Source organism: Streptomyces sp. NPDC058308 (genome assembly GCF_042880275.1).
Classification (GTDB): domain Bacteria; phylum Actinomycetota; class Actinomycetes; order Streptomycetales; family Streptomycetaceae; genus Streptomyces.
Map to the genome: position 1 here is coordinate 451,308 of NZ_JBHVZA010000002.1, position 112,413 is coordinate 563,720.

The following is a 112,413-nucleotide window of genomic DNA, read 5'->3' on the forward strand; positions in this document are numbered from 1 at the left end:
CCCTTACGCGTGCTCTGTGTTGGGTGCTCTGTGCCGTGTGCTCTGCGGGTGCGTCGTGGCCGGTCGCGCAGTTCCCCGCGCCCCTCAGGGACCACGCCTCACTCCGCCCGTGGACGTACCAGGCCCGATTCGTACGCGATGACGACGAGTTGGGCCCTGTCGCGCGCGCCGAGCTTCGCCATCGCGCGGTTCACATGGGTCTTCACGGTGAGCGGGCTGACCTCCAGGCGCTCGGCGATCTCGTCGTTCGAGTGGCCGCCCGCGACCTGTACGAGGACCTCGCGCTCACGGCCCGTCAGCGCGTCGAGCCGCTCGCCGCGCACCGGCGCGTCACCGTCCAGGCCCTCGCCCTGCGCGAGGAACTTGGCGATCAGCCCCTTGGTGGCCACCGGGGAGAGCAGCGCCTCGCCGGCCGCCGCGATACGGATGGCGCCGAGCAGCTCGTCGGGCTCCGCGCCCTTGCCGAGGAACCCGGAGGCGCCCGCGCGCAGCGACTGCACCACGTACTCGTCGACCTCGAACGTCGTCAGCATCACCACGCGGACGTGGGTCAGGGAGGGGTCCGCGCTGATCAGGCGGGTGGCGGCGAGCCCGTCGGTGCCCGGCATCCGGATGTCCATCAGGACCACGTCGGCCCGCTCCGACCCGGCGAGCCTGACCGCCTCCGCCCCGTCGGACGCCTCGCCGACCACCTCCATGTCGGACTCGGAGTCGACGAGCACCCTGAACGCGCTGCGCAGCAACGCCTGGTCGTCGGCGAGCAGTACGCGGATCGTCACGCGGTCCCTCCCTTTGCCGTGGTGACGGGCAGGATCGCATGGACGCGGAACCCGCCTCCGTAGCGGGGCCCCGCCGTGCAGCTGCCGCCGAGGGCGGTGACGCGCTCCCGCATGCCGATCAGGCCGTGACCGCCGCCGCCGGAGGGCCGCCCGTCGATGTCCCCTTCGCCGTCGGCCTCTTCGTGTCCCGGGCCGTCGTCGATGACGGTCACCTCCACGTTCGGGCCGACGCGCACGACGCTCACCTCGGCCGTGGCCTCCTGCCCCGCGTGCTTCTGCACATTGGTCAGCGCCTCCTGGATGATCCGGAACGCGGCGAGGTCGACGGCCGCGGCCAGATCGAGGCCGACCTGGCCGAGGGCCACCTCCACGGGCAGGCCCGCGTTGCGGAACGTCTCGACGAGCTCGTCGAGCCGGTGCAGGCCCGGGGCCGGTTCGGTGGGCGCCTCGGGGTCGCCGCTCTGGCGCAACAGGCCGACGGTGGCGCGGAGTTCGTTGAGCGCGGAGCGGCTGGCGTCCCGTACGTGCGAGAGGGCCTCCTTGGCCTGGTCCGGCCGCTTGTCCATGACGTGCGCGGCGACCCCGGCCTGCACGTTGACCAGGGCGATGTGGTGGGCGACCACGTCGTGCAGATCGCGCGCGATACGAAGCCGCTCCTCGGCGACGCGCCGCCGGGCCTCCTCCTCCCTGGTGCGTTCCGCCCGCTCGGCGCGCTCCCTTATGGCGTCCACGAAGGCGCGGCGGCTGCGCACCGCGTCGCCCGCCGCGGCGGCCATGCCGGTCCACGCGAAGATGCCGAGGTTCTCCTGGGCGTACCAGGGCAGCGGGCCGGAGAGCATCGCCACGCCCGTGAGGCCCGCCATCGTGACCAGGCCGATCCGCCACGTCGTGGAGCGGTCGGTGGTGGCGGCGACGGTGAACAGCGCGATGACCGCGCACATCACGACGGGGGCGCGGGGCTCGCCGGTCAGCAGTTCGACGATGGAGGCGGCGCAGGTCGCGGCGAGCACGGACCAGGGGGCGCGGCGGCGGAAGACCAGGGCGAGTGCGCCGAGTGCCATCAGGAGCAGGCTGGGGGCGTCGGGGGTGCGGGTGCCCCAGGTGGGGCCGTGCTCTCCGTAGGGCTCGGCGAAGGAGCCGACGACCATGCAGATGAGGACGGCGGTGGCGAGGACGGCGTCCACCGCCAGCGGGTGCGTTCTGGCCCAGCCGCGGCCTCGCACGAGAGTGGTCACGTTCTCAACGGTACGGGGGCCGGGCGGCGGCCTGGAGCGGGTCCGGGGTACTGCCCCCGTCGGGGCGGGGATTGGGGATGCTTGGGGGTTTTTGGTGCGGGCCGGAGGGGGGCTTGGCGCGCAGTTCTCCGCGCCCCTTCAGGGTCAGCCCGGGATCAGGCCGTCGTCGCTCAGCATGTCGCGGACCTCGTCCAGGGACGCGTCGGGGGCGGGGAGGATCAGTTCCGAGGGTTCCAGGGCGTCGTCCGGGAGGGGGGTGCCGAGCTCCCGGACGCGGTCCAGGAGCGCGTGCAGCGTGCGGCGGAAACCGGCGGCGTCGCCGCTCTCCATCTCCTCGAGCAGGTCGTCGTCCAGCTTGTTCAGCTCGGCGAAGTGGCTGTCGGCCAGCTTCACCTGCCCCTCCCCCATGATCCGTACGATCATGTCGTCCTCCTCGGACGTGAGCGGTATCCGCGTGATACCTGCGTAGGGCTACTGCTTGTCGAAGCGCGTGGAGTCCTGCGGCTGCTGCTGCGACTGGGGCTGGCCCTTGCCACCCTCGATCGCCTGCTGCTGGCTGCTGGGGCCGCCCGCGAGCTCCGCCTTCATGCGCTGCAGTTCCAGCTCTACATCAGTACCACCGGAGAGCCGGTCGAGCTCGGACTGGATGTCGTCCTTGGCGAGTCCGGAGGAGTCGTCGAGGGCGCCCGAGGCGAGCAGTTCGTCGATCGCGCCGGCCCGCGCCTGGAGCTGCGCGGTCTTGTCCTCGGCGCGCTGGATCGCCATGCCGACGTCGCCCATCTCCTCGGAGATGCCGGAGAAGGCCTCGCCGATACGGGTCTGGGCCTGGGCGGCGGTGTACGTCGCCTTGATCGTCTCCTTCTTGGTGCGGAAGGCGTCGACCTTGGCCTGGAGTCGCTGCGCCGCAAGGGTGAGCTTCTCCTCCTCGCCCTGGAGCGTCTGGTGCTGCGTCTCCAGGTCCGTCACCTGCTGCTGGAGCGCGGAGCGGCGGGACAGGGCCTCGCGGGCCAGGTCCTCGCGCCCGAGGGCGAGCGCCTTGCGGCCCTGGTCCTCCAGGGTCGAGGACTGCTTCTGGAGCTGGGTCAGCTGCAGTTCCAGGCGCTTGCGGGAGGTCGCCACGTCGGCGACGCCCCGACGGACCTTCTGCAGGAGTTCCAGCTGCTTCTGGTACGAGTAATCGAGGGTTTCGCGCGGGTCCTCGGCCCGGTCAAGGGCCTTGTTCGCCTTCGCGCGGAAGATCATCCCCATACGCTTCATGACACCGCTCATGGGCTTCGCGCGCCCCCTTCTGACGGACTTCCAGCTCCAGGTACTGCTCAGAACCCACAGTACGGGCCCTGCAACCATTACCGCACTGTTCGCGGGCGGATGCGCTCATCCCCAAGGACGACTGCTTCGGGCACCGCTCCGGCGTAAGGAGTAGGTGCACCCCTGTGAACCGGCCCTCGGGGCATCCGGGGCGGCGGACCACCGGTCGCCGCATACCGCCTGCTACGTCCCCTTAGGCATATAAATCAAGACGCCCGGCGTTGCCGGATCGTTCCCCGCCCGGCGGACCTCCATGCGTCCGCACCCCGTACCCTTGGATTTTGTGTTCCGTAGCCGATCCAAGGAAGAGAAGGCCCCGGCCGCGCAGGCGCCGGTGACCGACTCCAAGCAGCCCCGTGACCCGCAGGCCCCGAAGGGCCGCCCCACCCCCAAGCGCGCCATGGCCCAGTCGCAGCGCCGCAGCGTGACGAACAAGCCCGCGTCGCGCAAGGAGGCCGCCAAGCGGCAGCGCGACGAGCGCCGCACGCAGATGGCGAAGCAGCGCGAGGCGCTGGCCAGCGGTGACGAGCGGTTCCTGCCCGCCCGTGACAAGGGTCCCGTGCGCAAGTTCGCGCGCGACTTCGTGGACTCGCGCTTCTGCATCGCCGAGTACTTCCTGCCGCTCGCGGTGATCATCCTCGTCCTGAGCATCGTCCGCGTGCCGCAGTTGCAGAACATCGCCCTGCTGCTCTGGCTCTTCGTGATCGTCCTGATCATCGTCGACTCGGTCGTCACCGCGTTCCGCCTGAAGAAGCGGCTCGCCGAGCGCTTCCCGGCCGAGAACCGGAAGGGCGCCGTCGCGTACGCCCTGATGCGCACGCTCCAGATGCGCCGGCTGCGACTGCCCAAGCCGCAGGTCAAGCGCGGAGAACGGCCCTGAGCGGATTCGCCGGCGGGGCCGGTGCCTGGCTGGAGAAGCTGGGCGGCCTGCGCAACGCCGTCCGCCAGGAGCTGGTGGCCCGCCAGCTCGACGAGCAGATAGTCGCCCGCTTCCCCGTGGGGCAGCGGCTTCGGATACTCGACGTCGGCATGGGCCAGGGCACGCAGGCACTGCGGCTCGCCCGTGCCGGGCACAAGGTGACGGGCGTCGAGCAGGACCCCGTCATGATCGCCACCGCGCGCACGGCGCTCGCCGGTGAGCCCGAGGGCATCCAGGGGCGGGTGCGGATCGTCGAGGGCGACGGGCACCAGACCGGGGTGCACTTCCTGCCCGGCAGCTTCGACGTGGTGCTCTGTCACGGCGTCCTGATGTACGTGGAGGAGCCCGACGCGCTCCTCGCCGGGCTCGCCCGGATGCTGGCGCCCGGCGGGCTCCTCTCGCTGCTCGTGCGCAACGCGGAGGCGCTGGCCATGCGGCCCGGCATGGCCGGGGACTGGTCGGGGGCGCTCGCCGCCTTCGACTCCGTCACGTACCGCAACCGGCTGGGCATCGACGCCCGCGCGGACCGGCTCGACGCGCTGACCGCCGCACTGGCGGGGATCGCGGCCCCGCTGCAGGTCTGGTACGGGGTGCGGGTCTTCACGGACACCGTGGCGGACGGCACGGCGCTGCCGCCCGAGCGGGACCTTGAGGCGCTGCTCGCCGCCGAGGAGCGGGCGGGGCGGACCGATCCCTACCGGCGGGTCGCCGCTCTGCTGCATCTGTGCGGGGTGCGGGACTGACACGTCTGTGCGGGGCGTCGGTACGGGGTGCGGGACTGACGCGTCTGCTCGGGGTGTCCGTACGGGGTACGGGACTGATGCGCCTGCGCGGGGTACGGGACTGAGCCGGGGGCCGGACTGAGCCGGGGCGGTGAGCCCCCCGCACCCACCCGTTTACCTCGCACCACGGGCGCCGGGAACGGACAAAAAGCACACTCGGCGCATGACTGCCTCTCGTATCCGTGCCGTCTCCGTGCCCCTCGCCGCCGCCCTCACCGCCGTCGCGCTCGCGGGCGGCTGCTCCTCCTCGGGTTCCGGGGACTCCGGCAGGTCCACCACGCAGGCCGCGCCCGCCGCCGCCGGTGATCTGCAGGACGACTACCAGCGGGTGATCAAGGACGTCCTCCCGTCGGTCGTCCAGGTCGACGCCGGCGACAGCCTCGGCTCCGGCGTCGTCTACGACGGCAAGGGGCACATCGTCACCAACGCCCATGTCGTGGGCAAGGAGAAGCGGTTCAAGGTGACCACCGCCACCGGCGAGCAGGCCCTGACCGCCGAGCTGGTCGCGACCTACCCCGAGCAGGACCTCGCCGTCATCAAACTCGGCGACGTACCGGACGGTCTCAAGGCGGCGGAGTTCGGCGACTCCACCAAGGCCGAGGTCGGCCAGATCGTGCTGGCCATGGGCTCCCCGCTCGGCCTCTCCTCCAGCGTCACCCAGGGCATCGTGTCGGCCACCGGGCGGACCGTCAGCGAGGGCCGTGGCGGCGGCGGGACCGGGGCGACCATCGCCAACATGGTGCAGACGTCGGCCGCGATCAACCCGGGCAACAGCGGCGGCGCGCTCGTCGGCCTCGACGGCAAGGTCATCGGCATCCCCACGCTCGCGGCGAGCGACCCGCAGATGGGCGACAGCGCGGCGCCCGGCATCGGCTTCGCCATCCCGTCCTCGATGGTGAAGACCGTCGCGGACCAGATCGTCAAGGACGGCAGGGTGACCGACTCGGGCCGGGCCGCGCTCGGCATCACGGGACGCACCGTCCTCGACGACGACTACCGGCCCGCCGGGGTGGCCGTGGCCGAGGCCCGGCAGGGCGGCGCGGCGGCCGGGGCGGGCCTGCGGTCCGGCGACATCATCACCCGGCTCGGCGACACCGGGATCACCACGATCAACTCCCTCTCCGAGGCGCTCGCCGCGGCCGAGCCGGGCCAGAAGAAGCGGGTCACGTACGTGCGTGACGGGTCAGAGAAGACCGCGGACGTGACGCTCGGCGAGATGTAGTCGCGGGGCGCATGCCCATCGGCGCCTCCACGGTGACGTGCGGGAGGCGGCGACCGGAGTCCGGCCGCCGCCTCCCGGGTGGGCGCGCGATGCGTTACGTGTGGCTGCGATGCGTTACGTGTGGCTTACGCCGACGCGTCCTCCGTGTCCTGCGCCTCGCCCGCGTGCAGGCTCATCGGCCCGTAGATCTTCTTCGTGTCCTCGAAGAGGGTCACCTGGTCGGCGCCGCCCTCGGACAGCTCCTTCCAGCACTCACCGACCCAGGACTCGGCGTCCCCCTGGGTGGTGAACTCCTCGGGCTGCACCGCGGGCTGGACCTCCGTCCCGTCCGCCTTCTCGAACCGCCACGTCCATGCCGCCATGTCAGCCTCCCGAAGGTCCCGTAGCGGTAGGTAAACCGCCTGAATCCGCTTAGAGCCTAGCCGGGCGCGCGGCGCCGGACCCGAAGCGGGAGGATCTCCGTGTGGAACTGACTCTGCTCGGCACCGGCGCCCCCGGCGGACTGCCGCTCCCCGACTGCCCCTGCGCGGCCTGCGCGAGTGCCCTGGGCGACGCCGCGCGCGCCGCGACCGCGCTCCTCGTGGACGGCGTCCTGCTGCTCGACCTCACCCCCGGCGCGGCCTTCGCGGCCGCCCGCGCGGGGCACTCGCTCGGCGGAGTGCGCCAGGTCCTCCTCTCCCATCCGCACGACGGGCCCGCCGTCGAGGTCCCGGCCGGTCTGCCGCAGCCCGGCCGGGTCGCCGACGGACGTGAGCTTGCGCTGCTCACCGGCCACCGGGTGCGCGCGGTGGCGCTGGACGCGCCCGGCTCCGGGTACGAGGTGACGGGGCCCGGCGGGGAGCGGCTGCTGTACCTGCCGCCGGGCGCAGCGCCCGCGGGGCTCGCCGAGGGCAACGGCGACGGCGGTCAGATCCCGTACGAGATGGTCGTCCTCGACGCCGTCGGGCGTCCCGACGGGCTCGCCCGGCTGCGTGCGGCCGGGGCCGTCGGGCCCACCACCGACGTGATCGCGGTGCACATCGGCCACGAGGCGCCGCCGGGCGGGGAGCTGGCGCGCAGGCTCGCCGCCGCCGGGGCGCGGGCCGTGCCGGACGGCTCGACGCTCGTGGTCGGCGCCTACGAGGACGTCCCCGACGTGCCGCGCCGCACCTTCGTCCTGGGCGGCGCCCGCTCGGGCAAGTCGGTGGAGGCCGAGCGGCGCCTCGAAGCCTTTCCCGACGTGCTGTACGTGGCGACCGGCGGGACCAGGAGCGGCGACACGGAGTGGGCCCGGCGGGTGAGCCTGCACCGCGAGCGGCGCCCCGGCTCCTGGCGGACCGCCGAGACGTGCGATCTGGTGCCGCTGCTCATCGAGGACGGGCCGCCGCTGCTCATCGACTGTCTCTCGCTGTGGCTGACCCACGTCATGGACGACGTGCTGGCGTGGGACGACGCCGAGTGGGCGGGCGGCGGGGAACGGAAGCTGCGCGGGCGGGTCACCGAGCTCACGGACGCGGTGCGCGCCACCCGGCGCACGGTCGTCGCCGTCTCGAACGAGGTCGGCTCGGGGATCGTCCCCGCGACCGCGTCGGGCCGCCGCTACCGCGACGAACTGGGCCGCCTGAACGCGGCGTTCGCCGCCGAGTGCGAGCACGTGCTGCTGCTCGTGGCGGGGCAGGCGCTGACGCTGCGCGGCTGAGTTCCGGGCTGAGTCCCGGCCACCGCCAGGGCCTGTGCCGGGGCAGGGCCTGTGCCGGGGCAGAGCTTCCGGCACGGGCCCTACGGCGCGTCCCTGCGGGCGATGACCCGGTAGGTGTTGGCGAAGCCGGTGCGGGTGAGCAGCGGCGCCAGGAGCGTGTCCAGTGTGCGGGCGAGCGCCACCAGGGGCACGGACGCCGTACGTGCGGCCCGGCGCAGCCTGAGCTGGAGCGGGGTCGCCGGTCTGGCGCGCCACGGGACGTCGGGCCCCGGCATGCGGCAGTTGAGGAAGAGCGCCACCGCCGCGCTCAGGTCGACGGGGACGTGCGGCGCGCGGCGTTCGACGGCGACGACCGTGAAGCCCAGCTCCGTCAGCTCCGCGCAGAGATTGGCGAGTGGCACGAGGTGCAGGTGGCGCGGCTGGTGATAGAACGCCCACCATTTGCCGAGCAGCCCGGCGTAGCGGCACTCGGGGTCGGGGGCCTCGATCAGCAGGTGTCCGCCGGGGCGCAGTACGGCCTGGGCGGCCCGGAGCTCGGCGCGCGGGTCCGGGCTGCGCGGCAGGCTGTGGAACATGCTCATCGCGTCGTAGCGGCCCGCGAGCCGTTCCGCGAGCTCCGTGAGGGAGCCGCGGTGCCCCTCCTCGATACGGCCGCACCGCACACCCTTCTCGACTCCGGCGCGCCGGTCGAGCCCGTCGAAGGAGGTGTACGGCAGGACCTGCTTGGCCAGCGCCGGGAAGTGGGCGGCGCCGGTGTCGACGTCCAGCCAGCACTCGGGCTCGTCGAAGGCGGCCAGCGCGCGGGCGGCGGCGAGGCGGCGTTTCGTGCCGGAGCCGGCGCCGAACGGTGACACCGGCTCCCTGCCGTCGAACCCGTCCCCGAAGTCCCGGCGGTAGAAGTCCAGGCCCTCGGGGGTCAGGCGCGGGTTCTGGAAGGAGTGGGCGCAGTCGCCGCACCGGACGACCGTGAAGCTGCCCGGCTTGCGCTGGATCAGGTCGGTGGTGCGCAGCCGCACCCGCAGCCGCTCGGAGCCGCACCAGGGGCAGTCGGTGCGGCGCGGCTCGTGGAACCGCTCGGTGCCCTGGGCGAGTTCGGCGAGGTAGGCGGGGCGCCGGGCGGCGACCTGCTGGGCGGCGGCATCCGTGGTCATGGTCGTACTCCTGGAAGAAGCCGAGACAAACAGGAACGTAAAGGACCATTCCCGCATGGACGGTGGTGTCATGCGGTGCCGCCGTACACGGCTCGGCCCATGGGGCCGTTCGAGCGACACCCGCACCGCTCCCGGTACTGTTCGACGAATGAGCTCGCTGAATCTCGACGACTTCACCGACCTGATCGAGCGGCCCGACGGCGGGGTCCGCCGCGACGCCGAGGAACGCAGGGAGCGGCAGACCGTGCCGCCCGGGTCACTCGGCCGCCTCGACGAGCTCGGCGAGTGGCTCTCGGCGGCCCAGTCGGCGGTGCCGGTGCAGCCGGTCGAGCGGCCGCGCGTGGTGCTGTTCGCGGGCGATCACGGCGTCTCCGAGCTCGGCGTTTCGGCGCGGCCCGCGGGGAGCGCCGCCGCTCTCGTACGTTCCGTACTCGCCGGCGAGAGCCCCGCGGCCGTCCTCGCCCGCCGCCTCGACGTGCCCGTCCGGGTCGTCGACATGGCGCTCGACTGCGCGCCGCAGGAGCTGCCGGCCGAGGTCGCGGGGTACCGGGTGCGGCGCGGCTCGGGGCGCATCGACATCGAGAACGCGCTGACCTCCGAGGAAGCGGAGCAGGCGGTGCGCGCGGGCATGGCCGTCGCGGACGAGGAGGCCGACTCCGGCACCGATCTGGTCGTGCTCGGCGATGTCAGCGTGGGCGGCACGACGGTCGCGGCGACGCTGGTCGCCGCGCTGTGCGGGACCGACGCCTCCGTGGTGACCGGGCGCGGCGGCGAGCCCATCGACGACCTGGCGTGGATGCGCAAGTGCGCGGCGGTGCGCGATGCGCTGCGGCGGGCCCGGCCCGTGCTCGGCGATCAGCTGGAGCTGCTCGCGGCGGTGGGCGGCGCCGATCTGGCCGCGATGACGGGCTTCCTGCTGCAGTGCGCGGTGCGGCGCACCCCGGTGATCCTCGACGGCGTCGTGGCCTCGGCGGCCGCGCTCGTGGCCCAGCGGGTCGCCTTCCGGTCGCCGGACTGGTGGCTGGCGGGGCACGACAGCGGGGAGCCCGCGCAGGCCAAGGCCCTGGACCGGATGGCCCTGGACCCGCTGCTCTCGCACGGCGTGAAGGTCGGCGAGGGCGCCGGAGGGCTGCTCGCGCTGCCGTTGGTACGGGCGGCGGCCGCGCTGTCGGCGGAGCTGCCGGAGCGGGAGGATGCGGCGCCGGAGACGGACTCTTCGGAGGGGGCGGCTTCGAAGACCGGCTCTTCGGAGGGTGCGGGTTCGGAGGGTGCGTCTTCGGAGACGGACTCTTCGGAGGAGATGCCCTCGGTGCCGTCCGCCGAGTAACCACCCTGCGTGCGGGCGCTGTTTGACGCCTCGTCAACGGCGTCCTCCCCCGGCGTCGCACGGGACGCCCGCTCACAATGCCGAGGGTGGCCCCCGTTGCCCATATGATCCCTTTTCATGGGAGATGAGCAGGTCGTCGCCGGGCGACAGAGAACACACACCGTCATACAGCGCCGTGCCGCCGGATTCGCCGTCTGGTACCTCCGGGCCGTCACGTTCATCAACTTCCTGAGCGCGGTCTGGGTCTCCCTCGGACAGGATCTGCGGCAGCACAACACGGAGAACTACTTCACTCCGTACCTGCTGACCGCCGGCTTCGCCTCGGGGGCGTTCACGCTCTTCCTGGCGATCACCATGCGGCGCCGCAAACGCGCCGCATGGATCCTCAACTTGGTGCTGAGCGGGCTCTTCCTGCTGCTCTTCGCCTTCGCGATGGTCTTCCCGGAGATCCGCGGGTACGCGCAGAACTGGATCTCGCTCGTGCTGACCGCCGCGTTCGTCGCGGCACTGATCGTGGGGCGCCGGGAGTTCTACGCCAAGGGCGACCGGTCCAACCCCAAGCTGGCCTCGGCCGTCGCGGTCGGCGGGATCCTGGTGACCTCGCTGATCGCCACGCTGCTCGTCACCGTCACCAACAGCGCCCACGACGACTACCGCTCGACCTTCCTGGACCGCTGGCGCTACGGCGTCATGCGGCTGGTCTCGCTGGCCGACGACGACAAGCGCTTCGAGGGCATCACCACACCCGGCTGGGTCAACGTCGGCATCAACGTCCTGAGCGCGCTGCTGCTCTGCGCCGTCCTGTACGCGGCCTTCCGCTCCCGCCGGGCCGTCGACCCGCTCACCGAGCAGGACGAGGAGCGGCTGCGCGCCCTGCTCGACCGGTACGGCGACCGCGACTCGCTCGGCTACTTCTCGCTGCGCCGCGAGAAGAGCGTCGTCTGGTCACCCACCGGCAAGGCGGCCGTCGTCCACCGCGTGATCGGCGGTGTCTCGCTGGCCTCCGGCGACCCCATCGGCGACCCGGAGGCCTGGCCCGGCGCGATCGAGCCCTGGCTGGCCGAGGCCCGCGCACACGGCTGGATCCCGGCCGTGATGGGCGCGAGCGAGGAGGCGGGCACGATCTACGCGCGGCACGGCCTGGACGCCCTGGAGCTGGGCGACGAAGCGATCGTGGAGATCGCGGCCCGAGGCGCAGCCTCCAAAGAACACTTCACCCTTGAAGGGCGGGCGATGCGTACCGTCCGGCAGGCGTACAACCGTGTGAAGCGCGCCGGGTACACGGTCCGCATCCGCCGGCACGAGGACATTCCCGCGGACGAGATGGCGACCCTCCTGGAGCGCGCCGACGACTGGCGCGACGGAGCGACCGAGCGCGGCTTCTCGATGGCGCTCGGACGGCTCGGGGACCCGGCGGACGGGCAGTGCGTGATGCTCGAATGCACCGACGGGGACGGCGCGTTGCGGGCGGTGCTCTCCTTCGTGCCGTGGGGGCCGCACGGCCTCTCCCTCGACCTGATGCGGCGTGACCGCGACTCCGAGAACGGCCTGATGGAGTTCATGGTCATCGAACTCCTGCAGCGCGCCCCCGAGATCAAGATCACTCAGGTCTCGCTCAACTTCGCGATGTTCCGGTCGGTCTTCGAACGTGGCTCGCGGCTCGGCGCGGGGCCGGTCCTGCGCCTGTGGCGGTCGCTGCTCAGCTTCTTCTCGCGGTGGTGGCAGATCGAGTCCCTCTACCGGGCCAACGCCAAGTACCGGCCGATCTGGGAGCCCCGCTTCCTCCTCTTCGAGAAGAGCGTCGACCTGCCGCGCATCGGCATCGCGTCCGCCCGCGCGGAGGGCTTCCTCGAAGCGCCGGGTCTGCCGAAGTGGCTGCACCGCAAACACCTGGAGTCGAGACGATGAGACCGTCGGCCCGCTACGCCCGCGCCGAATGGGGGCCACTCTTCTCCACCGTGCGCAGGGCGCTCGCCGCCCGACGTTGGCGGGCCGTCCCCATGACGCTGGCCGCGGTCTGTCTCACCGCGCTCTGCCAGTACGTGCAGAACCAGCCCTGGGGCTATCAGTTCGTCCAGAACATCGGCTGCGTGCGCGCCGAGGACCCGCTCTGGCTCTCCCTGCTGCGCACCCCGCTCTCCCTCTTCGTGCCCGCCCTGGACCTGCCGGTGTGGGGCGCGCTCGCGCAGATCCTGCTCGTCTTCGGGATCGCGGAGATCTGCCTGGGCTGGTGGCGCACGCTCCTCATCGGGTACGCGGCCACACTCGCCGGCACGCTCTACGCGCGCGTGGGCATCGAACTGGGCCCCGGCAACCCGCTCGGACTCCCCGCCTCCGACGCGCGGGTCGTCGACACCGGCCCCTCGGCGGCCGTCGTCGCCCTCGCCGTCTACGTGTGCTGGCGCTACCGGGCGTACTTCACCGCGGCCCTGGTGAGCGCCCTGATGGTCGTCGAGGTGCTCGTCAAGAACAACCTCGCGGGCAAGGAGCACATCGCCGCCATCGTCGTCGTGCTCGTGCTCGTGCTGTGCGTGAGCTGGGCCGTACGTCACCGGGGCGACGGTCACCGGGGTGGCGGCGGCACCCGCTCCGGATCCGGCTCGGACGCGTCCGACGGGGCCCCCTCCGGCGGGGCTCCTTCCGACGGGCCGGACACCGGCTTCGGCCCGTCGGGCGAGAAGCCGCCGATCCAGTCCTGAAGCTTGCGGCGCGGGCCCGCCCAGCGGCGGTCGTGCCGGAAGGCGCGCAGTCCCGCACGCGCGCGTGCCCGGTGCCGGTTGCGGTAGAACCGCCGCGCCCACGCCGAGCCGGGCCGGGCGAGGCGGATCGCGCCGACCAGCGCGACGAACGGGACCACCATGCCGATCAGGGCGGTCCGCAGCTTGCCCTTGAGGAGCGCGACCAGGGAGAAGCCGCAGTTGATGCCGACGTTCAGCGCGAACAGGGCGCGGTTGTGGCGCTCCATGGGGGTCAGGTCGTTCACCCCGAACGGCGTGAAGCCGGTGAGCACGAGCACCACAAGGGCGGCCGTGAGCATCACGACCTCGACGCTCTTGCGGCCCTGCTCGCTCCAGTAGACGTCGTCGAGGTGGAGGATCAGCGCGAACTCGTCGAGCACGAGCCCCGCGCCGATCCCGAAGATGACGGCGGCGTACAGCGGCCCCGCGCCGTGCCGCCCCGCGGCCACCGCCCAGAACCCGCCGACCAGCATCAGGAAGATCCCCGGCACGACGTGGTGGATGTGCACCTCGCCGGTGCTGATGTTCCTGAACGGCCCCTTGCCCGCCCTGATCAGCCGCGTGATGGTCCGGGTGACCACGAACGAGCCCACGAAGGAGAGCAGCGCGAGCAGCAGCGGCAGCTTTCCCGGCTCGACGATGTTCCGGTACCACCAGTCGTTCATGCGGCCCACCAGTCGTTCATGCGCCCATCCTCCGTCCCCCCAGAGTGATCCGCAGGGCGGCGGGTTCCGCCGGGGTAGCCTGCCGCGGTGTCCAGAACCTCCCCCGCCGACGGCATACGTTTCGCCTTCGGCACGCTCACCGCGCTCCCCGTCCGGGTCACCCGCTGGGACCGCGACGCCGCCCGCGCAGGCCTGCAGTGCGCCCCCCTCGCCGGTCTGGTGACCGGGCTCTGCGCGGCGGCGCTCGGCGGCGCGCTGACGCTGCTCGGCGCGGGGCCGCTGCTCGCCGCCGTCGCGACCGCCGCGGTCCCGGCCGCGCTCACCCGCGGCCTGCACCTCGACGGCCTCGCCGACACCGCCGACGGCCTCGGCAGCGCCAGGCCCGCCGAGGACGCGCTGCGCATCATGAAGCAGTCCGACATCGGCCCCTTCGGCGTCATCACCCTGCTCTTCGTGCTGCTCGCCCAGGTCGCCGTGCTCTTCCAGCTCTACGAGGCGTCCTGGCTCCGCGGCGCCGTCGCCGCCGTCGTCTCGGCGACCGCCGCGCGCCTCGCCCTCACCCTTGCCGCACGCGACGGAGTGCCCCCGGCCCGGCCCGAGGGTCTCGGCGCCGCCGTCGCGGGGGTCGTCCCGCGCGGCCGCGCGCTCGGCGTCGCGGCCGTCGTCGTGTGCGGGGCGGCGGCCGTGGGCGTGCCGCTCGGGGCGGCCGACGCCGTACGGGGCGCTGTGGCCGTCGTTCTCGCGCTGGGCACCGCGGAGTTGCTGCTGCGGCACTGCGTACGGCGGTTCGGCGGGGTCACCGGAGACGTGTTCGGCGGCCTCGCGGAAACGGCGGCGACCGCCTCGCTCGTGGTCCTCGCACTCGGTTGACGCCCAGGTCCGGCGGAACCCCGGCAATCCGTCCACCGCGCCGAACACACACAGTGAGGCGCACCGCAGCGCTCACGGGCGTAGGCTCGCGACGGGTTCACCACCCCACAGCCCGCCGAAACCCAACCGAAAGAGGACCTCACCACCGTGACTGCTCTGACTCTCAGCACCGCCGCCGCGACCGGCCTGCGCGCCGACGCGATCGTCGTCGGTGTCGCGAAGGGCGCTGGATCCAAGGGGGACCTGGTCGTCGCCCCCGGCGCCGAGGCCGTGGACAAGGCGTACGACGGCAAGCTCGCGTCCATCCTGGAGACCCTCGGCGCCTCGGGCGGCGAGGGTGAGGTGACGAAGCTTCCCGCGCCGTCCGGTTTCAAGGCCCCGGTCGTCGTCGCGATCGGTCTCGGCGAGGTACCGGAGAAGGACGAGACGTACGGCACGGACGCGCTGCGCCGCGCCGCCGGTGTCGCCGCGCGCGCCCTGACCGGTTCGAAGAAGGCCGCGTTCGCGCTGCCCGTCGAGGACGCCGAGGGCCTGGGCGCCGTCGCGGAGGGCGCGCTCCTCGGCGCGTACTCCTTCGACGCCTACAAGGACCAGGGCGACGCCAAGTCCAAGAAGAACGGCAAGAACGGCAAGGACGCCAAGGCGCCGCTCGCCGAGGTCGCCCTGCTCGGCGCCAAGCCCCGCGACAAGGCGCACAAGGCCGCGATCGAGCGCGCCACGGCCGTGGCCGAGGAGCTCAACCGCGCCCGCGACCTGGTCAACACCCCGCCGAACGACCTCAGCCCCGAGGCCTTCGCCGCCGTCGCCCAGGCCGCGGCCAAGGAGCACGGCATCAAGGTCCAGGTGCTCGACGAGAAGGCGCTCGCCAAGGGCGGCTTCGGCGGCATCCTCGGCGTCGGCGTGGGCTCCGACGCCCCGCCGCGCCTGGTGAAGCTCTCGTACACGTCGTCCAAGGCGAAGAAGCACCTCGCCTTCGTCGGCAAGGGCATCACGTACGACTCGGGCGGCATCTCGCTGAAGCCCGCCGGTCACAACGAGACCATGAAGTGCGACATGGCCGGTGCCGCCGCCGTCTTCGCGGCCGTCATCAGCGCCGCGCGCCTGGGCCTCGAGGTGAACGTCACCGGCTGGCTGGCGCTCGCCGAGAACATGCCGTCCGGCTCCGCGACCCGTCCCGGCGACGTCCTGCGGATGTACAGCGGCAAGACCGTCGAGGTCCTCAACACCGACGCCGAGGGCCGCCTGGTCCTGGCCGACGCGATCGCCAAGGCCTCCGAGGACGAGCCCGACGCGATCGTCGACGTGGCGACGCTGACCGGCGCCATGATGATGGCGCTCGGCAACCGCACCTTCGGCATCATGTCCAACGACGACGCCTTCCGTACGTCGGTGCACGAGATCGCCGAGGAGGTCGGCGAGCCGTCCTGGCCGATGCCGCTCCCCGCCGACCTGCGCAGGGGCATGGACTCCCCCACCGCCGACATCGCCAACATGGGCGAGCGCATGGGCGGTGGCCTGGTGGCCGGCCTCTTCCTGCAGGAGTTCGTGGGCGAGGGCATCACCTGGGCCCACCTGGACATCGCGGGCCCGGCCTTCCACGAGGGTGCCCCCTACGGCTACACCCCCAAGGGCGGCACCGGCTCCGCGGTGCGCACCCTGGTCCGGCTGGCCGAGCACACCGCCGCGGGCGACCTGGGCTGATCCGCACACGTCGGGGCGGGGCCCCGGACGCTCCCGCGTCCGGGGCCCCGCCCGATTTCGCCCTCGACGAAATCCGTGTGTTCGAACACAGCGGTGACCCGTCGGGACGGCGGATCAGACGTCTCACAGCCTGGCCCGGCGTCCCGTCTCCCGTCGACAAGTGCGAAGATGGGTTCTCGGCAGGACAGGGCCCCCACCACAGGGCCGAAAAAAGAGCGGCCGAACACCAGCCGACCGACCGGTCGTCCCCCGCGAAAAGGGGTCCGGCGTACGGCGCACATGCATGGAGGACGTGACGTGGCGAACGACGCCAGCACCGTTTTCGACCTAGTGATCCTCGGCGGCGGTAGCGGCGGTTACGCCGCGGCGCTGCGCGGAGCGCAGCTGGGCCTGGACGTCGCCCTGATCGAGAAGAACAAGCTCGGCGGCACCTGCCTGCACAACGGCTGCATCCCCACGAAGGCGCTGCTGCACGCCGGCGAGATCGCCGACCAGGCACGCGAGGCCGACCAGTTCGGCGTGAAGGCCACCTTCGAGGGCATCGACATGGCCGCCGTCCACAAGTACAAGGACGACGTGATCTCGGGCCTGTACAAGGGCCTGCAGGGCCTCGTGGCCTCCCGCAAGGTGACGTACATCGAGGGCGAGGGCAAGCTCTCGTCGCCGACCTCCGTGGACGTGAACGGTCAGCGCGTCCAGGGCCGCCACGTCCTCCTCGCGACCGGCTCCGTGCCGAAGTCGCTGCCGGGCCTGGAGATCGACGGCAACCGCATCATCTCCTCGGACCACGGCCTGACCCTGGACCGCGTGCCGAAGTCCGCGATCATCCTGGGCGGCGGCGTCATCGGCGTCGAGTTCGCCTCGGCGTGGAAGTCCTTCGGGGCCGACGTCACGGTCATCGAGGGCCTGAAGCACCTCGTGCCCGTCGAGGACGAGAACAGCTCCAAGCTTCTTGAGCGCGCGTTCCGCAAGCGCGGCATCAAGTTCAACCTCGGCACGTTCTTCGAGAAGGCCGAGTACACGCAGGACGGCGTCCGCGTGACCCTCGCCGACGGCAAGACCTTCGAGGCCGAGGTCCTCCTGGTCGCCATCGGCCGCGGCCCGGTCTCGCAGGGCCTCGGCTACGAGGAGCAGGGCGTCGCCATGGACCGCGGCTACGTCCTCGTCGACGAGTACATGCAGACCAACGTCCCGACGATCTCGGCCGTGGGCGACCTGGTGCCGACCCTCCAGCTCGCGCACGTCGGCTTCGCCGAGGGCATGCTGGTGGCGGAGCGCCTGGCCGGGCAGAAGCCCGTCCCGGTCGACTACGACGGCGTGCCCCGGGTGACGTACTGCCACCCCGAGGTCGCCTCCGTGGGCATCACCGAGGCCAAGGCCAAGGAGATCTACGGCGCGGACAAGGTCGTCGCCCTCAAGTACAACCTCGCGGGCAACGGCAAGAGCAAGATCCTCAAGACCGCGGGCGAGATCAAGCTCGTCCAGGTCAAGGACGGTGCCGTGGTGGGCGTCCACATGGTGGGCGACCGCATGGGTGAGCAGGTCGGCGAGGCCCAGCTGATCTACAACTGGGAAGCGCTGCCGGCCGAGGTCGCCCAGCTCATCCACGCCCACCCGACCCAGAACGAGGCGCTCGGCGAGGCCCACCTGGCCCTGGCGGGCAAGCCGCTGCACTCCCACGACTGACCTTCGGTCACTCGGGCGCGACGACCAGACTTTCCGCAATTTTCGTAAGGAGCAACTGAAACCATGGCGGTTTCCGTATCCCTTCCGGCGCTCGGCGAGAGCGTCACCGAGGGCACTGTCACCCGTTGGCTGAAGGCCGAGGGCGAGCGCGTCGAGGCCGACGAGCCGCTGCTCGAGGTGTCGACCGACAAGGTCGACACCGAGATCCCCTCCCCCGCCGCGGGCATCCTGGCCTCCATCAAGGTCGCCGAGGACGAGACCGTCGAGGTCGGCGCCGAGCTCGCCGTCATCGACGACGGCTCGGGCGACGCGGGCGGCTCGGCCGCTCCGGCGCAGGAGGAGGCCCCGGCCGCCCCCGCCCAGGAGGAGGCCCCGAAGCAGGAGGAGGCCCCGGCGCAGGCCGAGGCTCCCGCCGCCCCCGCCCCGTCCGGCGGTTCCGCCGAGGGCACCGAGGTCACCCTGCCCGCGCTCGGTGAGTCGGTCACCGAGGGCACCGTCACCCGCTGGCTGAAGGAGGTCGGCGAGGAGGTCGCGGCCGACGAGCCCCTCCTGGAGGTCTCGACGGACAAGGTCGACACCGAGATCCCCTCGCCGGTCGCGGGCGTGCTGCTCGAGATCGTCGTCGGTGAGGACGAGACCGCCGAGGTCGGCGCCAAGCTCGCCGTCATCGGTGCGCCCGGCGCTGCTCCGGCCCCGGCCAAGGAGGAGGCCCCGGCCGCCCCCGCGCAGCAGGAGACCCCGAAGCAGGAGGCTCCCAAGCAGGAGGCCGCCCCGGCTCCGGCCCAGCCCGCCGCTCCGGCCGCCCCGGCCGCGCAGGCTCCGGCCGCTCCGGCCAAGCCTGCCGCTCAGGCCCCGGCCCCGGCTCAGCCCGCTGCCCCGGCTCCCGCCGCCCCGGCCCAGGCCACCCCGGCCGACGACGGTGCCTACGTGACCCCGCTGGTCCGTAAGCTCGCGTCCGAGAACGGCGTGAACCTCTCCGAGGTCACCGGCTCCGGTGTGGGCGGTCGCATCCGCAAGCAGGACGTCATCGCCGCCGCCGAGGCCAAGAAGTCCGCCCCGGCTCCGGCCGCCGCCGCTGCCCCGGCCGCCTCCTCGAAGGCCCCGGCCCTGGAGGTCTCGCCGCTCCGCGGCCAGACGGTCAAGATGACCCGCATGCGCAAGGTCATCGGCGACAACATGATGAAGGCGCTGCACTCGCAGGCCCAGCTGACCTCGGTCGTCGAGGTCGACATCACCAAGCTGATGAAGCTGCGCGCCAAGGCGAAGGACTCCTTCGCGGCCCGCGAGGGCGTCAAGCTCTCGCCGATGCCGTTCTTCGTCAAGGCCGCCGCCCAGGCGCTGAAGGCCCACCCGGTCATCAACGCCCGGATCAACGACGACGAAGGCACCATCACGTACTTCGACTCGGAGAACATCGGCATCGCCGTGGACGCCGAGAAGGGTCTGATGACGCCGGTCATCAAGGGCGCGGGCGACCTGAACATCGCCGGTATCTCCAAGAAGACCGCCGAGCTGGCCGGCAAGGCCCGTGGCGGTGGCCTCACCCCGGACGACATGTCCGGCGCGACCTTCACGATCTCCAACACCGGTTCGCGCGGCGCCCTGTTCGACACGGTCATCGTGCCGCCGAACCAGGCCGCGATCCTCGGCATCGGTGCCACGGTGAAGCGTCCGGTCGTCATCAACCACCCGGACCTCGGCGAGACCATCGCCGTGCGGGACATGACGTACCTGTCGCTCTCCTACGACCACCGTCTGGTGGACGGCGCGGACGCCGCCCGCTACCTGACCGCGGTCAAGGCGATCCTGGAGGCGGGCGAGTTCGAGGTCGAGCTCGGCCTGTAGTTCCAGCCGCACCGCGCGTCTGTAACACTCGTCTCATCAGCGCGTACGCCCCCGTCCGGAGTTATCCGGACGGGGGCGTCGCCGTATTGTCTAGGGGTCACTACGCCCTGGGGCGCCTGCCTGCCCCTGCCTGAGGAGCTCACATGACCGCGCCCGTCGTCCACTCGCTGCGCGAACAGATCCGCGAGCACATCGTGGAGGGGATCGTCAGCGGGCGATGGAAGCCGGGCGAGCGCATCGTGGAGCGCCGGATCGCCGTGGAGCTCGAGGTGTCCCAGACCCCCGTGCGGGAGGCACTGCGGGAGCTGGAGACGCTGCGGCTGATCGAGTCGGCGCCCAACAAGGGCGTACGCGTTCGCAATCTCTCCGCCGCCGACCTGGAAGAGAGCTACCCGGTCCGTGCGGGTCTGGAGGCCATCGCCGCCGAGCTCGCGGCCGAGCGGCTCGCCGAGAACTGCTCGGCCCTTGAGCCCCATGTCGCGGCCCTCTACGAGGCGGACCGGGCCTCCGACGGCACGGCCCAGGTGCGCCACACCGTAGGTTTCCACCGGGAACTGGTGCGCGCCGCGGACAACTCCGTCCTCCTGCACACCTGGGAGGGCCTCGGCATCGAGGTCTTCACCGCCCTGTCGATCCGCTGGCTCGGCACGGTCCAGCAGTCGTACGCGGAGGAGCACGAGGCGCTGGTCTCCGCGTTCCGGCGCCGTGATCCCGCGATCGCCGAGCTGGTCAAGTCCCATGTGCTGGGGTGCGCGCCGCGCGCGTGACACCCGCGCTCATCCGTGGCGCCCTGCCTCCAAACGTGCTCCCACCTGCGTAAACCCTTCAAATCGAAGGCACCGCGTGCCCGCTTTGCTGGCACCGAATGCCTACTTTCTCGGTATAGAGAGGTTTTCGCCTTCAACCCTTTGATCGATCATCGATCACGGAGTTAGAGTCTCCGACGGGCTCTCACCAGAGCCTTACGCCCTGTCCTGCCAAGAACCGGGCACCCCCACCCCTTACCGAACAGGGGACCCCCTCCGACTCAGGAAGGCGGCGACATGACCGACCCCTCCGCAATCCAGCCGAGCGAGCTCGACCAGCTCCCGGACCGCGACCCCGAGGAGACCGCCGAATGGCAGGCCTCCCTGGACGCCGTCACCGAGGCGGCCGGGCCGCACCGTGCCGCGTACCTGATGCGCCGCACGCTGGAGCGTGCCGAGGGCGCGGGCCTTGCGCTGCCCAAGCTCCTCGAGACGGATTACGTCAACACCATCCCCACCTCCGCTGAGCCGGCCATTGACGGCGACGAGGAGATGGAGCGGAAGATCACCGCGTGGAACCGCTGGAACGCGGCCGCGATGGTCACCCGCGGCTCCAAGCACGGTGTCGGCGGCCACATCGCGACCTTCGCGTCCGCGGCCTGGCTGTACGAGACCGGCTTCAACCACTTCTTCAAGGGCAAGGAGGGTGACGGATCGGGTGACCAGCTCTACATCCAGGGCCACGCCTCCCCCGGCATCTACGCCCGCGCCTTCCTCGACGGCCGCCTGAACGAGGCGCAGCTCGACAACTTCCGGCAGGAGGCGGGCGGCAACGGCCTGCCCTCCTACCCGCACCCGCGCCGCCTGCCCTGGCTGTGGGAGTTCCCGACCGTCTCCATGGGTCTCGGTCCGCTCTCCGCCATCTACCAGGCGCGCTTCAACCGGTACCTCACCAACCGCGGCATCAAGGACGTCTCGGCCTCGCACGTGTGGGCGTTCCTCGGTGACGGCGAGATGGACGAGCCCGAGTCGACGGCGGCCCTCGCACTGGCCGCGCGTGAGGGTCTCGACAACCTCACGTACGTCATCAACTGCAACCTGCAGCGTCTCGACGGCCCGGTCCGCGCCAACTTCCGCGTGGTCCAGGAGCTGGAGGCCCAGTTCCGCGGCGCCGGCTGGAACGTCGTCAAGGTCCTGTGGGGCAACGCCTGGGACGAGCTCTTCCAGCTCGACACCAACGGCGCCCTGGTCCGCCGCCTGCGCGAGGTGCCGGACGCGCAGTTCCAGACGTACGCGACGCGCGACGCGGCCTATATCCGCGAGCACTTCTTCGGCTCCGAGCCCGCGCTCGTCGAGCTGGGCAAGCTGCTCAGCGACGACAAGATCAGCGAGTGCTTCCACCTCTCGCGCGGCGGCCACGAGGCCCGCAAGGTCTACGCGGCCTACCGTGCGGCGCTCACCCACAAGGGCGCGCCGACCGTGATCCTCGCGCAGACGGTCAAGGGCTTCACCCTCGGCAAGGGCTTCGAGTCCAAGAACGCCAACCACCAGATGAAGAAGCTCACGGTGGACGAGTTCAAGGACATGCGCGACCTCCTCGAACTGCCCATCCCGGACAGCGCGTTCGTCGACGGCCAGGTGCCCTACGGCCACCCGGGCGCCGACTCCCCCGAGGTCCGCTACCTCCAGGAGCGCCGCGCCGCGCTCGGCGGTCCGGCCCCGGCCCGCCGCACGCAGCCGCTCGCCCCGCTGCCCGCCGCCGCGGACAAGGCCTTCGCCTCCTTCGACAAGGGCTCGGGCTCCCAGTCGGTGGCGACGACCATGGCGTTCGTACGCCTGGTCAAGGACCTCGTACGCGACAAGCAGACCGGCAAGCGCTGGGTGCCGATCGTCCCCGACGAGGCGCGCACCTTCGGCATGGAGTCGCTGTTCCCCTCGCTCGGCATCTACTCGCCGAAGGGCCAGACGTACGAGCCGGTCGACCGCGACCAGCTGATGTACTACAAGGAGGCCAAGGACGGCCAGATCCTCAACGAGGGGATCACCGAGGCCGGTTCGATGGCGGACTTCATCGCCGCGTCCACGTCGTACGCGACGCACGGCGAAGCGATGATCCCCTTCTACATCTTCTACTCGATGTTCGGCTGGCAGCGCACGGCCGACCAGATGTGGCAGCTCGGTGACCAGCTCGGCCGCGGCTTCCTGGTCGGCGCCACGGCCGGCCGCACGACGCTGACGGGTGAGGGTCTGCAGCACGCGGACGGCCACTCGCCGGTGATCGCCGCGACGAACCCCGCCGCGCTCTCGTACGACCCGGCGTTCGCCTACGAGATCGCCGCGATCGTCAAGGAGGGTCTGCGCCGCATGTACGGCGAGGCCGCTCCCGGTGAGGACCAGAACGTCTTCTACTACCTCACCGTCTACAACGAGCCGATGCCGCAGCCCGCGAAGCCCGCGGGCGTCGACGAGGGCATCATCAAGGGCCTGTACCGCTTCAACACGGCCGAGACGGCGGGTCACTCCCCCGCTGCCAACGCCTCGCGCATCCAGCTCATCGGCTCCGGCACGGCCATCCACTGGACCCTTGCCGCGCAGAAGATGCTCGCCGAGGAGTGGGGCGTGGCCGCCGACGTGTGGTCCGCGACGTCCTGGACCGAGCTGCGCCGCGACGCCCTGGAGGCCGACGAGGCCCTCCTGCGCGGCGAGGAGCGGGTGCCCTACATCCGTACGGCGCTCGACGGCGCCCAGGGACCGGTGCTCGCGGTCTCCGACTACATGCGCCAGGTTCCCGACCAGATCGCGCAGTGGGTCGAGCAGGACTACTCCTCGCTCGGCGCGGACGGCTTCGGCCTCTCCGACACCCGCGACGCCGCGCGCCGCCACTTCGGCATCGACGCGGAGTCGATCGTCGTCGCCGCGCTGGCGCGGCTCGCCCGCCGCGGCGAGGTGCCCGCTTCCGCGGTGAAGGAGGCCCGGGCCAAGTACGGGCTGTAGCCTTCGGCCTGATGCGGGCCCCTCGTCCTGCTCCCCCGTCCGGGGGGGTGGGTGGGGGGCCCGCTTCTTTTTCGCGCTCGCCGTAGTGTCTGGCCCGGGTGTCCGCCGCTTCGCGGCGGAGTTCCCCCACCCGCCCGCCCTGTTACTCGTAGAGGTCGGACATGTGGCGGGACGCCTCTGTGAAGCGGGCTCTCAGGGACGGCGGGGACAGCACCTCCGCCTCCGGGCCAAGGGCCATGAGCTGGGTGTAGGCCACCGTCTCGTTCTCGACGGGCAGCGTCAGCGTGACCCGGCCCTCCTCGTCCGGGGCGCCCGCCTCGTCCAGCGCCTCGCGCACGGACACGGCGTCGACAGCGTACGGAAGCTGCCGTACGCCCGCCTCGGAGAGCCGGAGCACGACCTCGGAGCGCAGGATGGCCCGCGCGAACTGCGCGGCCCGCTCCTCCCAGAAGCCCGGCAGGTCGAACTCCTCGTCGCGTACGAAGCGTTCCGCGCCGGCCTCGGCCGCGGTGAAGCGGTCGACGCGGTAGACGCGGAACGAATCCGTCTCGGGCACCCGCGCGCACAGGTACCAGACGCCCGCCTTGAGCACGAGGCCGTAGGGCTCCAGCTCCCGCTCCACCTCGGTGTCCTCGCGCCGGTAGCGGGCCAGGACGCGCCGGTCGTCCCAGACGGCGTCCGCCAGCGGGGGCAGCAGCTCCGGCGCGGGGATCTCCTTGAACCACCCCGGCGCGTCCAGGTGGAACCGCTGCGACGCGTTCTGCGAGGCGTCGCGGAGCGAGGGCATCAGCGCCGCCGACACCTTGAGACGGGCCGCCGACGCCGCGTCCTGAAGGCCCATCTCCCGCAGTGCGCCCGGCACCCCGGAGAGGAACAGCGCCTCGGCCTCGCTGCGCCCGAGCCCGGTCAGCCGCGTGCGGTAACCGCCGATGAGGCGGTAGCCGCCGGTGCGTCCCCGGTCCGCGTAGACCGGGACGCCGGCCTCCGAGAGCGCCTGCGCGTCGCGGGTGATGGTCCGCTCGGAGACTTCGAGTTCGGCAGCGAGTTCGGCGGCGGTCATGGCGGGGCGGGCCTGGAGCAGGAGCACCATCTTGATGAGGCGGGCAGCGCGCATGCGCCCATGATGCCGCGCGTCGGGGGTGCCCTAGCGGTAGCCCGTGACGTCCGCCGTCCCGCTCTCCTGGTCGACCTCCGTGATGTACCGCCAGGCGTCCGGCGCCGAGCCGTCCACGTCCGTGAAGCCGTACTCCTTGGCGAGGCCGCCGCTGGAGAGGGACGCGCCGTTGTGGCGGGCCACGTCCGGGTCGGCGGCCAGGGCGACGAGCGCGCGGCCCACGAACGCGGGCGTCTCGGAGATCGCGAAGTGCGGGTTCTGCGCGGTGCCCGCCCGCCAGTTCTCCTCGGTCACCTTGAAGTGCGTGTCGAGCATGGCCTCGGAGCGCAGCCAGCCGGGCGTCAGGCAGAGCGCCGTGCAGCCGTACTCCTTCACCTCCTCGGCGAGGTCGCGCGCCATGCGCAGCGGGGACGCCTTGGCGAGGTCGTAGTAGAAGGGCTTGCGGTAGTTGGGGCCGTTGTACGCGGCGGTGCCGTCGGTGACCTCGACGACCAGGCCGCCGGAGTTCCTGATGAGCAGCGGCAGCGCGTACCGGCTGGTGACGATGTGGGTCTCGATGCCGAGGCGCAGGATGCGCAGCCCCTTGTCGAGGTCGTGCTCCCACATCTTCTTGTCCCACTCGACGTGCAGGTCGCCGCCCCAGATGTCGTTGACCAGGATGTCCAGGCGGCCCCGCTCGCGGTCGACGCGCTCGACGAGGGCACGGACCTGCTCGGGTTCCAGGTGGTCGGTGGGGACGGCGACCCCCTTGCCTCCTGCTGCGTCGACCAGTTCGGCGGTCTCCTCGATGGTCTCGGTGGCGCGGCCGGTCTCGCTGATGTGCTCGCGGGTGGTCCGGCCCGTCACGTACACGGTGGCGCCGGCGCGGCCGAGCTCCACGGCCATGGCGCGGCCCGCGCCGCGGGTGGCGCCCGCGACGAGGGCGGTCTTGCCGGTCAGGGGCTGGTGGGTCTCCATGTCCTTGAAGGTCTCCATGTCCTTGAGGCTTCCACCAAAAGCCGACAGCTCCTGTCGGTTTTTCCAAGGGCATGTGCGCGGATAACGAGACAGCCGCATTCCGGCGCACTCCGCGTGCGCCCCCACCCTCAAGGACCGATGCTTGTCCCGTGATGGACGAGACGGAGTTCTGGGAGATCGTGGACAGCACCCGCGAGGCCGCCGACGGCGACCCCGAGGACCACGCCGAGCTGCTCGTCGAGAGACTGCTGCAGTCCGACCCGGACTCCGTCCTCGACTTCGCCCGTCACTTCGAGGCCCGCTACAACCGCGCCTACCGCTGGGACCTGTGGGGCGCGGCGTCGGTACTGCTCGGGGGCGCGAGCGACGACGCCTTCGACTACTTCCGGTGCTGGCTGATCGGCCAGGGCCGGGAGGTCTTCGAGGGCGCCGTGCACGACCCGGACGCGCTCGCCGACCTCCTGGACGACTTCGACGAGGAGCTCGACGGCGACGGCGAGGAGCTCGGCTACGCGGCGGACGAGGCGTACGAGCAGCTCACCGGCGACGTCGCCCCCGACCTGGGCCTCCCTCCGGCCCCACCGGAGCCGGCCGGCACACCGGTCGACTTCGAGGACGAAGCGGCGCTGGCACGGACCTACCCGAAGCTGTGGGACCGCTTCATGGGGGAGTGAGCCGGGGCGCCCCGACGGGCGCGCACCCGCGGCTCAGTAGTGGGTGCCGCCGTCGACGCGGACCTCCGTGCCGGTGATGAAGCGGCCGTCGTCCGAGGCGAGCATCGCGACGACGGAGGCGACGGTCTCGGGACCGGCGAAGCCCTGGCCGAGCGCGGGGGCGAGCTTCACGAAGAGGCCCATGTCGGCGTCCTCGGGCAGGCCGGGGCCGACGCTCCGCCTGCTGGCGCCGGAGCCGTCCGTCATCCCGGAGGAGATGGAGCCGGGCTGCACGGCGGTGAAGCGGATGCCCTGCTTGCCGTACTCGGCGGCGAGGGCGTGCGTCATGGACTGGATGCCGCCCTTGCTCGCCGCGTACGCCGCCATGTACGGGTGGGCGAACATCGCGGACGTCGAGCTGAAGTTGACGACGGCCGGGCCCTCGCCCCGCAGCAGCGCCGGGATCGCCTCACGGATCATCAGGAAGGTGCCGGTGAGGTTGACGGCGATGACCTGGTTGAAGGCGTCGAGGGTGGTCTCGTGGGTGTGCGAGGAGCGCAGGATGCCCGCGGCGTTCACCAGGACGTCCAGGCCGCCGAGCGCGCCGGTGGCGGCGGCGACGCCCGCACGGACCGAGGCCTCGTCCGCGATGTCCACGACGAGGGTGGTGAGGCGCTCCGCGGCGGCTCCGGCCTTGGTGACGGTGTCCTTCAGGCCGTCCTCGCTCACGTCGGCGGCGGCCACCGTGCCGCCCTCGGCCAGCATGCGCAGCACGGTCGCCTGACCGATGCCGGACCCGGCGCCGGTGACCAGGGCGCGACGCCCCTCGTAACGGTTCAGGGTCTGCACGGGGCTCTGCATGGCGTTCTCCCACTCTCACAACGGACGCACTGTCCCGTAACACGTTACGCCTGGGTGGCACGTTGTGCCACATCGACTCAGAATGCCTTCCTGTCGTTCCCGGCGTAAGGTGCGACGGGTGAACACCCCCCGGCCGGCCACCCCACCGCCCCTCTCCCTCACGGAGCGCCGCAAGCTGGCCACCCAGCTGGAGATCGCGCACGCCGCCGCCGAACTCTTCACCGCGCACGGGCCCGACGGCACCACCGCCGAGGCCATCGCGGACCGGGCCGGGGTCGCGCTGCGCACCTTCTACCGGTACTTCCGCAGCAAGCAGGACGCGGTGGGCCCGCTTCTCACCGTCGGAGGGGAGCGCTGGCGGGCGCTGCTGGCCGCGAGCGAGCCGGGCGCGGGACTGCCCGACGCCCTGCGCAGCGCGGTCGCCGAGGCCCTCTCGGCGCCGGACGAGGCCGCCGCGGCCGGGCTGCGCCAAGCCCGCGGCCTGCTCCGCGCGGCCGCCGACGACCCGGCGCTACGGGCGGTCTGGTACCGCGTCAATCAGGAGTCCGAGGAGAAGCTGCGTCCCGTCGTGGCGGACCTCGCGGAGCTCGCGGGCGGGGGCGCACAGCCCCTGGAGATCCGCCTCGCCGCGGCCGCGGCCACGGACGCGATCCGGATCGCCCTGGAGACCTGGGCGGAGTCGGACGCCGATGTCACGGGCCCCGGCTCCCCCGCGGACCTCGCGGTGCGGTGCCTGCGGCAGCTCATGGGCGGAATGAAGGTGCTTACGCGGCCGGAGCAGTGAGGGGCGGGCGTCCGGCGGCCGGAGTTCTACGGGGTCTCCGGGCCGTGCGGGGTCTCCGGGCCCTGCGGGGTCTTCGGGCCGTACGGGGTCTTCGGGCCGTGCAGGGTCTTCGGGTCGTACGGGCTCTTCGGGTCGTACGGGGTCTCCGGGTCCTCCGAGCCGTCCGGCAGCCCGTAAGGACCCGGCGCGAACACCATCAGCGTCACGTCGTCGCGCACGCGCCCCGCGTAGCCGACGACGTCCCGCCACACCCGCTCGGCGAGCCCGCCCGGGTCGTCCACGAGCCCCGCGTCCGTCTTGAGCATGCCGACGAGCCGGTCGACCAGTGGGTAGAACGCGCCTGCGGTGTCCCGCGCCTCGCTCACGCCGTCGGTGAGGCCGAGCAGGCGGTCCCCGCCGAGCAGCGGAACCGTCAGCTCCTCGGGCGGTGCGAGCCCCGCGATGCCGAGGCCGAGCGGCGGCCCTGACGGCACGGCCAGCTCGGTGACCTCGGAGCCGCGCAGCAGCAGGGGCGGCGGGTGGCCGCAGGAGACGACACGCACCACGGAGGCGTCGTCGGGGAACTCCAGGAGCACCGCCGTCGCGAACAGTTCCGCGTGCTCCTGCCCCGCCGAGTCGACCACGAGCCTGCGGTCTAGCTGGGCGGCCACCCCCACGAGGTCCGGCTTGTCGAGGACCGCCTCGCGGAACGCGCCGAGCAGCGCGGCGACCGTGCCGACCGCCGCGAGCCCGTGACCCTGCACGTCGCCGACGAGGGCCCGCACCCCGTGCGGCCCCCGGCGTACGTCGAAGAAGTCGCCGCCGACCAGCGACTCGTGCTGCGCCGCCTCGTACAGGCCCGCGCACCGCACCCTGCCGACCCACTCCTGGAGCGGGGGCAGGACCGCGAACTGGGCCGCCTCCGCGACCGTGCGGACCGTCACGAGCTGGGCCTCGCGGCGGCTGCGCACCCATGCGAAGACGACGCTGAGCAGCGAGACGAAGGCGATCGTGAGCTCGTCGCTGTTACCGGGATGGCCGAGGCCGAAGGCCGGCAGGGAGAGCAGTACGACGACGGCGCCGCCGACCACGGCGGTGGCGGCGGGCCCGTACGAGAGGGCGGCGAGCGGCGGGACGGCCGCGACCAGGAAGCCGAGGTCGACGGTCTTCGGGGTGACCAGCTGGACCAGGAAGATCGCGAGCAGGAGCAGCGGCGGGGGCCAGCGCACCCAGGGCGGGGGTGGCGTCCCGCGCAGCAGCCAGTCGCGCTGGTCCGCGTCGCGCCGTCTGGCCGCAGCCCTGATCATCTCTTCACGCTCCTACGCGCGCGGTGCCTCCGCACGCCGGGCCGGTCCGTCGGGTGCGGCGCGCCGGGGAGGCGTGCGCACCCGTGGAAGGTCTTGGAAGCTCAGAGGGACCGCCCTCCCGTTCAGAGGGGGCGGCCCATGAGGACGTCGTCGACGTACGCGCCGTCGAGCAGGAACTCGCCGGGCAGTACGCCCTCGATGACGAATCCCTCGGCCTCGTAGAGCTTCCGGGCTGGAGTGTTGTGCCCTAGGACCCGCAGGGTGATGCGTCGGGCGCCCTGCCGGCGTGCCTCGTCCATGGCCGCCCGGATCAGCCGCGTGCCGATGCCCCGGCCGCGCACCTCCTCGGCGACGACGAAGCCCTGGATCTGTCGTACGTGCGCGTTGACCAGGAGCGGAGTGGGGTAGCCGAGCTTCACATAGCCGACGATCCGCCCGTCCAGCACGACGACCAAGTGGTCGTGGGGCCCGAAACGGTCGTTGAAGAACGGCTCATAGGGGGGCTCGGGGCGGGGCTGGACCGCGTGCAGGGTGGACCAGGCGGCGCGGTCGAGGCGGGCGAGCTCGTCGTCGTCCTCCGGCCGAGCGGTGCGTATGTGCATGTCCGACATGGCGCCACTGTACGGCGGCCGGGGAACGCGCCGTTCCGGGCTCGCGCGGCAGGTGCCGTCCCGGCCCCTCGGGGCAGGATGGAACCCATGGAAACCACACAGTCACGCGTCGCCGTGGCCGGCTCCTCCGGGCTCATCGGTACGGCGCTCACCCGCTCGCTCGCCGCCGACGGGCACGACGTGGTGCGCCTGGTGCGCAGAGCGGCCCGCGGCAAGGACGAGGTGCGCTGGGACCCCAAGGAGGGGTACGTCGACACGGCCGGGCTCGCCGACTGCTCCGTGGTCGTCAATCTCGCGGGCGCGGGCATCGGCGACCACCGCTGGACGGACGCGTACAAGCGGGAGCTGCGGGACAGCAGGGTCCTTGGCACCTCGGCGCTCGCCACCGCCATGGCCTCCCTCGACGAGCCGCCGCGGGTCTTCCTGAACGCGAGCGCGATCGGCTACTACGGAGACACCGGTCGCCGCGCGGTGGACGAGAGCGCCCCCGCGGGGACGGGGTTCCTGCCGTCGCTGTGCGTGGAGTGGGAGGAGGCGACGGCGCCCGCGCGCGAGGCGGGCATCCGGACCGTCATCGCCCGCAACGGCCTCGTGATCGGCAGCGGGGGCGGGGCCTGGGGCCGTCTCTTCCCGCTCTTCAAGGCGGGGCTCGGCGGCCGCCTCGGTGACGGCCGGCAGTTCTGGAGCTACATCTCCCTGCACGACGAGGTGGCCGCGCTGCGCCACCTCATCGACACGGAGTCGCTGTCGGGCCCGGTCAACCTCACGGCGCCCGATCCGCTCACCAACCGCGAGGTGACGGCCGCGATGGGGCGGGTGCTTCACCGGCCCACGCTCTTCCCGGCTCCGGCGCCCGCGCTGCGCGTGGTGCTCGGCGAGATGGCCGGGGACGTCCTCGGCAGCCAGCGGGTGCTGCCGACGCGGCTCCTGGAGTCGGGATTCACCTTCGCGTTTCCGGGGATCGAGGAGGCGATCCGGTCGGCGTTGAAATGAACCGGCCGGGCGTCTAAGGCTGACGGCGCGGAGCGGGCGGCGGCACGGACCTCACGGCGGAGGGGCGCGGCGGAGGCGCAGCGGCGGGGCGCTGCGGCGGGGCGGGTGCCAGTGGCACAGTCCCCGGCGTACGCCCCTGCCGGGAAGCGTGCGTCCGCCTTCTGTCGCAGGCTCCCCGCGCCACCCACGTGCGACCCGTGTGCGACCGTGCCCGGTGCATGCGCGAGTGCCGCTGACCGGAACCGCTCCTACCCTCGTGCCGAACTCGGGTATTCCAGAGCGCTGTCGGGGGCATCAGCTCCCCATCAGCCGCGCGACCTCGGGAGGGGCACGTGCCAGAGCCTGCGCACCATGCGGATGTCGTCATCGTGGGAGCCGGGGCCGCCGGGCTCTCGGCAGCGCATCGGCTGACCAGCGCCGGTGTAACGACCGTGGTCCTAGAGGCCGCCCCTTACGTCGGCGGCCGGATGTCGACCGAGAAGGTCGACGGATTCCGGCTCGACCGGATCGGGCAGCTCCTCACCACCTCGTATCCGGAACTGCGCCGCACCCCGGGACTCGACTCCCTCGTGCTGCGCCCCTTCGCCCCGGGCCTCCTGGTCCACAGCGACGGGCGGCACCACCGTGCCGCCGCGCCCAAGGCCGGACGGAGCGCGAGGGGCGCACTCACGACAGCGCGCGCCCTCGCGAGCGCCCCCCTCGGCCCCGCGCGGGCCGCCCTGAACCCCGCGCGGGCCGCCCCCGGGACGGCGCCCCGCCCCGCCCCCCTCGGCAACTCCCTCGACCAAGCCCGGCTCGGCGCCGCCCTGGCCCGCCTCGCCGCGACGCCCGTCGAGCGCCTCCTCACCCGGCCCGAACTCCCGGCAAGAAACGCCCTCTCCGCCCGCGGACTGCCCTCCCGCACCATCGATGGCTTTCTGCGCCCGCTGCTCTCCGCGCTGCTCTGCGACCCCGGCCTGACCACCTCAAGCCGGTGCGCGGACCTCGCCCTGCACGCCTTCGCGCGCGGTCGCCTCTGCGTGCCCGAGGGCGGCGCCGACGTCCTGCCCGACCTCCTCGCCGCCACCCTGCCCCCCGGCACCGTCCGCACCGGCGTCCGCGTCACCTCGGTCTCCACGAGCTCCGTCGGGACCGCCGAGCACGGGGAGTTCCCGTGCCGTGCCGTCCTCCTCGCCACCGACGCGCGCGCCGCCTCCGAGCTCCTCCCCGGCCTGCGCGTACCGCCGTTCCACGAGGTGACGGTGTTCCACCACACCGCGCCCGAGCCGCCGCTCGACGGTGCCGCGCTGCTCCTGGACGCGGACCGCGCGGGCCCGGTCGCCCACACCTCGGTCATCAGCCAGGTCGACCCGTCGCGCGCCCCCGCCGACCGCGTCCTGGTCTCCTCGACGGTCCTCGGCCCGCCACCGGACGAGCGCGCCGTACGCACCCACCTCGCCGCGCTCTACGGCACCCCGACGCACCGCTGGGAACTGCTCGCCGTCCACCACACCCGCGAGGCCGTGCCCGCGATGCCGCCCCCGCACGACGTGCGGCGCCCGGTCCGCCTGCTCTCCGGGCTCTACGTCTGCGGGGACCACCGGGACACCAGCACCGTCCAGGGCGCCCTGCACTCGGGGCGGCGCGCGGCCCACGCCGTCCTGACGGACTTCGGCATCACCTTCGCGTACGCCCAGGAGTCACTGCCCACCGCGGCCTGACCCATCCGGTCTCCCGCTGCCGCCGCGCCCCATCGGCACGGGCGCCGCCGGGCGGCTGTCACCCTGCCCGGCGGCGCCCGTCCACCGCATCCACGCTGTCCGGTCCGAGTGGCCCCGGGCCGGCGTCAGCCCAGCGCCGCCACCTTGTCCCGGTACCCGCGGACCGGGCCCGCGTCCCGGTACGGCTCCAGGCGCCGCTCGAATTCGCGTACGTACTCGTGGGCCCGCGCGGACCGCATCTCCCCCGCTGCCTGCGCGGCCTCAGCGCCCAGCTGGCAGGCGTGCTCCAGCTCGCCGAGACCGAGCCGCGCGGTCGCGAGGACCACCCGGCAGAAGAGGCGGGAGCGCGCGAAGGCGGGGGCGCGCAGCTGGAGCGAACGCTCGGCGTACTGGGCCGCGGCCCGGTACTGCTGCAGATCGCGGTAGCTGTGCCCGAACTCGTCCGCCAGCTGCGCCTCGTCGAAGAACCGCGCCCAGTGCGGCACTTCGTCACCGGGTCGGGCCGCCTCCAGGGACCGCTCCGCCCGCGCGAGGGACGCCGTGCAGGCCCGCACCTCGCCGAGCACCCCGTGCCCGCGCGCCTCCGCCGAGTACAGCAGGGCCTGCACGACATGCGGCGCCGCGGAGCCGACGCCCTGCTGGGCCACCCGCGCGAGCTGCACCGCCTCGCGTCCATGCCCGAGGTAGACGGCCTGACGGCTCATCGTGACCAGGACGTACGAGCCGTACGCCCGGTCGCCCGCCGCCTGGGCCAGGCGCAGCGCCTGGACGTAGTACCGCTGGGCCAGTCCGTGCGCCGCGATGTCGTACGAGGTCCAGCCCGCGAGCCGGGTCAGATCGGCGGCGGCCGCGAAGAGCCGCCGCCCGGCCTGCTCTCCGTAGACCCCGCGGAGCATCGGCTCGGCCTCGTGCTCCAGGTAGCGGACCAGTGCCTGCCTGGCGTGCCCGCCGCCGTAGGCGTGGTCGAGCGCGCGGAACAGCTCGCCCACCGAGCGCAGCGCCGCGATGTCGCCGTTGCTGACCCGCTGTCCCGGGCCGCGCTCGGGGCCCTGCCGCTGCCGGGGCAGAGCGGGGCGCCCCTGAGCGGGGACGCGGACGTGGGACGGGTCGACCTCCCCGCGCCCCACGCGTTCGTCGGCGCGGCCGATGAGCCAGTCCCGGCTCGGCACCACGAGCCCGGCCGGGGTGAACGCGATCTTCCGCAGCTCGGCGTGGCTACCGGAGTCCTTGCGCCAGAGTCCGCCGACGATGTCGACGGCCTCCTCGGGGCTGGCCGCGAACTCCAGCCCCGCGTACACCGGGGCGCACGCGTCGAGACCGAGGTCCTGGGCGGACAGGCGCCGCCCGAGCCGTCTGGTGAAGACCTCGGCGATGAGCGCGGGTGTGGTGCCTCTGGGCTGTTGCCCGCGCAGCCACCGGGTCACTGATGTCTTGTCGTAACGCAGGTCGAGACCGTGCTCGAGCCCCAGCTGGTCGACACGGCGCGCGAGGCCCGCATTGGAGAACCCGGCTTCCGCGATGAGCGCGGCTAGCTGGCGGTTGGGGGTGCGCTGCGGGGGTCGTTCCGTCATCGGCTGTGCGGTCTCCTGCCTTCCGGACCTGCTGTGAGCAGCCCTTATGGCCTCGTGGACGGCGTGAATGTAGCGGCCCACACAGCCTGTCGACGCACCTTCCTCCGGCATTCATCCGATCGTGTGAGGAACCCGGGCCGAGGTTGCCGCCGGAGGGGGCCCGTACAGTGGCAGAGGCGCGATATGTGCACGGTGAACGTTCAGGGAGGAACCTGCCGTGAGTGAGTTTCGGTTCGTCCGGCTGGGCTTCGGCCCGGACTTCGTGGAGTACCAAGAGGCCTGGGACGAGCAGCGCCGCGTGCACGCCGCCCGCTTCGCCGACGAGACCCCGGACACCTGCCTTCTCCTGGAGCATCCGCCGGTCTACACCGCGGGCCGCAGGACCGAGGACAGCGAACGCCCGCTGGACGGCACCCCCGTCGTCGACGTGGACCGCGGCGGCAAGATCACCTGGCACGGTCCTGGCCAGCTGGTGGGCTATCCCATCCAGAAACTGCCCCGCCCGGTGGACGTCGTAGCACACGTACGCCGCCTGGAAGAGGCTCTTATCCGTACGTGTGCGGAGTTCGGTCTGGAGACCACTCGCGTCGAGGGACGCAGCGGCGTATGGGTCCTGGGCGACCCGGTGGAGCAGCGCCCCGCGCTCGGCGGGCTCTCCCTGGACTTCGACCCGCGCCTCCAGGACGACGAGTTCGACGCCCGGTTCAACGGCCCGGAGTACGCCCCGTCCAACGCGGGCCAGCGCCGCGAGGACCGCAAGATCGCCGCGATCGGCATCCGCGTCGCCAAGGGCGTCACGATGCACGGCTTCGCGCTGAACGTGAACCCGGACAACACCTGGTTCGACCGGATCATCCCGTGCGGCATCCGCGACGCGGGCGTGACGTCCCTCTCGTACGAGCTGGGCCGCGAGATCACCATCGCCGACGTGCTGCCCGTCGCCGAGCGGCACCTGCGGGACGTGCTGGAGAACGCGGAGCTCAAGCCGCGCCTCGTCGAGAAGCCGGCGGCGGACGGGGAGCGGGCCACGGAGCCGGCCTCCGCTTGACAGAGCCCCTCGGGCCCGGGGAATGCACCCCGTTGGCCAGAGGTTGGCCGGAAGTAAGACCGACGACATCACGGGCGTACCCTGGTGTGCGCCGCAGAATCGAAGTTACGCCAGCTAACAGGGAGCCGATGTGTCCGCAGTCGCACCCGACGGACGCAAGATGCTGCGCCTGGAGGTCCGGAACGCCCAGACCCCCATCGAGCGCAAGCCCGAGTGGATCAAGACCCGGGCGAAGATGGGCCCCGAGTACAACGCCCTGCAGAAACTCGTGAAGAGCGAGGGGCTGCACACGGTCTGCCAGGAGGCGGGCTGTCCGAACATCTACGAGTGCTGGGAAGACCGCGAGGCCACGTTCCTCATCGGCGGCGACCAGTGCACGCGGCGCTGTGACTTCTGCCAGATCGACACCGGCAAGCCGCAGGCCCTCGACCGCGACGAGCCGCGCCGCGTCGGCGAGTCCGTCGTCACCATGGACCTGAACTACGCCACGATCACCGGCGTCGCCCGCGACGACCTGGAGGACGGCGGCGCCTGGCTGTACGCGGAGACCGTGCGCCAGATCCACGCGATGACGGCGGAGCGCGCCGAGGGCTATACCAAGGTCGAGCTGCTCATCCCGGACTTCAACGCCGACCCCGACCAGCTGGCCGAGGTCTTCTCGTCCCGCCCCGAGGTCCTCGGGCACAACGTGGAGACGGTGCCGCGCATCTTCAAGCGCATCCGCCCCGGCTTCCGTTACGAGCGCTCCCTCGAGGTCATCACCAAGGCCCGCGAGGCCGGCCTGGTCACCAAGTCCAACCTGATCCTGGGCATGGGCGAGACCCGCGAAGAGGTCAGCGAGGCGCTGCGCCAGCTGCACGAGGCGGGCACCGAGCTCATCACGATCACCCAGTACCTGCGCCCCACGCCGCGCCACCACCCCGTCGAGCGCTGGGTGAAGCCCGCCGAGTTCGTGGAGCTGAAGGAGGAGGCCGAGCAGATCGGCTTCTCGGGCGTCATGTCGGGCCCGCTGGTCCGCTCCTCGTACCGCGCCGGCCGCCTGTACCAGATGGCGATCGAGAAGCGGGGCGCGTACGTGGCCTCGCAGGCGCTCTGACCCTTCGGGCTGGCGCGCCAACCCTTCGAGGCATGGCGCAGGCGCTGTGACGGCGGCACATGCCGGGCACGCACGCACCGTGTGAATCCGCGCACAAGTGACTACCCGCTAGTAGAACCCGCAACGACGCGGTCCGCACGATCCCGCAGGTGACGGGGGTGTACGGGCCGCGTCAGCGTTTTGGGGCCCGGCGTCAGGGTTTCATCGGTGTTTGACCGCCTGGACACGCCCTGGTAACACCAATCAGTGACCCTGGTACTACCGCACGTACAGCCTTACCCATAGCCGCTCCCCCCACCCGAGCCGCTCCCCAGGAGGGCCCCATCATGCAGGCCGCGCCCGTTCGCGCCACCGCCATCCCGTCCGTCTCCGAAGCCCTGCGCGCCGTCGAGTCGCTGCTGATGAGCGGCGGCCAGCGCACCGCACGGCGCAACGCCTGGACTTCCGTACTGGAAGACCGGCGCCGCGCCAAGGACCGGGTCGACGCCCTGCGCGTCCTCGAAGAGGCCGTGACCACCCGCACGTCGTAGCCGCCCGCGGAGCCACGTAGACTTCACGGCATGGCGAGGAAGGAATCCACCGCGGCGGATGCGGCCGCGGAGCCAGGGCGACTCAAGCAGATCGCTCTGACCTACAAGATGACCCGGCGGGCCGACTCCAAAATCGGCCTGATCATCGCGGCTGTGGGAATCGTCACCTTTGGTGTCTTCCTCGCGATCGGCTTCTTGATCGGCCACCCGATCTACCTGGGCATTCTCGGTTTCCTGCTCGCCTTCCTCGCGATGGCGATCGTCTTCGGACGCAGGGCCGAGCGCGCCGCCTTCGGGCAGATGGAAGGCCAGCCGGGTGCGGCGGCCGCAGTGCTCGACAAGGTCGGCCGCGGCTGGACGACGACCCCCGCGGTCGCGATGAACCGCAGCCAGGACGTGGTGCACCGCACCGTCGGCAAGGCAGGCATCGTCCTGGTCGCCGAGGGCAACCCGAACCGCGTGAAGGGCCTGCTGGCCGCCGAGAAGCGGAAGATGGCGCGCATCGTGGCGGACGTCCCGGTGCACGACGTCATCGTCGGCACCACCGACGGCACGGTCTCCCTGAAGAAGCTGCGCACGACGCTCCTGAAGCTCCCGCGCGTCCTCACCGGCCCGCAGGTCACCGCAACGAATGACCGCTTGCGGGCGATGGGTGACCTCATGTCCAACATGCCGTTGCCGAAGGGGCCGATGCCGAAGGGCATGCGGATGCCTCGCGGCGGCCCGAAGTAGCACCCTCCGCTTTCGCGGTGCTTCCACGGAGGCGGCGCCTGTCCTCCCTCCCGGCTTCGGTCGGGAGGGATTTTTCATGCCTGGAGGCGGGCGCGGAGGCGGGCGCCTGGCGGGGCCGTACGCGTGGCGGGGCCGTACGAGTGGGCCGGTCCGTACGAGTGGGCCGGTCCGTACGAGTGGGCCGGTCCGTACGCACACGTCCTAGATCCGCACCTGGATCGCACTGCTGACTAGATCCGTACCTGAATCGCTGGATCGCGCTGGCTAGATCCGTACCTGAATCGCGCGGGAGAGGCGGTCGTGCAGGCCTCGGCCGTCGCGGTCCCAGATCAGGGCCGGGATGACGAGGCACAGCAGGATGCTGCGGACCAGGACCCAGCCCGCGCCGAGCCGGCCGCCGCCCTCCGCGATGACGCGCAGGCGGAAGAGGGCCTTGCCCGGGGTGCAGCCGACCGTGCCGACGGTGAGCACGCTCACGACGAAGAAGATCCCGAGGGCCCAGTTGCCCATCGCCTGCTGGTCACCGCCGGCGAACAGGCCGTATGCGATGAGCATGCACAGGCCCCAGTCGACGGCGAGGGCGCCGATACGGCGGCCGGGACGGGCGATCGCTCCCGGCCCCTCCTCGGGCAGGCCGAGCTGCTGGCCCCGGTACCCGAAGTCGACGCCGGCGTCCTCGGCGGCCGCGCGCGGGCCGGACAGCCACGATCCGATTGCTTGCCTCTTGTCCACCCGTCAAAGGTACTGCGCCCCTTCTTCTACAGGGGCGGCCGGGGTGCCGCAGGGCCCGGAACAGAGCCCCGGACCGCCACGGTGAGCCCCGTCACGCGGGCGCGTCGGTTAACTTCGGCGAAACAAATGGGTCACGCTTGAGAAATGCCCCGTCCCTATGGTCGGGTCCCAGCGTGTGCCACCGCACTGGCCGCACCACGAGCTGCAACCCCGCCCAGCCCCGGGCGGGAGTAGGAGGAGTTGGATGTTGTTCCAGAACGCCGACGACGCGAAGAAGTACATCGCGGACGAGGACGTCAAGTTCATCGACGTCCGATTCTGCGACCTGCCCGGTGTCATGCAGCACTTCACGATTCCGGCGGCGGCGTTCGACCCGGACGAGGAGCTGGCCTTCGACGGTTCGTCGATCCGCGGCTTCCAGGCCATCCACGAGTCCGACATGGCGCTGCGCGCGGACCTGTCGACGGCCCGGGTCGACCCGTTCCGCCGCGACAAGACCGTCAACATCAACTTCTTCATCCACGACCCGATCACGGGCGAGCAGTACAGCCGTGACCCGCGCAACATCGCGAAGAAGGCCGAGGCGTACCTCGCGTCCACCGGCATCGCGGACACTGCGTACTTCGGTCCCGAGGCGGAGTTCTACGTCTTCGACAACGTCCGCTTCCAGACGTCGGCGAACGAGAGCTTCTACCACATCGACTCCGAGGCCGGCGCCTGGAACACCGGTGCGGTCGAGAACAACCGCGGCTACAAGGTCCGCTACAAGGGCGGCTACTTCCCGGCCCCGCCGGTGGACCACTTCGCGGACCTCCGCGCCGAGATCTCCCTCGAACTGGACAAGAACGGCCTGCAGGTCGAGCGCCAGCACCACGAGGTCGGCACGGCCGGCCAGGCCGAGATCAACTACAAGTTCAACACGCTGCTCGCCGCGGCCGACGACCTGATGCTCTTCAAGTACATCGTGAAGAACGTCGCGTGGCGCAACGAGAAGACCGCGACCTTCATGCCGAAGCCGATCTTCGGCGACAACGGCTCGGGCATGCACGTCCACCAGTCGCTGTGGTCGGGCGGCAACCCGCTCTTCTACGACGAGCAGGGTTACGCCGGTCTCTCGGACATCGCCCGCTACTACATCGGCGGCATCCTCAAGCACGCCCCGTCGCTGCTGGCCTTCACCAACCCGACGGTGAACTCGTACCACCGCCTGGTCCCCGGCTTCGAGGCCCCGGTCAACATGGTCTACTCGCAGCGCAACCGCTCGGCCGCCATGCGCATCCCGATCACGGGCTCCAACCCGAAGGCCAAGCGCGTCGAGTTCCGCGCGCCGGACCCGTCCTCGAACCCGTACCTGGCGTTCTCGGCGCTCCTGATGGCCGGCCTGGACGGCGTCAAGAACAAGATCGAGCCGCCGGAGCCGATCGACAAGGACCTCTACGAGTTGGCCCCCGAGGAGCACGCGGGCGTCGCCCAGGTCCCGACCTCCCTCCCCGCGGTCCTCGACGCCCTCGAGGCGGACAACGAGTACCTGCAGGCGGGCGGCGTCTTCACGTCCGACCTGATCGAGACGTGGATCGACTACAAGCGCACGAACGAGATCGCCCCGATCCAGCTGCGACCGCATCCGCACGAGTTCGAGCTTTACTTCGACATCTAAAGAGTGGGTCCGGGTGACCTGTGAAAGGTCACCCGAAACGTACCGCGACCTGCGGAGAGACTCCTCGCGAGTTCTCACGGTTCCCGGCTGATTTCCGCTGCGTTGTGCACCGAGTGTGCACTGGACGATGGAATCCCTGACTTAGCGTCAGACACGACGTGAAGGCCGTCACCTACGGGTGGCGGCCTTCACTCATTGCTCAGGCCGCATGCCCTCACGAGGTCACCTCCACGCCCACGCGCTCCTGTCGGCCACCTGAAGTGCACACCTGGTGAACCGTCCCACGTGAGGACTGGGGCACCCGCCCCGCCTCAGAAAACGTGTGGGCGTTGTACCTGCACGACATGCTGCTTGGCTCCGGTTGCACCGTGGAGATCGAGCCTGGAATGAGGCGGCTGAAGGCTGGGCTGAAGCGGTGGCTCGCCAGCCTGGATCCCGATCAGGTCATCGTCGAGTACGAACGCAAGGAGCCATTGCCCAAGCACACCTGACAGGAAGCCGACTGGTACCTCTCGTTCGAGGCAATCCCCCGTAGTCCTGGTAAGCGAGGAGATCCAACGAGCAGGACAATCGGCGCCCCCTTTCCCCGACGCCGCCAGAACAATGCGGGCTGACTGCAGTCGACTTCGTTCATGCCTGCCCAGAGACTGCCCTTGGCCTCAGAGATGGTGTTGCAGGCAGCGCAGCGGGCCAACTACTTATGGCTCACAATCGGCTCCTCGGAGCCATTGCCGTCGCCGGGTTTCGCAGAGAGGCGAGTGTTCACTGACGCCAACCAGCGAGGGACACCTGCGGACCGTCGCCAAGATATCGGTGAAGGGCACTGGCGGTGGTGTCGACGAGCTCCTCGGGGACGGCCCTGGCATCCACCCAACGAACTTGGGCGTGTTTGCGAGGTTCACGGTTTTCGGGTTCGCCGGTCCATTCGTGGGCAACGAAGACGACTGTGAGGAAGCCGTTGGGTGCTTCAACTCCCCATGATCCGTGGATGATGTGGGCGACCTTGAGGGAATCCGGCTTCACCGTCAGGCCGGTCTCCTCGTATAGCTCGCGCACCGCGGTGTCGGTGATGGGCTCACCGGGTTCGCTCTTGCCGACGGGCAGGTCCCACATGCCCTGGGCGAACTTGGCGTTCTCGCTGCGCTGGAGGAGGACGACGCGGTTGGTGGCCTGGTCGTGGACGATGACGGCGGCGACCAGCAGGGTCATGGAGTTGAGGGCAGGCTTGAGCGCTTTGGGCTGGTCCTCGGTCTGATGCTGAGCCACGGTGATCCCTTCGTCGGCCGGGTTGTTGGGCATGTTAAGCGAGTGCTTACCTTGCTCGGCGGGCAAGTTCGGTGGCTCCAGGGACCTTGCGCCGCTGGTAGGTCTCCGGGGTGGGCCAAAGCAAGGTATTCGCTTTGCGGGTGCGGTCCGAGGTCATGCCCTCCATCAGCACCACCAACTGGGCTCCAGGCAGCGGCGGCCTCGTCGGCGCGGGCTTTGCGGCCAGGCTGGCGCCGAGATCGGCGTAGGTGAGGTCGTGGACACGCTTGTATTTCTCCGGGTCCCAGCGGGTGAGCGCATCGCGGTGCTGTTGCTCGGTGCCGTGGTCGGCGAGGTCAGTCAGGGTGCAGGCGGTGTGGCTGGCGACGGTGCCGGCGTCCGGGCCGCTGGAGTAGCTGGACTGCGGGCCGTCGTCGCGGAGCCGGGCGTCTTCTGCGGCGAGTAGGGCGCGGGTGGCGTGTGGTCGCTCGCCGGTGGCGGCATAGGTGCGGGCGTGGGTGATGTGGAGCAGGGCTTCGGTCTCGCCGTCGATGTGGCCGAGCCCGGCAGCGAGCGCGGCTTCTGCGAGGTCGATGCAGTGGTGGGGCTGTTTGAGGCTGAGGGCCTGGTGAACGAGAGCGCGCATCATGCAGGCGGCATGGCCGTGCGAGTCTGCCTAGTCGGCGGGCTGGTAGCCGACTTGGGAGTAACGCTGGGCGGCGCCTTCTTGGCCGAGGTCGTGGTGCTTCCAGCCCGTTGTCGCCGCAGAGACTGTGTCCCATGCAGGTCGTGTCGCTTTACGGGGCGGCGGTTGCTCCAGCCCGTGCCCCGTTGGCACGGTCCATCGTGTCGCTTTCCATGGCAATGATCACCGTATCAGGTGACGAAGGTCACCCTTGGTGGCCTGTCGCTGGACGGGCTGGGAGGCCGCCCCCGCGCGCGTCCGGGGTCGCAGGCGCAGGGGCGGCCGACCTTGGGGTCAACGCAGTGCTTGGGCGACGCGCTGGCCCAACCTCTCGTCATGGAGGGCGCCGACCGTTCGCCAGGCAGCGTCGGACACTTCTTCGGCCTGGAGTTCACCGATGTCGGCGGTGGTGCGGAAGAGGAAGCGGAAGTCGAAGTGCTGGTGGGCGGGCTCACCCTTGGCGGGGTTGGCGTCGATGGGGTGGATGTCGATGTGGAGCGGAGTCTCACCGTGCGGGGTGGCGACGTGAGGCAGGATGCCGGTCTCCTCTGCGAGTTCGCGGCCGGCGGCCTGCAGGAGCGTCTCGTCCGAGGGCTCCAGATGGCCGCCGGGCAAAAGCCACTTCTGGGTCACGTTGTGGAGAATATGCAGGATGCGGCCGTCGGGGCCGACGAGGACGGCCCCTGCGGTGACGTGGCCGGGCAGAGTCTTGCGGTTGGTGAGATCGTCGCGGTCGTCCAGGAGACCGAGGACGACGCCGAGTTCGCGCTTGTCCTCGGGGTGTTCGTCGAGGTAGGTGGCAATAGTGGTGCGGATGTGGCTGGCCGTGATGGTCATGGTGATCACCTGTTGAAGTAGGAGAGCCAGGTCGCCGCGATGGCTTCGCGGTCGGGTGTGGGGACCTCATGAATGCCGGGGGCGAGGTCGCCGCGGGTGAGCATCCTGATCGCGGCGAGGATCTCGGCCTGGACCAGGAAGATGAACGGCCCAACGCTGGCACCGTGGATGAAGTTGACGGCGTTACCGCCGTTCGCCAGATAGAAGTAGTGGCCGGTGGTCTGGTAGCGGGTGACGTGGTCGCCGACCTGGGTGCGGGTGTAGACGGCGGGGAGTCCGGCGAGGTCGAGTTCGTCCTCGCTGCTGGTGACGGTGGCGACGTAGGCGCCGTTGCGCAGGTGGGAGAAGTCCTCGCCGTGCAGGGAGACGGCGCCGGTCGCGCAGAGGACCAGGCCGGCGCCGGTCAGGGCGGCTTCGCGGTCGCGTGCGACGGCGAAGCCCTGGGAGAGGGCCTGGGTGCGGCGGACGGGGTCGATGTCGAAGACGGTGACTTGGACGCCTTTGGCATGCAGGAGCCGGGCGATCGAGCTGCCGAGCTTGCCGAAGCCGATCACCAGGGCGGGGCGGCCATGGAGGATGTCATCGCGATCGCGCATGACGGCCTCGGTGGAAAAGACGACCGACTGGCCGACGAGGAAATCCTCGGGGTCCTTCAACGGGGAGCGGGCGACGGAGACGACGGGGCAGGGCAGTTTATCGAGGTCCTCGTAGCGGCGGTGCCCGTTCTCGGTGTCCTCGATCACCCCGGCGAGCTGGCCGGTGAACCGGCTGTGGACCTCGGCGAGGCTGGGGGCGAAGTAGCCGCCGACGTCCAGCAGGGTGACCGTCTGGTCGGCGGCACGGGATTCGAAGTAGTCCAGAGCGTAGTCGGCCTGGGCGAACATTTCGCGGGTGAGAGTGTCGACCACGTGCGTCTGCTCGACCTCGCGCTTCGCGGCCGGGTGGACGGACTTCGGTTTGGGCAGCACCGCGGTGAGCCGGGTCATCGCGGCGACAGCGCGGACGAACGCGGGGCGCTCGGCCAGCAGGTGCGTGATGAGGAACGACGCCGTCTCCTCACCCGGGGCGAACTGGGCGGCGATCCGGGCGAAGTAGGCGTCCAGCCGGGCGCGTTCGAAGGTTTCCATGGCAGTGCCCTCTCATCCGTTCCGTCCGGGGGTCGTGCGAGGAGATGCGGGTTCAGCGAGTGCGGGCGCGTCCGAACAGCAGCCGGTCGGCTGCGAGCGCTGCATCCAGGTAGGCGTCGACCTCGGCGGCGCCAGCGGACTGCGGCAGGGGGGCCAGCCCGAGTAGGAGGATTGCCTCACCGCTACGGGCGACCTGTTCGGTCCAGGACCGACGGGTGGGCAGCCGCAGCCGCCGGGAGGCGCCGGGCAAGTGCACCAGCACCTGGTCGCCGACAATCTGCAGGCAGCGCTCCAGTTCCGGGATGACCTCCCGGGCGCCGGCCAGGCCGCCCAGGCCGGCGGACAGCCGCCGCATCCGGGCCTCGGCCGTCTCAGCGGTGCCCGAGCCGGGCAGGGCCGGGGTGTGGGTGATCAGGATGTGCGCGATCTCGCGGCCGTCCGGGCGGGTGCCGGGCCAGGTCCAGGCTGCGAGCGACACCAGCAGCCGCAGCTCAGGGCCGGGCGGAGTGCGCAGGACGCTCATGCTGTCGTGCCTCCCCTGGCCTTGAAGCAGGACCAGACGATCTTCCCGACCGGAGCGCGGTCCTCGACTCCCCAGCCGTCGGCAAGCGCGTTCACCAGGATCAGCCCGCGTCCGGAGGTGTCCGTGCCGGCAGCCTGTCGGGCTTCCGGGTGCTGGCTTCGGCTGTCGTGCACTTCCAGGCGTACGACATCCTCGTCGGCGTTGAGCTTGACCAGGAAGCCGTGTCCGGGGGCAGTGCCGTGTACCAGGGCGTTGGTGGTGAGTTCGGAGACGCAGAGCCGGATATCCTCGGCGCGGTCCGGCAGACCCCAGTCGGCCAGGGCCTCAGAGGTGAAGGACCGTGCCTGGCCGACCGACTCGGGCCGCGCGTCGAAGAACTGCTGGGTCGTGTTGGTCATCACGGTGGTCCTCATGACTCGGCGTCCAGGACGCGGGTGGTGCCGGGGTGACGGCGGCGGACGGAACCGCTGCGGGAGATGGAGTGATGGGCCGTGCGGGGCTTGCGGACCAGCAGCAGCCGCGAGCCGACCGCCTCGATCCGCCGCCCGCGTTCAGCGGCTATGGCCTTCGGCCCCAGGTGCGACATAGCCGGGGCGATGACGCCGTAGACGTCCGGCAGTGCGAGCACGTCCAGTAGCCCGGTGAACGCCGCTGAGGCGGGCCCGGCGGACGCGTCGCGGTCGGTGAAGACGCCGGACAATTGCAGTTCGTGGCTGCGGCAGTACTCAGCAAGCGAGGCGACCAGGGCGTCCTGCCGCGCTTGGGAGACCCGCACCAGCCGCAGGAAGCCGTAAACGACCGGGCCGCTGACCGGGCGATGCTCCGTGAGGGATTCCATGCTCAGGACCGTCCAAAAGACTCGACAAGTGATGACGCTCTGATCGTGGCGTCCGGCCAACTCGCGGCCAATCACCGGCCGTTCTACTTCCGTTCCACTTCCGTCCCGCCGACTGCACGGATCTGCTTCGATGACCGGTGGAAGGGAGTGACGCGTGGCGACCGTGCACCACTGGACCGGCCTGGAGGCCAGGGCCCTGCGGCTCGCCCTGCGACTGAGCGTGCGGGCCTTCGCCCAGCAGCTCGGCCTGGCCGTCGCGACCGTTTCCAAGTGGGAGAGCAAGCTCGCTGACACCGAGCCCAGACCCGACACCCAGGCCATCCTCGACACCGCCCTCGGCCGCGCGGACGCCGCTGTCCACCTGCGGTTCGAAACGCTCCTGTCCGAGATGACCAGCCCGGTGCAGAACGCCGGCCGACGCCGCGTCACCGCCTCCGGCCCCCGGGCCTGGGAGTACGAGTCCTGGGCCGACGACCTCGACCGCGTCGTGGTCGCCCTGTCCCGGCAGAACTTCGCCTTCGCCGACAGCCTCCTCACCCGGTGGCTGAGCCGGTTCAAGGCCCCCGAGCTGGACGAGAAGGGCCTGTATCTCTTCGCCCGCTCCACCGCCCTGCTCGGCGACCTCAAGCGCGACCAGGGCGTTGTCCTGGGCCCGCTGTCCGCCCAGCACTCCTACACCGGCGCCCACGCGGCCTTCACTCAGCTCGATATCCCCCGCCGCGTCGCCCAGCTCGACTTGTCCCTCGCGGTCGTCACCGAGATGTCCGGGAAGCTGGAGATCGCCGCCCGCAACTACGAGACGCTCGCCGTCGATGATCGGCTCTCCCGCCGTGACCGGGCCCGCGCGAGGCTGTGGGTGGGGACCGCGCTGAGCAAGGACGGCCAGCACGACTACGCAACCCGCGTCATGCAGGTGGCGACCCGCGACTTCGAGGACCTCACCGAACCGGACGACTGGTCGGTGGCCCACCAGAAACTCGCCCTCGCCCGCCGCGGCGCCGGCGACCTTACCCGGGCCCTGCACTTCATCGACATCGCCCGCAGCAGCGGGACGCCCGACTCACCGATGCAACGCGTGCGACTGAACACCGCTCATGGCCACATCCTGCTCTCCGATGCGGCGACCCGGGATGATGGACTCCTCGTCCTCGACCAGGCCGCCAAGGTGGCCGCGCAGCACGGACTTGTGCACCAACTGCGCAGTATCGAGGGCATCAAGGCCATGAGCGAAGGGCCGGTCAGCCCCCGGCAACGATGAACCAGGGAGAAACGCGTGAGCAACGACCAGCAGGGCATCACCGAGGACCAGTGGCGCCAGGCCAAACTGATCTGGAACTACCACCAGATGCAGCACGAGCTGCGGCCCGTCGACGTGGCGATCGGGTTGGGCAGCCACGACCTCGGCGTCGCGGCCCACTCCGCCGAGCTGTACCGCTCCGGGCTCTTCCCGACCCTGGTGTTCACCGGCGGCAACAGTCCCACCACCGCCAAGGTCTTCCCGCGTGGGGAGGCCGTCCACTTCCGCGAGCACGCCATCGACCTCGGCGTCCCCGCCGAGGCGATCCTGTTGGAACCGAACGCGGGTAACACCGGACAGAACATCAGCCTCTCGCGTGAGCTCCTCGTTGCCGCAGGCATCAACCCGGCGTCGGTGCTGCTGGTCTCCAAGCCCTATATGGAAAGGCGGTCGTTCGTGACCGCCCGCAAGCTGTGGCCCGACGTCGAGATCCTCTGCGCGTCGGAGCCGCTGGAGTTCGACGACTATCTGAAGTCCATCGGCGACGAGAAACTCGTCTTGGACATGCTCGTCGGCGACCTCCAGCGGGTCATCGAGTATCCAAAGCTCGGATTCGCCATCGAGCAGGAGGTCCCGGAGGACGTGCATGCAGCGTACGAGTCCCTCATCCGCGACGGCTTCACCAGCCGCCTCATCAACCCCTGACCTGCCCGAGCCGGGCGGGTTGTGTGCCATCCACCAGCCGAATTTCCTACCCCGGCTGACCACGCTGGCCAAGCTGTGCGCGGCGGACTACTGGATCGTCCTGGACGACGTGCAGTTCACCCGCCGCGACTACCAGCACCGAGCCCGCCTTGCGAACCTCGACGACCCCGCCGGTCAGCAGTGGCTTACCATCCCCACCCGCCTGCCGAGCGGACGGCCCACCCTCGTCCGCGACGCCGTGATCGACGACCCGGACCTGGCCCGCCGCAGGACCGAGGGGATGCTGCGGCAGCACTATGGGGCCAGCCCTCACTGGCGCGCCCTCGCCGAGGCCCTGGATCCGGTGCTGGATGCATTCGGCACCGGCAAGACCGCGACGGTTGCCGAGACCTCCACCCGCGTCCTGCTTGACCTGTTGGGCTGGGAGGGCCAGGTCCTCACCAGCAGCCGTCTGTCGGCCCGGCCGGGCCGCTCCGTCCGGCTCGCGGACCTTTCCGCGGCGACCGGTGCCCGCGCGTATCTGTGCGGGACCGGTGGCATGACCTATCTCGACCCCGTCCCGTTCACGGTTCAGAACATCGCCGTGGCCTCGTTCCGGCCACCCACCACCGGCATCTGGTCCACCGGCCGCCGCCTCAGCGCCCTGTGGGCCTTGGCCACCCTGGGCCCGGACGCCGTGGCAGGCCGCCTCCGGGCACTCGCCGCCCACCGCGGCCGGCTCCAGATGGCAGCCGCCCCCCTCCTCATGGAGGGGGGCATACCACCGAGCGTGGCCCTGGCAAGATTTCCGTGAAGCCGGGATGAGCCCCCGTGCGCCGGTAACACTCCGTCACCGGTAGTCGCAGTGTCAGCGAGCGCCCTGGCAGCGGTCCGCCTCAGTGATCCTCGACGATGAAGCAGGCCCGCTCGTAGAGTTCGTCGAACGTGATTACCTCGACGTCCTGGATGGATGTCCGGTATAGCTCGAAGGAGCTCATCTTCTCCGGGTTCACAGCACCGTTGTGGGTGAACTCGCGCAGGCTCCCGATCACCACGACCTGTCGCGGGCGGGTGGTGGACAGTTCGGTGCCTGTCGGGGCGCCGTCTTCCTCGTAGATCCGGGTGAGGAACTGGCTGGAGATGAGCTGCTGGGCCTTGCTGGCCGTCTTTTGCACCTGCGCCACACCGCCGCCGAGTTCCTTGGATGCCTGGTAGACGCCCGCGCGGTACGGGGTCTTGGAGAGCAGTTCGGTGTCGTGGGTCTTGATCTCACAGAAGAGCATGCTGCTGATCAGGCCCTTGGAACGCATGATGGCGTCGATGCGTTTCCCGGCTCCGCCGAAGATGTTGGCGCCGGTGGTGATGCGTTCCAGTTTGCCGTCGTTGATGGATTCGCAGGCGATGAGGTTGAGGCCGTAGCCGAATATCCACTGATTCGCCTCGAAAAATGCCTGCCAGACCGCCTCCGCCCCGCGTGTCGTCGCCAGGCTCTCCTCCTGCCGGAAGTAGTCCGGATCGGTCAGCAGTCGCTCGAACCTCTGGAGCTGTTCCTTGCGGTTGCTGATCAGCCGGATGTCCTCCTCTGTGAGTCCGCCGCCGATGGCTGTCCTGACCGCACCGAGAACCGTCGTCCGGTCCTGGCCGGTCAGCAGTTGGGCCAGTTGGGCCTCGTCGCCGGCCACGAGCTGGAGGGAACTGCCGGGTGTGCTCAGGTCAGTGCAGCCCTGGAGGAAGTTGATGACTTTCCAGAAGTTCTCGTGGACGTCCCCGGTGTCGACAAGCGCCTTGACGGCCCGCGTGGTCCCGGTCTCAGGCGCTGTCTGTGTGGTGGAGACTTCCCCAGCCTTCTTCTTGTCCTTCTTCCAGAGCTTGATCCTCGGCGTGAAGGTGTCGCCCTTCTTGATGATGGTGACGCTGCACAGGGTCGCTACCTGCGGACGGTCGTCGAGGACGAAGTCGGTGATCATCCGGCTGGTGCGGGTGTCGTAGAGGTAGTGGAACCCGTTGCTGTCCTGCGAACCGCGGATCTCGAGGTCGGTGAAGTTCCTGCGGGTGACATCGAACTCGGTGGTGGAGAAGGAGAGCCGGATGCCTCGAACGGTGGGGGTGGCGGGCGCTGCGGCTTGGGTCCGCCAGTCCGGTGGGATGTTGGGCAGCGGACGGGTGTCGCCATCGACCACGAGGTCCTGGACGTCGATGCGCCCGAGCTGGATTAGCACGGACCGCAACGTCTGCCAAACCACCTCCTTCGCCTCCGGGGTGCAGGTGGGCAGAAGCTCGCGCTCCACCGTCAGGACCGCCTCGTAGGTGGCATCCGTCCAATTGTCACCAGGTATGGGATGGAAGAAGCCGCCGTCACGACGGAGGGTCAGGACCGCGGTGCGGAGCAGGTCGCGTGCGGTCTCCTCGCCAGCGCAGTCCAAGAGGCTGAAGGCCTGGCCGAGGACCAGGTCGAGCTTGCCCGTGTCCTCGTCCTCCAGCGGCAGCGGGACCAACGGGCCACTAGGCGGAACTCGTACCGGCTTATACAGGGGCCGGCCCGAGAGGAACTCGTGCGCACACAGACCCCATCCGTCCGGCGCCAGAAGCAGGTTCAGTTCCTCGACGTGTTTTGTGGCCTCCTCGACGTCAGCCGCCACTTCAGGGTGGACCACCCGTGCCAGAAAGCTGAGCAGCACCTCGTCCGGCCCCTCGGCGAGCTCCAAGCGGGAGTCCTCGAAGATCCAGTCGTCAGGCAGGTCATCGTTGTTGAACCGGTGCTGCTGGATATCGGCACGGACAGTCGGAAACTGACTGTCGCCGACTGGAGTTCGGTCCAGGTCGTAGAGGCCCTCCAGGAACGTAACCTCGTCCAGTTCGCCCCACCAGGGACGCGAGATCCCGCGCAGGTACTTGAAGATGTCACGCCGTGTCACCGCCGTGATGGTCGGCGGCTCCTTCGCTCTCGCGGGATCGGTCGAAGTCATGCGTCCAGGATGGACGGTTAGGCAGTAGGCCGCGGGATAATTGCGACTTTCACCTCGTCGAACACGCTGCCACCCACACTCGCTCCGCCCGCACCGCCTCCAGGTGCGGAGACATAATCCGTACGAAGTCATCACATCCGCCGCGGGTCCCGCTACCCATGACGGAGTGCTACCGGCACAGGGGGGCACATCCCAGCTTCACGAAAATCTCGCCGGGACCCGAACGTCCCCTGTCGCATCCGACTTCCTCGTGCACCATCGCGTACCGATGTCTGTGCTCAGCTGCCCGATCCGAAGGGAGCTGAGCCGGGGCGGGCGGCGGGCAAACGCCGCACGTTGTCAGCTGCGGCAGCCTGCTCCCGTAGCTGTTCGATCTCCTGGTGCTGGGCGGCCAGCCGGGAGATCGCGAGGTTCTTGAAGGCTGTGAGCTCGACGAGATCCGCGTCCCGTTCGGCGACCCGTTCCTTCAGCTCGGCGACCTGAGCCTTCAACCTCTCGATCTGGGATGCCCTGGAGTCTATGACGATCCCGGCGGCCTGGGCCTCCTTCACCCGCCGTTCGAACTCCTCCGCGAGGTGCTGATAGGGGCCGGGCCGTTCTCCTTTCGGATAGGAGCCCGTGCGAGTCACCCCTGCCTCGGCCGCCAAGGTCTTGAGATCGCACCCGCCACCTGGCGGGATAGCTCCGGCCAGCAGCCGCCCATCGCCGCCTGGATCGCTGCTTCGTTCCGGGCGCGGGTCTCTGCTGTCAGGCGTCCCAGCTCAGTCCTCCGTCCCGGCCGCGGGCGTCGGGTTCCCGCTGGCGGCGTCGATGTCCGCGAGGACCTTCTCCGCACGGATCAACTGCGCCTCCAGCCGGGCGCGTTCATCCTTCTGCCCGCGCCCGAGCATCCCGATGAACACCTTGTTCTGCTCGACGGTCTTCTCCCAGACCGGGCGATGACGGGAGTGATGGGTGGCCTGCGGGCAGCGAGCCGAGTCGCACAGCCCATCAACGGGCCGGTCGCCCGCGCGCTCACCGAGCTACGCCGACCGCTGCGGGCGGTACCCATGCTGACCTCCGTGCTCGCTCGGTACGACGCGACGCACACGCGAGAGGTGGCGTTGTACCGAAGCTGGCTTGCGATGGCTCTCGCCGACGGTGGTGAACCTGAAGCGGCAGCCACGGAGGCGCAGGCCGTCATCGAGGCGTCCGGCGACCTTGCGAGCGACCGCACGGCAGAGCGCGCGCGGGTCGTCCTCCGACGACTCCAGGACTTCGAAGACGTACCCGAGGTGCGGGCCGTGCTCGACGATCACGGGCACCTGCTGCTTGCGTAGATCACGCCCGGCGTTTGCGCACGGCAACTGGAAAGCCGCGCTCGAAGCCATCGGCGTGATCAAGGCCATGAACGACAAGCCCGTCTACGGAGTACTGCGTCGGTACGTGCACCGCGTCACCGGCGCCGTCGCAAAGGCGCGGAAGGCCATCCCGGGGGGGGCGCCGTGACCGTGTGTCACGGCCGGTTGGCCGACCGTGCGTTCACATCATGGCGATCCTGTGCATCTTTGCCGTCCGGGCCATGGAAGACGGACGAGGCCGCCCATCTCGATGGGGGGCGTCTGCGACCGTCTTGACGGCATGGAGTGATCACTTGAACGTCCGAAAGTAGGTACGGCCCCATGGGCATCTTCAGCCGACGCCAGACCGCCAGCGCCGGGCCGACGTCCGGCGGCGGGCTCGGGACGCTCGACCGGCAGGCCGGGGCCGGTGATGCCGGGCTCGATCCGGCGCTGCGTGCGCTCGGCGGGCAGTGGACCATCGACCGTCCGCACAGCCGCATCGGATTTTCCGTGCGGCATGCCATGGTCACGACCGTCCGGGGTGCTTTCACCGATTACGACAGCACGCTGTACTTCGACGGTGACCGGCCTTCGGAGTCGCGGGCCGAGCTCGTCATCCGGATCGCCAGCGTCGACACCGGCGTCGAGCAGCGGGACGCGCATCTCGTCGGTACCGACTTCTTCGACGCGCGCCGCTATCCGGAGATGACCTTTCGCAGCACCGCCACCGTGCACGAGGGCGGGGAGAGTTTCCGGATGGCGGGGGATCTGACCATCCGCGATGTCACTCGGCCGGTGGAGCTGCAACTCGACTACCTGGGCTCGGTCGTGGACCCCTTCGGTTTCGAGCGCGTCGGCTTCGACGGGACCACCACCATCGACCGCACCGAGTGGGGGCTCGTCTACAACCAGCGCCTCGCGGCGGGCGGCACGATGGTCAGCGAGAAGGTTCGGCTGCAGTTCGACATATCCGCCGTCAGGGCCACCGCCACCGCCTCCGCCTCCATGGCGTAATCACCGTTCGGTTGCCGGGACCGGGACCGGGCGGAAGTGCGTGGTCAGGCGGCCCGAGGTGTCCATGACGTGGAAGGCGACGGCCGGGGGCAGGTCGTTGTGGACGTGGTGGGACGGGGACGACTGAGGTTCCCAGGGGAGGCGGAGCGTGGAGACGACGCCGGGGGCCACCAGCAGGGGGCGGCCCGCGAACGTCGTCGCCGCGGGCGTGTGGGCGTGGCCCGCCAGGAACGCCGTGATGTTCGGGTGCCGGGCCGTCAGGTCGGCCAGGCGGTCCTCGTCGAACTGGCGGATGCCGTCCACGTACGGCGTGTGCAGCGGGACCGGCGGGTGGTGGAAGGCGATCAGGACCGGGCGCGTGGGCGGGGTGTCGGCGAGGAGGGCGGACAGCCAGGCCAGCGTCTCGTCCGCCAGCCTGCCGTGGTCCTCGCCGGGGACCGAGGTGTCGCACAGGGCCAGGACGAAGCGGTCCGTGGTGCGGGAGTGATTGACCGGCGCCGTGCTCGGGGCCTCGCCGAGCAGGTGCTCGCGGAACGCGGCGCGCTCGTCGTGGTTGCCGGGGCAGGTCAGCAGCGGGTGCCGGGACGTGAGGAGCCCCCGGGCCGCCTCGTACTCGGACGGGGTCGCGTGGTCGGCGATGTCGCCGGTGACGATGACGGCGTCCAGGTCGTACGGGAGGTCGTTCAGGTAGTCCATGACGGCCCGGGTGCGGGCGACGCTGCGTCCGCCGTCGTCGGCGCCGGTGTCGATGTGGACGTCGCTCACCTGGGCGATCACCGATATCGGGGACAGTTCCTGTGGCGCCGACGGCTTCTCCGGTTCCGGTGTCGCCGACAGTTTCTCCGACGCCGTTGGTGTCCCGTGCCCCGCTGATCGTGCCGACATCATCCCTGTGGGTCCTCATTCCTTGCGGTCCTCGCGGGGCCTTCGTAGGCCCTTCCCGTGAACCTAAGGCGGCCGACAGGCCCTCGTTAAGGGCCATTCCCGCGCGTCTGGCCTGGTCCGGCGGCTCAGCTCCGCAGGAACCTCACCGAAGGGCGGCCGCCCGGTGGGTCGCCGTCCTCCTCCCCCGGCGTCACCACCGCCCGCACTCCGTAGACCTCGGCGATCAGCTCCTCGGTGATCACCTCGGCCGGGGTTCCCGTCGCGTACGCCGTGCCCTCCCGCAGGACGAGCAGGTGGTCGCAGAACATCGCCGCCAGGTTGAGGTCGTGCAGCGCGATCACGCTGGTCACCGGGAGCTCCGCCACCAGGGAAAGCAGGTCCAACTGGTGCTGGATGTCCAGGTGGTTGGTCGGCTCGTCGAGGAGGAGCTCGCGGGGCTCCTGGGCGAGCGCGCGGGCGATCTGGACGCGCTGGCGTTCGCCTCCGGAGAGGGTGTGCCAGGCCTGGGCGGCGCGTTCGGTGAGTCCGGTGCGCGCCAGTGCGTCACGTACCGCCCGCTCGTCGTGGGGCGTGGGGGCCGACCATGCCCGACGGTGCGGGATACGGCCGAGCCGTACGACGTCTCGTACGGTCAACTCCACCTGTGTCGAAGCGTGTTGTTCGACCACGGCGATCCGGCGCGCCACCGCCCGGCGGCCCGTGTCCGTCAGCGAGCGGCCGTCCAGGGTGACGATGCCCGAGGCCGGGGCGAGGACGCCCGCGAGGATGCGCAGGAGCGTGGACTTGCCGGATCCGTTGGGGCCGAGGAGTCCCACGGTGGCGCCCGCGGGCGGGGCGAGGCTGACGCCGTCGACGACGAGACGGCCGCCCGCCTCCCGGCTGACGCGGTCGGCGCGCAGGCCCGCCGCGTCCGCGGGGATCGGGTCGTGGGTCATGACACCTTCCTCGTACGTCATGACACCCTCCTCGTACGTCATGACACCCTCTTCGTGCGTCATGCCACCCGCCGCGTCCGGTAGAGGACCGCCACGAACGCCGGTACGCCGATGAGCGAGGTCACCACGCCGACCGGGACCTCCTGCGGGTCCAGGGCCGTGCGGGCCAGCGTGTCCACCCAGACCAGGAAGACCGCGCCGGCGAGCGCCGTGACCGGGAGCAGCCGGGCGTGCCCGGAACCGACGAACGCGCGGGCCGCGTGCGGCAGGACCAGGCCGACGAAGCCGATGGCGCCCGCCGAGCTGACCAGGGCCGCGGTCAGCAGGGCCGTCGTGCAGAGCAGCACGAGCCGGGTGCGGGCCACCCGGACGCCCAGCGTCGCGGCCGCCTCCTGGCCGAACGCGAACGCGTCGAGCGTACGGGCGTGGGTGAGGCAGACGAGCAGCGTCACCGCGAGCACCCCGGCGCACAGCCACACGTCCGTCCAGCCGATCCCGCTGAGCGAGCCGAGGAGCCAGAACAGCACGCCGCGGGTGGTCTCCGCGTCGCCCGCCGTGAGCACCACGAACGAGGTCAGCGCGGAGAAGAGCTGCATGGCCGCGACGCCGGACAGCACGACCCGGTCCGTGGTGTCGCCCAGCGTGTGGCTCAGGAGAAGGACCAGGGCGAAGGAGCAGACCGCCCCGGCGAAGGCGCCCGCCGAGACCGAGACCGCTCCCCCGCCGACCCCGAGGACGACGACCGCGACCGCTCCCGTGGACGCCCCTGACGACACCCCGAGCACGAAGGGGTCCGCGAGGGGGTTGCGGAGCAGGGACTGCATGACCGCCCCGCAGACGGCGAGGCCCGCGCCGCAGACCGCGGCGAGCAGGGTGCGCGGCATCCGCAGGTTCCAGACGATGCCGTCCCTGATCGGGGTGAGGGGGGTCTCGCCCCAGCCGAGGTGGGCGGCGACGGTCGACCACACGTCGGGCACGGAGATGTCCGCGGGGCCGATGGTGACCGCCACGGACACGGAGAGGAGGAGCGCGGCGACGCCGATCGCCCAGAGCAGGCTCAGGCGCAGACCCCCGCGCAGGCTCAGGCGCAGACCCCCGCGCAGACCTCCGCGCAGGCTCAGGCGCAGACCCCCGCGCAGACCTCCGCGCAGGCTCAGGCGCAGACCCCCGCGCAGGCTCGGGCGCCATCCCCCGCGCGGACCCTGCCCGGGTTCCGGGAGTACGGCGGCGCCGGGCGCGGCCTCCGCCGTGCCCGCCCCCGCGCCCGTGTCCGTGTCCGTGTCCGCGCCCGTGTCCGCGCCCGTGCCCGTGGCCCCGCTCGCCGCGGCCCGCTTCACGTGACGAGTCCGAACTTCCGCAGCGCGGCCGCGACCTGTTCGATGCCGTCGACCGTGCGGATCGTGGGATTCATGGCCTGGCCGCTGAGCAGCACGTACCGCTTCTTCTTCACGGCGGTCAGGTTCTTCGTCGCCGGGTTGGACTCCAGGAACTTGATCTTCGCGGCGGCGCTCTCGGCCGACTGCGACTTGCGCGTGAGGTCGCCGAGGACGATGACGTCGGGGTCGCGGTCGGCGACGGTCTCCCAGTTGATCTGGGGCCACTCCTCGCGGGTGTCGTCGAAGACGTTCTTCGCGCCGAGTTCGCGGGTGATGATGCCGGGGGCGCCGCAGCAGCCCGCCATGTACGGGGCGTCGGAGTTGGCGAACCAGTACATGAGGCGCGCGTCGGAGGCGTCGATGTCCTTCGTGGCCGCCGTGACGCGGTTCTTCATGCCGGCGATCAGCTTCTCGCCGCGCTTCTCCACGCCGAAGACCTTCGCGAGGTCGCGCACCTCGCCGTAGACGCTGTCCATGGTGAGGGTCTTCACGCGCTTGCCGTCGCCCGCGCCGTCGTTGTCCTTGCCCGCGCAGTCGGTGGGCGAGACGTAGACGGGCACGCCGAGCTCGGTGAACTTCGTACGGTCGGCGACCCCGCCCTTGCCGACCGTGTAGAGGAAGGAGGCGCTGACGAAGTCCGGCTCCTTGGCGAGGACCTTCTCCAGCGACGGGTAGCGGTCGGCGAGGCGCTCCACCTTCGCGTTGTCCTTCGCCAGGTTCTTCAGGACCGGGTCGGTCCAGGTGCCGGTGCCGGCCATCCGGTCGGCGAGGCCGAGGGAGAGCAGGATCTCCGTGGAGCCCTGGTCGAGGGAGACGGCCCGCCGCGGCGGCGCCGTGACCTTCGCCTCCTTGCCGCAGGAGGCGACCGTGACCGGATAGCCGTCGGCGCTCCCGCCCCCGGAGTGCGCGGAGTTCTGTGCGGAGCCGTCGCCGCACGCGGTGAGCGCGAGCAGACCGGCACAGAGGAGGGCGGATATACGGGCTGTCGAGGACACGTGATCCTTCAAGTCTCACGGCTCATACGCGGAGCCTGGCCTGCGTCACGACCTCCGTCGCCCGGTGTGCGAGCGGAGGCGCCAGCAGGTCTTCGGACTCGGGATCGACCGGGCGGGGCGCCTTCCCGGGCGTCCGGAGACATCCAGTGGCCGTGGCCCCGCCCGTCCCCCTCACCGCTGCGCGTCAGTTCCGGATTCGCACCGGATTCCCTGGCCCAGGTGTGGGTTTGACTGGCTTGCGCAAGTTATCACGCACCTGTCACACGCCCTCACGTGGTCGGCGCGGGCCTCGGCTCGCCGCGGTAGGTGCCGAACGACCAGCGGTTTCCCTCCGGGTCCTCGATGCCGAATTCGCGGCTGCCGTACGGCTTGTCCTCGATCTCGGCGGTGATCTTCACGCCCGCCCCGGTGAGGCGGCGGTACAGGTCGTCCACCTGGGCGGTGACGACGTAGGCGCCCGCGGTGCCGGGTTTGCCGCAGGTGGCCGCGGCCTCCGGGTCGTACGAGCCGAGCATGACGCCGCCGCCCTCGGGCCAGTCGAGCTGGGCGTGGGCGACGCGGCCCCCGTCCTCGTAGACGGCGGTGCGCAGGAAGCCGACGGTGTCGACGAGGAAATCGATCAGCGCGGGGGCGTCCTGGGCCTGCACGCCCGGCCAGACGGCGGGAGGGGGTGTGGCGAGGTGCTCACCCGCGGCGGGGGTCGGCTCGGAGTTCGGGTTGGATGTGGTGTGCGGTGTGGTGTTCATGTCTTCGAGTCTTCGCCCTTGCCGTGCGCCCCGGCTTGGATATTCCGGCACTCTTCGGCCAGCCAGTGGGTGGGGCTCGCCCCGGTGTACTGCCGGAAGTCGCGGACGAGGTGCGAGTGGTCGTAATAGCCGGTGTCGGCCGCGACCCGGGCGAGGTCCGGCGGGGCGCCCGCCGCGACGGCGCGGACCACGGTGGCCTTGGCGTGCTGGAAGCGCATGAGGCGCGCCGCCTGCTTGGGGCTCAGCCCGGTCTCGGCGCGGAACAGCGCGGTCAGCCGGCGCTCGCTGAGCGCGACGTGCCGGGACAGGCCGCCCAGGGTGCCCGCGCCGCGGTGCCGGGCCAGCCAGGCCCAGGCCTCGGCGACCTCGGGGCGGACGGACCCCGCGGCGCGGTCGTCGGACGCGAGCCGGCGCAGGTAGGCGGAGAGGTGGGCGAACCGGTCCGCCCAGGTGTCCAGCTCGCACAACCGCTCCCGGACGTCGGCGGCGCGGTCGCCGAACACGTCGGTGCCGTCGACGACGAGCTGTCCGGTCAGGCCAGCGGCGGGCACACCGAGGAGGGCCCGGGCCGCCAGGGGATGCACGGCGAGCTGGATGCCCGCCTCGTGCTCGGGCTGTACGACGTACGCCGGGCTCTGGTGCAGGCCGCCCACCACGATCTCGGTGCGTGCCGCGTCCGGTCCTGTCGCCCGGTCGGGGGTGGCGCCGGTGGCGATGGGCCCGTCCAGCGAGAAGATCACCGTCAGATACGGCGAGGGCAGGCCCCGGTGCAGTGCGGGGCGCTGTCCCGCGGTGCGGTAGCCGACCGCGGAGACGACCATGCCGTCGAGCCGCGGCGCGGCCCTGACGAACTCACGGGAGCCCATGGAAACCAGTATGCGCGGTGGGTCCCGAGCGGTCGCGGTGACGACGGCGGGCCGGGGCGGGCCGGGCGTCCCCCTCCGCTACCCGGGTTCACTTTCCCCATGCCCCCCGGGCGCGGTGACTTCGATCATGGGAAATGGCCGCCGATCCCCATAGCATTGCCCGCCGCTCCGGACGGGGCCGCGCATCGCTCTCAGGAACGGCAGGGACGTCACACCATGGCAGTACGGGCAAAGAGCAAGCTGGCCGTCATCGGCACCACGGGCGCGCTGGCCGCCGCCGTCCTCGCGGGCAGCGCGCTGTGGCCGACGGGCGAGGCGAGCGCCGCCGACACCTCGGCGGCCACCGCCCGCGAGCTGTCGCACTGGCCGAAGCCCGTGGCGAAGCAGCTCGGCAAGGTCATCGCGAAGAACGACCACAAGGGCGCGTACGCGGTCTTCGACGCGGACAACACCACGTACCGAGGCGACCTCGAAGAGGCGCTGCTGCCGTTCCTGGAGATGAAGGGCGTCCTCACCCGCAAGACGATGGACCCGTCCCTGAAGATCATCCCCTTCAAGGACAAGCCCGGTCACAAGGAGAGCCTCTACAGCTACTACCTGCGGCTGTGCGACGTGGACGACCAGGTCTCCTACCCCTGGGCCGCGCAGATCTTCTCCGGCTTCACGCTGAAGGAGCTCAAGGGGTACGTCGACGAGCTCCTCGCGTACAAGAAGCCGATCCCGGCCGAGTACTACGAGGACGGCAAGCTCACCAGGACCGAGGTGAAGCCGCCGGAGTTCTCGCGCGGCATGCGCCAGCTCTACGGGACGCTGCGCGCGCACGGCGTCGAGGTGTACGTGGTCAGCGCGGCCAGCGAGGACCTGGTGCGCATGGTCCTCGCGGACCCCAAGTACGGCTACGGCGTGAAGCCGGAGAACGTCATCGGCGTCTCCATGCAGCTCAAGGACCGTAGGACCGGTGCGGTGACCAGCTCCCGCAAGGAGATCGCCGAGGGCCGCTTCGGCGAGAAGGACCGCGCGAAGCTCGCGAAGCGGGAGCTGACGCCGAACCTGTGGGCGCCGCTGACCTGGTACGAGGGCAAGCCCGCGGCGATCAACACCTACATCGACGAGTGGAAGAAGCCGATCCTCGCCGCCGGTGACACCCCGTCGAGCGACGGCCCGATGCTGTTCCACTCCGCCGACGTGGACCGCGGCGGCGTGCGCGTCTGGGTCAACCGCAAGGACTCGTACATGAAGCAGCTCGACGGGATGAAGAAGAAGAACGCCGCCCGTCAGCGCGAGCTCGGCCAGAAGGTGACCGCCGACAAGCGGTGGCTGACGGTCACCCCCGACCAGATCGGCTAGGCACCTGGTTCAGTTCGCCAACGTGCGGAAGGCGTCGGCCACTTGGGCCCGGCCGGCGCCGTCCGCAAGGAGTGCGTGCAGCAGGAGTCTGGCCTTCGGCGCGTCCAGCGGGCCCGCGGGGAGCAGGCCGCGCCCGAGCATGTCGTACTCGGAACCCGGGCCCTTGTACGTCTCGCTGAGCAGCGGGCCCGCGCCGGTGCGGGAGGCGAGGACCACCGGGATACGGGCGGCGAGCGCGGTCAGCGGTTCGACGAGCCAGGTGGGGACGTGGCCCGCGCCGAAGGCCGCCACGACCAATCCGCCGAAGCGGTCGTCGACGGCTTCGAGGAGTTCGCCCCGGTCGCCGAGCGCGAGCGTCACCAGGGCGACCCGGGCCGGACCGCGCAGGCTCAGCGGGCGGGCGACTGTGGGCCCCGCCGGGCGGAGCAGGACGCGCGGCCTGCCCTCGACGACCCGGCCGAGCGGGCCCGCGCCCGGTGACGCGAAGGTCGCGATCGACGTGGTGTGGCACTTGCGCACGTGCCGGGCCGCGTGGATCTCGTCCGCGAGGACCGCGAGGACGCCGAGCCCCGCGCACCCCGGGTCCGCGGCGACGGCGACCGCCGCGGCCAGGTTCGCCGGGCCGTCGGCGCCCGGCAGGTCGGGGCGGCGCATCGCGCCGGTGACCACGACGGGGGTGCGGGGCGCGCAGGTGAGGTCGAGGAGGAAGGCGGTCTCCTCCAGGGTGTCGGTGCCCTGGACCACGACAACGCCGTGCCCCGCGGCCGTCGCCCCGTCGACCCGCTCGGCGAGGGCGGCCACGTCCTCCACCGTCAGCGAGGAGCTGGGCAGCCTGCGGACGTCGTGGACCTCCACCTCGACGCCGGGCGGGATCGCGCCGGTCGCCGCGAGGACCTCGGCGCCGGTCAGCCGGGCCGAACCACCGCCACCCCGCGCGGAGATGGTGCCGCCGAGGGTGAACACGGACACGGTCGTCGCCATACGCCTCATCTTCCCGTGACGCGCCCCACGGCTCGGGGGCCCGACCGAGGATAGGCGGCATGACTCAGGACTCCGTCGCCGCACCCTCCACCGAATCCGCGCCCGCCTCTCGAGCATCCGCCTCCTCCCCGCCCGCCTCCTCCCCGTCCGCCTTCTCCTTCGCCTGTGACGGCGAGACGCTCAGCTGCTCGGAGGCGGTGCCCGGCGCCGTACGGGACCCCGCCGTCACCGTCGTCCTCCTGCACGGCGCGGGCACCGGCAGCAAGGAGCGACTGGCCGCCCTCCAGGCCGACTTCGCGGCGCGCGGCTGCCGGGCGCTCGCGCTCGACTTCTCCGGGCACGGCGAAAGCACCGGCGCACTGCGGGAGTTGAGCCTGCGACGGCGGTTCGAGCAGGCGGCCGCGGTGGTCGAGGCGCGGGCACCCGGCTCCGAGGAGCTGGTGTTCGTCGGGTTCAGCATGAGCGGGCAGACCGTGGCGGACCTGGTGGCGCACTTCGGCGCGCGGGTGACGGGCATCGGCCTGTGCGCGCCCGCCGTGTACGCGGCGGCGGCCTGGCCGCTCCCCTTCGGCGACGGCGGCGGCCGCTTCACCGAGATCATCCGTACGCCGGGCCGGTGGCGCGAGTCCGCCGCGCTCGACACCTACCGGGACTTTCCCGGCCGTGCGGTGCTCGTGGTGCCCGGCACCGACGCGGTGATCCCGCCCGAGGTGACGGCGGCCCTCGGCGAGGCACTCGCGACCCGCGCACGGTTCACGCGGCTCGAACTGCCGCAGGCGGACCACGCGTTGGGCGCCTGGCTACGGGACCACGCGGCGGACCGGCGCCGCCTCGTCGACGCCCTGCTCGGGTGACGCGACGCGACCGGGCCGCACGGCGCCCGCGTCAAAGACAGGCTCTCAGCGGTCGGTGGCCGCCGTCGCCGTCACGCCGGACGTCTCCTCGTCGGCCGTCCACGCCGCCACCCGCTTGGCCAGCGTCGCGCCCGCCCGGGTCCACGCGAAGTGGTCGAGGCGGCGGCCCGCCTCCTGTGTCGTGTAGGGGCGGCGGGTGAGACGGGCCCGCGGGACCTTGCCGAGCAGGTGGTCGAGAGCGGTGGCGGGGGCGTAGCCGTCCTGCTCGACGGAGACCGCGAGCACGGGCAGATCCAGGTCCGCGAGGGCCGCTTCGTAGTCGAGCGCGGAGCCCTTGGCGCGGTAGCGGCCGGTGCGCACCTGCCGTGCCCAGTCGCGCATGACGCCCTTGGGCTGGTCGCCGCCGAAGCCGAGCCGGGTGCCGGGCCAGCGGCCGAGCACGGTCGCCGTGACGGTGATCAGGAGCTGGACGAGGAACAGGCCGGGGCCGTGCAGCGGGCCGAACGCGCGGTACCAGACCGAGCCGGCGGCGACGAGCGCCACTCCGTCCACGCCGGGTCCGCCCGGGCGACCCGGGCTTCCCTGCGCCACGGCCGCGTACACCAGGCCGAGCTGGCCGCCGAGGCTGTGGCCGAGGAGGTACAGGGGCGGTTCGGGGCCGAGCTCGCCGCGGATCGCCGCGACGACCGCGGGGAGGTCCTCCTCGACGATGGCGCGGTAGCCGTGGTCGAGCGCTCCGCGGCCGGTGCCGCCGGGGGCCGACTCGCCCTGGCCGCGCAGGTCGACGGTGAGCACCGTAAGACCGGTGAGCACCGTAAGACCCTCGTCGTGCAGCTGGCGCGCGAAGCGGCGGTAGTAGCGGGCGGCGGTGCCCATCGCGGGCAGGATGAGCACCGCGGGGGCCGGGGGCGGACCCGGCGCAGGACCCGAACCCGACGGAAGGAAGCGTTCCGGTGCGGGGGCGCGCAGGCCGCGCACCGGAAGGCGGGCGCCGTCCGGGAGTTCGGCGGTCATCAGGAGCGGCAGTTCGCCGACGGGGTCCGGCAGGGTCATGGGGCACAGCATGTCCCATCGCGCACGCAACCGCACAGGCCCATGCGGAAACGGGCCCGCGGCGGTCAACTGCCGCCACGGGCCCCGCACTTGCTCAGCGGCTGTACCGCATCAGCGCCCGCACCATATGACAGGTGATGTCGGACGGCGGATGGATCCCGACATCCTCCGCCATGCGCCGTATGGTGCTGTTCTTCGCCTGGTTCGGCAGATAGACGCCGGAGTCGAGCAGGGCGATGGCAAGCCGCATCGCCTTGAGGCGACGGTTGTGGTTGACGTACCACTCGCGCGGGCGACCGGCGGGCAGCGCCTTCTTCTCCAGCGGTACGTACGGCAGGTCGATCAGAACGGGCTTCGGTACGGCCTTGGACACACGCTTCGATGTGAGTGCGGCAGCGGGCACAGGCATCCTCCTGTCGCGGTCAGGACCCCCCGTCGGGCGCCCTCGAACACTACTGTGATTCTACTGCGAGGCACTGACAATCGCCGCTGGCCAGACGGGCTTTGGGCTATTCGAACAGGCCCGTTCCGCGCCGCCCGGAACGGGTGGGGCGCGGGGTAGCGTACGGGCATGGAGATCTGGATCAACCCCGCCTGCTCGAAGTGCCGGAGCGCCCTCACGCTGCTCGACGCGGAGGGCGCCGACTACACCGTGCGCCGCTACCTCGATGACGTCCCGACCGAGGACGAGATCCGCGCCGTGCTCGACCGCCTCGGTCTCGAACCCTGGGACATCACCAGGACCCAGGAGCCGGAGGCCAAGGAGCTGAACCTCGCGGACCGCGAGGCCTGGCCCCGCGACGCCTCGGCCCGCGACCGCTGGATCACGGCGCTCGCCGGCCACCCGAAGCTGATCCAGCGCCCGATCATCACGGCGGACGACGGCACGGCGGTGGTGGGCCGCACGGAGGAGGCGGTGCGGGACGCGCTGTCGCGCTGAGAGCCTGTGTCACAGGCTCTGAGGACATGGGCCCGGCAGCGCGCGGTTGACCCCCGACCGATGACGGAAGTCCGGCAAACCGTTACATATGCCTGCCTAGCGTGGGGTGCTCACCGACCGCCGACCGGACGACGCGTCCGGCACACGGGAAGGAGCGCGCCGTGCGGAGCTGGATGTTCGGAGGCGTATACGGAACGGTCCTCGCCAGCGCGCTGCTCGCGGCGCTGCAGTCGCAGGGCGACGCCTACACGCCCTACTACGACGCGGCCTGGGTCATGGTGACCGCGGGCACGGCCGCCCTGGCCCACGGCTACGCGCACCACATGTCGACGCACCGGCCGGGCAGCGGCACCCACCGCTGGCGGCAGCTGGCCTGGGCGCTCGTGGACGAGTGGCCGGTGATCGTCGCCTGCTGGCCGACCGTGCTGCTGCTCGTCCTCGCCGGCGCCCTGGGCTGGCCCGAGAGCCGCGTCACCTACGGCGGGCTGCTCCTGAACGCCGGCCTCCTCTTCGCCTGGGGCACCGTCGCCGCGCTGCGGGTCGGCTACCGGCGCCGCTCGGCCGTCCTGATCGGCGGCGCCGACGCGGCGATCGGGCTCGCGATCGCGGCCGCCAACGCGGTCATCAAGTGACGTGGGCCACACCCGCCGCTGGTAACACGGGGTTCACGCAAGGGCAACGGCCGGGAAATCGCCGGTTGCCAGGCTGCCGCACATCACCACGGCACCGCAGCACCCGCACGTTCTGCGCCGTACCGAGCGTAATGAGGATGAGGCCCCGTGACCTTCAAGGCTGAGTACATCTGGATCGACGGCACCGCGCCGACCGCCAAGCTCCGTTCCAAGACGAAGATCCTCGGCGACGACGCGAAGGGCGCCGAGCTGCCGCTCTGGGGCTTCGACGGATCCAGCACGAACCAGGCCGAGGGCCACGCCTCCGACCGCGTCCTCAAGCCGGTCTTCACCTGCCCTGACCCGATCCGCGGCGGTGACGACCTGCTCGTCCTGTGCGAGGTCCTCAACACGGACATGACGCCGCACGAGTCCAACACCCGCGCCGAACTGGCCGAGGTCGCGGGCCGCTTCGCCGGTCAGGAGCCGATCTTCGGCATCGAGCAGGAGTACACCTTCTTCGAGGGCGACCGCCCGCTCGGCTTCCCCGTCGGCGGCTTCCCCGCCGCGCAGGGCGGCTACTACTGCGGCGTCGGCTCCGACGAGATCTTCGGCCGTGACGTCGTGGAGGCGCACCTGGAGAACTGTCTGAAGGCCGGTCTCGGCATCTCCGGCATCAACGCCGAGGTCATGCCGGGCCAGTGGGAGTTCCAGGTCGGCCCGCTGGCCCCCCTCGAGGTCTCCGACCAGCTGTGGATCGCCCGCTGGCTGCTCTACCGCACCGCCGAGGACTTCAAGGTCTCCGCGACCCTCGACCCCAAGCCGGTCAAGGGCGACTGGAACGGCGCGGGCGCCCACACCAACTTCTCCACCAGGGCGATGCGCGAGGGCTACGCCCCGATCATCACCGCCTGCGAGTCCCTCGGCGAGGGCTCCAAGCCGATGGACCACGTCAAGAACTACGGCGCGGGCATCGACGACCGCCTCACCGGTCTGCACGAGACCGCGCCCTGGGACGAGTACAAGTACGGCGTCTCCGACCGCGGCGCCTCGGTGCGCATCCCGTGGCAGGTCGAGGTGGAGCAGAAGGGCTACATCGAGGACCGCCGCCCGAACGCGAACGTCGACCCGTACGTCGTGACGCGGCTGCTCGTCGACACGTGCTGCACCGCCCTTGAGAAGGCAGGCCAGGTCTGATCCCGTGCGACCGCCGTCGACGGGGGCGCCCACCGGTTCTGGTGGGCGCCCCCGTCGCCATCTGATTCAATGGAGCCATGGGCAGCCACCGGATCACCGCGACAGGTCGTCATGACCTCGAGCCCTTCTGGCCCTCCCGGCAGCATCACGACTTCGACCGGGTGTGTTGCCGCGCGATGAACGCGCGGGCCCTCTAAAGCCGTTCACCGGCCTTCGCCTGACGCGCACGACGTACGTCTCGTTCTCGACGACTCCTTCGCGCGAAAGAGCTGATCCCACCATGGCGAACACCCGATCCTTCTCCGCCACCGCCCCCACCGCCCTCACCCCTCCCCCGGCGCCGGGCCGCGGCCGCCTGCGGGCCGTCGCCCCCGACGAGGTGGCGCAGATCTCCGACTTCCTGCCGCCGGGCACCACGTGGCTGCCCGCGCCGCAGCACACCCTGCCGACCCTGCCGGGGCAGCCCCCGATGGTCGGCTACCTCGTCCTCGTACCGGCGGGCCAGGAGCCCGTCACCGCCGCTCCCGCCCCGCCCGAGCCCCGGCCCGCCCCCGCCGCGGGGCCGGTCAGGATCGACGCGGGACAGCGCGCCGCCGAGGTCGACGGGCGCCCCCTCGACCTCACGTACCTGGAGTTCGAGCTGCTCGCGCACCTCGTCGCGCACCCCCACCGGGTGCACACCCGCGACCAGTTGGTGACCACGGTGTGGGGGTACGGGCACGTGGGCGACGGCCGGACCGTCGACGTCCACATCGCCCGGCTGCGCCGCAAGCTCGGCGCGGAGCACCGCAGGACGATCCAGACGGTGCGCCGGGTCGGCTACAAGTACGCGCCGCCCACTCCGCGCTGACCTGGGGCGCGGTACGGAACCTGGCTCTGCCGGGAGCAGAACCCGGTTTCCCCGGCGCGGGTTGTCGGGGCAGAGTCGCCCTCATGAGACTTCTGATGCTGGGCGGTACCGAGTTCGTGGGACGTGCGGTCACCGAGGCGGCCCTCGCCCGGGGCTGGGAGGTGACCGTCTTCCACCGCGGCCACCACGCGGCGCCCGAGGGGGCCACGGCCGTGCACGGCGACCGCACCGCCGAAGGCGGCCTCGCGGGGCTCGCCGAGGGCGAGTGGGACGTGGTGGTCGACACCTGGTCGGCCGCGCCCCGGGTGGTGCGGGAGTCGGCCCGGCTGCTCGCGGGGCGGGCCGGCCGGTACGTCTACGTGTCCAGCGGTTCCGTGTACAGCTACCCGGGCGAGGCCGGGTCCGACGAGAACTTCCGCCTGGTGGACGGCGATCCGGACGCGGAGGCCGTGAACTACGAGGTGGACAAGCGGGGCGGAGAGCTCGCCGCCCTCGCCGAGTTCGGAGCCGAGCGGACGCTGCTCGCGCGGGCCGGTCTCATCCTCGGCCCGTACGAGAACATCGGGCGGCTGCCGTGGTGGCTGAACCGGGTCGCGCGGGGCGGGCCCGTGCTCGCCCCCGGCCCCCGCGACCTGGAGATCCAGTACGTCGACGTGCGGGACCTCGCCGAGTGGATCCTGCACGCGGCGAGTGCCGGGCTGCACGGCCCGTACAACCTGGTCAGCCCGATGGGGCGGTTCACGATGGGGGAACTGCTCGACGCCTGCGTGGACGTGGCGGGGCCGGACGCGTCGCTGCGCTGGACCGCTCCGGAGACGGTGCTCGCCGCGGGCATCGAGCCGTGGACGGAACTGCCGGTGTGGCTGGCCCCCGGCGAGCTGCACGACACCATTCACCGGACGTCCTCGCACAAGGCGATCGACGCGGGGCTCGGGGCGCGGCCGGTGGCCGACACGGTGCGGGACACCTGGGAGTGGCTCCGGTCCATCGGCGGCGCGGCGCCGCAGCGGCCGGACCGTCCGGTGATCGGGCTGGCCCCCGAGAAGGAGGCGAAGGCGCTGGGCCTGTAGCGACGGCCGGGGCCCCGGTGCGGACGTTCCGCACCGGGGCCGCTTCGCGCCGGGCCGTCTTCGTCAACGGGCGCTGGACACCGGGGCGTTGGGCCGTCCGGGCCGCTGAGGGGCGGCCGGGGCTTCCTCCTCGTGGGAGACGGCCGGGAGCCGGCGCAGGGCGCGGGGCGTGTGCCAGTTGCGCTCGCCGAGGAGGCTCATCAGGGAGGGCAGCAGGATCATCCGGACCACCGTCGCGTCCAGGAGGACCGCCACGCCCAGGCCCACGCCCATCTGCTGCATGTCCTGCATGGACAGCGTGCCGAAGACCGCGAAGACCGCCACCATGATCACGGCCGCGCCGGTGACCGCGCCCGCCGTGCGCGTGATGCCCTCGCGGATCGCCGAGCGGTTGTCCATGCCCCGGTCGCGGAACTCGCGGATCCGGGAGACCACGAACACGTGGTAGTCCATGGACAGGCCGAAGAGGACGACGAGGACGAAGAGCGGCATCCAGTTCTCGATCGCGCCGGCCTTCTCCGAGCCGATCAGCTCCGCGCCCCAGCCGTACTGGAAGACGGCGGTCATGACGCCGTAGGCGGCGCCCACCGACAGCAGGTTCAGCGCGATCGACGTCACCGCGATCACCACCGAGCGGAAGCTGAAGAGCATCAGGAGGAACGTCACCGCGGTGATGAAGGCGAAGACCGGCACGATGCCCTTGCCGAGCTGGTCGCCGAAGTCCTCGGAGGCCGCCAGGTCCCCGCCCACGTACGCCTGGGCGTCCACCCCGTCGAAGGCCGCGGGCACCGTGTCGTCCCGCAGTTCGCGCAGGGCCTTCTTCGCCTCGGCGTCGGTGCCGTCGCCCGGCAGCGGTACGGCGATCTCCGCGACGCCCGCCGCCTTGTGGACGGTGAGTTCGGCGCCGTCGCCCGCCTTCCGCGTCAGCGAGCCGAGGGCGTCCCGCACCGGCCCGGCGTCGATGTCGTCGGCCTTCACGACCACCCGGGCGGGGGCCGGGCCGCCGGGGAACTTCTCGGTGATCTTCTTGTACGAGACGGAGAGCGGGGCGTCGGAGCCGAACTGCTTCTCCAGGCCGAGCTGTTCGGTCTTCATGCCGAGCGCGGGCGCGGCGAGGGCGAGCAGCAGGACGGCGGCGCCGACGGCGAAGAACTTCGGGCGGGCGAGGACGGGCTTCAGGACGGTGCCCGCGAAGCCGCCACCGGCGCGCACGCCCTTCTTGGCGCGGCGGCCCAGGAACGGGATGCGGCCGGCGTCGATCCGGTCGCCGAGCCCGGCGAGCAGCGCGGGCAGCACGGTGACCGAGCCGAGCATCGCCACGCAGACCACCAGGATCGTGGCGACGGCGAAGCCCTTGAAGAGGAGCAGACCGGACAGGAACATGCCCGCCATCGCGACCATCACCGTGAGGCCGGAGACCAGCACGGCGCGCCCGCTGGTGGCCGCGGCGATCCGCAGCGCCGTCTCGGCGTCCCGGCCCGCGGCGCGCTCGTCCCGCTCGCGCCGCAGGTAGAAGAGGCAGTAGTCGACGCCGACCGCGAGGCCCATCAGGAACATCACCGAGTACGTCGTCTCGAAGAGGTGCAGCTGATGGCTGGCCAGCGAGAGCAGCCCGAAGGCGGCCACGCACGCGGTGAGGGCGAGGCCCACCGGGAGCAGCCCGGCGACCACGGCGCCGAAGGCGACCAGGAGAATGCCGAGCGCCAGCGGCACCGCGGTGAACTCGGCCTTCTTGAAGTCGTCGGCGAGCAGGTCGGAGAGGCGCTTCTCGGAGCTCGCGTCGCCGAACTGGTGGACGGCGACGCCGTGTCCTGCCCCGTCCCGCGACGCCTTCGCCACGGCGTCGAGGACCGGCTGGACCCGGTCCGCCGCGTCCTTGGAGTCGCCCTTGATCTGGAAGCGCAGCAGTGCGTCCCTGCCGTCCTCGGAGGGCAGCGGCGCCTTGAGCCCCCGTACGTCACCGGTCGCCGTCAGCGCCTTCGACAGGCCGGCGGCCGCGTCCCGCCATCCGTCGGGGGCCTTGGCGGTGACCATGACCAACTCGCCCGCGGGTTCGTCGATGTCCGCGTCGTCGAGGATCTTCGTGGCGCGGGCCGAGTCGCCGACGCCCATCTCGTCGTCGGACGCGGTGACCATGCCGCAGGCTCCGCCGATGACCGTGGCGAGCACCACGAAAACCAGCCAGCCGATGACGGCCGCCTTCCGGTGGTGTGCGCTCCACACCCCGAGTCGTGCCGCGAGGTTCCGCCTCATGGCGATTCGCCCCCATCAAGTCTGCGTGTACGCGTCGGATAAGACGTGCTCCACGCTAGAAATCGGCGACCGCCCGCCCCAGCCGCCGGAGCCCCCTCTCGCCGGGGCACAGGGCGAGGCCCGGGGGTGTCGTCAGGTACACCCCCACTCGGGTGCGGGACCCAGTGCTCCGCACCGGCGCGACCAGCGAGAATGAGGGGGTGCCGGACGCGGGGAGCGGCCGGGCGACCTGACGAGAGGGGCTCACGGCCATGACGAGGCTACGGAACGCGGTGATCGCCGGAGGGCGGGGACTCTATCTGGCGATCGTCTCGATCGCGGGCTCGGTCACCCTCTTCGTCCTCACCGTCCTCTCGCTCGCCTTCATCCTGCTCGGCATCGGGGTGTTCACCACGCCTGTGATGCTCACGGCGGTCCGCGGCTGGGCGACCCTGCGGCGCCATCAGGCCCTGCGGTGGTCGGACGTCCGGATTCCGGTCCCCTACCGGACCCTCCCCGCCGACCTGCGCACCGGCGTCACCGGGCAGGTGGAGCGCTGCTCCCTGATGCTCAAGGACCCGGCGACCTGGCGCGATGTGCAGTGGCTGCTCGTCGACATGACCGGCGGCGTGATCACCTCGATCTTCGCCCCCGCGCTGCTGCTCTACTGGCTGTACGGCTGGGTCCTCGCCCTCGGCGTCTGGAAGCCGATCTACGACGCGGGCGGCGGCGAGTGGTACGGCTTCATCCACGTCACCTCGCAGTCCACGGCCAACCAGGCCGCGGCCCTCGGCACGGCGCTCCTGGTGCTCGGCGTGTTCGTCAACCCGGCCCTGATCCGCGGCCACTTCCTGCTCGCCCGTACGCTCCTCGCACCCACCACGAGCATGCGCGAGCGCGAACTGGCGCTGCGCGTGGACCGGCTGACCGAGACGCGGCACGACGCCGTGGACAACTCCGCCGCCGAACTGCGCCGCATCGAGCGCGACCTGCACGACGGCGCGCAGGCCCGGCTTGTCGCCATGGGCATGGACCTCGGCACCGTCGAAGCGCTCGTCGACGCGGACCCCGCCAAGGCCAAGGAACTGCTCGCCAAGGCCCGGCAGAACTCCGGCGAGGCGCTCACCGAGCTGCGCGACCTGGTCCGCGGCATCCACCCGCCGGTCCTCGCCGAACGGGGCCTCGGCGACGCGGTGAAGGCCCTCGCGCTGCGGCTTCCGGTCGCCACCGAGGTCGACGTGGAGCTGCCCGCCCGCGCGCCGGCGCCGGTCGAGTCGGCCGCGTACTTCGCGGTCAGCGAGACCCTGACCAACGCGATCAAGCACGCGGGCGCCGACCGCGTCTGGGTGGACGTGCACCACACCGACGGCATGCTGCGCATCGCCGTCACCGACAACGGCAAGGGCGGGGCGGTCGTGGGGGCGGGGTCCGGGCTGACCGGTGTCGAACGCCGACTCGGTACATTCGACGGCGTACTGGCCGTCAGCAGCCCCGCGGGCGGCCCGACCATGGTGACCATGGAGATCCCTTGCGAGTTGTCCTAGCCGAAGACCTCTTCCTGCTGCGCGACGGCCTGGTGCGGATGCTGGAGGCGTTCGACTTCGAGATCGCGGCGGCCGTGGAAAGCGGGCCCGAACTGACCAAGGCCCTCGCGGAGTTGCAGCCGGACGTCGCCGTCGTCGACGTCCGGCTCCCGCCGTCCCACACGGACGAGGGCCTGCAGTGCGCGCTTGCCGCCCGCCGGGCCCGGCCCGGACTGCCCGTCCTCGTCCTCTCGCAGCACGTGGAGCAGCTGTACGCGCGCGAGCTCCTGGCCGACGGCAACGGCGGCGTCGGCTATCTCCTGAAGGACCGGGTGTTCGACGCCGCGCAGTTCATCGACGCCGTACGCAGGGTCGCGGGCGGCGGCACCGCGATGGACCCGCAGGTGATCCAGCAGCTCCTCTCGCGGCACTCCGCGAAGGAGCCGCTCGGCGCGCTCACCCCGCGCGAGCGCGAGGTCCTCGAACTCATGGCGCAGGGCCGGTCGAACGCGGCCATCGCGGCGCAGCTGGTCGTCACCGAGCGGGCCATCGCCAAGCACACCTCCAACATCTTCGGAAAGCTGGACCTGGCGGTCTCCGACGACGACAACCGGCGGGTGCTCGCGGTCCTCGCCTATTTGGACCAGGGGCGCTGAAAGGGATCGAGGGGGCGCTGAACACGCCGGGCCACTGATGCGTATGTAGCCCCATGGGACGCACTTCACGAAAACGATCGAAGCTCGCGCGGCGCGTGGTCGCCGCCTGTGCGGCGTTGCTGCTGGGCGGCGGCGGTCTCGTCGCCGTGAACGTCTACGCGAACGCCGGGGAAGGCACGGACCGGCCGCCTCCGCAGAACGCCGCTCAGCAGGTGTCCACCATCAGCTGTCCGGACGTGGGCAACCAGCTCCCCGAGGTGCCGCGGGCGGCGCGCAGTGAGGTGGACCGCAGACTCGCCGAGCTGGACACCCAGATCACCCGGGCCTACACCCGGTTCGGCCGGGTCCAGGACAAGGAATCCGTCCTGCCCCCGCTGGAGGAGCAGCGGCGGGGGACCATCGGCCGGATCGGCGACGTGCTGGAGCAAGCCGGTGACCGGCCCGAGTCCATCGACAGCATGGCGCCGTGCACCCTGCGCGCCGACGACCAGCAGCCCGGCGAGCAGCCCGGCCAGGAACCGGGGCAGGACCAGGGGCAGGGGCAGGACCAGGAGCAAGGGCAGGACCAGGGCAGGGGCGGCAATGGCCCCGAGGCCGGTGACTTCGTGCGCATCCAGTCCGTCCGGCCCAACGTGGACCGCCCCCGCAACGGCCGCAACGCCTCCCGCGGCACCTTCACCACGAGCTGCGGCCGGAACGAGAACGGCAAGTTCAACCCGGACAACGTCATCGCCGCGCCCGGCGTGCGCAACGGCGCGCACCACATGCACGACTACGTGGGCAATCAGGCGACGGACGCCTTCGCCGACGACGACGACCTCGCGGCCGGCCGGACCACCTGCCGGAACCAGGGCGACAAGTCGACGTACTACTGGCCCGTCCTGCGGCTGCGGAACGGCAAGGACGAGAACGACGCGCAGGCCGACGGCGGCGGCAAGGACCAGAACGTCGGGGAGATCCAGACCCCCGCGTCCGTCACGCTGAAGTTCGCCGGGAACCCGGTGAGCAAGGTCTCGGCGATGCCGCGTTTCCTGCGCGTCATCACCGGCGACGCCAAGGCCTTCACCAACGGCGACGCGAACGCCAACGCCTCCTGGAGCTGCACCGGATTCGAGAACCGGCAGCTGAAGGACAAGTACCCGATCTGCCCCGAGGGCAGCAAGGTCGTCCGGACGTTCCGGTTCCAGAGCTGCTGGGACGGCCGCAACACCGACAGCGCGAACCACCGCACCCACGTCGCCTTCGCGGACCCGCGCACCGGCGCCTGCCCGCAGGGCTTCCGCGCCGTCCCGCAGCTCGTGCAGCGCATCGTGTACGACGTGCCGCCGGGCCCCGGCTTCGCCGTCGACTCGTTCCCCGAGCAGCTGCACAAGCCCGTGACCGACCACGGCGACTTCATCAACGTCTTCGACGAGCGCCTGATGCGGCGCGTCGCGAAGTGCGTCAACGCCGGACAGCGCTGCACCTGACGCCGCGTCCGGCCCCGCGGCCGTTCAAAGACGGGCTCTCAGCCCATGCGGTGACCGTGGTGGCCCCCGCCGTGCCTTCCCGCGGCGTCCACCACGGTCCCGCCGAGCCGGCCGCGCAGCGCCGCGATGTCACCGGGGCCGCCGACCGCCACCCAGGTCCCGCCGACGAGGTACGTACCCCCGTAGTCGTTCGCCTCGTCGAGCCATTCGGCCTGGCCACGGCTGTTTGTAAAGGTTACGAGGAGGTAGCGCCGGGCACCGTTCTCACAGGTGGCCTGGCGCAGTTCGGCCGCGTCCGTCTGGACGTCGGGCCTGCACCCCGCCTCCGCCGCCAGCTGCTCCAGGCTGCCGCTCGCCGTCTTCGGCGGGTCGTCACTCCCCGAGCCGCACCCCATCACCGCCAGCATCAGCACCCCACCCACAGCCATGCCCGAAAACGCGCTCCGTGCTGCCCTCATCGTCACACCAGCCTCACCCGGCGACTTGAACACGCCATCTCCCTCTTCACCGTTGAGCACGGGGTGCGGCACGGATACCGTGCGCCGCAGCCTTCACCTCAGGGGGTACACATGTCCGAACTGTCCCGACGTTCCGTGCTCGGCACCGCCGGCGCGCTCAGCCTCGGCGCCGCCGTCGGCGGGGTGCCGCTGCCGGCCCACGCCGCCGACGGCCCCACCGGCCCCACGGAGACCACCGGGGGCCCCGCCTTCGATACGGATTCCGCGCGCTCGGCGCTCAACAGACTCCTGCCGCATCACGCGGAGCAGATCCGTCTCAGACTCGTCCCGGTGCGGGACGGCGAGGACCGCTTCCGGGTCACCGGCACCACCGGACGGATCCAGGTATCCGGCACGACGCCCGCCGTGCTGCTCACCGGTGTCCACTGGTACCTGAAGTACGTGTGCGGGGCCCACATCACCTGGAACGGCAGCCAGTTGGACCTGCCGCGCAGGCTGCCCGCACCGGCCCGCCCGCTGGAGCGGTCCACCTCGCTCCCCCACCGGTTCGCCCTCAACGACACCAACGACGGGTACACCGCGCCGTACGCCGACTGGGCCTACTGGGAGCGGATGATCGACGTGCTCGCGCTGCACGGCTGCAACGAGGTCATGGTGATCGCGGGCGCGGAAGCCGTGTACCACCGGGTACTTCAGGAGTTCGGCTACTCCGACGCGGAGGCCAGGGCCTGGCTGCCCGCCCCCTCCCACCAGCCCTGGTGGCTGCTGCAGAACCTCTCCGGGTACGGCGGCCCCCTCTCGCACCAACTCATCGACGATCGCGTGCGGTTGGGCCGTCGCATCGTGGACCGGCTGCGCGGTCTCGGCATCGCACCGGTCTTCCCCGGCTACTACGGCCACGTGCCCGACGGCTTCGTGGAGCGCAACGGCGGCGACGCCAGGGTCGTGCCGCAGGGCGTCTGGCACGGCTTCCCGCGGCCCGACTGGCTCGACCCCCGCACCACCGCTTTCGCGAAGGTCGCCGCCTCCTTCTACCGGCACCAGGAGGACCTCTTCGGCCCGGCCGGCCACTTCAAGATGGACCTCCTGCACGAGGGCGGAACCGCGGGCGACGTGCCCGTGCCCGCGGCCGCCCGAGGCGTGGAAGCCGCCCTGCAGAAGGCCCGGCCCGGGGCCACCTGGGTGATTCTCGGCTGGGAAGCCAATCCGCTGCCCGAGCTCCTCGACGCCGTCGACAAGAAGCGGATGCTGATCGTCGACGGCGTCTCGGACCGGTTCAAGGGCGTGACGGACCGGGAGAAGGACTGGGGCGGCACCCCGTACGCGTTCGGCACCATCCCCAACTTCGGCGGCCGCACGACGATCGGGGCGCGCACCCACATCTGGAACGAGAAGTTCTTCGCCTGGCGCGACAAGGAGAACAGCGCGCTGACCGGCACCGCCTTCCTGCCGGAGGCCACCGACCGGGACCCGGCCGCCTTCGAGCTCTTCTCGGAGCTGGCCTGGACGCAGGGCCCCGTGGACCGGTCCTCGTGGTTCACCTCGTACGCCGACTTCCGCTACGGCGGCCGCGACCGCGACGCGCGGGCCGCCTGGCAGGCGCTGAACGCCACCGCCTACCAGCACACCGCCGTCGAGCGCAGCGACCCGCACGACTCCCTGTTCGCCGCACGGCCCGACCTCGCGGCCGCCCGCGCCGCCGACTTCGCGCCGCGCGCCCTCACCTACGACCCCGCCCGCTTCGACGCCGCGCTCACCGGGCTGCTCGGCGTGGGCAGCGCGCTGCGGGCGAGCGCCGCCTACCGGTACGACCTGGTGGACGTCGCCCGGCAGGCCCTCGCGCACCGCAGCCGCCAGCTCCTGCCGCAGCTGCGGGCGGCCTACGCCCGCAAGGACCGGGAGACCTTCGCCGCCCTGTCGACGCTGTGGCTGCGGCTCATGCGGCTCTCGGACGACGTGACGGGCACCGACCCGGCGTTCCTCCTCGGGCCGTGGGTCGAGGCCGCCCGGCGGATGGGCACGAGCGAGGCCGAGGCCGCCGAGTTCGAGCGGACCGCCAAGGTGCTGATCACCGTGTGGGGGGAGCGCGCCACGGCCGACGCGGGCCGGCTGCGCGACTACGGCAACCGCGAATGGCACGGCCTCATGAGCGACTTCTACGTGCCCCGCTGGCAGACGTGGCTGGACGAGCTGGCCGACGCGCTGGCCGCGGGACGCGCGCCGAAGCCCGTCGACTGGTTCGCGTTCGAACAGCCGTGGACCCGGGAGCGCAAGGACTACCCGCTGCGGCCCGTCGGCTCCGCCTACCGCACCGCGTCCCGCGTCCATGACGTCCTGGCCCGCGCGCCCTACCAGGGCGACCTCACGGTCACCGCGGAGCCGCCCGCTCTCCCGCCGGGCGGCCACGCCCGCCTTGAGGCCGTCTTCCGCAACGTCAACGGGCTGCGCGCCACGGGCCGCGTCGACTTCACGTTGACCGGCATCGACGCGGAGCCGACGGGACCCGTGTCGCTGCCGAGGGTCCCGCCCGCGGGCACGGCGAAGGCCCGGTGGCGGGCCGACGCGCCGGACACGCCCCTGGACCGGCCGCTGCGCCCGCTGCCGTACGAGATCACCGTGAAGTACGGCCCCGCGGGCGAGCGACGGGTGCGGTCCGTCCACGAAGGCACCCTGTACGAGGCCGGTCCGGTGAGCGGTGCGTGGCGGACGTACACGAACAGCGGCGCCGTCTTCGGAGAGCTGGACGGGCGGTACGCGATCGACGGCGGCGGCGCGGACCTGTGGAAGGGGACGACGGAATTCGGTGCGCTGTACCGGGACGCGGCGCTGCGGGACGGGGTGTCGGTGACGGTGCGGGTCGACTCCCAGACGGTCTCGGGGCCGTGGGCGCGGGCGGGCATCATCAGCCGCGCGGCGCTGGGCACGCCCGGTTCGCGCGGGATCGTGAACCTCGCCGTCACACCGGCCAACGGCGTCGTCCTGTCGTACGACACGAACGGCGACGGCACCCTGGACACGTACAAGCGGCTCACCGGGATCAAGGCGCCGGTGCTGCTGAGGCTTTCGCGCGCGGGGGACTCCTTCACGGGGGCCTGCTCCACGGACGACGGCGCCTCCTGGCGGACCGTGGCGACGGTGACCGTGGCCGGAGCGGTGGCGGCGCAGGACGTGGGGATGTTCATGAGCGCCACGAACGGGGGCGACGGCGGGCGCGGGACGGTGGAGTTCAGCGGCTGGAAGGTCGACGCGTAGCGCCGCGCGGTCGCGGGCCGCTACGCGTAAAGGGAGTGACGTGAGGGGGCCCGCGGTGCGAGGGTGAGGGAATGGATGACGACTGGGAGAAGCGGCTCGCGGCGACGTGGGACACACTGGACGCCTACGGCGAGGAGAACGCCGGGGAGTTCCGCGCCGCCATCGACGAACTCGCCGCCGAACTCCCCGAAGGGGACCCCGTCGGCCTCTTCGAGCGGGCCTGCGCCTTCGACTCCACCGGCCACTCCGACCGCGCCGTGCCCCTTTATCAGGAAGCGCTGGAGCGCGGGCTGCCGCCGTACCGCAGGCGGCGGACCGCCGTGCAGCTGGCCAGCTCCCTGCGGAACACCGGGCGGGCCGAGGAAGGCGTCGCCCTCCTCACCCCGGAACTCCTCGCTCCGAGCGACGAGTTGGACGACGCCGTGCGGGCCTGTCTTGCGCTGTGCCTGGCGAGCCTCGGGCGCGAGCGCGAGGGGCTCGCCCTGGCGCTCGGCGCCCTCGCTCCCCACCTGCCGCGCTACCAGCGGTCGATGGCCAACTACGCCCGCGCGCTCGTGGAGGACACCCCGGCATGAGGTGACCATCCGACGATTCGCTCGTTTTGCTGAACGTGTCGTCGAATGTGCAGTCTCACCCGAAGCCCCCGACCCCCAGCGGTCCCGCGGCCGTCGTCGACGTGGAGCAGGCCGAGGCCGCCCTCGTCGAGCACTACCCGCGGCTCGTCCGGCTGGCCTACCTGGTGCTGCCGCCGAGCCTCGGCCGCAACCGCCGGGTCCTGACCGCCCACGCCCTCACCCAGCGCGCCCTGCCGCGCAGCCGCAAGAGCGCCGACGCGGCCCTCGTCCCGGCGCAGCGCGGCTCCGGCCCCCACGCTGACCCCGGGTACGCGTACGTACGCCTGCGGGTGCTGCGCAGCGCCCTGGAGGCCGGGCAGCCCCTGCGGTGGACCTCCTGGCCCAAGCGGGCCCAGCTGCCGCCGCTGTTTCCGCAGGTGAGAGGGTTGCGGCTGTTCCCGCGCTCGGGTGGCGCCGACGAACTCGCCCTCGACCAGCGGATGTCCGCCCTGTCCGGCGCCGCGCGCGCCGCCTACGTACTGCGCGGCCTTGAGGAACTCGACGACACGGCCGTGGCCGCCGTGCTCGCCGCCGCCGGATGCGACGACCCCGAGGACGCCCTGGACGAGGCCGACGACGTCGAGGAGCGGTACGACCTGCTCGCGTCGCCCGAGTTCGACCCCTGCTCCCTGCAGGCCAGGCCGACCGATCTGATGCGGCGCAGGCAGCACATGAAGGCGGCGGGCGTCGCGGCCGTCGCCGCGCTGGTCTGCGGAGCGCTGCTCGGGCTGCCGGGCGAGGGCTGGGGGCCCGACGGCGCCGCCGCTCCCCCGTACGCGCAGAACCCGGCGGGCCGGGCCGCCCTCGACCCGGGCCAGTTGACGGTGGCCACGGCCTCGGCCTGGAAGCGGTCCCCGCGCACCGACTTCTCCGTGTGGCCCGCCCGCGGCAACCTCATCGGCGACCGGGCGCTGCTGCGCCGCGCCCTCGCCGTCTGGGCGCGGCCCGGTGAGTCCGTGCGGGTCTCCGCGACCCCGGGCTCCCCGTCCGGGGCGCCGCCCGGCCCCGCCCAGCTGCTCTTCGCCGGTGACGTCGACTCCGCGCGCGTGGTGCTGCTCTACGACGGCCTGCGCATCGTGCGGTACGCCGAGCCGAGGGAGGGCGCGAGTGGCGCGGCCCTCGACTTCGCGCGGGTGGACGGCGCCGGCGGCACCGAGGCGAACGCCGTCGTCGTGGACCGCGCCGACGGCAACATCCGCTATCTGACCGCCCCGTGGGTCAGGTCCGTCTCGGTGCAGGACCTGCTCAAGCCCGCCGCGGAGGCGGTCGCCCTGCACCGCTCGGACGACGGTGTCACCGACCCGTTCGCCGGGCCCGCGCAGAGCGGGCAGTGCACGTCGTGGAACGCGCTGCTGCTGCGTGACGAGTCCGGCGCGGTGCGCATGTCGTCCGACCTCGGCGAGCTCGTCCCCGCCCATCTGACCGCGGGCCGCCCCGAGGCCCCGCGCGAGGCCACGCCCGCCCAGTGGTCGAAGTCCGCGTGCTCCCTGGCCTCGGTGCGCTCGAACGGCGTCCGGGCCGTGAACTCATGGGCGTACGCGCGCCAGACGCTGCCCGAGGGCAACGGCACGGCGCAATGGGTCTGCACCCGCGCCGATACCTGGCGGGGCGCCGGCAGCCGGATCCTCGCCCAGTTCCAGACGGCCGACGGGCCCGCGGGCGCGGTCGCCGCCAAGGCCGAGGACTCCGCGACGTGCGGCAGCCGCGATCCCCACGTCCTCGCGGGGGTCCGCTGGAAGTCGCGCGGGGGCACCTGGTACCTGCTCGCCGCCGGCAGCAAGGACGTGGCGTCCCTCACCGCGACGGGCGGCGCGCGGGTGCCGGGCCATGTCCTTGCGAGGAGGACGGAGCGGGACGCCGAGCTCAGTCTGACCGGCACGTTGCCGGGCGGCAGGAAGCTGAGCCCGCCCCGGTAGCCGCCGAAGTTCCTTCCGCAGACCCCTGTACCGCCGAACTACCGCTCAGTACATTGACGCCATGTCTAATACGCAGAGCCGGGTGCCCGAGCCCGTCGCGTCCGAGCACATACCGCTCAAGGCACGCAACGTCTCCTTCTCCTGGGAGAACACCCCGCTCCACTGGCTCCCGGACGACCCGTTCACCACGCACACCATCAACGTGCTGCACCTGCTGCTGCCCGCCGGTGAGCGCTGGTTCGTGCACGTCTACAAGCAGGTCCTGCCGCTCATCCGGGACGAGAGACTGCGCGAGGACGTCATCGGTTTCATCGGCCAGGAGGCCATGCACTCGCAGGCCCACGACGAGGTCCTGCCGCACCTCAAGGAACAGGGGCTCGACCCGACGCCGTACACCGCGCAGGTCGACTGGCTCTTCGAGAAGCTGCTCGGCGACCGGACGCTGCCGCCCGGCAAGGCGCGCCGCTGGTGGCTGATGGAGCGCGTCGCGATGATCGCCGCCATCGAGCACTACACCGCCTTCCTCGGCGACTGGGTGCTCAACGCCGAGGAGCTGGACCGCAGGGGCGCCGACCCGACGATGCTGGACCTGCTCCGCTGGCACGGCGCGGAGGAGGTCGAGCACCGCTCCGTCGCCTTCGACCTGTTCATGCACGTCGACGGCGGCTACCGGCGCCGGGCCAGGACCTGGGCGACCGCGTTCAGCGCCCTGGTCTTCCTCTGGCAGCGCGGGACGCGGTTCTTCATGGAGAACGACCCGACGCTCGCCGACGGCAAGGCGTCCTTCAAGGACTTCTACCGCAGCGGCAAGGCGGGGACGCTGCCCACCGCCGGGGACATGATCCGCTCCATCCCCCGCTACCTCAGCCGGGACTACCACCCCTCGCAGGAGGGCAGCACGGCACAGGCCGTCGCCTACCTCGCCTCCTCGCCCGCGGCCGTCGCCGCGCTCGCCGCCGGGAAGGGAGCCGCCTGACATGCCCCGCATCCGCACCGTCGCCCTCGTCGCGGGCGTCGCCCTGCTCACCAGGCGAGCCCTGCGCCGCCGCATCGAGACCTCCCCGCTGTGGCCGCTGCCCGCCCTGGAGGAGCCGGTCTCCGGGCGGCCGCGCTCCCGGGCGCTCAGGCTCACCGTCGCCCGGCACGAGCGCGTCGCCGACGGCGTCGTCCAACTGCGCCTGGAAGGACGCGACTTGCCGAAGTGGGAGCCGGGCGCCCACCTCGACGTCGTGCTGCCCTCGGGGCTCGTACGGCAGTACTCGCTCTGCGGCGACCCCGAGGACTCCTCCTCGTACACCGTCGCGACCCGCCTGATCGGCGCCGAACAGGGCGGCAGAGGCGGCTCGCGCGAGGTGCACGAGCGGCTCGGGGAGGGCGTCGAGGTCGAGGTGCGCGGACCCCGCAACCGCTTCCCGCTCGCCGACGCCCCGTCCTACGCCTTCGTGGCGGGCGGCATCGGGATCACGCCGATCCTGCCGATGCTGCGGGCTGTCGAGGCGTCCGGGGCGGACTGGCGGCTGCTGTACGGGGGCCGTTCGCGCGGCTCGATGCCGTTCCTCGAAGAGATCGAGAAGCTCGGCGGCGCCGGGCGGCAGCGGGTCACCGTCGTCGCCGAGGACGAGGCCGGGCTGCCGGACCCCGCCGCCTTCCTGGCCGGCACACCGCGTGGCACCGCCGTCCACGTGTGCGGCCCCGAGGCCCTGATGGACGCCGTCGAAGCCGCGCTGCCCGAGGGGTGCACGCTGCACCTGGAGCGGTTCTCGCCCCGCACCTGCCTCGACGGCAACGCCCCCTTCGAGGTCGAACTGCGGCGCAGCGGGCGCACGGTGGCGGTCGCCGCGGACACCACGGTGCTCGCCGCCGTCCGCGCCGAGCTGCCCGACACCCCGTACAGCTGCGAGCAGGGTTTCTGCGGAACGTGCCAACAGCGCGTCGTGGAAGGGGAGATCGACCACCGCGACGAGCTCCTTGACGACGGCGAGCGGGCCGCGTCCATGCTCCTCTGCGTCTCGCGGGCGCGCGGCGAGCGGCTCGTGCTCGACATGTGAGACGAGTGGCCCGCCCTGACACCGGCAGGCACGGACCGGCCCGCCGAAGGGCCGGTTCTGCTCGGTAAGGTGTTCGCATGACAACCGGGGTGCGCCGCAGGATGGGTGTCGAAGAGCGGCGGGAGCAGTTGATCGGGGTCGCGCTCGAACTGTTCAGCCACCGCTCGCCGGACGACGTCTCCATCGACGAGATAGCAGCGGCCGCGGGCATCTCGCGCCCGCTGGTCTACCACTACTTCCCCGGCAAACTCAGCCTGTACGAGGCGGCGTTGCGCCGGGCGGCGGAGGATCTGGCCGGCCGGTTCGTGGAGCCGCGCGAAGGGCCGCTCGGCGCCCGGCTGCAGCGCGTGATGCGCCGCTTCCTCGACTTCGTCGACGAGCACGGGCCCGGCTTCTCCGCGCTGATGCGGGGCGGCCCCGCGGTCTCCGCGGGCGGCGCCTACGCGCACGAGGCCGTCTCGACGACGAACGCGCTGATCGACTCGGTGCGCCAGGCCGCGTACGACCAGATCCTCGCGCATCTGGGCATCACCGACCCGCCCGCCCGGCTCGAACTCGTGGTGCGCTCCTGGATCTCGCTCGCCGAGTCCACGGCGCTGATCTGGCTGGACGGCCGCCGCATCCCCCGCGCGGAGCTGGAGTTGCAGCTGGTGCACGACTTCGCGGCGCTGACCGCGGTGAGCGCCGCGTACGACCCGGAGATGGCGTCGCTGCTGCGCGGCATCCTCGCCGCGGAACCACCCGACGGCCCGTTCGCCGCCCTGATCGAACGGCTGGTCGCGCTCGCCCCATGACCACCGCCGGGCCGGGAACTCCTCGCGGACGCCGAGCGGCGCGTCGCCGCCGCGGGCCGCGGCCGGGGGCGGTCAGGTGCCGGCCTCGCGCAGGCGCATCACGAGCAGCGCGATGTCGTCGTCGCGGTCGTGGCCGAGGCAGGTGAGCAGCGTGTCGCAGAGGGCCGTGACGCCGGGCGGTCCGTCGGCCGCGACCGTGCGCAGGTGCTCCATGGAGACCGCGAGGTCGGTGCCGCGGGTCTCGATGAGCCCGTCGGTGACCATGAGGAGCCGGTCGGTGGGGAGCAGGACCGTCTCGGTGGGCTCGGGCCGGGGCAGGCCGAGGCCGAGCAGCGGGCCGCTCGCCCTGAGGTAGGCGGCGGTGCCGTCGTCGCCGATGATCAGGGGCGGGATGTGTCCGGCGTTGGCGACGCGGGTGCGTCCGTCGGAGGGGTCCGTGAGCGCCAGGCAGAGGGTGGCCGTCACCTCGGGGTGGTAGCGCTGCAGCATCCTGTCGAGGCGGCTCGCGAGCCTGCCCGGGTCGGGGTCCTCGACGCAGTACGCGCGCAGCGCGTGCCGGATCTCGACCATCACGGTGGCGGCCTCCAGGGAGTGGCCGACGACGTCGCCGATGGCGGTGAGCAGGCCCTGGGAGGTGCCGAGCGCGGCGTAGAAGTCGCCGCCGATCTCCGTGTCGCGGGAGGCGGGTTCGTAGCGGACGACGACTTCGGTGCCGGGTGTCTGGGGGACGTGCGCCGGCAGGAAGCTGCGCTGCAGGGTCAGGGCGATGTGGCGCTCCATCTCGTACATGAGCAGTCGTTCGGCGGCGACCGCCGTGGCGTTGGCCAGCCGTGCCACGAGGTGTCCGGTGCCGGGCCGCAGCCCCCGGGCGTACGCGGGGGTGGCGAGGGCGACGGGTGCGCAGCCCTCGCGGGCGCGGGCCAGGGTCAGCCGGGCGCCCTCGGGGAGCCGGGCGCCCCCGGACGGCTCGGTGTGGAAGAAGCCGGGCGGCCACAGGGGCTCGGGCACGACGGTCTCGCGCACGCCCGTACGGCCTGCCATGCCGCGCTGGATCAGGCGGACGACCGCCGCGTGGGCGCCGTCGTCGGGCAGCGCGACGGCGGCCTTGCGCGGGGACAGGCCCCGGTGGAGCTCGCCGTCGTCGCCGAGGACGAACGCGGCCGCCGGGCCGTGGGTGAGGCGGGCCGTGCCGGCCGCGGCGGCCTCGGCGAGCTCGCGCGGGCAGCGGGCCGACTGCACGTCGAGGGTGGTCTCCGCGAGCCGGGTCAGGTGCCCGGCCTGGGCCTCGGCGTCGCAGCGGTGGCGCGCGCCGCGGGCGGCCGCGCGCACGACAGCCTGGATCTCCTCCGGCTCGGCGGGCACCGTCAGATACGCTTCGCCGCCCGCGTCGAGGCCGCGGCACCGGTCGGCGGGCGCGGTCCTGGCGGCCGAGAAGTGCACGACGGGCAGGGCGGCGAAGGGCGGCGTCTCCTTCATGCGGCGGCACAGTTCGAAGCCGCTCATGTCGGGCAGCCCGACGTCGACGAGCGCCACGTCGGGCAGTTGCCCGGCCCGCCCGCGCACGTCGAGCTCGATGAGGGCCTCGCCGGCGCTGGCGGCGAGGACGACGCGGTGGCCGTCCCTGCGCAGGACCGCGCCCAGTGCGTATCGGCTGGCGGCGACGTCGTCTACCACCAGAATCGTGGTGCCTGCCTTGCCGTTGACGCTCACGCGGGGCCCCTTGGAGCTGGTGGGACAGACCCCCGTTGGGCCTGCCGACCAAATTAGCGCTCCGCGGGGCGCTCCGGGAGTCGGCGAGGCCGCTGCGACCGGGACCAGTGAAGATCCCGGAACTTTCGCCGTGGGCCGTGTGCTTGGCGATAGGATCTGCGCCCGTGGCGCCGGGTACGGGCGCCCCGGCGGCCCGCGCGCCCGACGGGCCCCGGCCACCGCCGGGGCGGCGGACACGTTCGTGACCTTCGCGTTCCGCACGGCGTTCACCAGCGTGTGCCGGTCCGCCACCGGCACCGCCCACGGCATCGAGCCCCGCAACGGACCCCGGACGCCTCCGGCCCCCCAGCCCACGTAACTCCCCGCACCTCCGAGGGACTTCATGACGCAGCACGTGACCGCCGCGCCCGCCGCCACCGACTCCGCGCCCGTACCGCAGTGGTGGCGCGACGCCGTCATCTACCAGGTCTATCCACGCAGCTTCGCCGACGGGAACGGCGACGGCATGGGCGACCTGCCCGGCATCGCGGCCCGCCTGCCGCACCTGCGCGACCTGGGCGTGGACGCCGTCTGGCTCTCGCCCTTCTACGCGTCGCCGCAGGCCGACGCGGGTTACGACGTGGCGGACTACCGCGCCGTCGACCCGATGTTCGGCACTCTCACCGACGCCGACGGTCTCATCCGCGAGGCGCACGCCCTCGGCCTGCGCGTCATCTTCGACATCGTGCCCAATCACTGTTCGGACCGGCACGAGTGGTTCCAGGAGGCGCTGCGGGAGGGCCCCGGAGCTCCGGCCCGCGACCGTTTCCACTTCCGCCCCGGCACCGGCCCCGACGGTGAACTCCCCCCGAACGACTGGGAGTCCGTCTTCGGAGGCCCCGCCTGGACCCGCGTCGAGGACGGCGAGTGGTACCTCCACCTCTTCGCGCCCGAGCAGCCGGACTTCAACTGGGACCATCCCGCGGTCCACGAGGAGTTCCGCTCCGTACTGCGCTTCTGGCTCGACCTCGGCGTCGACGGATTCCGCATCGACGTCGCCCACGGCCTGGTCAAGGCGTCGGGCCTGCCGGACATCGGCCACGGCGAGCAGGTCAAACTGCTCGGCAAGCAGGAGGTGCCGTACTTCGACCAGGACGGCGTGCACGCCATCTACCGCGACTGGCGCCGCATCCTCCAGGAGTACGGCGCGGAGCGCATCGCCGTCGCCGAGGCGTGGACCCCGACGGTCGAGCGCAGCGCCCGGTACCTGCGCCACGACGAGCTGCACCAGGCGTTCAACTTCGAGTACCTGACGACGGGCTGGGACGCCGCCGCGCTGCGCGACGTCATCGACCGCTCCCTCACCGCGATGAACGCCGTGGGCGCGCCCGCCACCTGGGTGCTCTCCAACCACGACGTCGTACGGCACGCCACGCGTTTCGCCGACGGCGACGCGGCCCGCGGCCTGCGCCGGGCGCGGGCGGCCACGCTGCTGATGCTGGCGCTGCCCGGCTCCGCCTACCTCTACCAGGGCGAGGAGCTCGGCCTGCCCGAGGTCACCGAGCTGCCCGACGAGGTGCGTCAGGACCCGGCGTTCTTCCGCGGCGCCGGGCAGGAGGGCACGCGGGACGGGTGCCGGGTGCCGCTGCCGTGGTCCGGGCGGCGGGCGCCGTTCGGCTTCGGGCCCGCCGATGGCGGTCCGAGCTGGCTGCCGCAGCCGGACTCCTGGCGGGACCTCTCGGTGGCGGCGCAGACCGGCGATCCGGATTCCACGCTGGAGTTCTACCGGCGCGCGCTCGCCGTGCGGCGCGCCCACCCGGCCCTCGGCGCGGGCCGCGACATCGCGTGGCTGCCGTCGCCCGATGGCGTGCTCGCCTTCCGGCGCACCGGCCGCGGCGGCTCGTTCGTCTGTACGGTAAACCTCACCGCGTCGCCCGTGGCGCTGCCCACCCCCGGTACCCTGCTGCTGGCGAGCGCGGACGTCGGTCCTGGCGCCGGCAGGACCGTGCTCCCCGCCGACACGGCGGTCTGGTGGGCCGCCTGATACCGGCCGGTACGGTCCTGTTCCGTGGCCGCACGGCCATCGGTCTCCGGTTCGGGATTCAACGGCCTTGGGGCCCAGGCGCCCCAAGGGCCACACGCGTACGGCGGCCTCGTCCCCGTGGCGTAGAGAATGCGGCCCGAACCCGACCAGGGGATGATCGGTCGAAGGGTGTGGATCTGGCAGACTCTGTCCCTATGGGTGAGACGACTGTGACGACACTTGAGGGCGGGCAGAGGCCCGCTTCATCACCCAGCGCGGGCGAGCACGACACCCGCAATGGGCGCGGTCCCGCACGTCGTCTCAGCCGTCTGCGCACCCCTCGCCGCCCCCGCCTCTGGTTCGAGATCCTGCTGATCGCGGTGAGTTACTGGACGTACTCACTGATCCGCAACGCCGTGCCGGAACAGAAGTCGCAGGCGCTGCGCAACGCCGACTGGATCTGGCGCGTCGAGGGCCATCTGGGCATAGCGGTCGAGCAGAGCGTCAACCATGCCGTGGACTCGGTGACATGGCTCATCACCGGCATGAACTACTACTACGCGACGCTGCATTTCGTGGTGACGCTCGGCGTCCTGGTCTGGCTCTTCCGCAAGCACCCCGGGCGGTACGCGGCCACCCGCCTGGTGCTCTTCGCGACGACGGCGGTGGCCCTGGTCGGCTACTACCTGTATCCGCTGGCACCGCCGCGCCTGATGAACGGCACGCACTTCATCGACACCGTGGTCGTCCACCAGACGTGGGGCTCGATGGCGTCGGGCGACCTCAAGAGCATGTCGAACCAGTACGCGGCGATGCCGTCGATGCACATCGGCTGGTCCCTCTGGTGCGGCCTGACCATCTTCGCCCTGGCGTCGGTGCCGTGGGTGAAGGTCCTCGGCCTGCTCTACCCCACCGCGACGCTCGTCGTGATCGTGGCCACGGCCAACCACTTCTGGCTGGACGCGGTCGGCGGCATGATCTGCCTGGCCTTCGGGTTCCTGGTGGCCCGCCTCTGGTACGGCGCGATGCCGTACGCGCTGGCGCGCGAGGTGGCTGTCGAGGGCGAGCGGGACCTGCCGCCGGTCAAGGCGTAGCGGTTTTTTTCGGACGGCCAGGGCTAGCCGAACGACTCGTCGCCGTCCCACTTCACGTGCACGACGTCCGGGACGAGGCCGTGGACGACCGCGCGGCCCACGTCGTTCTTGAAGTCGTCGATCATGCCCTGCATGCCCCCGAGCGGGTACTTGGCCTCCAGCGCGGCGATCAGCGCCTCCGCCGAGACGCCGACGCTGCGCGCGAGCTCCGCGGTGTTGCCGGGCCGGTTGTTCCAGCCCTTGGCGTTGTTGCGGCCGACGTGGATGGACTCCTCCGCGGTGAGCTGGGAGGCGCCGCTCTGGTTGATCCGGGCCTGGCCCTCGTCCGGGCGGGCCGTCAGGTGGAAGAGCGAACCCTTGATCGTGGCCGTGGACTCGCCCGTCCTGCGGTCCCTGACCTCGCCGCCGCTGGTGAGCATGACGTTGAGGTGGACGGCCAGTTTGGCCGTCGTGCCGCCGTCGCTCACGGTCACCGTGACGGCCCGGGAGATGAGGTTGTTGCCACCGTTGTTGCGGCAGTCGGTGCCGAACTGGAACCCGCCGAGGCTGCGGTCCCGGCCGACGATGATGTTCAGCAACTGGTCCCAGTCGACCCGGGGCCCGGCGTCGGTGCCGTTGACGCGCTGGACCGCGGTCGCGCGCTGCACGTCGGGCGCGTGCGAGGCGCCGGTGGCGCGCTGCGCCGTCACCGGCCCGTGGGCCTCGGGCGCCGGTCCGGACAGGACCCGGTGGGCGTTGGCCTCGGCCTCGCGCTCGAAGCGGTCGGAGGGGTCGGAAACCCTGAGCCCCGCTCCGTTGTCGGTGCCCGCGACCGGCCCCTGGCGCTGCTGGATGACGTGCGTCAGCTCGTGGGCGAGGGTGTGCCGGTCGGCGCCGCCGTCGCCGATGACGACGTGGCTGCCGGAGGTGTAGGCGCGGGCGCCGACCTCGGCGGCGGAGTCCTTCGCGGCGCTGTCGTCGTGGATGCGGACGTCGGAGAAGTCCGCGCCCAGACGGGCTTCCATGTCGCTGCGGGTGGCGCTGTCGAGCGGCCGGCCGCCGCCGCGGAGCACGTCGTGGACGGCGGAGCGCTGCACGGCCTCGACGACGGCGGCGTTGCCCGCCGTGCGCTGCAGCGCACGGACCTCCTGGGCGGACAGGCCACCCACGCTCGCCGGGGCCCCGGCGGAACGGGCCGGTACGCGGCCGACCCTGTCCCCATCAGCAGGTCGGGCGGTTTCGCGGGCACGCATGGAGGCCTCCAGGCAGACGGACTCGAACTCTTCCTGGATACGCCACGGAGCGGGTGCCGGGCCAGGTGCGCGAGGGCAGCGTTCGGTGCCCGATGGGGCAGCCGGGGCGCCGATCGGCCCTGGGGCGGGCTCACACCGCCCCGTAGAACCGCTCCTCCACCACCGCACGAGCCCGCCGCGTGATCCGCCGGTAGTCGTCGAGCATGTCACCGACGTGCCCCGTGTCGTAGCCCAAGTACCGCGCGACGGCGGCCAGTTCACGCCCGTCCGAGGGGAACGTGTCACCCGCGCGGCCGCGCACCAGCATCACCGCGTTGCGCACCCGCGCGGCGAGGACCCACGCCTCGTCGAGGATCGCCGCGTCGTCCGTCGGGATCAGCCCGGCCGCGCACGCCGCCGCGAGGGCCTCGCGGGTGCGGGTCGTGCGCAGCCCCGGCTCGGCCCAGCCGTGCTCCAACTGCAGGAGCTGGACGGTCCACTCGACGTCGGAGAGGCCGCCGCGGCCCAGCTTGGCGTGGAGCGTCGGGTCCGAACCGCGCGGCATCCGCTCCGCCTCCATCCTGGCCTTGAGGCGGCGGATCTCGCGGACCGCGTCCTCACCGAGTCCTTCCACGGGGTAGCGCAGGGGGTCGACGAGGTCGATGAAGGCGCGCCCCAGCTCCTCGTCGCCCGCGACCGGTTCGGCCCGCAGCAGTGCCTGGGACTCCCAGACGAGGGACCAGCGGCGGTAGTACGCCTCGTACGAGCCCAGGGTGCGGACGAGCGGGCCGCTCCTGCCCTCCGGACGCAGATCCGCGTCGATGAGCAACGGCGGGTCGGCGGAGGGGAGTTGGAGCAGACGGCTCATCTCGGCGACGACCTTGGCCGCGGCCTTCGCCGCCTCCTGCTCGTCGGCGCCCTCGCGCGGCTCGTGCACGAAAAGGACGTCCGCGTCCGAGCCGTAGCTCAGCTCGTGGCCGCCGAAGCGGCCCATGCCGATGACCGCGAAGCGGGTGGGGAGCGTGTCGCCCCAGCCCTCCCGGACGACCGCGCGCAGCGTGCCCGCGATGGTGGCGGCCGTCAGGTCCGAGACCGCGTCGCCCACCCGGTCGACCAGCGCGCCGGGATCGGCCTCGGCGGGGCTCTCCTCCGTGCCGTAGGAGCCGATGATGTCCCCCGCGACCGTACGGAACAGCTCCCGGCGGCGCACGCCGCGCGCCGCCGTCACGGCCTGCCCGGCACCGTCCGCGCGGCGCACCGCCGCCAGGACCTCCTGCTCCAGGGCGGCGCGGCCGCGGGGTTCGAGGCCACGGGAGTCGCCGAGCAGAGCGACCGCCTCGGGGGCGCGGAGCAGCAGGTCGGGGGCGAGGCGTCCGGCGGAGAGGACGCGGGCGAGGTTCTCTGCCGCCGCGCCCTCGTCCCTGAGCAGCCGCAGGTACCAGGGGGTCTTGCCCAGCGCGTCGGAGACCTTGCGGAAGCCGAGGAGGCCCGCGTCCGGGTCGGCGGAGTCGGCGAACCAGCCGAGCAGGACGGGCAGCAGGGTGCGCTGGATGGCCGCCTTGCGGGAGACCCCGGACGCCAGCGCCTCCAGGTGCCTGAGCGCCGCGCTCGGGTCCGCGTAGCCGAGGGCGACCAGGCGCTCGCGGGCCGCCGCCGTGCTCAACCGCGCCTCGCCCGGGGCGAGTTGGGCGACGGCGTCGAGCAGCGGGCGGTAGAAGAGCTTCTCGTGCAGGCGGCGCACCACGGAGGTGTGCCGCTTCCAGGCCCGGCTGAGCTCGGTGATCGGCTCGGTGCGCATGCCCAGGGAGCGGCCGATGCGCCGCAGGTCCGCGTCGCCCTCCGGGACGAGGTGGGTGCGGCGCAAGCGGTAGAGCTGGATGCGGTGTTCGAGGGAGCGCAGGAAGCGGTACGCGTCGTCGAGCTGGGCGGCGTCCACACGCCCCACGTAACCGCCCGCGCCGAGCGCCTGCAGCGCCACCAGCGTGGACCCGCTCCGGATCGAGGGGTCACTGCGCCCATGCACCAACTGCAGCATCTGGACGGCGAATTCGACGTCCCGCAGCCCGCCGGGGCCGAGCTTGAGCTCCCGGTCGATCTCCCCCACCGGGATGTTCTCGATGACCCTGCGGCGCATCTTCTGCACGTCGGGCACGAAGTTCTCGCGCTCGGCGGCGTGCCAGACGAGGGGGGCGAGCGTGGCGACGTACTCCTCGCCGAGCGCGAGGTCGCCCGCGACCGGGCGGGCCTTGAGCAGCGCCTGGAACTCCCAGGTCTTCGCCCAGCGCTGGTAGTAGGCGAGATGGCTGGAGAGGGTGCGCACCAGAGGGCCGTTCCTGCCCTCGGGGCGGAGGTTCGCGTCGACGGGCCAGATCGTGCCCTCCACGTTCGTCTCGGAGCAGATCCGCATCATGTGCGAGGCCAGCCGGGTGGCGGCCCGCACCGCCTTGTCCTCGTCGGCGCCGTCGACCGCCTCGCCGACGAAGATGACGTCGACGTCGGAGACGTAGTTCAGCTCGTGCCCGCCGCACTTGCCCATCGCGAGCACCGCGAGCCTGCACTGCGCCGCGTCGCCGGGCGCCGCCGCGCGGGCCATGGCGAGCGCCGCCCGCAGCGTCGCCGTCGCGAGGTCCGCGAGCTCGGCCGCCGCCTCGGCGACGTCCGTCGTGCCGCAGACGTCGCGCGCCGCGATGGAGAGCAGGCAGCGGCGGTAGGCGACGCGCAGCGAGACCGGGTCGGTGGCGTCGCCGAGGCCCCGCTCGAACTCCTCCACACCGGGGTGCAGATCGGCCGATTCGTACGTGGCGAGGGCCTGCCAGTCGCGGGGGTGCCTGGCCAGATGGTCGGCGAGCGCCTCGGAGGCGCCGAGGACGGCGAGGAGGCGGTCGCGCAAGGGCTTCGCGGTGACGAGGGTGTCGAGCAGCTCCCGCCGACTGAGGTCGCTCTCCTGGCCCTCCACGAGCCGGACGAGGCCGATCAGCGCCAGGTCGGGGTCGGCGGTGGCGCCGAGCGCGTCGAGGAGCAGCGGGTCGTCGCGCACGGCGCTCAGCGCCGGGTCGTCGAGGAGCCGCTCCGCGGTGGACGGGTCGGTGAAGCCGTGCCGCAGCAGCCGGGTGAACGTGCTGCTCCGTCGTCCTTGCGGCACCGTCATGCCGAGCCTCCGTTCGATCACTCCTCGGCCCGAGCCTACGGCCTGACCGGCGCACCCGGCGCGCGCGGAGCCGCCCTCGTGGAGGGACACCGCGCCGGGGGCACTGACAGGGGCCCCGCGCCCTGGTGTACTGCGGGTCATGGAATACACACTCGAAGTGATCCCGCTGCCCATCAGCGACATCGACCGGTCCATGGAGTTCTACCGCGACAAGCTGGGCTTCCACGTCGACATCGACACCGAGATCATGCCGGGCATGCGCATCGTCCAGCTGACCCCGCCGGGTTCGGGCTGTTCCATCGCCCTGGGCGACACGATCTGGGAGTCGGTCCGCGGGCCGCGCCCGGCCGCCGGGAGCTACCAGGGCCTGCAGCTGTGCGTGCCCGACGCCAAGGCCGCGCACGCCGAGCTCGTCGCCCGCGGCCTGGACATCACCGAGCCGGTCGAGCACGCCCCGCAGGACGGCGCCACGTTCATGTACTTCTCGGACCCGGACGGCAACGGCTGGTCGATCCAGGAGTACCGGGTCCGCGCGACGACACCGCTGCGTGAGGCGATCGTGCCGAAGCTCTGATCCGCCCGTACGACGTGGCGCCCCCGCTTCTCCCCCGGAAGCGGGGGCGCTGTCGTGGAGCGTGCTCAAGGCGGCGGCCGGCCGTCCCCCGTGGGACGGTTCCGTGGCATCGCGAGGCCCACAGAGGGATACGGAAGGCTCCGGGGCTCCGCAGGGGTCGCGGGGCTCCGGTGCGCGGGGTCCTGGTCGCGGGCGCTGCGACGGCTGCGCGCCGACGCCTCGTGCAGCCGGGCCAGCCGCCGCGCCATCCGCTCCACCTCCCGATGCCGGTGGGCCCGGTGCCAGGCGCTGCGCCATCGCCCCCATTCGACGCCGTCGGTCACATCGCACACCCGCAGGAAGGCCACGAGCTGGGGGAGTTCGAACATGGACTTGCCCGACAGCATCCGCAGCACCGTGCTGTGCGGCAGTTCTCCGTGCGCACCGGCCCGGCGCTCCATCTCGTCCACGGGTATCGCCCCCGCCTTGTAATAGAGCTCCTGCAGCGCGCGGTTCAGCCCGTCCCTGTCATAGACCCGGTCCGGCCTCGGCACTCCCGCCCTCGGATACCTCCGCCGGTGCTCGGCGTACCGGGCGGCCTGCCACAGCCGCCGCGCCTGGCCGACCGGTGCCCCGCAGGTCCGTGCGTACGCCTCCACCACCGGCAGGCGCGGGACCTGGTTCCCGCTCGCGGCACGGGAGTACGTGGTGGCGGAGAAGTCGTACCCGGACCTCTCCGCCATCTCCCGGTGGGTCAGACCCGCCGCCCTGCGGTGGGCACGCAGCCACTCCGCGAGCTTCGCCAGGCCCGGGTTGGAGGTGGAGACCGGCTGTTCCGGGCGCGCCACGGCCCGCCCGGTCACATTCCCTCGGGCGCGGACGGAACGCGGCGAGCCAGCCGGACGCCGATCAGACCGCAGGCCGTCAGGGTCTCGGCCAGGACGACGACGGGCATTCCGGTGAGCGCCAGTGCGGCGCCGAGGACGAGCACCACGATGACGACGACGGTCTGGTGGCCGTCCGGACGGATGGCGGGCTTCGGCGTGGCACAGGGCAGCCGACGGTGTGTGCGCATGAGGTACCTCTGGATCTCGAAGTGCCCGGGACGTCGCGCCCGGTACAGTCACGGACTGCGGGTCAACTGGGCCTCGGCAAGCGCCCGTTGAGACATCGTGGCACTAGATCCGAGGTCCCCCGCGGGGTTGATGCACCCCCACCCCACTCACGCGGTTCCGCCGTGGTTCAGCCTCGGCCGAGGCCGCTCCGGAGCCCCGTCCCACCTGCACCGACACCGAGCGCCCGAACGCGTGTGCCGCCCGAGGGCGACCGTTGATGCACGCCTGCCCGACCCTGGTCAACTGCGCCTTCTCCTTCTGCTGGGACCGATGGTTCGCCCCACCCGGCCCGGTGGACGCCGCCGCGCCGGCCCCGTGTCCCACCGAGGGGCAAGAGAGGGGGCCTGCCCGCTTCCCACCAGCATCAACAGCCCTGCTGGCCCAGGGCTTTACGGCGATCCGTTCCTGGCTCGCCCCGCCGTCACCCTCAATCGATGGTGGCGTGCAGCAGGCCGCTCTCAGCACGCGGGGCCTGGGTGCGGTCGTGGCGGCGCATCTCCATCTCGCCGTCGCGCCGCGAAGCGGCCCGTTCTTCACGTCCTGACACCAACAGGGTGACTCAACTCCCGAGGACCCCATGAGCCGACCCAGTTCCGCTCAACCCGACCCCCGCGGCACGCTCCGCGGCGGCCTGCCCGATCGGTACCTCACCCCCGACGACATCGCCGAGATCTTCGAGGTGCCCAAGGAAACCGTCTACCAGTGGCGCAAGAAGCGCACCGGACCGACCGGATTCCGCATCGGCAAGCACACCGCTACGACCCCGCAGACGTACACGCGTACGTCACCGAACGTCGGCGCATGGACACCGACGCCGCCTGACGTCACCAGCAAAAGCCGCTGTTCAACTCCCAGGGAGGGCCACCTTGTGGCCCTCCCTGCTTGCTGTCGAGAAGGGACCGCGCCCCATGGCAGGCCACATCCAAGACCGCTGGTTCAAGACCGAGATCTCCACCACCGGCAAGACCGTCCGCACCAAGACCGACCGCCACGGCACCGGCCTGCGCTACCGCGCCCGCTGCATCGGCCCCGACGCAACCGAGAAGTCCCAGATCTTCCCCGACGGCAAGAAGCGACTTGCCGAGAAGTGGCTGACGAAGATCGAGCCGATATGGACAGTGGCCGATACGTCAATCCCAGAGCAAGCCGGAGCACATTCGGGAGCGACTCGCAGAGCTGAACGAGCAGTACCCGCGTCGTCGTACCGCCGGGTCATCTTCGCGAGCGTCTCGGCTGTGTTCACGGTGGCCGTGGAGGACGACCACCTCCACCGAAACCCCTGCAAGGCGAGCACCTACCCGGGACACACCGATACCGGTTTCACGCTCCGCGTGTACACGCACCTCTTGCCAAGCAGCGAGGGGCGGAGCCGAAGGGCCGTGGACTCCGTCTTCCAGCGGCCCGGCTCGGCGCCGGACGGCCCACAGACGGCCCAAGGGTAGGCAGACAGCCGGAGGGGCCCACGGTCCAAGACCGTGGGCCCCTCCCGAACGACAGGTGAAAAGCTCTCTGACCTGCGCCTACAGCACCGGCAGGTTCTTCCGCAGCTCGAAGGCCGTGACCTCGCTCCGGTACTCCTCCCACTCCTGCTTCTTGTTGCGCAGGAAGAAGTCGTAGACGTGCTCGCCGAGCGTCTCGGCGACCAGTTCGGACTTCTCCATGAGGGCGATGGCCTCGCCCAGGTTCTGCGGCAGCGGCTCGATGCCGAGGGCGCGGCGCTCCGCGTCCCGCAGCGCCCACACGTCGTCGTCGGCGCCGGGCGGGAGTTCGTAGCCCTCCTCGATGCCCTTGAGGCCGGCGGCGAGCAGCACCGCGTAGGTCAGGTAGGGGTTGGCGCCGGAGTCGATGGAGCGGACCTCGACGCGGGCCGAGCCGGTCTTGCCGGGCTTGTACATCGGGACGCGGATCAGCGCGGAGCGGTTGTTGTGGCCCCAGCAGATGTACGAGGGGGCCTCGCCGCCCGCGCCCGCCGTGCGCTCGGAGCCGCCCCAGATGCGCTTGTAGGAGTTCACCCACTGGTTGGTGACGGCGGAGATCTCCGCGGCGTGCTTGAGCAGGCCCGCGATGAAGGAGCGGCCGACCTTGGAGAGCTGGTACTCGGCGCCCGACTCGTAGAACGCGTTGCGGTCGCCCTCGAAGAGGGAGAGGTGCGTGTGCATGCCGGAGCCGGGGTGCTCGGAGAACGGCTTCGGCATGAAGGTCGCGTTGACCCCCTGCTCCAGCGCGACCTGCTTCATGACCAGGCGGAACGTCATGATGTTGTCGGCGGTGGAGAGCGCGTCCGCGTAACGGAGGTCGATCTCCTGCTGGCCCGGCGCGCCCTCGTGGTGACTGAACTCGACCGAGATGCCCATGGATTCGAGCATCGTGATGGCCTGGCGGCGGAAGTCCATGCCCACGTTCTGCGGGGTGTGGTCGAAGTAGCCGGAGTTGTCGGCGGGGGTGGGACGCGAGCCGTCCAGCGGCTTGTCCTTCAGGAGGAAGAACTCGATCTCGGGGTGGGTGTAGAAGGTGAAGCCCAGGTCGGAGGTCTTGGCCAGGGCGCGCTTGAGGACGTAGCGCGGGTCGGCGAAGGACGGGGAGCCGTCCGGCATCAGGATGTCGCAGAACATGCGGGCGGTGCCGGGGGCCTCCGCGCGCCAGGGCAGCACCTGGAACGTCGACGGGTCCGGCTTGGCGATCATGTCCGATTCGTACACCCGGGCGAATCCCTCGATCGCCGAGCCGTCGAAGCCGATGCCCTCGTCGAAGGCCTGCTCCAGCTCGGCCGGGGCCACGGCCACCGACTTCAGGAAGCCGAGGACATCCGTGAACCACAGGCGTACGAACCGGATGTCGCGCTCCTCCAACGTACGGAGCACGAATTCCTGCTGCTTGTCCATCTTCCGCTTCCACCCATCCTTGCTGGTCAGGCCACCTGCACCCGGCTCCCGGGACGCACCGGGCACACGAGCATCCCATTACTCGGTTTCGCGCACGTTGCGGATCCCGTACCGCGGCGCTCCGAGCCGTACCGCGGCGTTCCGAGCCGTGCCGCTCGCCGCTCTCTGCCCATAGTGCCTGCTCGACGGCCCGGCCGTAACGGCGGCGGGTGCCTCGTCCGGTCCGCGCCCCGGCCACCCCCCTCGCTATAACTTGCATTTCAGATGCTAATTTGGGGCTCGAAACAGACAAGGGGGGCGCAAACCCCCCGTACCTCTTCGTCCTTGAGGAGTCCCGTTGCTGTCCGAGCAGTCAGCCGCGACCGTCCGCGCCACGCTTCCCGTCGTCGGAGCGGCCATCGGCGAAATCACCGAGCGCTTCTACGACCGGCTCTTCACGGCCCGCCCTGAGCTCCTCAAGGACCTGTTCAACCGCGGCAACCAGGCCGCGGGGACCCAGCGCAGGGCCCTGGCGGGGTCGATCGCCGCCTTCGCCACCCACCTGGTGGAACGCCCGGACGAGCGGCCCGACGTGCTGCTGAACCGCATCGCGCACAAGCACGCCTCGCTCGGCGTGGCCCCCGGCCAGTACGAGACCGTGCGCCACCACCTCTTCGCGGCCATCGCCGAGGTGCTCGGCGACGCGGTCACGCCCGAGGTGGCCGCCGCCTGGGACGACGTCTACTGGCTCATGGCCAACGCCCTCATCGCCATCGAGGCGCGGCTCTACGCCGCGCAGGGCGTCACGGCGGGCGACGGCGGCTGGCGGGAGTGGGAGGTCGTCGAACGTGTCGAGGAGACCGCGGACATCGCCACCTTCCGGCTGCGCCCCCTCGACGGGGTCCCCGCGCCGGACTGCCGCGCCGGGCAGTACGTCTCCGTACAGGTCCAACTGGACGACGGGGCACGGCAGATACGGCAGTACAGCCTGTCCGGTGGTGTCGGTCCCGCGGGCCGGGGGCACGGGGTGCGGCAGATCAGCGTGAAGCGGGTGCGGGGGGCCGCCGGGGTCCATGCGGCGCCCGAGGGCGAGGTCTCGAACCACCTCCACGCGCGCGTGCGGCAGGGCGACGTGCTGCGGCTCTCCCCGCCGTACGGGGACCTCGTCCTCGACGCGGCGGACGGCGACGTTCCGCTGCTGCTCGCCTCCGCGGGCATCGGCGTCACCCCGATGGTCGCCATGCTGGAGCAGCTCGCCGCCACCGGGCACCGCGCGCCCGTCACCGTCGTGCACGCCGACCGCTCCCCCGCCGCGCACGCGCTGCGCGCCGAGCACGCGGCGTACACCGCCAAGCTCCCGGGCGCCGGGACCCACTTCTTCTACGAGCAGCCGGACGCGGGGCACCCCGCCGCCCTGACGGGCCGCGTCGACCTGGCGGCGCTCCCGGCGATTCCCGCGGGCACGCGCGCGTACCTGTGCGGGCCGCTGCCCTTCATGCGGGCCGTCCGGTCCCAGCTGATCGGGCGCGGGGTCGCCGCCGCCGACATCCACTACGAGGTGTTCGGGCCCGACCTGTGGCTGGCACAGGAGTAGGCCCGACCTGTGGCTGGCGCAGGAGTAGGCCCGACCTGTGGCTGGCGCAGGAGTAGGAGGAGACGCGGGGCGGGTCCGGCTCAGCCCGTGCCCCGGACCGTGATGTCCAGCAGGAGGCGGCCCGTCGGCGCCGCCACGATGTCCGCCACCGTGAGCGAGTCCAGCGAGGCGTAGAACGCCTCCTGCGCCCTGCGGAGCGCGTCCCGCAGGCGGCACGCCGAGTTCAGCGGGCACGGCGTGCCGCCCTCGCAGTCCACCACGTCACCCGTGCCCTCGAAGGACCGCACAAGCGCGCCCACCGACGCGGTGCGGCCCGCCTCCGTCAGCGCGAGCCCGCCGCCCCTGCCCCGGCGGGCCTCAAGCAGGCCCAGCTTCTGGAGCTCGGCGACCACCTTGGCCTCGTGGGTGTAGGGCACGGCCATGTCGGCGGCCACCTCACGCGTCGTGGGGGCCGCCCCCTCCGCCACGGCCAGGCGCATGAGCGTGCGCAGCGCCAGGTCGGTCGATCGCATGAGCCGCATGCCGTCGAGCGTAGGTAATGCGCATCTGCGCCTCAAATTCTCCGGCTCGGACCCTTCCGGCACCGCCATGGATTCGAAGACGCTCTGTAGTACCGCCCCTCCCTCGCATTACGATCAGCGGACTCGTTCGTCGTCCCGTCCGTCCCTTTCCGCAGAAGGACACACCATGGGTTCCGCCAAGAACACGAGCAACGCTTCCCGCAAGGCCCGGATAGAGGAGATGCGCCGGGCTGACCGCACACGTGACCGCCGGGGCCGGGCCCTGATGATCACCGTCAGCGCGGTCGTCGTCGCGGCGCTCGGCGTGGGCGGCTTCTTCCTCTTCGACAAGGCGTCCGACGACTCCGGCTCTTCGGACGACGCGAAGGGCTGGCCGAAGTACAAGGTCACCTCCGACGGCGAGAAGGTCTGGGGCAAACTCGGCCGTACGCACGTCACCAAGAAGGTGAACTACCCCATGACGCCGCCCGTCGGCGGGGACCACAATCAGGTGTGGATGAACTGCAACGGCGATGTCTACAAGAAGGCGATCCCGGAGGTGAACGCCGTGCACTCCCTGGAGCACGGCGCCGTCTGGGTCACGTACAACGCCAAGGCGAAGCCGGCCGACCTGAAGAAGCTGGCGGCGAAGGTCAAGGCCACGCCGTACTCGCTGATGAGCCCGGTCGAGGACCAGAAGGACCCCGTCATGCTGAGCGCGTGGGCGCACCAGCGGACGGTCTCGGGCGCGGACGACCCGAAGGTCAAGGAGTTCTTCTCCACGTACGTCCAGGGCAAGCAGACGCCGGAGCCGGGGGCGGCGTGCACGAGCGGCCTCGCGCAGTGAGCACGATGGACGCGGTGGGCACGATGGGCGCGGTAGGCGGCGCAGTGGGCGCGGTGAGGTGGGGTGTGACGTGAGGCGGCGTACGAACTGGCTGGTCGGCTGTGTCGCGGCGGCGGTCGTCGCCGCGGGCGGCATCACGGCGGCGGTGGCCGCGACGGACTCCGACTCCGGCGGCTCGCCCGCGACGTCGTCGGCCGACGCGGGCTTCGCGCAGGACATGTCCGTCCACCATCAGCAGGCCGTGGAGATGTCGTACATCGTGCGGGACCGCACCGACGACGAGGAGGTGCGGCGCCTCGCCTACGACATCGCCCAGACCCAGGCCAACCAGCGGGGCATGCTGCTCGGCTGGCTGGACCTGTGGGAGCTGCCGAAGGTCCCCGAGGGCGCGCCCATGGCGTGGATGGGCATGGGCGACATGCCGCCGGGCGAGGACGGGGCGCTGATGCCGGGGATGGCCACGGGCGCGGAGCTCAAGCGGCTCGGGAAGCTGAGCGGCAAGCAGGCGGAGGTGCTGTACCTGCGGTTGATGACGCGGCACCACCGGGGCGGGGTGCACATGGCCCAGGGCTGCGTCGAGCGGTGCGAGGTGTCCGCGGAACGGCGCCTCGCCCGGGGCATGGTGGAGTCGCAGGAGTCCGAGATCGCGCTGATGGCGACGATGCTGAAGGACCGCGGCGCCAAGCCGTGACGCGGCCCCGGGCGCGGACGCCGCGGGCGCGGGCGCGGGCCGCGCTCAGCGCACCGGGAAGCCGAAGGTGTGGCCCTGTTCCTTGAGCCGAGGGATGAGCCGGCGCAGGGCCTCGACGGTCTGGGTGCGCTCGCCGCCCGCGTCGTGGAAGAGGAGCGTGGGTCCGTTGGTCAGTTCCCGCTCGACCGTGGCGACGATCGCGTCCGTGCCCGGGCGCTCGAAGTCCTTGGTGTCCACGTTCCAGCCCAGCGGCCGCATGCCGCGGGAAGCGGCGAGCTTGCGGCTGTAGGGGGTGAAGGCGCCACCGGGGGCCCGGTAGTACATCGGCCGTACGCCACCGGACGCCTTGGTGATCATGCGTTCGGCGTCGAGTATCTGCCGGGACTGGTAGGCGTCGGTGTCCTTGTCCATGCCGGTGTTGTGCGACACCGTGTGGTCGCACAGCCGGTGGCCTTCGGCGACGACCTTCTTCACCATGTCCGGGTGGGCCTGGGCCTGCGTGCCCACCATGCAGAACGTGGCCTTCACGTCGTTCTCCCGCAGCACGTCGAGCACTTGAGGGGTCCATCTCGGGTCGGGGCCGTCGTCGATGGTCAGGTTGATGCCGCCCTCGCCCTTCTCCGAGGCGTGCGCGATGGTCGCCGCGACGGGCTTGGCGGCGCTGCCCGGCGCCGGGGCCGTCACCCCTGAAGGCGCGTCACCCGCGGAACCGGCCTGCGCGGTCCACACGGAGGCTCCGGTGGCGAGCATCGTCACCCCCAGCGCCGCCCCGATCACCTTGCCGTACCAGCCCCGCCCACCGCTGTGCCGTGCCATGCCCCGCCCCTCTCGCCCTGTCCCTCGCCGATCCCCGGTCACTCCGTGACCACCTGGCAGGACGAGAGAGCGGGCTCAGGGGATCCGCCTGTTACAGATCACGGACAATCCCGAGAGAATTCCCGGACAAGGCCTCTGGCCGAGCAGGACATTTCACCCCGTACGAGGCCCAGCGATCGGATCCGTCGGCCGGATCCGTCAGCCGGATCCGTCAGAAGGGCCCTACGCCAGCCGGGCCAGCTCCTCCCGCAGGAGACGCCCCCTCAGCTCCGCCCCCGCCACGAACCGCTCGACCTCCGCCACCGCGTACTCGCCGAGGCGCCGCACCTCGCTCCCCTGCGCCCCCGCGATGTGCGGGGTGACCAGGACGTTCGGCAGGCGCAGCAGCGCGTGGCCGGCCGGCAGCGGCTCGGGGTCCGTCACGTCGAGGAACGCGTCCAGGCGCCCCGCCCCGCACTCCCGCGCCAGCGCCTCCGTGTCGACCAGCGAGCCCCGCGCGGTGTTGATGACGGCCCCGCCGTCGGGGATCAGCTTCAGCATCTGTTCACTCAACAGGCCGCGTGTCTCCGGCAGTTGCGGGGCGTGCACCGTGACGATGCTGCTGCGCTCGCACAGCTCGGCCAGGTCCACGAGCTCCACGCCCAGCGCCGCGGCCCGCTCGGGGTTCACGTAGGGGTCGGTGAGCAGGACGCGGCACCCCGTGTCCGACGCCCGCAGCGCCGCGATCACCCGACGGCCGATCCGGGACGCCCCGATGACGCCGATCGTGCGGGCGTCCGCCCCGGCCCGGCCGGTGAACGGCGGCCATCCGGCCGCGTACCGCGCCGCGGTCGACAGCGCGCCCTTCGCCGCGAAGGTGATCGCGGCGAGCGTGAACGCCACCACCGGGCCTGCGTTGGCGTCCGCCGCCGAGGAGACGACGATGCCGCGGTCCCAGACCGCGTCCGTCACCATCGGTTTGACGGAGCCCGCCGCGTGGACGACCGCGCGCAGGCGGGGCGCTCCGGCGAGGATCTCCGGGGTCAGGGGCGGGCACTCCCAGCCCGTGACCAGGATTTCCGTCTCGGCGAGTACCGCACGGGCCTCGGGCGAGGTGAGCGTTCCCGACAGCGGGAGCGGGGACAACTCCACGCTGCGGGCGAGCCGTTCGCGCAGGTCCGGTGCGAACACGCGGTCCGCGACCTCGATGCCCATGGCCAGGGCCGTGACCGGCGGTCCTGCACTGGCCCGCCCCCGCCGATCCGCTCGCTCCCGCCGATCCACCCGCCCCCGCCGATCCGCCCGCTCTGCCTGATCTGCCACGCGTGACCGTCCCTCGTAGTAACCGGTTACCAACCAGCGCCTGGAGGCTAGGACCAACCCGGGAGCGTGGTCAAGAGACAGCAGGACCAAGGGGGTTGACCGGGCGAAGTAACCGCTTTAGATTCCGGGCACCTTATTCCGACGACGGAGGGGTTGCCGTGCCGACGGTGACGAAGGACCGGGCGGAAACCGAGGCGGTGAAGCCGCCCGGCAGGCGTGAGAACGGGTCAAGTGGTGAGAAATCGGGCCGTGGTGAGCTGTGGAAACGGTTTCAGCGCACGCGCGTCCTGGTCCTGCTCATGGTGCCGGGGCTCGTGTACTTCCTGGTCTTCCACTACGGCGCCTTCGTCGCCAACGCGGTGGCCTTCAAGGAGTACGTCCCCTTCGACGGCCTGTGGGCCAGCCCCTGGGTCGGCACCGAGAACTTCTCGCGGATGTTCGGCGACCCGGACTTCTGGCACGCGACGTGGAACACCCTCCTCATCGCCGTGCTGCAGCTGGTCTTCTTCTTTCCCGCGCCGCTCGCCGTCGCGCTGCTCCTGCACAGCCTGACCTCGGACCTGCTGCGCCGCTTCACGCAGTCCGTGATCTATCTGCCGCACTTCCTGTCATGGGTCGTCGTGGTCGCGCTCTTCCAGCAGGTGCTCAGCGACACCGGGTTGCTGAACACCTTCCTGAGCGACTCCGGGCTGCACACCGTCGACCTCATCGGCAATCCGGAGGCGTACAAGCCGCTCGTCGTCATCGAGGTCATCTGGAAGGACGCCGGCTGGGGGACGATCATCTTCCTCGCCGCCCTGATGCAGGTCGACGAGCAGCTGTACGAGGCCTCGGCGATCGACGGGGCCGGGCCCTGGCGGCGCTTCTGGCACGTCACGCTGCCCAGCATCCGGCCCATCGTCATCCTGCTGCTGATCATGCGGCTCGGCGACATCCTCTCCGTCGGCTTCGAACAGATGCTGCTGCAGCGGCAGTCGGTGGGCCCGGAGGCCGGCGAGGTGCTCGACACCTTCGTCTTCTGGCAGGGCATCGTCGGCGGCGACACCGGATACGCGGCGGCCGCCGGTCTGTTCAAGGGCGTCGTCGGCGCCGTGCTCGTCTTCACCGCCAACCGGATCGCCCACCGGCTCGGCGAACAGGGGGTCTACAAGTGAGTACCGGTCACGTCACCAGGCCCGCCTGGATGGAGAAGCCCCGGTTCGCGACCAAGGCCGCCAAGGCCGTGGCGGTGCTGATCATTCTCGGGCTCGTCCTCATCCCCTTCCTCGTCATCGTCTCGACCTCGCTCGCCTCCAACCGGGAGGTCGTGGACAACGGCGGCTGGGTCCTCTGGCCGAGCGATCCGACCCTGCGCGCCTACCGGACCATCCTCAGCGGCGGCATCGTCACCGAGGCGCTCGGCATCAGCGTCGGCCTCACCGTCGTGGGCACGCTCTTCTCGCTCGCCTGCACCACCTTCCTCGCGTACGCGCTGGCCCGCCCCGGCGTCTTCGGCGGCAAGCCGGTGCTGCTGCTCATCCTGTTCACCTTCCTCTTCCCGCCCGGCATGATCCCCGCGTTCCTGCTGGTCAAGGGGGCGGGGATGCTGGATACGTACGCCGCTCTCATCGCGCCCGTCCTCATCAACGTCTTCAATCTGATCGTGCTGCGCGGCTTCTTCCAGGGGATACCCGAGGAGCTGTACGAGGCCGCCAGGCTGGACGGGGCCGGTGACTGGCACATCCTGTGGCGGATCGTTCTTCCGCTGTCCAAGGCGGCGCTCGCCGTGGTCTCGCTCTTCTACGCCGTGAGCTACTGGAACGCCTGGTTCCACGCCTCGATCTACATGGAGTCCGGCCACTGGCCGCTGTCGCAGGTCCTGCGTACGTACGTGATCGGCGGCTCCCAGATCGCCGACACCGGCCTGAGCGAGGCCGGCCTGGTCTCCGCACCGCAGACGACGCAGATGGCTGTCCTGGTGATCGCCACCGTGCCGATCCTGCTCGTCTACCCCTTCCTGCAGAAGTACTTCACCAAGGGCGTGCTCACCGGCGCCGTCAAGAGCTGAGCTTTCCCCCGACCCGTCCTCCAGAAGGGCTCCTTCACGTGTCCGGTTCCTCGATGTCGCGGCGCACGCTGCTGCGCTCCATAGCCGTCGGCGGCGCCGCCCTGGCCGCCCCGTCCGTCCTGACCGCCTGCTCGACCGACTCCAGCGGCGGCGGCAACGTCTCCAACGCGGGCAGGAAGGTGACGCCCTGGCCGACGTACGCCCCGGCGAAGGGTCCCGCCCCGGACCTCGCGCCGACGGCCGAGGGCGTACAGCCCGGGTACACCAAGTACCCGCAGAAGCTCGTGCGGGCGACGGCCGAGAAGCCGGGCACCGGCAAGCAGAAGATCAAGGTCATGACCATCACCTACGGCACCCCGCCCAAGCCGGTGGGCCGCAACGAGTACTGGCAGGCGGTGAACGAGGCGCTGGGCGTCGAGGTCGAGTTCACCGTCGTGCCGGACGCGGACTTCCGCGCGAAGATGTCGACGCTGATGTCGGGCGACGACCTGCCCGACCTGATCAACTTCGGCGGCGGGTACGTCCTGCCGCGCGAGGCGCAGTTCGTGAAGGCACGGTGCGCCGACCTGAGCGAGCACCTGTCGGGCGACGCGGTCAAGGACTACCCCAACCTCGCCAACATCCCCACGTACGCCTGGGAGGGCATGGGCCGCATCGCCGGGCGCGTCTACGGCGTGCCGATCGAGCGGGCCCAGGTGCAGGGCGCGATGTTCATCAACCGCGAGGCGTTCGACAAGGCCGGGTACAAGCCCGGCATGTCCGCGCCCGACTTCCGGGCGATGGCCGAGGACGCCTCGCAGGGCAGGAAGTCCGCGCTCGGCGCTTCCTCGGTGGGCTTCTTCGGCTACCTCTACCACGCGATGTGGCACGGCGCGCCCAACCAGTGGCAGATCAAGGGCGGGAAGGCCACCGACATGTTCGGGACCGACGCGTTCAAGGCCGCCCTGGAGTACATGGCCACGCTGCGCAAGGACGGCTCGTACAACTCCGACGCCACCTCGGTCTCCCAGGTGGACCTGAAGACGCAGTTCTACAACGGCACCGTCCGCTCCATGACGGACGGCTGGGGCGCCGCCATCTCCAACGCCCAGGGGATCAAGGACGAGTTCACCCTGGACGTCGCCGAGCCCTACGCCGTGGACGGGGTCACCCCCGTCTACCAGCAGAACCGCGGCTGCTTCGGCTACACCGTCATCAAGAAGGCGGCCAAGGACCGCGTCGAGCTGATGCTGCGCGTGCTGAACTGGCTCGCCTCGCCGTTCGGCTCGAAGGAGTACGAGCTGATGCACTACGGAGTCGAGGGCACCCACTTCACGTACAACAAGGACGGCGATCCGGTCGCCACCGAGCTCGGTCTGGTCGACTCCAAGACCAACCTGCCCTTCCCCTACCTCATGGACGCGCCGCAGCCGCTGTACTTCCCCGGCTTCCCCGACCTCACCGAGCGGCTGCACGCCTGGGAGAAGAAGGTCGTCCCGCTCCTCGTGCCGGACGACCACTGGGGCCTGATGTCGCAGACGTACAACCGGCAGGGCGCCATGCTGCAGCAGATCATCGAGGACGGCGTGACGGCGATCGTCTCCGGCCGCAAGAAGCTCTCCGACTGGGACGGCATCCACCAGAAGTGGCAGTCGCAGGGCGGCAAGCGGGCCGCCGAGGAATTCCTGAAGGAGTACGAGGCCGCGCACTGACCCGGGACGCGGGCGCGCGATGATGGTCCGGGGCGGGGTGCCGTGGGGCAACTCCGCCCGGGCATCGGCGGGTTGGCCGCCGGGCGATCAAGGCCGGCCGGTGGCCGGGTGAGGGAGACACAGTGGGTGAGCGGGTCACCATCCGCGAGGTGGCCGCGCGCGCGGGCGTCTCGGTAGCGACCGTCTCGCGGGTCCTCGCGGGCAACTACCCGACGTCCACGGCGTCGCGCGCCAAGGTCCTCCGGGCGGTGAAGGAGCTGGACTACGTCGCCAACGCGCACGCGCGCGCGTTGGCCGGCGCGGGCCGCAAGACGATCGCGGTCCTCATGTACGACGTGGTGGGGGCCTTCTACGCGCAGGTCGCCCAGGGCGTGGAGGTGGAGGCCGCCCAGCGCGGGCGCCTCACGCTGGTCGCGTCCACGGGCAGCGACCCGGCCCGCGAGCTCGCGCTGGTCCAGATGATGCGCGAACAGGCCGCCGAGGCCGTCATGCTGGTGGGCGGCGCCGTCCAGGACGACGAGTACCGCCGGCGGATGGCGCGGTACGCGCAGGCGCTCGCGGCGGCGGGCTCCCGGCTCGTGCTGTGCGGGCGTCCGGCGCCGACGCCCGACATGCCCGCGCTGGTCGTCGAGTACGACAACGAAGCGGGCGCGCACGCCGTCACCAGCCACCTCCTGGGCGCCGGCCACCGGCGGATCGCCCTGCTCGGCTACGAGCCCGGCAACACCACCGGCGAGGACCGTCTCGCCGGCTACCTCCGGGCGCTCGACGACCACGGGGTGCCCCGGAGCGAGGTCATCCTCCACGGGACGGGGTTCGGGCAGAACCACGGCTACCGTGCGATGCGCGAACTGCTCGACGAGGCGGCGGGCAGCCCCCGCTTCACGGCGGTCTTCGCGGGCGACGACCGGGCCGCGGCGGCGGCGATCATCGCCCTGCGGGAGCACGGTCTGCGGGTCCCGGAGGACATGTCGGTGGTCGGCTACAACGACGACCCGGTGGCCGGGGACATCACCCCCGGCCTGACGACCGTCCACATCCCCGCCGAGGAGATGGGCCGCACGGCCGTCCGCCGCGCCCTCTCCGGCGCCCCGCCCACCGGCCAGGAGCGCCATGTCCTGGGCACCCACATCGTGATCCGGGACAGCGTGCGGCCGGTCCGGGGGGCGCAGGGGTAGCCGGGGGGGGGGCCGGGCCGGTTCGGGGCGTCAGGAGGGGGCCCGCGACCCCGCCAGGACCGCCTCCGCCACGTCCTTGGGGCGCTCCCGCATCACCAGGTGCCCCGACGGCCACGTCACGCGGTACGTCCCCGCCAGCCCCGCGGCCAGCTCCCGCTGGCGTTCCAGCCACCGCCGCGAGCCCCCGGCGTACGCGGCGAGCACCGTCACCGGCACCCCCTCGCGCAGGGGCAGGGCCCGCCGCAGCACGGCGAGTTCACGGGCCGCGTCGCCGTACGTCGCGTACTCCATGAGCGCTCCCCGCCAGACCCGGCTGCCTCCGTAGAGCCACGCCCAGGGCGTCGGCGCCGTCAGCCTCCGCAGCGCGGGCCCCACCGCCCTCGGCAGCCCCACGGCGCGCAGCAGCGCCCCGCACGCGCGCGTGCCCGCCACCCGCGCCCCGCGCGGCACGAGCACCCACGGCCGCTCCTCCACACTGGAGTCGACAAGGACGAGACCCGCCGTGCGCCCCGGATACAGCCGCGCGAACGCCTCCGCGTGGAACCCGGCGAGCGAGTGACCGACCACCGTCGCCCGCTCCCCGCCGCGCCCCGCCCCGTCGAGGACGGCGTCCAGGACGCGCAGGATCCGCTCCGCCTCACCCCGCAGAGTGGGCGCCACGCGCGCGTGCCCGCTGAGTCCGGCGCCCGGCCGGTCGAAGCGGACCACCGTCCGGTGCGGGGCGAGGAGCGGCACCACCGGGTCCCAGTCGAACCAGCCCAGTCCGAGCCCGACGCTCAGCACGCACACCGGCCCGCTCCCGGCCACCGTGACGTGGTGCGGCACTCCCCCGACCCGTACGAAGGTCATCCCCGCCCGGCCTCCGGGGAGGGCTCCTGCGCGGGCGGCTCCGCGGCCGTCACCAGCGACCGTGCGAGGACCACGAGCCACACCGCGATGAACAGCACCTGAAGCCGCTGGCCGATCCCGAGGCCCCACGTGCCCCGCCCGGCCTCGAACGCGGCGATGGAGGCCAGCGTCCAGCAGGTGGCGGCCAGTTCGAGGGCGACGACGGCCGGTCCGGTGCGCGCGAGCGACGGCCATGCGGCAGCGTGCCGGCGCGCGACGGCCGTGAGCAACACCATGCCGGTCAGCGCCGCGGTGGCGGCCAGACCGCTGCTGACCACGTGTGCGGAGTGCGTCCAGGGGACGTCGCCCGCCCGCTCCCGCGCGAGGCACCCGGCGTCGGCGGTCGCCACGCAGTGCAGCGGCAGCCGTGAGTCGGCCGCGGTGGCCGCCCCGAACAGCGCGATCCCGGCCCAGCCCGCCGTGGCCCACCGCCCCCGGCGCGGCAGCCACCGCAGCGCGCCCGCCGCGCCCGCGAGGACGAGGAGGCCCGCCAGGAGGTCGGCGGCGCGGAAGAACGTCCCGTAGGGCTGGTCCTCCGCGGCGAGCGCGCTGACGTACACCGTGCGAGGCGGGAGTCCGGTCGCCAGGAAGACCTCGCTCACCCAGGTGGTGTACGCGAGGGCACCGGCCAGCAGGAGGGCCGCCAGGGCACGGACGAGGGCGGGCCGCGGCTCCCTGCGCCGCGGGGGCGGTCGCCGCGAGGCCATGGGCGCGGTTGCCGTCGTCGGGGGCGATGCCGGGTGGGAGACGCTATTCGGGCACATGGGCAGACCGATGCTCGGGATGGATCCAGCCGGGTTTGCGGTACTTGAGGAAGGCCGCGGGCGCCAGGACACCGAGCGCGAGCAGACCGCCGCCGACGATCAGCAGGTAGCGCCACAGCGGGCCCTTGCCGAACTGGTCGGGCGGCACGAAGCCGATGGCAAGGGCTGCGAGCGAGGCGACGAACCCGACGGTCGCGACGAGCGTCACGGCGGGCACCACGAAGCCCCGCTCGACCTCGGGCTGTGACGTCCGCAGCCGCACGACGGCCACGAACATCAGCAGGTACGCGATGAGGTAGATCTGCACGGTGATGACGGAGAACATCCAGTACGCGCTGGAGACGTCGGAGCTGAAGGCGTAGAGGACGCCGATCAGGGTGGTGACGACGCCCTGCGCGACCATGATGTTGCGGGGGACGCCCGCCTTGTTGAGCTTCTGCAGGAAGGGCGGCAGATAGCCCTCCTGCCGGGACAGCGTCACCAGCCCCTTGGCGGGCCCCGCGAGCCAGGTGAGCATGCCGCCGAGCGCCGCCATCACGAGCATGATGCCGACGACCTTCGTCAGCCAGCCGACGTGGAAGTGGTCGAAGAACGCCTGGAAGGCCTGCATCAGACCGGCGGTGAGGCTGAGCTCCTTCGACGGCATGACCCAGCTGATGGCCAGCGCCGGAAGGATGAAGATCAGCAGGACGAGGCCGGTGGCGAGGAAGACCGAGCGCGGGTACTCGGCCCGGGGGTGGCGCAGCGACGACACGTGGACGCCGTTCATCTCCATGCCCGCGTAGGAGAGGAAGTTGTTGACGACGAGGACCAGGCTGGCGAGGCCGGTCCACGGGGGCAGCCAGTGGCCGGGGCTCATGGGCGCGGCGGACGCGTTGCCCTGCCCCAGGAAGACGATGCCGAGGGCGACGAGGACGACGCCCGGGACGAGGGTGCCGATGATCAGCCCCAGGGAGGAGAGCCCGGCGACCGTCCTGGTCCCCCGGCACGTGACCCAGACGCCCGTCCAGTAGATGACGACGATGACGATCGCCACGTAGGGGCCGTTCTCGGCGAGGCTCGGGTGGATGACGTACGCGAACGTCGAGGCCACGTAGGCGAGCAGGCTCGGGTAGTACGCGATGGTCATGGCGAACTGGCACCACACGGCGACGAATCCGAGCGGCTTGCCCAGCGCCTCGCTCACCCACCGGTAGATGCCGCCGGACCACCCGGAGGCGAGCTCCGCGCCGACGAGTGCGGTGGGCAGCAGGAAGACCACGGCGGGCAGGAGGTAGAGGAAGACGGCGGCCAGTCCGTAGATGGCCATCGACGGCGAGGGGCGCAGGCTGGCCACGGACGCCGTGGTCATGAGGGCGAGCGTCACCCAGGAGATGAACTGGCGCGGGATGGCGGGGTCCGGCTCCGGGAGCGGCGCTTCGCCGGTATGGACCGGTACGTCCTTACTCGTCATGCGCTCATGATCGTCGGAGAGCGGGGGGCCCGCACGTCGCCGGATACCCATAGGGGGTAGGCTCCCCCGCATGGCGAGGACGCGGAGCCGCACGGGACACGGGCAGTTGCTGCTGCTCGCCGCGCTGCTCCTCGGGATCGTGACCATGCATACGCTGGGGCACCCGTCGGGGGGCCATGGGAGCGGCAACGACGGCGGGTCCACCGCGGTCGCGGGGCCGGCCCCCGCGTCGGCGCCACTGCGGCACCACACGGGCGCGGCACCCATCGGCCCGCACGACGACGGGGCCACCACGGTGTCCGGGACCGCCGCCGCGTCGGCACCCATGCGGCACCACACGGCCGCGGCACCCACCGCCCCGCACGACGCCGGGGCCACCACGGTCTCCGGGACCGCCACCGCGCCGACACCCATGCGGCACCACACGGCTGCCGCGCCCACCGCCCCGCACGACGGCGGACCTGCCGCGGACCTCCGCCCGGCCGGGCACGACGCGGCCACCGGTACGGAGACGGCCGTGTCCGTCCCTGGGCCGCACGGCGGAATGAGCATGGATCCGCTGTCCGTGTGCCTGGCGGTCCTCGGCGCCATCACCCTCATCCTGCTGGTGCGGGCCGGCCTGCTGCGACCGGGCGGAACCCTCGCCCACCTGCCCGTGCCCGGCCGCCTCCGGCACGCCCCGCGGCCCGAACCGCCCCCGCTCCGGATACTTCTCGCCCGCCTGTCCGTGCTGCGCGTTTAGGCCGCGCACCGGCTGCTTCGCGCTCCCCGCGAAACCCGTGCCGTTCCGTTCCGTTCCAGTGGGAACCCACGGGGCCGAGCGGTGGAGCAGAAGCAGCAGACGCGCCCTCTGCACGCACCACATCGGACGAGGTGTCACTCAGTCATGCGTAAAGAAGCTCCGCACACTCCCGCGCGCCGCACCGTGCTCGGCGCGGCCGCGGCCGTCGCCGGGACGGCAATCCTGACGGCGTGTTCCGGCTCCGCGCCGGGCGGCGGCCACGGCGGCCACGGCGGTCACGGCCGGGACGGCGCGCCCGGCCCCGAGGGCTACGTGGACCCGGCGGGCCCGGAGGTCGCGGCGGCCGAGAAGAAGCGCGCCCGGGGCGGCCGGGTCCGCGAGGTCAGGCTGACGGCCGCGCGGACACGGCTCGACCTCGGCGGCCCCACGGTCAGGACCTGGGCGTACGGGGACCGGCTCCCCGGCGAGGAGGTCCGGGTCACCGCGGGCGACACCCTCGCCCTCACCCTCGCCAACCACCTCCCTCAGGCCACGTCCCTGCACTGGCACGGCATCGCCCTGCGCAACGACATGGACGGCGTCCCCGGACTCACCCAGAAGGACATCGCCCCCGGAGCGGACTTCACCTACCGCTTCGCGGTGCCGGACCCGGGGACGTACTGGTTCCACCCGCACTCCGGCACCCAGCAGGACCGCGGTCTGTACGCCCCCTTGATCGTCGACGACCCGAAGGAGCCCCTGCGGTACGACAAGGAGTGGGTGATCGTCCTCGACGACTGGGTCGACGGAGTGGACGGCTCGACACCGGACGGCGTGCTCGCGGAGCTCAGCAAGGGAATGGCCGACCACGGCGGTGGCGGCCACGACATGGGCCACAGTGGTGGCAGCGGCCACGACATGTCGAGCATGTCACTGCGCACGGACCGCTCCCCGAGCCCGAAGCACCCCTCCGCCTCCGGCGACTCCCGCGGCCCCTCCCGGATGATGATGGGCGCCAGGAGCGACCTGCTCGGCGGCGACGCGGGCGACGTCGCCTACCCGCACCACCTCATCAACGGCCGTACGGCGACGGCGCCTTCGCAGTTCCGCGCCCGCCCCGGCGACCGCATCCGCCTGCGCATCATCAACGCCGGCGGCGACACGGCCTACCGCGTGGCCCTCGGCGGCCACGAGATGACGGTGACGCACACGGACGGCTCCCCCGTACGGCACGCGAAGACGGACGCGCTGCTCCTGGGCATGGGCGAGCGGTACGACGTACTGGTCACCGCCAAGGACGGCGTCTTCCCGCTGACCGCGCTGGCCGAGGGCAAGAAGGCGGCGGGCCTCGCGCTGCTGCGCACGGGTGGCGGCGCGGCGCCGTCCGCGTCGGTCCGCCCCGAGGAGCTGACGGGCCGTCTCCTCACCGCGGACCGCCTCAAGGCGCACGAGTCCGTCGCGCTGCCCGCCCGCAGGCCGGACCGCACGATCAAGCTCCGCCTTACGGGCGGCATGGCCGCGTACGACTGGGCGTTCGACAAGAAGCCCTACTCCCCCGGACAGCGCCACCCCGTCCGCGCGGGCGAGCGGGTCCGCCTCACCTTCGCCAACGCGACCACGATGTGGCACCCCGTCCACCTCCACGGCCACACCTTCACCCTGGCGAACGTGGCGGACGGCCCCCGCAAGGACACCGCCATCGTCCTGCCGAACGGCACCCTGTCGGTGGACTTCGAGGCGGACAACCCGGGCCTGTGGATGATCCACTGCCACAACGTCTACCACGCGGAGGCGGGGATGATGACGGTGCTCGGCTACCGCGGCCAGATGCATTGACCCGCACGGGGCGCCTCGCGTGGGGCGCCCCACACCGTCCCGCAGGACATCGCGTCGCTCTGACGATTACACTGGGCCGCGTGCCTCAACTACGCCTCGCTCTGAATCAGATCGACTCGACCGTCGGCGATCTCGCCGGGAACGCCGAGGCGATCGTCCACTGGACCCGGCACTCCGCCGAGCAGGGAGCGCACCTCGTCGCGTTCCCCGAGATGGTGCTGACCGGCTATCCCGTCGAAGACCTCGCTCTGCGTTCGTCCTTCGTCCAGGCCTC

The 112,413-nt window shown here is 71.8% G+C and carries 103 protein-coding genes, 2 pseudogenes and 1 riboswitch (1 of these 106 cut by a window edge); of the genes and pseudogenes, 58 read left to right on the top strand and 47 right to left on the bottom strand.

Annotated features, from left to right (window positions below; genetic code table 11):
* Positions 1-98: 98 nt before the first annotated feature.
* The 4 genes from ACFVYL_RS04640 to ACFVYL_RS04655 all read right to left on the bottom strand — a co-directional run bounded on the left by ACFVYL_RS04640 (position 99) and on the right by ACFVYL_RS04655 (position 3,283).
* Positions 99-779, bottom strand: a complete 681-nt coding sequence (locus ACFVYL_RS04640) for a response regulator (protein WP_389712833.1) — start codon at positions 777-779, stop codon at positions 99-101.
* Positions 776-2,014 (bottom strand): sensor histidine kinase, encoded by a 1,239-nt coding sequence (locus tag ACFVYL_RS04645; RefSeq protein ID WP_389712834.1) that lies wholly within the window; start codon positions 2,012-2,014, stop codon positions 776-778. The genes ACFVYL_RS04640 and ACFVYL_RS04645 overlap by 4 nt, the downstream gene beginning before the upstream one ends.
* A gap of 144 nt (positions 2,015-2,158) precedes the next feature.
* Positions 2,159-2,437, bottom strand: a complete 279-nt coding sequence (locus ACFVYL_RS04650) for a hypothetical protein (protein ID WP_389712835.1) — start codon at positions 2,435-2,437, stop codon at positions 2,159-2,161.
* 48 nt (positions 2,438-2,485) lie between these two features.
* Positions 2,486-3,283 (bottom strand): PspA/IM30 family protein, encoded by a 798-nt coding sequence (locus tag ACFVYL_RS04655; protein ID WP_389712836.1) that lies wholly within the window; start codon positions 3,281-3,283, stop codon positions 2,486-2,488.
* Positions 3,284-3,575: 292 nt separating this feature from the next.
* Here ACFVYL_RS04655 and ACFVYL_RS04660 point away from each other — a divergent pair, with 292 nt between their 5' ends.
* The 3 genes from ACFVYL_RS04660 (at position 3,576) to ACFVYL_RS04670 (ending at position 6,245) form a co-directional block, all read left to right on the top strand.
* Positions 3,576-4,202, top strand: coding sequence for a DUF3043 domain-containing protein (locus ACFVYL_RS04660; protein WP_389712837.1), 627 nt, complete (start codon positions 3,576-3,578; stop codon positions 4,200-4,202).
* 74 nt (positions 4,203-4,276) lie between these two features.
* Positions 4,277-4,984 (top strand): class I SAM-dependent methyltransferase, encoded by a 708-nt coding sequence (locus tag ACFVYL_RS04665; protein ID WP_389712838.1) that lies wholly within the window; start codon positions 4,277-4,279, stop codon positions 4,982-4,984.
* Between the two features lie 202 nt (positions 4,985-5,186).
* Positions 5,187-6,245, top strand: coding sequence for a S1C family serine protease (locus ACFVYL_RS04670; RefSeq protein WP_389712839.1), 1,059 nt, complete (start codon positions 5,187-5,189; stop codon positions 6,243-6,245).
* A gap of 125 nt (positions 6,246-6,370) precedes the next feature.
* On the opposite strand, the gene ACFVYL_RS04675 is transcribed toward ACFVYL_RS04670, so the two are convergent.
* On the bottom strand, positions 6,371-6,607 hold the full coding sequence (locus ACFVYL_RS04675) for a hypothetical protein (protein WP_389712840.1): 237 nt from the start codon (positions 6,605-6,607) through the stop codon (positions 6,371-6,373).
* Between the two features lie 101 nt (positions 6,608-6,708).
* Here ACFVYL_RS04675 and ACFVYL_RS04680 point away from each other — a divergent pair, with 101 nt between their 5' ends.
* Positions 6,709-7,923, top strand: coding sequence for a bifunctional adenosylcobinamide kinase/adenosylcobinamide-phosphate guanylyltransferase (locus ACFVYL_RS04680; protein ID WP_389712841.1), 1,215 nt, complete (start codon positions 6,709-6,711; stop codon positions 7,921-7,923).
* An 80-nt stretch (positions 7,924-8,003) separates the two neighbouring features.
* Here ACFVYL_RS04680 and ACFVYL_RS04685 read toward each other — a convergent pair whose 3' ends face one another.
* Positions 8,004-9,074 carry a class I SAM-dependent methyltransferase gene (locus tag ACFVYL_RS04685; RefSeq protein ID WP_389712842.1) on the bottom strand — a complete coding sequence of 357 codons (1,071 nt, stop codon included), beginning with the start codon at positions 9,072-9,074 and terminating at the stop codon, positions 8,004-8,006.
* Between the two features lie 148 nt (positions 9,075-9,222).
* Between ACFVYL_RS04685 and cobT the strand changes: the two genes are divergently transcribed.
* Positions 9,223-10,401, top strand: a complete 1,179-nt coding sequence (cobT, locus tag ACFVYL_RS04690) for a nicotinate-nucleotide--dimethylbenzimidazole phosphoribosyltransferase (RefSeq protein WP_389712843.1) — start codon at positions 9,223-9,225, stop codon at positions 10,399-10,401.
* Between the two features lie 117 nt (positions 10,402-10,518).
* Positions 10,519-12,309 (top strand): phosphatidylglycerol lysyltransferase domain-containing protein, encoded by a 1,791-nt coding sequence (locus ACFVYL_RS04695; RefSeq protein ID WP_389712844.1) that lies wholly within the window; start codon positions 10,519-10,521, stop codon positions 12,307-12,309.
* A 655-nt stretch (positions 12,310-12,964) separates the two neighbouring features.
* On the opposite strand, the gene ACFVYL_RS04700 is transcribed toward ACFVYL_RS04695, so the two are convergent.
* A complete protein-coding gene (locus ACFVYL_RS04700) occupies positions 12,965-13,804 on the bottom strand; it encodes a hypothetical protein (RefSeq protein WP_389712845.1) in 840 nt (279 codons plus the stop codon).
* Positions 13,805-13,891: 87 nt separating this feature from the next.
* Between ACFVYL_RS04700 and ACFVYL_RS04705 the strand changes: the two genes are divergently transcribed.
* The 6 genes from ACFVYL_RS04705 (at position 13,892) to aceE (ending at position 23,646) form a co-directional block, all read left to right on the top strand.
* A complete protein-coding gene (locus tag ACFVYL_RS04705; RefSeq protein ID WP_389712846.1) occupies positions 13,892-14,674 on the top strand; it encodes an adenosylcobinamide-GDP ribazoletransferase in 783 nt (260 codons plus the stop codon).
* A 147-nt stretch (positions 14,675-14,821) separates the two neighbouring features.
* Complete coding sequence (locus ACFVYL_RS04710; RefSeq protein ID WP_389712847.1) at positions 14,822-16,375, top strand: leucyl aminopeptidase; 1,554 nt, start codon at positions 14,822-14,824, stop codon at positions 16,373-16,375.
* Positions 16,376-16,672: 297 nt separating this feature from the next.
* The gene (gene lpdA / locus ACFVYL_RS04715; protein WP_389712848.1) at positions 16,673-18,061 is read left to right on the top strand and encodes a dihydrolipoyl dehydrogenase; all 1,389 of its coding nucleotides are present in this window, start codon (positions 16,673-16,675) and stop codon (positions 18,059-18,061) included.
* Positions 18,062-18,124: 63 nt separating this feature from the next.
* Positions 18,125-19,906, top strand: coding sequence for a 2-oxoglutarate dehydrogenase, E2 component, dihydrolipoamide succinyltransferase (gene sucB, locus ACFVYL_RS04720; protein WP_389712849.1), 1,782 nt, complete (start codon positions 18,125-18,127; stop codon positions 19,904-19,906).
* A 143-nt stretch (positions 19,907-20,049) separates the two neighbouring features.
* Positions 20,050-20,673, top strand: a complete 624-nt coding sequence (locus tag ACFVYL_RS04725; RefSeq protein WP_389712850.1) for a GntR family transcriptional regulator — start codon at positions 20,050-20,052, stop codon at positions 20,671-20,673.
* Positions 20,674-20,949: 276 nt separating this feature from the next.
* Complete coding sequence (gene aceE, locus ACFVYL_RS04730; protein ID WP_389712851.1) at positions 20,950-23,646, top strand: pyruvate dehydrogenase (acetyl-transferring), homodimeric type; 2,697 nt, start codon at positions 20,950-20,952, stop codon at positions 23,644-23,646.
* A 142-nt stretch (positions 23,647-23,788) separates the two neighbouring features.
* Here aceE and ACFVYL_RS04735 read toward each other — a convergent pair whose 3' ends face one another.
* Complete coding sequence (locus ACFVYL_RS04735; RefSeq protein WP_389712852.1) at positions 23,789-24,760, bottom strand: helix-turn-helix transcriptional regulator; 972 nt, start codon at positions 24,758-24,760, stop codon at positions 23,789-23,791.
* A gap of 30 nt (positions 24,761-24,790) precedes the next feature.
* A complete protein-coding gene (locus ACFVYL_RS04740) occupies positions 24,791-25,735 on the bottom strand; it encodes an SDR family oxidoreductase (RefSeq protein WP_389712853.1) in 945 nt (314 codons plus the stop codon).
* A gap of 134 nt (positions 25,736-25,869) precedes the next feature.
* Between ACFVYL_RS04740 and ACFVYL_RS04745 the strand changes: the two genes are divergently transcribed.
* On the top strand, positions 25,870-26,391 hold the full coding sequence (locus ACFVYL_RS04745; RefSeq protein ID WP_389713008.1) for a DUF4240 domain-containing protein: 522 nt from the start codon (positions 25,870-25,872) through the stop codon (positions 26,389-26,391).
* Positions 26,392-26,424: 33 nt separating this feature from the next.
* Here ACFVYL_RS04745 and ACFVYL_RS04750 read toward each other — a convergent pair whose 3' ends face one another.
* On the bottom strand, positions 26,425-27,231 hold the full coding sequence (locus tag ACFVYL_RS04750) for an SDR family NAD(P)-dependent oxidoreductase (protein ID WP_389712854.1): 807 nt from the start codon (positions 27,229-27,231) through the stop codon (positions 26,425-26,427).
* 82 nt (positions 27,232-27,313) lie between these two features.
* On the opposite strand from ACFVYL_RS04750, the gene ACFVYL_RS04755 reads away from it, so the two are divergent.
* Positions 27,314-28,015 (top strand): TetR/AcrR family transcriptional regulator, encoded by a 702-nt coding sequence (locus ACFVYL_RS04755; protein ID WP_389712855.1) that lies wholly within the window; start codon positions 27,314-27,316, stop codon positions 28,013-28,015.
* Between the two features lie 26 nt (positions 28,016-28,041).
* On the opposite strand, the gene ACFVYL_RS04760 is transcribed toward ACFVYL_RS04755, so the two are convergent.
* Together ACFVYL_RS04760 and ACFVYL_RS04765 are read right to left on the bottom strand one after the other, a co-directional pair.
* Positions 28,042-29,301 carry a SpoIIE family protein phosphatase gene (locus ACFVYL_RS04760; RefSeq protein WP_389712856.1) on the bottom strand — a complete coding sequence of 420 codons (1,260 nt, stop codon included), beginning with the start codon at positions 29,299-29,301 and terminating at the stop codon, positions 28,042-28,044.
* 122 nt (positions 29,302-29,423) lie between these two features.
* Positions 29,424-29,912, bottom strand: coding sequence for a GNAT family N-acetyltransferase (locus ACFVYL_RS04765; protein ID WP_389712857.1), 489 nt, complete (start codon positions 29,910-29,912; stop codon positions 29,424-29,426).
* Between the two features lie 78 nt (positions 29,913-29,990).
* Here ACFVYL_RS04765 and ACFVYL_RS04770 point away from each other — a divergent pair, with 78 nt between their 5' ends.
* Both ACFVYL_RS04770 and ACFVYL_RS04775 read left to right on the top strand, forming a co-directional pair.
* The gene (locus ACFVYL_RS04770; RefSeq protein WP_389712858.1) at positions 29,991-30,905 is read left to right on the top strand and encodes a TIGR01777 family oxidoreductase; all 915 of its coding nucleotides are present in this window, start codon (positions 29,991-29,993) and stop codon (positions 30,903-30,905) included.
* 332 nt (positions 30,906-31,237) lie between these two features.
* Positions 31,238-32,605 (top strand): NAD(P)/FAD-dependent oxidoreductase, encoded by a 1,368-nt coding sequence (locus ACFVYL_RS04775; RefSeq protein ID WP_389712859.1) that lies wholly within the window; start codon positions 31,238-31,240, stop codon positions 32,603-32,605.
* A 125-nt stretch (positions 32,606-32,730) separates the two neighbouring features.
* Here ACFVYL_RS04775 and ACFVYL_RS04780 read toward each other — a convergent pair whose 3' ends face one another.
* Complete coding sequence (locus ACFVYL_RS04780; RefSeq protein WP_389712860.1) at positions 32,731-34,176, bottom strand: regulator; 1,446 nt, start codon at positions 34,174-34,176, stop codon at positions 32,731-32,733.
* A 217-nt stretch (positions 34,177-34,393) separates the two neighbouring features.
* On the opposite strand from ACFVYL_RS04780, the gene lipB reads away from it, so the two are divergent.
* The 4 genes from lipB (at position 34,394) to ACFVYL_RS04800 (ending at position 37,582) form a co-directional block, all read left to right on the top strand.
* Complete coding sequence (gene lipB, locus ACFVYL_RS04785; RefSeq protein WP_389712861.1) at positions 34,394-35,224, top strand: lipoyl(octanoyl) transferase LipB; 831 nt, start codon at positions 34,394-34,396, stop codon at positions 35,222-35,224.
* A gap of 130 nt (positions 35,225-35,354) precedes the next feature.
* Entirely contained in the window at positions 35,355-36,320 is a 966-nt protein-coding gene (locus ACFVYL_RS04790) for a lipoyl synthase (protein ID WP_389712862.1), read from the top strand.
* 326 nt (positions 36,321-36,646) lie between these two features.
* Complete coding sequence (locus ACFVYL_RS04795) at positions 36,647-36,850, top strand: hypothetical protein (RefSeq protein ID WP_389712863.1); 204 nt, start codon at positions 36,647-36,649, stop codon at positions 36,848-36,850.
* 30 nt (positions 36,851-36,880) lie between these two features.
* Complete coding sequence (locus ACFVYL_RS04800) at positions 36,881-37,582, top strand: DUF4191 domain-containing protein (protein ID WP_389712864.1); 702 nt, start codon at positions 36,881-36,883, stop codon at positions 37,580-37,582.
* A gap of 264 nt (positions 37,583-37,846) precedes the next feature.
* On the opposite strand, the gene ACFVYL_RS04805 is transcribed toward ACFVYL_RS04800, so the two are convergent.
* Positions 37,847-38,314, bottom strand: coding sequence for an RDD family protein (locus ACFVYL_RS04805; RefSeq protein WP_361714168.1), 468 nt, complete (start codon positions 38,312-38,314; stop codon positions 37,847-37,849).
* 247 nt (positions 38,315-38,561) lie between these two features.
* Between ACFVYL_RS04805 and glnA the strand changes: the two genes are divergently transcribed.
* Positions 38,562-39,971, top strand: a complete 1,410-nt coding sequence (gene glnA / locus ACFVYL_RS04810) for a type I glutamate--ammonia ligase (RefSeq protein ID WP_389713009.1) — start codon at positions 38,562-38,564, stop codon at positions 39,969-39,971.
* Between the two features lie 329 nt (positions 39,972-40,300).
* On the top strand, positions 40,301-40,462 hold the full coding sequence (locus tag ACFVYL_RS04815) for a hypothetical protein (RefSeq protein ID WP_389712865.1): 162 nt from the start codon (positions 40,301-40,303) through the stop codon (positions 40,460-40,462).
* Between the two features lie 271 nt (positions 40,463-40,733).
* Here the strand turns inward: ACFVYL_RS04815 and ACFVYL_RS04820 are convergent, their stop codons facing one another.
* The 7 genes and pseudogenes from ACFVYL_RS04820 to ACFVYL_RS04850 form a co-directional block, all read right to left on the bottom strand.
* Positions 40,734-41,270, bottom strand: coding sequence for an NUDIX domain-containing protein (locus tag ACFVYL_RS04820; protein ID WP_389712866.1), 537 nt, complete (start codon positions 41,268-41,270; stop codon positions 40,734-40,736).
* Positions 41,271-41,283: 13 nt separating this feature from the next.
* Positions 41,284-41,976, bottom strand: a pseudogene (locus tag ACFVYL_RS04825) (tetratricopeptide repeat protein); the annotation flags it as partial.
* A 219-nt stretch (positions 41,977-42,195) separates the two neighbouring features.
* Positions 42,196-42,738: an NUDIX hydrolase gene (locus ACFVYL_RS04830; protein ID WP_389712867.1), complete on the bottom strand. Its 543-nt coding sequence runs from the start codon at positions 42,736-42,738 to the stop codon at positions 42,196-42,198.
* Between the two features lie 5 nt (positions 42,739-42,743).
* Complete coding sequence (locus ACFVYL_RS04835; protein WP_389712868.1) at positions 42,744-43,865, bottom strand: adenosylhomocysteinase; 1,122 nt, start codon at positions 43,863-43,865, stop codon at positions 42,744-42,746.
* Between the two features lie 52 nt (positions 43,866-43,917).
* The gene (locus ACFVYL_RS04840; protein WP_389712869.1) at positions 43,918-44,388 is read right to left on the bottom strand and encodes a hypothetical protein; all 471 of its coding nucleotides are present in this window, start codon (positions 44,386-44,388) and stop codon (positions 43,918-43,920) included.
* Positions 44,385-44,786, bottom strand: a complete 402-nt coding sequence (locus ACFVYL_RS04845) for an ATP-binding protein (RefSeq protein ID WP_389712870.1) — start codon at positions 44,784-44,786, stop codon at positions 44,385-44,387. The genes ACFVYL_RS04840 and ACFVYL_RS04845 overlap by 4 nt, the downstream gene beginning before the upstream one ends.
* A gap of 11 nt (positions 44,787-44,797) precedes the next feature.
* Entirely contained in the window at positions 44,798-45,226 is a 429-nt protein-coding gene (locus tag ACFVYL_RS04850) for a hypothetical protein (RefSeq protein ID WP_389712871.1), read from the bottom strand.
* A 154-nt stretch (positions 45,227-45,380) separates the two neighbouring features.
* Here ACFVYL_RS04850 and ACFVYL_RS04855 point away from each other — a divergent pair, with 154 nt between their 5' ends.
* From ACFVYL_RS04855 to ACFVYL_RS04865, 3 genes are read left to right on the top strand one after another with little or no spacing between them, the layout of a single operon-like run.
* Complete coding sequence (locus tag ACFVYL_RS04855) at positions 45,381-46,484, top strand: hypothetical protein (RefSeq protein ID WP_389712872.1); 1,104 nt, start codon at positions 45,381-45,383, stop codon at positions 46,482-46,484.
* A gap of 15 nt (positions 46,485-46,499) precedes the next feature.
* Positions 46,500-47,168, top strand: coding sequence for a YdcF family protein (locus tag ACFVYL_RS04860; protein WP_389712873.1), 669 nt, complete (start codon positions 46,500-46,502; stop codon positions 47,166-47,168).
* A gap of 19 nt (positions 47,169-47,187) precedes the next feature.
* Positions 47,188-47,961, top strand: coding sequence for a WbqC family protein (locus ACFVYL_RS04865; protein ID WP_389712874.1), 774 nt, complete (start codon positions 47,188-47,190; stop codon positions 47,959-47,961).
* Between the two features lie 82 nt (positions 47,962-48,043).
* Here ACFVYL_RS04865 and ACFVYL_RS04870 read toward each other — a convergent pair whose 3' ends face one another.
* From ACFVYL_RS04870 to ACFVYL_RS04880, 3 genes are all read right to left on the bottom strand, one after another.
* Positions 48,044-50,113, bottom strand: coding sequence for a Shedu anti-phage system protein SduA domain-containing protein (locus ACFVYL_RS04870; RefSeq protein ID WP_389712875.1), 2,070 nt, complete (start codon positions 50,111-50,113; stop codon positions 48,044-48,046).
* Positions 50,114-50,391: 278 nt separating this feature from the next.
* The gene (locus ACFVYL_RS04875) at positions 50,392-50,760 is read right to left on the bottom strand and encodes a hypothetical protein (protein ID WP_389712876.1); all 369 of its coding nucleotides are present in this window, start codon (positions 50,758-50,760) and stop codon (positions 50,392-50,394) included.
* Positions 50,761-50,874: 114 nt separating this feature from the next.
* Positions 50,875-51,003 carry a hypothetical protein gene (locus ACFVYL_RS04880; RefSeq protein ID WP_389712877.1) on the bottom strand — a complete coding sequence of 43 codons (129 nt, stop codon included), beginning with the start codon at positions 51,001-51,003 and terminating at the stop codon, positions 50,875-50,877.
* A gap of 234 nt (positions 51,004-51,237) precedes the next feature.
* On the opposite strand from ACFVYL_RS04880, the gene ACFVYL_RS04885 reads away from it, so the two are divergent.
* Entirely contained in the window at positions 51,238-51,432 is a 195-nt protein-coding gene (locus tag ACFVYL_RS04885) for a hypothetical protein (protein WP_389712878.1), read from the top strand.
* 342 nt (positions 51,433-51,774) lie between these two features.
* Positions 51,775-52,449, top strand: a complete 675-nt coding sequence (locus ACFVYL_RS04890) for a YceI family protein (RefSeq protein ID WP_389712879.1) — start codon at positions 51,775-51,777, stop codon at positions 52,447-52,449.
* On the opposite strand, the gene ACFVYL_RS04895 is transcribed toward ACFVYL_RS04890, so the two are convergent.
* The 6 genes from ACFVYL_RS04895 to ACFVYL_RS04920 form a co-directional block, all read right to left on the bottom strand.
* Positions 52,450-53,232: a metallophosphoesterase gene (locus ACFVYL_RS04895; protein WP_389713010.1), complete on the bottom strand. Its 783-nt coding sequence runs from the start codon at positions 53,230-53,232 to the stop codon at positions 52,450-52,452.
* Between the two features lie 227 nt (positions 53,233-53,459).
* A complete protein-coding gene (locus tag ACFVYL_RS04900) occupies positions 53,460-54,269 on the bottom strand; it encodes an ABC transporter ATP-binding protein (RefSeq protein WP_389713012.1) in 810 nt (269 codons plus the stop codon).
* 59 nt (positions 54,270-54,328) lie between these two features.
* Positions 54,329-55,360: a FecCD family ABC transporter permease gene (locus tag ACFVYL_RS04905; protein WP_389713014.1), complete on the bottom strand. Its 1,032-nt coding sequence runs from the start codon at positions 55,358-55,360 to the stop codon at positions 54,329-54,331.
* A 242-nt stretch (positions 55,361-55,602) separates the two neighbouring features.
* A complete protein-coding gene (locus ACFVYL_RS04910; RefSeq protein WP_389712880.1) occupies positions 55,603-56,640 on the bottom strand; it encodes an ABC transporter substrate-binding protein in 1,038 nt (345 codons plus the stop codon).
* 65 nt (positions 56,641-56,705) lie between these two features.
* Positions 56,706-56,891, bottom strand: a riboswitch (cobalamin riboswitch).
* A gap of 18 nt (positions 56,892-56,909) precedes the next feature.
* Complete coding sequence (locus ACFVYL_RS04915) at positions 56,910-57,386, bottom strand: VOC family protein (RefSeq protein WP_389712881.1); 477 nt, start codon at positions 57,384-57,386, stop codon at positions 56,910-56,912.
* Complete coding sequence (locus ACFVYL_RS04920) at positions 57,383-58,252, bottom strand: helix-turn-helix domain-containing protein (protein WP_389712882.1); 870 nt, start codon at positions 58,250-58,252, stop codon at positions 57,383-57,385. The genes ACFVYL_RS04915 and ACFVYL_RS04920 overlap by 4 nt, the downstream gene beginning before the upstream one ends.
* A 216-nt stretch (positions 58,253-58,468) precedes the next feature.
* On the opposite strand from ACFVYL_RS04920, the gene ACFVYL_RS04925 reads away from it, so the two are divergent.
* Complete coding sequence (locus tag ACFVYL_RS04925; protein ID WP_389712883.1) at positions 58,469-59,599, top strand: haloacid dehalogenase-like hydrolase; 1,131 nt, start codon at positions 58,469-58,471, stop codon at positions 59,597-59,599.
* A gap of 9 nt (positions 59,600-59,608) precedes the next feature.
* Here ACFVYL_RS04925 and ACFVYL_RS04930 read toward each other — a convergent pair whose 3' ends face one another.
* Positions 59,609-60,580 (bottom strand): asparaginase, encoded by a 972-nt coding sequence (locus tag ACFVYL_RS04930; RefSeq protein ID WP_389712884.1) that lies wholly within the window; start codon positions 60,578-60,580, stop codon positions 59,609-59,611.
* Positions 60,581-60,639: 59 nt separating this feature from the next.
* Here ACFVYL_RS04930 and ACFVYL_RS04935 point away from each other — a divergent pair, with 59 nt between their 5' ends.
* Complete coding sequence (locus ACFVYL_RS04935; RefSeq protein WP_389712885.1) at positions 60,640-61,434, top strand: alpha/beta hydrolase; 795 nt, start codon at positions 60,640-60,642, stop codon at positions 61,432-61,434.
* Positions 61,435-61,479: 45 nt separating this feature from the next.
* On the opposite strand, the gene ACFVYL_RS04940 is transcribed toward ACFVYL_RS04935, so the two are convergent.
* On the bottom strand, positions 61,480-62,487 hold the full coding sequence (locus ACFVYL_RS04940; protein WP_389712886.1) for an alpha/beta fold hydrolase: 1,008 nt from the start codon (positions 62,485-62,487) through the stop codon (positions 61,480-61,482).
* Positions 62,488-62,581: 94 nt separating this feature from the next.
* Positions 62,582-62,890, bottom strand: coding sequence for a hypothetical protein (locus ACFVYL_RS04945; protein ID WP_389712887.1), 309 nt, complete (start codon positions 62,888-62,890; stop codon positions 62,582-62,584).
* 168 nt (positions 62,891-63,058) lie between these two features.
* Here ACFVYL_RS04945 and ACFVYL_RS04950 point away from each other — a divergent pair, with 168 nt between their 5' ends.
* From ACFVYL_RS04950 to ACFVYL_RS04970, 5 genes are all read left to right on the top strand, one after another.
* On the top strand, positions 63,059-63,427 hold the full coding sequence (locus ACFVYL_RS04950) for an arsenate reductase family protein (RefSeq protein ID WP_389712888.1): 369 nt from the start codon (positions 63,059-63,061) through the stop codon (positions 63,425-63,427).
* Between the two features lie 161 nt (positions 63,428-63,588).
* The gene (locus ACFVYL_RS04955; RefSeq protein WP_389712889.1) at positions 63,589-64,059 is read left to right on the top strand and encodes a hypothetical protein; all 471 of its coding nucleotides are present in this window, start codon (positions 63,589-63,591) and stop codon (positions 64,057-64,059) included.
* Positions 64,060-64,206: 147 nt separating this feature from the next.
* Complete coding sequence (gene glnII, locus ACFVYL_RS04960) at positions 64,207-65,235, top strand: glutamine synthetase (protein WP_389712890.1); 1,029 nt, start codon at positions 64,207-64,209, stop codon at positions 65,233-65,235.
* A 280-nt stretch (positions 65,236-65,515) separates the two neighbouring features.
* Positions 65,516-66,085 carry a winged helix-turn-helix domain-containing protein gene (locus tag ACFVYL_RS04965; RefSeq protein ID WP_389712891.1) on the top strand — a complete coding sequence of 190 codons (570 nt, stop codon included), beginning with the start codon at positions 65,516-65,518 and terminating at the stop codon, positions 66,083-66,085.
* An 83-nt stretch (positions 66,086-66,168) separates the two neighbouring features.
* Positions 66,169-67,155 carry an NAD-dependent epimerase/dehydratase family protein gene (locus tag ACFVYL_RS04970; RefSeq protein ID WP_389712892.1) on the top strand — a complete coding sequence of 329 codons (987 nt, stop codon included), beginning with the start codon at positions 66,169-66,171 and terminating at the stop codon, positions 67,153-67,155.
* 63 nt (positions 67,156-67,218) lie between these two features.
* On the opposite strand, the gene ACFVYL_RS04975 is transcribed toward ACFVYL_RS04970, so the two are convergent.
* Positions 67,219-69,408 (bottom strand): MMPL family transporter, encoded by a 2,190-nt coding sequence (locus tag ACFVYL_RS04975; protein WP_389712893.1) that lies wholly within the window; start codon positions 69,406-69,408, stop codon positions 67,219-67,221.
* Positions 69,409-69,659: 251 nt separating this feature from the next.
* Between ACFVYL_RS04975 and ACFVYL_RS04980 the strand changes: the two genes are divergently transcribed.
* Genes ACFVYL_RS04980 through ACFVYL_RS04990 form a run of 3 tightly spaced genes read left to right on the top strand, consistent with a single transcriptional unit; the run spans position 69,660 to position 73,035 of the window.
* Positions 69,660-70,931 carry a sensor histidine kinase gene (locus tag ACFVYL_RS04980; RefSeq protein ID WP_389712894.1) on the top strand — a complete coding sequence of 424 codons (1,272 nt, stop codon included), beginning with the start codon at positions 69,660-69,662 and terminating at the stop codon, positions 70,929-70,931.
* The gene (locus ACFVYL_RS04985) at positions 70,916-71,566 is read left to right on the top strand and encodes a LuxR C-terminal-related transcriptional regulator (RefSeq protein WP_389712895.1); all 651 of its coding nucleotides are present in this window, start codon (positions 70,916-70,918) and stop codon (positions 71,564-71,566) included. Before ACFVYL_RS04980 ends, ACFVYL_RS04985 begins: the two co-directional genes overlap by 16 nt.
* 53 nt (positions 71,567-71,619) lie before the next feature.
* The gene (locus tag ACFVYL_RS04990; RefSeq protein WP_389712896.1) at positions 71,620-73,035 is read left to right on the top strand and encodes a DUF1996 domain-containing protein; all 1,416 of its coding nucleotides are present in this window, start codon (positions 71,620-71,622) and stop codon (positions 73,033-73,035) included.
* A 38-nt stretch (positions 73,036-73,073) separates the two neighbouring features.
* Here ACFVYL_RS04990 and ACFVYL_RS04995 read toward each other — a convergent pair whose 3' ends face one another.
* Complete coding sequence (locus ACFVYL_RS04995) at positions 73,074-73,463, bottom strand: hypothetical protein (protein ID WP_389712897.1); 390 nt, start codon at positions 73,461-73,463, stop codon at positions 73,074-73,076.
* A gap of 141 nt (positions 73,464-73,604) precedes the next feature.
* Here ACFVYL_RS04995 and ACFVYL_RS05000 point away from each other — a divergent pair, with 141 nt between their 5' ends.
* From ACFVYL_RS05000 to ACFVYL_RS05025, 6 genes are all read left to right on the top strand, one after another.
* The gene (locus ACFVYL_RS05000) at positions 73,605-76,745 is read left to right on the top strand and encodes an alpha-N-acetylglucosaminidase (protein ID WP_389712898.1); all 3,141 of its coding nucleotides are present in this window, start codon (positions 73,605-73,607) and stop codon (positions 76,743-76,745) included.
* A 71-nt stretch (positions 76,746-76,816) separates the two neighbouring features.
* Positions 76,817-77,320 carry a tetratricopeptide repeat protein gene (locus ACFVYL_RS05005; protein WP_389712899.1) on the top strand — a complete coding sequence of 168 codons (504 nt, stop codon included), beginning with the start codon at positions 76,817-76,819 and terminating at the stop codon, positions 77,318-77,320.
* Positions 77,321-77,367: 47 nt separating this feature from the next.
* On the top strand, positions 77,368-79,275 hold the full coding sequence (locus tag ACFVYL_RS05010) for a hypothetical protein (protein WP_389712900.1): 1,908 nt from the start codon (positions 77,368-77,370) through the stop codon (positions 79,273-79,275).
* A 61-nt stretch (positions 79,276-79,336) separates the two neighbouring features.
* Positions 79,337-80,251, top strand: a complete 915-nt coding sequence (locus ACFVYL_RS05015; protein WP_389712901.1) for a metal-dependent hydrolase — start codon at positions 79,337-79,339, stop codon at positions 80,249-80,251.
* A 1-nt stretch (position 80,252) separates the two neighbouring features.
* The gene (locus ACFVYL_RS05020; protein WP_389712902.1) at positions 80,253-81,323 is read left to right on the top strand and encodes a PDR/VanB family oxidoreductase; all 1,071 of its coding nucleotides are present in this window, start codon (positions 80,253-80,255) and stop codon (positions 81,321-81,323) included.
* Positions 81,324-81,400: 77 nt separating this feature from the next.
* Entirely contained in the window at positions 81,401-82,117 is a 717-nt protein-coding gene (locus ACFVYL_RS05025; protein ID WP_389712903.1) for a TetR/AcrR family transcriptional regulator, read from the top strand.
* 72 nt (positions 82,118-82,189) lie between these two features.
* Here ACFVYL_RS05025 and ACFVYL_RS05030 read toward each other — a convergent pair whose 3' ends face one another.
* A complete protein-coding gene (locus tag ACFVYL_RS05030; protein WP_389712904.1) occupies positions 82,190-83,827 on the bottom strand; it encodes a SpoIIE family protein phosphatase in 1,638 nt (545 codons plus the stop codon).
* Positions 83,828-84,209: 382 nt separating this feature from the next.
* On the opposite strand from ACFVYL_RS05030, the gene ACFVYL_RS05035 reads away from it, so the two are divergent.
* Both ACFVYL_RS05035 and ACFVYL_RS05040 read left to right on the top strand, forming a co-directional pair.
* Positions 84,210-85,850 carry a glycoside hydrolase family 13 protein gene (locus tag ACFVYL_RS05035; protein WP_389712905.1) on the top strand — a complete coding sequence of 547 codons (1,641 nt, stop codon included), beginning with the start codon at positions 84,210-84,212 and terminating at the stop codon, positions 85,848-85,850.
* A gap of 194 nt (positions 85,851-86,044) precedes the next feature.
* On the top strand, positions 86,045-86,923 hold the full coding sequence (locus tag ACFVYL_RS05040; RefSeq protein WP_389712906.1) for a phosphatase PAP2 family protein: 879 nt from the start codon (positions 86,045-86,047) through the stop codon (positions 86,921-86,923).
* 23 nt (positions 86,924-86,946) lie between these two features.
* Here ACFVYL_RS05040 and ACFVYL_RS05045 read toward each other — a convergent pair whose 3' ends face one another.
* Complete coding sequence (locus ACFVYL_RS05045; RefSeq protein ID WP_389712907.1) at positions 86,947-88,155, bottom strand: DUF4157 domain-containing protein; 1,209 nt, start codon at positions 88,153-88,155, stop codon at positions 86,947-86,949.
* A 130-nt stretch (positions 88,156-88,285) separates the two neighbouring features.
* Positions 88,286-91,282, bottom strand: a complete 2,997-nt coding sequence (locus ACFVYL_RS05050; protein ID WP_389712908.1) for a bifunctional [glutamine synthetase] adenylyltransferase/[glutamine synthetase]-adenylyl-L-tyrosine phosphorylase — start codon at positions 91,280-91,282, stop codon at positions 88,286-88,288.
* Positions 91,283-91,421: 139 nt separating this feature from the next.
* On the opposite strand from ACFVYL_RS05050, the gene ACFVYL_RS05055 reads away from it, so the two are divergent.
* Positions 91,422-91,856, top strand: a complete 435-nt coding sequence (locus ACFVYL_RS05055) for a VOC family protein (RefSeq protein WP_389712909.1) — start codon at positions 91,422-91,424, stop codon at positions 91,854-91,856.
* Positions 91,857-91,921: 65 nt separating this feature from the next.
* Here ACFVYL_RS05055 and ACFVYL_RS05060 read toward each other — a convergent pair whose 3' ends face one another.
* The gene (locus ACFVYL_RS05060) at positions 91,922-92,683 is read right to left on the bottom strand and encodes a helix-turn-helix domain-containing protein (protein WP_389712910.1); all 762 of its coding nucleotides are present in this window, start codon (positions 92,681-92,683) and stop codon (positions 91,922-91,924) included.
* A gap of 11 nt (positions 92,684-92,694) precedes the next feature.
* A complete protein-coding gene (locus ACFVYL_RS05065) occupies positions 92,695-92,910 on the bottom strand; it encodes a hypothetical protein (protein WP_389712911.1) in 216 nt (71 codons plus the stop codon).
* A 617-nt stretch (positions 92,911-93,527) separates the two neighbouring features.
* Here ACFVYL_RS05065 and ACFVYL_RS05070 point away from each other — a divergent pair.
* Positions 93,528-93,772 (top strand): annotated as a pseudogene (locus ACFVYL_RS05070) (helix-turn-helix domain-containing protein).
* An 86-nt stretch (positions 93,773-93,858) separates the two neighbouring features.
* The gene (locus ACFVYL_RS05075; protein ID WP_389712912.1) at positions 93,859-94,392 is read left to right on the top strand and encodes a hypothetical protein; all 534 of its coding nucleotides are present in this window, start codon (positions 93,859-93,861) and stop codon (positions 94,390-94,392) included.
* 78 nt (positions 94,393-94,470) lie between these two features.
* Here the strand turns inward: ACFVYL_RS05075 and ACFVYL_RS05080 are convergent, their stop codons facing one another.
* On the bottom strand, positions 94,471-95,832 hold the full coding sequence (locus ACFVYL_RS05080; protein ID WP_389712913.1) for a glutamine synthetase family protein: 1,362 nt from the start codon (positions 95,830-95,832) through the stop codon (positions 94,471-94,473).
* A gap of 337 nt (positions 95,833-96,169) precedes the next feature.
* On the opposite strand from ACFVYL_RS05080, the gene ACFVYL_RS05085 reads away from it, so the two are divergent.
* Positions 96,170-97,405, top strand: a complete 1,236-nt coding sequence (locus ACFVYL_RS05085) for a globin domain-containing protein (RefSeq protein WP_389712914.1) — start codon at positions 96,170-96,172, stop codon at positions 97,403-97,405.
* An 80-nt stretch (positions 97,406-97,485) separates the two neighbouring features.
* Here ACFVYL_RS05085 and ACFVYL_RS05090 read toward each other — a convergent pair whose 3' ends face one another.
* Positions 97,486-97,926 (bottom strand): RrF2 family transcriptional regulator, encoded by a 441-nt coding sequence (locus tag ACFVYL_RS05090; protein WP_389712915.1) that lies wholly within the window; start codon positions 97,924-97,926, stop codon positions 97,486-97,488.
* Positions 97,927-98,092: 166 nt separating this feature from the next.
* On the opposite strand from ACFVYL_RS05090, the gene ACFVYL_RS05095 reads away from it, so the two are divergent.
* Entirely contained in the window at positions 98,093-98,752 is a 660-nt protein-coding gene (locus tag ACFVYL_RS05095) for a DUF3105 domain-containing protein (RefSeq protein ID WP_389712916.1), read from the top strand.
* Between the two features lie 70 nt (positions 98,753-98,822).
* Positions 98,823-99,443, top strand: a complete 621-nt coding sequence (locus tag ACFVYL_RS05100; protein ID WP_389712917.1) for a DUF305 domain-containing protein — start codon at positions 98,823-98,825, stop codon at positions 99,441-99,443.
* Positions 99,444-99,488: 45 nt separating this feature from the next.
* Here the strand turns inward: ACFVYL_RS05100 and ACFVYL_RS05105 are convergent, their stop codons facing one another.
* Both ACFVYL_RS05105 and ACFVYL_RS05110 read right to left on the bottom strand, forming a co-directional pair.
* Positions 99,489-100,259: a polysaccharide deacetylase family protein gene (locus ACFVYL_RS05105; protein WP_389712918.1), complete on the bottom strand. Its 771-nt coding sequence runs from the start codon at positions 100,257-100,259 to the stop codon at positions 99,489-99,491.
* 222 nt (positions 100,260-100,481) lie between these two features.
* The gene (locus ACFVYL_RS05110; RefSeq protein ID WP_389712919.1) at positions 100,482-101,453 is read right to left on the bottom strand and encodes a hydroxyacid dehydrogenase; all 972 of its coding nucleotides are present in this window, start codon (positions 101,451-101,453) and stop codon (positions 100,482-100,484) included.
* Positions 101,454-101,860: 407 nt separating this feature from the next.
* On the opposite strand from ACFVYL_RS05110, the gene ACFVYL_RS05115 reads away from it, so the two are divergent.
* From ACFVYL_RS05115 to ACFVYL_RS05130, 4 genes are all read left to right on the top strand, one after another.
* Positions 101,861-102,715, top strand: coding sequence for an ABC transporter permease (locus ACFVYL_RS05115; protein WP_389713016.1), 855 nt, complete (start codon positions 101,861-101,863; stop codon positions 102,713-102,715).
* Positions 102,716-102,744: 29 nt separating this feature from the next.
* The gene (locus ACFVYL_RS05120) at positions 102,745-103,608 is read left to right on the top strand and encodes a carbohydrate ABC transporter permease (RefSeq protein WP_389713018.1); all 864 of its coding nucleotides are present in this window, start codon (positions 102,745-102,747) and stop codon (positions 103,606-103,608) included.
* Between the two features lie 38 nt (positions 103,609-103,646).
* Positions 103,647-105,299 carry a sugar ABC transporter substrate-binding protein gene (locus tag ACFVYL_RS05125; protein WP_389712920.1) on the top strand — a complete coding sequence of 551 codons (1,653 nt, stop codon included), beginning with the start codon at positions 103,647-103,649 and terminating at the stop codon, positions 105,297-105,299.
* A gap of 122 nt (positions 105,300-105,421) precedes the next feature.
* Positions 105,422-106,477: a LacI family DNA-binding transcriptional regulator gene (locus tag ACFVYL_RS05130; RefSeq protein ID WP_389712921.1), complete on the top strand. Its 1,056-nt coding sequence runs from the start codon at positions 105,422-105,424 to the stop codon at positions 106,475-106,477.
* Positions 106,478-106,507: 30 nt separating this feature from the next.
* On the opposite strand, the gene ACFVYL_RS05135 is transcribed toward ACFVYL_RS05130, so the two are convergent.
* The 3 genes from ACFVYL_RS05135 to ACFVYL_RS05145 are packed head-to-tail and all read right to left on the bottom strand — an operon-like array spanning position 106,508 to position 109,582.
* Positions 106,508-107,326 (bottom strand): alpha/beta fold hydrolase, encoded by an 819-nt coding sequence (locus ACFVYL_RS05135; protein WP_389712922.1) that lies wholly within the window; start codon positions 107,324-107,326, stop codon positions 106,508-106,510.
* A complete protein-coding gene (locus tag ACFVYL_RS05140) occupies positions 107,323-108,072 on the bottom strand; it encodes a DUF998 domain-containing protein (protein ID WP_389712923.1) in 750 nt (249 codons plus the stop codon). The genes ACFVYL_RS05135 and ACFVYL_RS05140 overlap by 4 nt, the downstream gene beginning before the upstream one ends.
* A gap of 43 nt (positions 108,073-108,115) precedes the next feature.
* Positions 108,116-109,582 carry an APC family permease gene (locus ACFVYL_RS05145; RefSeq protein ID WP_389712924.1) on the bottom strand — a complete coding sequence of 489 codons (1,467 nt, stop codon included), beginning with the start codon at positions 109,580-109,582 and terminating at the stop codon, positions 108,116-108,118.
* 70 nt (positions 109,583-109,652) lie between these two features.
* Here ACFVYL_RS05145 and ACFVYL_RS05150 point away from each other — a divergent pair, with 70 nt between their 5' ends.
* The 3 genes from ACFVYL_RS05150 to ACFVYL_RS05160 form a co-directional block, all read left to right on the top strand.
* The gene (locus tag ACFVYL_RS05150) at positions 109,653-110,324 is read left to right on the top strand and encodes a hypothetical protein (RefSeq protein ID WP_389712925.1); all 672 of its coding nucleotides are present in this window, start codon (positions 109,653-109,655) and stop codon (positions 110,322-110,324) included.
* A gap of 144 nt (positions 110,325-110,468) precedes the next feature.
* Positions 110,469-112,139 (top strand): multicopper oxidase family protein, encoded by a 1,671-nt coding sequence (locus tag ACFVYL_RS05155; protein WP_389712926.1) that lies wholly within the window; start codon positions 110,469-110,471, stop codon positions 112,137-112,139.
* Positions 112,140-112,219: 80 nt separating this feature from the next.
* Positions 112,220-112,413: the start of an NAD+ synthase gene (locus tag ACFVYL_RS05160; RefSeq protein ID WP_389712927.1), read on the top strand. The gene runs 1,567 nt beyond the window's last position; only the first 194 of its 1,761 coding nucleotides appear in the window; its start codon is at positions 112,220-112,222; its stop codon lies off the right edge, out of view.

What these genes read in the sequence shown, in the direction of transcription:
- ACFVYL_RS05020 (WP_389712902.1), top strand. Translation starts at nt 80,253, where the DNA reads ATGCCCCGCATCCGCACCGTCGCCCTCGTCGCGGGCGTCGCCCTGCTC.
- ACFVYL_RS04695 (WP_389712844.1), top strand. Translation starts at nt 10,519, where the DNA reads ATGGGAGATGAGCAGGTCGTCGCCGGGCGACAGAGAACACACACCGTC.
- ACFVYL_RS04670 (WP_389712839.1), top strand. Translation starts at nt 5,187, where the DNA reads ATGACTGCCTCTCGTATCCGTGCCGTCTCCGTGCCCCTCGCCGCCGCC.
- ACFVYL_RS04880 (WP_389712877.1), bottom strand. Translation starts at nt 51,003, where the DNA reads ATGCTCGGGCGCGGGCAGAAGGATGAACGCGCCCGGCTGGAGGCGCAG.
- ACFVYL_RS04740 (WP_389712853.1), bottom strand. Translation starts at nt 25,735, where the DNA reads ATGGAGACCTTCAAGGACATGGAGACCCACCAGCCCCTGACCGGCAAG.
- ACFVYL_RS04990 (WP_389712896.1), top strand. Translation starts at nt 71,620, where the DNA reads ATGGGACGCACTTCACGAAAACGATCGAAGCTCGCGCGGCGCGTGGTC.
- ACFVYL_RS05090 (WP_389712915.1), bottom strand. Translation starts at nt 97,926, where the DNA reads ATGCGGCTCATGCGATCGACCGACCTGGCGCTGCGCACGCTCATGCGC.
- ACFVYL_RS04940 (WP_389712886.1), bottom strand. Translation starts at nt 62,487, where the DNA reads ATGACCCTGCCGGACCCCGTCGGCGAACTGCCGCTCCTGATGACCGCC.
- ACFVYL_RS05015 (WP_389712901.1), top strand. Translation starts at nt 79,337, where the DNA reads ATGTCTAATACGCAGAGCCGGGTGCCCGAGCCCGTCGCGTCCGAGCAC.
- ACFVYL_RS05040 (WP_389712906.1), top strand. Translation starts at nt 86,045, where the DNA reads ATGGGTGAGACGACTGTGACGACACTTGAGGGCGGGCAGAGGCCCGCT.
- ACFVYL_RS05145 (WP_389712924.1), bottom strand. Translation starts at nt 109,582, where the DNA reads ATGACGAGTAAGGACGTACCGGTCCATACCGGCGAAGCGCCGCTCCCG.
- ACFVYL_RS04980 (WP_389712894.1), top strand. Translation starts at nt 69,660, where the DNA reads ATGACGAGGCTACGGAACGCGGTGATCGCCGGAGGGCGGGGACTCTAT.
- ACFVYL_RS05140 (WP_389712923.1), bottom strand. Translation starts at nt 108,072, where the DNA reads ATGGCCTCGCGGCGACCGCCCCCGCGGCGCAGGGAGCCGCGGCCCGCC.
- ACFVYL_RS05050 (WP_389712908.1), bottom strand. Translation starts at nt 91,282, where the DNA reads ATGACGGTGCCGCAAGGACGACGGAGCAGCACGTTCACCCGGCTGCTG.
- ACFVYL_RS05115 (WP_389713016.1), top strand. Translation starts at nt 101,861, where the DNA reads ATGGTGCCGGGGCTCGTGTACTTCCTGGTCTTCCACTACGGCGCCTTC.
- ACFVYL_RS04780 (WP_389712860.1), bottom strand. Translation starts at nt 34,176, where the DNA reads ATGACGGAACGACCCCCGCAGCGCACCCCCAACCGCCAGCTAGCCGCG.
- ACFVYL_RS04830 (WP_389712867.1), bottom strand. Translation starts at nt 42,738, where the DNA reads ATGACCATCACGGCCAGCCACATCCGCACCACTATTGCCACCTACCTC.
- ACFVYL_RS05110 (WP_389712919.1), bottom strand. Translation starts at nt 101,453, where the DNA reads ATGGGCATCGAGGTCGCGGACCGCGTGTTCGCACCGGACCTGCGCGAA.
- ACFVYL_RS04745 (WP_389713008.1), top strand. Translation starts at nt 25,870, where the DNA reads ATGGACGAGACGGAGTTCTGGGAGATCGTGGACAGCACCCGCGAGGCC.
- ACFVYL_RS04760 (WP_389712856.1), bottom strand. Translation starts at nt 29,301, where the DNA reads ATGATCAGGGCTGCGGCCAGACGGCGCGACGCGGACCAGCGCGACTGG.
- ACFVYL_RS05120 (WP_389713018.1), top strand. Translation starts at nt 102,745, where the DNA reads ATGGAGAAGCCCCGGTTCGCGACCAAGGCCGCCAAGGCCGTGGCGGTG.
- ACFVYL_RS05005 (WP_389712899.1), top strand. Translation starts at nt 76,817, where the DNA reads ATGGATGACGACTGGGAGAAGCGGCTCGCGGCGACGTGGGACACACTG.
- ACFVYL_RS04965 (WP_389712891.1), top strand. Translation starts at nt 65,516, where the DNA reads ATGGCGAACACCCGATCCTTCTCCGCCACCGCCCCCACCGCCCTCACC.
- cobT (WP_389712843.1), top strand. Translation starts at nt 9,223, where the DNA reads ATGAGCTCGCTGAATCTCGACGACTTCACCGACCTGATCGAGCGGCCC.
- aceE (WP_389712851.1), top strand. Translation starts at nt 20,950, where the DNA reads ATGACCGACCCCTCCGCAATCCAGCCGAGCGAGCTCGACCAGCTCCCG.
- ACFVYL_RS04995 (WP_389712897.1), bottom strand. Translation starts at nt 73,463, where the DNA reads ATGGCTGTGGGTGGGGTGCTGATGCTGGCGGTGATGGGGTGCGGCTCG.
- ACFVYL_RS04835 (WP_389712868.1), bottom strand. Translation starts at nt 43,865, where the DNA reads ATGGAAACCTTCGAACGCGCCCGGCTGGACGCCTACTTCGCCCGGATC.
- ACFVYL_RS05095 (WP_389712916.1), top strand. Translation starts at nt 98,093, where the DNA reads ATGGGTTCCGCCAAGAACACGAGCAACGCTTCCCGCAAGGCCCGGATA.
- ACFVYL_RS05105 (WP_389712918.1), bottom strand. Translation starts at nt 100,259, where the DNA reads ATGGCACGGCACAGCGGTGGGCGGGGCTGGTACGGCAAGGTGATCGGG.
- ACFVYL_RS04735 (WP_389712852.1), bottom strand. Translation starts at nt 24,760, where the DNA reads ATGCGCGCTGCCCGCCTCATCAAGATGGTGCTCCTGCTCCAGGCCCGC.
- ACFVYL_RS04925 (WP_389712883.1), top strand. Translation starts at nt 58,469, where the DNA reads ATGGCAGTACGGGCAAAGAGCAAGCTGGCCGTCATCGGCACCACGGGC.
- ACFVYL_RS04750 (WP_389712854.1), bottom strand. Translation starts at nt 27,231, where the DNA reads ATGCAGAGCCCCGTGCAGACCCTGAACCGTTACGAGGGGCGTCGCGCC.
- ACFVYL_RS04725 (WP_389712850.1), top strand. Translation starts at nt 20,050, where the DNA reads ATGACCGCGCCCGTCGTCCACTCGCTGCGCGAACAGATCCGCGAGCAC.
- ACFVYL_RS04845 (WP_389712870.1), bottom strand. Translation starts at nt 44,786, where the DNA reads ATGACCAACACGACCCAGCAGTTCTTCGACGCGCGGCCCGAGTCGGTC.
- ACFVYL_RS04840 (WP_389712869.1), bottom strand. Translation starts at nt 44,388, where the DNA reads ATGAGCGTCCTGCGCACTCCGCCCGGCCCTGAGCTGCGGCTGCTGGTG.
- ACFVYL_RS04900 (WP_389713012.1), bottom strand. Translation starts at nt 54,269, where the DNA reads ATGACCCACGACCCGATCCCCGCGGACGCGGCGGGCCTGCGCGCCGAC.
- ACFVYL_RS04685 (WP_389712842.1), bottom strand. Translation starts at nt 9,074, where the DNA reads ATGACCACGGATGCCGCCGCCCAGCAGGTCGCCGCCCGGCGCCCCGCC.
- ACFVYL_RS04915 (WP_389712881.1), bottom strand. Translation starts at nt 57,386, where the DNA reads ATGAACACCACACCGCACACCACATCCAACCCGAACTCCGAGCCGACC.
- ACFVYL_RS04660 (WP_389712837.1), top strand. Translation starts at nt 3,576, where the DNA reads ATGCGTCCGCACCCCGTACCCTTGGATTTTGTGTTCCGTAGCCGATCC.
- ACFVYL_RS05065 (WP_389712911.1), bottom strand. Translation starts at nt 92,910, where the DNA reads ATGCGCACACACCGTCGGCTGCCCTGTGCCACGCCGAAGCCCGCCATC.
- ACFVYL_RS05045 (WP_389712907.1), bottom strand. Translation starts at nt 88,155, where the DNA reads ATGCGTGCCCGCGAAACCGCCCGACCTGCTGATGGGGACAGGGTCGGC.
- ACFVYL_RS05000 (WP_389712898.1), top strand. Translation starts at nt 73,605, where the DNA reads ATGTCCGAACTGTCCCGACGTTCCGTGCTCGGCACCGCCGGCGCGCTC.
- ACFVYL_RS04850 (WP_389712871.1), bottom strand. Translation starts at nt 45,226, where the DNA reads ATGGAATCCCTCACGGAGCATCGCCCGGTCAGCGGCCCGGTCGTTTAC.
- ACFVYL_RS05025 (WP_389712903.1), top strand. Translation starts at nt 81,401, where the DNA reads ATGACAACCGGGGTGCGCCGCAGGATGGGTGTCGAAGAGCGGCGGGAG.
- ACFVYL_RS04975 (WP_389712893.1), bottom strand. Translation starts at nt 69,408, where the DNA reads ATGAGGCGGAACCTCGCGGCACGACTCGGGGTGTGGAGCGCACACCAC.
- ACFVYL_RS04700 (WP_389712845.1), bottom strand. Translation starts at nt 13,804, where the DNA reads ATGAACGACTGGTGGTACCGGAACATCGTCGAGCCGGGAAAGCTGCCG.
- ACFVYL_RS04795 (WP_389712863.1), top strand. Translation starts at nt 36,647, where the DNA reads ATGCAGGCCGCGCCCGTTCGCGCCACCGCCATCCCGTCCGTCTCCGAA.
- ACFVYL_RS04930 (WP_389712884.1), bottom strand. Translation starts at nt 60,580, where the DNA reads ATGGCGACGACCGTGTCCGTGTTCACCCTCGGCGGCACCATCTCCGCG.
- ACFVYL_RS04765 (WP_389712857.1), bottom strand. Translation starts at nt 29,912, where the DNA reads ATGTCGGACATGCACATACGCACCGCTCGGCCGGAGGACGACGACGAG.
- ACFVYL_RS05135 (WP_389712922.1), bottom strand. Translation starts at nt 107,326, where the DNA reads ATGACCTTCGTACGGGTCGGGGGAGTGCCGCACCACGTCACGGTGGCC.
- ACFVYL_RS05055 (WP_389712909.1), top strand. Translation starts at nt 91,422, where the DNA reads ATGGAATACACACTCGAAGTGATCCCGCTGCCCATCAGCGACATCGAC.
- sucB (WP_389712849.1), top strand. Translation starts at nt 18,125, where the DNA reads ATGGCGGTTTCCGTATCCCTTCCGGCGCTCGGCGAGAGCGTCACCGAG.
- ACFVYL_RS04655 (WP_389712836.1), bottom strand. Translation starts at nt 3,283, where the DNA reads ATGAGCGGTGTCATGAAGCGTATGGGGATGATCTTCCGCGCGAAGGCG.
- ACFVYL_RS04755 (WP_389712855.1), top strand. Translation starts at nt 27,314, where the DNA reads ATGCCTTCCTGTCGTTCCCGGCGTAAGGTGCGACGGGTGAACACCCCC.
- ACFVYL_RS04885 (WP_389712878.1), top strand. Translation starts at nt 51,238, where the DNA reads ATGGCTCTCGCCGACGGTGGTGAACCTGAAGCGGCAGCCACGGAGGCG.
- ACFVYL_RS04820 (WP_389712866.1), bottom strand. Translation starts at nt 41,270, where the DNA reads ATGCCCAACAACCCGGCCGACGAAGGGATCACCGTGGCTCAGCATCAG.
- ACFVYL_RS04890 (WP_389712879.1), top strand. Translation starts at nt 51,775, where the DNA reads ATGGGCATCTTCAGCCGACGCCAGACCGCCAGCGCCGGGCCGACGTCC.
- ACFVYL_RS05080 (WP_389712913.1), bottom strand. Translation starts at nt 95,832, where the DNA reads ATGGACAAGCAGCAGGAATTCGTGCTCCGTACGTTGGAGGAGCGCGAC.
- ACFVYL_RS04675 (WP_389712840.1), bottom strand. Translation starts at nt 6,607, where the DNA reads ATGGCGGCATGGACGTGGCGGTTCGAGAAGGCGGACGGGACGGAGGTC.
- ACFVYL_RS04800 (WP_389712864.1), top strand. Translation starts at nt 36,881, where the DNA reads ATGGCGAGGAAGGAATCCACCGCGGCGGATGCGGCCGCGGAGCCAGGG.
- ACFVYL_RS04970 (WP_389712892.1), top strand. Translation starts at nt 66,169, where the DNA reads ATGAGACTTCTGATGCTGGGCGGTACCGAGTTCGTGGGACGTGCGGTC.
- ACFVYL_RS05150 (WP_389712925.1), top strand. Translation starts at nt 109,653, where the DNA reads ATGGCGAGGACGCGGAGCCGCACGGGACACGGGCAGTTGCTGCTGCTC.
- ACFVYL_RS04920 (WP_389712882.1), bottom strand. Translation starts at nt 58,252, where the DNA reads ATGGGCTCCCGTGAGTTCGTCAGGGCCGCGCCGCGGCTCGACGGCATG.
- ACFVYL_RS04935 (WP_389712885.1), top strand. Translation starts at nt 60,640, where the DNA reads ATGACTCAGGACTCCGTCGCCGCACCCTCCACCGAATCCGCGCCCGCC.
- ACFVYL_RS04770 (WP_389712858.1), top strand. Translation starts at nt 29,991, where the DNA reads ATGGAACCCATGGAAACCACACAGTCACGCGTCGCCGTGGCCGGCTCC.
- ACFVYL_RS04650 (WP_389712835.1), bottom strand. Translation starts at nt 2,437, where the DNA reads ATGATCGTACGGATCATGGGGGAGGGGCAGGTGAAGCTGGCCGACAGC.
- ACFVYL_RS05035 (WP_389712905.1), top strand. Translation starts at nt 84,210, where the DNA reads ATGACGCAGCACGTGACCGCCGCGCCCGCCGCCACCGACTCCGCGCCC.
- ACFVYL_RS05155 (WP_389712926.1), top strand. Translation starts at nt 110,469, where the DNA reads ATGCGTAAAGAAGCTCCGCACACTCCCGCGCGCCGCACCGTGCTCGGC.
- ACFVYL_RS04870 (WP_389712875.1), bottom strand. Translation starts at nt 50,113, where the DNA reads ATGACTTCGACCGATCCCGCGAGAGCGAAGGAGCCGCCGACCATCACG.
- ACFVYL_RS05075 (WP_389712912.1), top strand. Translation starts at nt 93,859, where the DNA reads ATGGCAGGCCACATCCAAGACCGCTGGTTCAAGACCGAGATCTCCACC.
- ACFVYL_RS04950 (WP_389712888.1), top strand. Translation starts at nt 63,059, where the DNA reads ATGGAGATCTGGATCAACCCCGCCTGCTCGAAGTGCCGGAGCGCCCTC.